The organism is Rhodoferax antarcticus ANT.BR (genome assembly GCF_001938565.1).
GTDB lineage: Bacteria > Pseudomonadota > Gammaproteobacteria > Burkholderiales > Burkholderiaceae_C > Rhodoferax > Rhodoferax antarcticus.
Map to the genome: position 1 here is coordinate 111,156 of NZ_MSYM01000013.1, position 112,467 is coordinate 223,622.

The window sequence follows — 112,467 nt, forward strand, 5'->3', positions numbered from 1 at the left end:
CGCACGCTGCCCGGGCTGGACCATGAGGTGGCCACCGTCTGGTCAGAAGCCGGTGTGGTGACGAATCGTGTGGCACATGCTGCCGAGCGCGCCGGTTTTGTGTTTGCGGTGGACCCGACATCGTCTGAAGCGTCTTGCATTGGCGGCAACATCGCCATGAACGCTGGCGGTAAAAAAGCCGTGCTGTGGGGCACCTCGCTGGACAACCTGGCCAGCTGGCGCATGGTGACACCGCAGGCCGAGTGGCTGGAGGTGACCCGCATCAACCACAACATGGGCAAGATCCATGATGTGGACGTGGCCAGTTTTGAGCTGCAGTATTTCAAGGCTGACGGCAAAACCAAGCTGCGTAGCGAACGCCTGGACATTCCTGGCAAAACCTTCCGCAAAGAGGGCCTGGGCAAGGACGTGACCGACAAGTTTTTGAGTGGCCTGCCTGGCATCCAGAAAGAAGGCTGCGACGGCCTGATCACCAGCGCGCGCTGGGTGGTGCACCGCATGCCTGCGCACACCCGCACGGTTTGCCTGGAATTTTTTGGCAATGCCAAAGACGCGGTGCCCAGCATCGTCGAGATCAAAGACTTCATGTTTGCCGAGCAAAAGCGCGGTGGCGTGCTGCTGGCCGGGCTGGAGCACCTGGATGACCGTTACCTGAAGGCTGTGGGCTACGCCACCAAGAGCAAGCGTGGCGCGCAAGGCGGCGGCTCCAGCAGCAAGGTGCCCAAAATGGTGCTGTTTGGCGACATTGCAGGGGACGATGCTGACGCCGTGGCGCGTGTCACCAGTGAAGTGGTGCGCATTGCCAACTCCCGCAGCGGTGAAGGCTTCATTGCTATCAGCCCTGAAGCACGCAAGAAATTCTGGCTGGACCGCAAACGCACCGCGGCGATCTCCAAACACACCAACGCCTTCAAGATCAACGAAGACGTGGTGATTCCGCTGCCGCGCATGGCCGAATACACCGACGGCATTGAGCGCATCAACATCGAGCTGAGCCTGCAGAACAAACTGGCGCTGTGCGACGCGCTGGAAGATTTCTTCAAACAGGGCCATCTGCCGCTGGGTCGCCAGGACGATGCAGGTGATATTTCTGCCGCCGAGATGTTGGAAGACCGCGTGGCCCAGGCGCTGGAACTGCTGGCTGAGGTGCGCACACGCTGGTCGGGTTGGCTGCGCGACGTGGAGCCCCTGTTTGACCAACTACAAGACCACACGCTGCGGGCCAGCTGGAAGACGCAGATTCGTTCACCGCTGCAGCAAATTTTCAGTGGCCAGGCGTTCGAGCCGATCCTGAAAGAATGCAACACGATTCACCAGCGTGTGCTCAAAAGCCGGGTTTGGGTGGCCCTGCACATGCACGCCGGAGACGGCAATGTGCACACGAACCTTCCGGTCAACAGCGATGATTACCCGATGCTGCAGGCGGCACACCGTGCCGTCAAACGCATCATGACGTTGGCGCGCAGCCTGGGTGGCGTTATTTCTGGCGAGCACGGCATCGGCATCACCAAGCTGGAGTTTTTGACCGATGCCGAGCTGCAGCCGTTCATCGACTACAAGGCCCAGGTGGACCCCGAGGGGCGCTTTAACAAAGGCAAATTGCTACGAAATACAGAGCTATCAGCGCATATAGATAAAGGGCTAGAGGCTGATTTCTTATATGCCGACCTGACCAACGCCTACACCCCCAGTTTTGGCCTGATGGGGCACGAATCGCTGATCATGAGTCAGTCAGACATTGGCGCCATTGCTGACAGCGTCAAAGACTGCCTGCGCTGTGGCAAGTGCAAACCGGTGTGTGCCACCCACGTGCCGCGCGCCAATTTGCTGTATTCGCCGCGCAACAAAATTCTGGCCACCTCTTTGCTGGTGGAGGCGTTTTTGTACGAAGAGCAAACCCGCCGTGGCGTGTCCATCAAGCACTGGCAGGAGTTTGAAGACGTGGCCGACCACTGCACCGTGTGCCACAAGTGCCTGTCGCCGTGCCCGGTGGACATCGACTTTGGCGACGTAACCATGGCTATGCGCAACCTGCTGCGCAAGATGGGCAAAAAGAGCTTCCGCCCTGCCGGGGCAGCCGCCATGTTTTTGCTTAATGCCACCAACCCCGAGACCATCAAATTGGCGCGCTCGGTGATGGTCAATGTGGCTATCAAGGGCCAGCGCCTCGCGGCGAATGTTCTGAAACTGCCGGGCCGCAAGCAAACCAAGGCGCCGCCTGCCACCCTGGGCCCAGCGCCGATCAAAGAGCAGATCATCCACTTCGTCAACAAAAAGCTGCCCGGTGGCCTGCCCAAAAAGACCGCGCGCGCCTTGCTGGACATTGAAGATAAAGACTACGTGCCGATCATTCGCAACCCGCAAACCACCACCTCGGAGACCGAAGCGGTGTTTTACTTCCCCGGTTGCGGCTCGGAGCGGCTGTTCAGCCAGGTGGGTCTGGCCACACAAGCCATGCTGTGGCACGCCGGGGTGCAAACCGTGCTGCCGCCAGGTTATTTGTGCTGCGGCTATCCGCAGCGCGGCGGCGGCGAGTTTGACAAGGCTGAGAAGATGATCACCGACAACCGGGTGCTGTTCCACCGGGTTGCCACCACGTTGAACTACCTCGACATCAAAACCGTGGTGGTGAGCTGTGGCACCTGTTACGACCAGTTGCAGGGGTATGAGTTTGACCAGATATTCCCCGGCAGCCGCATCATCGACATCCACGAGTACCTGCTGGAAAAAGGCATCACCCTGGCCAACGCCGGTGCCTTTTTATTCCACGACCCGTGCCACAGCCCGATGAAGCTGCAGGAGCCGCTGAAAACCGTCAAGGCCTTGTTGGGTGACCAGGTGCTGCTGTCAGACCGCTGCTGTGGTGAATCGGGCACGCTGGCGCTGAACCGGCCCGATATTTCCACCCAGGTGCGCTTCCGAAAAGAAGAAGAAATCCTCAAGGGCGAGGCGCAGTTGCGCCAGCAAGCCGGTGTGGGAGCCAAGGACAACCTCAAAATCCTGACCAGCTGCCCCGCCTGCCTGCAAGGCCTGAGCCGTTTTGGCGAAGATTTGCAAAACGGCCTGCTGGAGGCCGACTACATCGTCGTCGAGATGGCCAACCAGATTCTGGGCGACCAATGGATGCCTGACTACGTCAAGCTGGCCAACAGCGGCGGCATTGAGCGGGTGCTGGTGTAAGCCCTCGCTGCCAGACCCCAACACAAGGAGATTTTCCATGGCAGGTTTGAAAGCCGGTAGCCCGCACCCCGAAGACATCACGGTGCACAGCGCCTCCAAGGTGCTGGAGGTGAGCTTTTCAGACGGCGCGAGCTTTCGCATTCCATTCGAGCTGATGCGGGTGTGCTCCCCCTCAGCCGAGGTGCAGGGGCACGGACCGGGGCAGGAGACCCTGCAGACTGGCAAGCGTGAGGTGACCCTAACCGCGTTGGAACCGGTTGGCAATTACGCGGTGCAGCCGACGTTTTCTGATGGTCACACCACGGGTCTGTACACCTGGGAATACCTGTATTTTCTGGGTTCGCAGCAAGACAAGCTGTGGGCGGACTATCTTGCCCAGCTTCGGGCCGTCGGTATGGACCGCGATGCCCCGATGCCCGGAAAAGCCGCCAGCAGTTGCGCCACGCACTGAGGCGTTTACCTGCCGCGTTAATCGCCTAGGTTTGACTGGGCAGGCGGTCGGCATCTGTGTCTGGCAGTGAATGGGTTGGGGTGGCAGCCCCCGACTGTCAAAGGCGCAGAAATCGGCCGCTACCGCAAACCATCAGCCGCTCGAAATGACAGCCCGGGCCAATGCCGGCGAGTAGTTCGCTAGCGGCTCACAAAGCCTAACCCGGTTGCGTCCATCCTTTTTGGCCCGATACAGGGCGTCGTCAGCGTGCCTGTGTAGAGCCAGGCCGTCTTCGCCATGAACGGGGTACAGCGCAAGGCCAAGGCAGCACGATATGCGCACGGTGTGCCCCGCCGCAATAAACGGTTGCTCCAGAGTGGCGCGGATTTTTTCAGCCACGGCCAAGGCTTCTTTCTCCCCAGCGACGTTGCGCAGCAGCACAACAAACTCATCTCCGCCGATGCGCGCAACGGTGTCGGAATCCCTGACGCAACCCACCATGCGCTGCGCCACCTCTTTCAGCAGTGCATCGCCCACCAGATGGCCAAATTGGTCATTCACCGGCTTGAACAAGTCCAAGTCCAGGGCCATCAGTGCCGAGCTACACCCATCGCGTTCAGCGCTGGATAAGGCGTTTTGCAGCCGGTCAGAAAACAGCGCTCGGTTCGCCAGCCCGGTCAGGCTGTCATGGTGGGCCATGTGCCGTATTTTTTCCTCCGTCGCCTTGCGCTCGGTGATGTCGACAATAAAGCCGCTCCACGTTGCAGGCGTTTCTGGCGCCGTGGGGCTTGGCCTTGATTCAATATGCAGCCATTTCAGTTCCCCTTGCGGGGTGATGATCCGGTGTTCGAGAATCAGCCCGGTTCCAGCCTTGTTGCACCTATTGTCTTCATCGCGCACCAGGCACCGGTCATCGTCATGCACAAGGGTCCATAACTTACCTGAGTCAGCGATGATTTCTTCGGCGTCAACACCGTAGATTTCCTTGCACCTGCGGTTCATGTAGGTAAACCGATTGGTGCCATCGGGGTTCAGCACGTAGTCATACAACACAGCGGGAACTGTTTCGGCCATTCGTTCAAATCGCTGTCTGCTTTTCTTTAGTAAGTTCTCGTTCCGTTTGCGCTCAGTGATGTCCTGAACTGTTCCGACCATTGACGCAACTTTACCGTTGCGGCCATGCGTCAGTTCTCCAATGTGACGAACCCACCCGGTCTCGCCATTTGATTTGCGAACGATTCTGTATTCGTGGTTGAACGACGTCCGCTGACCAAGCAGTTTTTTCCTCAAGGATTGCCCGATCATCTCGGCATCCTGCGGGTGCACAAGGTCGATCCATCCTTGAAGGCTCCTGACATAGCCCTTGTCTATGCCAAAAATATTGTCGAGTTCCTCCGAAGATTTCCAAAGCAGCGACCGAACATCAAGTTTGTAGGAACCGATGCAGGCGATTCGCAAGGACTCCTTCAGAAGGAAGTTGCTTTTTTTGAACATTTCTTCAGCGTTCATTAGCCGATGATCGTAGTGAAACATGTGTCCTGCGCCATTCCTAAATGGAGGTAACGACGTTGAAGTACCCGTAACCAAGCACGAAGTTTTCCGACCTCTATGGGTCGTTTGCATCAAGTCGCCGATGTGAGTTGACTGTCTGTTTGCTGCCTGCGCTTGACCTGCCGCAACCCCAGAGAACCCAGTCACGCCGCCTGCCTCGTGCAACCACATTAAGCTTTTTTGGCTTCTTTCCCTTATTCAATAAAGGTTAGAAGCTATTGTTTTTAACGTGACCAGCTTGTAATACGACCAACTGGCCAGCCGTAAAAACTCAACCGGTATTGCGCAACCCCGCAGCAATGCCGTTGATCGACATGTGAATGCCGCGTTTGATGCGCTCGTCGCCCACGCCAGCGCGGTAGCGGCGCACCATTTCCACCTGCAGATGGTGCAGCGGGTCGATGTACGGGAAGCGGTGGCGAATGGAGCGTTGCAGTGCAGCGTTGTGCGCCAGGCGCTCTTTGTCGCCGGTGATCAGCGCCAGCGCCTGCGTGGTGCGCTGCCACTCCTGCTCGATGGCGGAAAAAATCGTCTTGCGCAATTTGCTATCAGTGACCAGTTCGGCGTAGCGCGTGGCCAGCGCCAGGTCACTTTTGGCCAGGACCATGTCCATGTTGGAGAGCAGGGTTTTGAAAAACGGCCATTGCTGCTCCATATGTTGCAGCAACTGAAGCCGTTGTTTATGGGTCTTGGCGGGTGTTTTATCACCCAGCGGCTGTAGAAACTGTTCCACCGCCGAGCCAAAGCCAAACCAGCCCGGCAGCGTCAGGCGGCACTGGCCCCAGCTAAAGCCCCAGGGAATGGCGCGCAGGTCTTCAATTTTCTGCGTGGCCTTGCGTGAGGCCGGGCGTGAGCCGATGTTGAGCTCGGCAATCTCACGGATCGGTGTGGCGGCAAAAAAGTAGTTGGTGAATCCAGGGGTCTCATAAACCAGCTTGCGGTAAGCGGCCATGCTCGCTATTGACAACTCGGCGGCGGCTTCCAGATAGTCGCTCGGGGCGGCCTGGGTGGGGTGCAGCAGCGTGGCCTCAAGCGTGGCGGCCACCAGGGTTTCCAGGTTGCGCCGCCCGATCTCAGGGTTGGCATATTTGGAGCCAATCACCTCGCCCTGTTCGGTCAGGCGGATCTGGCCGCGTACCGTGCCCGGAGGTTGCGCCAAGATGGCCTCAAAGCTCGGGCCACCGCCGCGTCCGACCGTGCCGCCGCGGCCGTGGAACAGGCGCAATTGGATGAATTGGTTGTTATCAGGCGTTGGATGGTTGCGGTTGATCTCGTCAAACACCTCCACCAGCGCGATTTCGCCGCGGTACAGCTCCCAGTTGCTGGTGAAGATGCCGCCGTCTTTGTTGCTGTCGGAATAGCCGAGCATGATGTCTTGCTCGCCATATTGTTCGGCGTTGCCGCGTTGCACCAGCGCCAGCACGCCGGGCAGGGCGTAAAAGGCTTGCATGATGCCGCCGGCGTTGCGCAGGTCGTCAATGGTTTCGAACAGGGGCACGACGATCAGGTCGCAGATGGCGTTGCCTTCGCTCAGGGCGCCACGCATCAGCCCGACTTCTTTTTGCAGCAACATCACTTCAAGCAAGTCGCTGACCGTTTCAGTATGGCTGATGATGTAGTGGCGAATGGCTTGGGCACCGAATTGTTCGCGCATGGCTTTGGCGGCTTCGAACACGCCAATTTCGCTGCGCGTGTGCGCACTGTATTGCGCGCCCATCACCCGCAGGGGGCGCGCTTCATTGAGCAGCGACAGCAGCAGCGTGCATTTGGCGGCTTCGTCCAGCGCGGCGTAGTCTGGGGTGACGCGGGCGGTGGCCAGCAACTCGGCCAGCACGGCTTCATGTTGGTCAGAGCTCTGGCGCAAGTCCACCGTGGCCAGATGAAAGCCAAACACCTCCACCGCGCGTATCAGCGGCTGAAGGCGCTGGGTGACGAGTGGCAGCGCGCGTTGGGTCAACAAGCACGCTTCTATGGTGCGCAAATTCGCCAGAAACTCTTGCGCACTTGGGTAGGGGTTTTGAGGTGCCACAGCGTGGCGTGCTGCCTCGTTGCCGGTGAGGTCCTTGAAGGTGGCTGCCAAGCGGGAATACATGCCAATCAGCGCGCGGCGGTAGGGCTCGTCTTTGCGGTGCTGGCTGGTGTCGGCAGAGCGTTCTGCCAGGGCCTGCATCTCGGGCGAGAATGCCAGCAGCAGGGCAGACTGCGACAAATCAGCGCCCAGCAAGTGAAGCTCGGTGAGGTAGTGGTGGATGGCTACGTCGGCCTGGCGGCGCAAGGCATGCTCCAGCGTCTGTGCGTTGACGTTGGGATTGCCGTCGCGGTCGCCGCCAATCCACTGGCCCATGCGCAGGAAGTTGGCGACGGGCTGCTTGCCCAAAGCTAGCTCCAGGTGGGCGTAAATGCGCGGAATTTCGCGCAGAAAGGTCGCGTGGTAGTAGCTCAGCGCGTTGTCCACCTCGTTGGCGACGGTGAGTTTGCTGTAGCGCAGCATGCGTGTTTGCCACAGTTGCAGCACGCGGGCGCGCAACTGGGCCTCGTTGTTGGCCAGCTCGCGCGGCGCCAGCGCATCGTTGGGAACCTTATAGGCCAAGGCCTGCGCCATGATGTCATCTCGCTGGGCCAGAAGTCGGGCGATGTCACGCTCGGCGTCCAAAATGCTTTTGCGCTGCACCTCGGTGGGGTGGGCGGTGAGCACTGGCGAGACAAAGCTGTGCGCCAGCATCTGGCTGATGGCTTCTGTGGTGATGCCACCGTCGGCCAGGCGCTGCAGCGTTCTGGCGATGCTGCCTTCGCGCACGTCGCCCATGCGCTGGTGCATCATGCGGCGTCGAATGTGGTGGCGGTCTTCGGCTAGGTTGGCCAAGTGGCTGAAATAGGTGAAGGCGCGCACCACGCTGACGGTTTTGTCGCCGCTCAGGGAGGTGAGCAGCTTGCTCAGCGTCTTGTCGGCCTCATGGTCGGCGTCGCGGCGAAAAGCCACGGATAGCTGGCGTATCTGCTCAATCAGCGCAAAAGTCGCCTCGCCCTCCTGCTCACGAATGACATCGCCCAGAATGCGCCCGAGTAGCCGGATGTCTTCAATCAGAGGTTGCTCGGTGTTTTTTGGGCTGGATTTGGCGCGGGGCGGGCTGATTTTGGTCATATTGGGTCCGGAAGTGGGTGCGCTCTGGGCAAGCAGGACTCATGCTAGCATTCCTGTTTCCATTGAAATTGCAAAGGTGATGGCCGCGCGCCGCAAGCTTATGAGTAAATTCACGATCGCTACCAGAGAGAGTCGCCTGGCCATGTGGCAGGCCGAGCATGTGCAGGCTATTTTGACCAACATGGGTCACTCGGTCAGTATTTTGGGCATGACCACCCTGGGTGATCAGATTCAAGACCGCGCTTTGAGCCAGGTGGGTGGCAAAGGCCTGTTCACCAAAGAACTGGAAGTGGCGCTGGAAGACGGTAGCGCCGATCTGGCGGTGCATTCCCTCAAAGACGTACCCATGGAGTTGCCTGAAGGCTTCAACCTGGCCTGCGTGATGGAGCGTGAAGACCCGCGCGATGCGTTTGTGTCACCGCATTACGCCAATCTGGTTGCGCTGCCACTGGGAGCGGTGCTGGGCACGTCGAGTCTGCGCCGCACGGTTCTGCTACGTGCGCTGCGCCCTGATTTGAAGATTATTCCCCTGCGTGGCAACCTCGACACCCGCCTGCGCAAGCTTGATGAAGGTCAGTACGACGCCATCGTGCTGGCGGCCGCTGGCCTCAAGCGCCTGAAGTTGGAGGCGCGCATTCGTGACATTTTTGAGCCCGAAGTGATGCTGCCCGCCGCGGGTCAAGGCGCCTTGGGCATCGAGGTGCGCAACGACGGCGCCGAGGTGACCGCTGCGGTGACACCGCTGATTCACGAGCCCACTTGGCTGGCGGTGGCTGCCGAGCGGGCGGTGAGCCGTGCCATGGGGGGCAGTTGCTCCATGCCGCTGGCCGCCTATGCCACGCTGCAGGGGGAAGTGCTGACCATCAACGCCGCCTGGGGTGACATCCACGCCAAATTGCCGCTGGTGCGCGCTTGTGAGACTGGGCCGGTCAGCGACCAGGCCAGTGCCGCTGCTCTGGGTCTACGCGTGGCTGAGGCGCTGATGGCGGGTGTGCTGGCGCAAGGTGGCAGCCTGGAACACCTGGACAAGGCCGACCTGCTCGGGTTATAGCCGTGCGCGTGATCGTGACCCGGGTGCAGCCGCAGGCGGCCCGCTGGGTGCAATCGCTCGCCACCCGGTTTGATGCCGTTGCGCTGCCGCTGCTTGAAATTGGACCTTTGGCGGATACCGCTGCACTGCAGGCGGCCCGTGATTCCTGGGCGAACTACACCGCAGTGAAGTTTGTCAGCATTCCAGCGGTTGAATTCTTTTTTGCATCAAATCAGGCTCTAGACGTTATAAAACAAGGGCCAGAAGCTATAAATACGAGAGCATGGGCACCCGGTTTGGGCACCCGTGAGGCGCTGTTGGCGCATGGGGTGCCGCCGCTGCTGGTGGATGCGCCCGCGCCAGATGGTGGGCAATTTGACTCCGAGGCGCTTTGGCTGCAAGTGCACCAGCAGATCACATCCGGGAGCCGGGTGCTGGTTGTCCGGGGTGACTCCCCGGGCGCCGACGACTCCAAAGCCGACCGGTCCGGTGCCGCTGCAAGCGGCGCTTCAGGCGTTCAAGGCGTGGGGCGTGAATGGATGGCACAGACTTTGCGCGAGGCCGGGGCCAGCGTGGACTTTGTAGCGGCCTACCAGCGCCGTGCGCCAGTTTGGGGCGAGGCGCAGCGTGCCTTGGCCACACAGGCCGCCACCGACGGGTCGGTGTGGTTGTTCAGCAGCGCTGAAGCGGCGGGGCACCTGCGCAGTTTGTTGCCAAACCAAAGCTGGGCGCAGGCCCGCGCGGTGGCCACCCATCCCCGCATTGCGCAGACCGCGCGAGACCTTGGATTTGCCGTGGTGTTGGACTCACTGCCAACGCTGGCCGACACCCTTGTCTCTATAGAATCGTTGGCATGACCAATGTCAATTCTCCAGAGGCTGCCCAGCCCGGCGGGTTGCCCGAACCACGCGCTGGCGTGGCCGCGCCGCAGGTAAAGGCTGGCAACTCATCCATACCGGTAGCCGCGCCTGGGCGCAGTGCCGCCCTGTGGCTGGGTGCTGTGGCGGTGCTGGCGCTGCTGGCGACGGTAATGCTGTGGCAAAAGGTCAACAACATGCAGCAGCAGCTGGCATTGCAAAGCGCCAACGCACAAGGCACATCGCAAGAAGCCCAGGCGCTGTCCAAGCAGGCCCTAGCGCTGGCGCAGGAAACCGTGGCACGTGTGGCGGTGCTCGACGTCCGCCTGAGCGAGGTTGCCCTGCAGCGTGGCCAGCTCGATGAACTGATGCAAAGCCTGTCACGCTCGCGCGACGAAAACCTGGTGGTCGATATTGAGGCCGCTTTGCGCCTTGCCCAGCAGCAGGCGGAGCTAACCGGCACCGTGGAACCACTGTTGGCCGCCCTGAAAAGTGCCGACAAGCGGGTGGCCCGTGCGGCGCAGCCGCGTCTTGCGCTGCTGCAGCGCGCGCTGGCGCGCGACATTGAGCGCGTTAAGTCGGCTGCGGTGAGCGATACACCCAGCATGCTGGCGAAGCTTGACGAACTGGTGCGCCTGGCCGACGACTTGGTGTTAGCCAACGCGGTGGGGCCAGCCGCCGAGGCCGCTGACAAGCCCCAGGCCGCGGCATCAAAACCGCTGGAGCAGTGGCAAAGAGTCTTGCAGCAAGCGCTGGGCGAGGCCAGTAACCTGGTTCGGGTGAGCCGTGTTGAGGCGCCTGACGCTGCCTTGTTATCACCCGAGCAGTCGTTTTTCGTGCGGGAAAATTTCAAGCTCAAGTTGCTCAATGCCCGCCTGGGACTGCTGTCGCGACAAACTGACTCAGCTCAGGGGGATCTGGTGGTTGCCCAAGATGCGTTGCGCAAGTACTTCAATGGCACAGCCCGCAGCACCCGCACCGCAGCGGGCTTGCTGCAGCAGTTGCAGTTGCAGATGCGGCAGTTGCAAATTCCCCGGGTTGACGACACGCTGGCGGTGTTGGCCACGGCCGCTGCAGCAGCAGGGCGCTGACGCATGCGACTCACCTTGTGGTTTCTCGGGCTGTTTGGGGTGGCGGTAGCGCTGGCGCTGTTTGCCAGCACCAATCCAGGTACCGTGACTGTGTTCTGGCCACCCTACCGGGTTGATTTCTCGCTCAATCTGGTGGTTTTGGTGCTGATCGTGGCGTTTGGCCTGGTATATGTGGCGCTGAAAGGTGTCTTGGCGCTGTTTGCCATGCCGGCGCAAGCGCGCTCGTGGCGCTTGCGCTACCAGGAGCGGCAGATGCATTCAGCGCTGCTGGACGCACTGTCGCATTTGGTGGCGGGGCGGTTTATTCGCGCTCGAAAGGCGGCAGAGCTGGTGTTGGCGCGTGAATCAGCCATGCAACGCAGCGGTGAAGTCTGGCCGGATGCGGCGCGCCTTCGGGTGCTGGCGCATTTGCTGGCGGCTGAAAGTGCACAGGCACTGCAAGACAAGGTGGCGCGCGAAGTCCATTTCCAGGAGGCCGTGGCGCAATCCGCCAGTGCCGACGCCAGCAGCACCCGCGAAGGCGTGCAACTGCGCGCGCTGCGCTGGTCGCTGGAAGACCGCGATGCAAGCGCTGCGCTGGGCTGGCTGGCGCAGTTGCCTTCAGGCGTGGCACGGCGCACGGTTGCGCTGCGCATGCGACTGAAGGTGGCGCGGCTGGCGGGCCAAAACGATCTGGCGCTGGAGACAGCGCGTCTGCTGGTTAAACACAAGGCGTTTTCAGAGTCGGCGGCGCGCAGCCTGGTGCGAGCCCTGGCGCTGGAATACCTGCAAAACGCCCGCGAGCCTGAGCAACTGACCGCTGCCTGGGCAAAGCTTGAGGCCAGCGAGAAAATTGTGCCCGAGGTGGCAACCGCTGCCGCCGGGCGCCTGCTGCGCCTAGGCGGTGATGTGCGGCTGGCGTTTGAGTGGCTGCTGCCCGTGTGGGAGCGCTTGCAAAATCCGGCGCAGGGTTTGACACAGGATCAGAAAATTGTCTTGATCCGGGTTATGGAAAACGGTTTTTCTGTGGCCGGTACCGGTTCGGACACGGCTTGGCTTTCGCGCATTGAAAAAGCCCAGGAGGCCACCCCAGGAGACGCGGCGCTGCAATACCTGGCCGGGGTGGCGTGTTTGCACCTGCAGCTTTGGGGCAAGGCGCAGCAGTTGATCCGCCAGGCGTTGCCGCGGCTGGAAGACAGCAGCCTGATCACCCGCGCTTGGCAGGTGCTGGCGGAGTTGGCTCAGCAACAAGGGGATGAGACACAGGCGATGGCCGCCTGGAAAAACGCTGCACAGGTGTCTTTGCGACGCCGCGTTTAGGTCTCGGGCCACGCTGCTGCATGGCGCGCGCCCGTTCGGGTGGGGTTGGCGTGACTTGGCAGCCTTTGGCGTCTATGATTTAGCGATGAACACATTCATCGAACACATTGTCAAACTGACCAATCACCGCGACCGTGACTTGCTAGAGCTAACGTTCTCTAAAGCGCTGATCGACCTGCTGCCTCTGGAGCGCCTCGTGATTGCGCGCGTCATGCGCGAAGAGGGTGTAAGCCGTTGGCTGGAAGTGGCTCGCCTCGATATCAAGGGCGGCGGGCGGGTGATTGACCCGCAGCGGGTGGAATTTCAATCGCTGGTCAAACTCGAAGACGCCTACGACCGCTTCAAGTGCCTGCAAAGCCGCAGTTTGGTCGAAGTTGCCTGGGCTGGGTCAGACGGGCCGCGAATCACGATGCTGCCGCTGTTTTCAGATTCCCGGTTAGAAGACTGCGGCGTGCTTGAGCTGCATTCGGAAGCCGCTCTGAGCCCCGGCAGCCTGGCCTTGGTGGATGCCCTGCGGCAGATTTACCGCAACATGTACGCGCTGCTGGAATACAGCGACCGCGACTCGCTGACTGGCCTGCTCAACCGCAAAGCACTGGACGATGCGTTTTACAGTGCCGTGCTTGAAGACCAGGAAGGAATTTGGCCCAACATGGGGGGCGCCGCCGAGCAGGAGCGCCGACACCGCGTGCCCGCCAATTATTGGCTGGGGTCATCATCTGTCGACAACTTTGACCTGATCGCTGCCAACCACGCTGCAGCCGCATCGCAGGAGGTCTTGCAGCGGGTCGCCCGCATCATGAGCAGCACCTTCAGAACCTATGACCGGCTGTACCACTTCGGAGCAGCAAAGTTTGGTGTGCTGATGCATTGCCCTGACGAGGCACTGGTCCTGGCGGCTTTTGAGCGTTTTCGCGCCAATGTAAAGGCGACCCAATTCCCGCAAGTGGGGCGGGTCACGGTCAGCTCGGGCTTCACTACGGTCAGGGCAGATGACTCCCCGGCCAGTGCGCTAGAAAACACTGAGCGCGCGGTCGACTTCGCCCGCCGGGGCGGCGGCAACAAGGCTTGCAGTCATCTCGGCTTGGTGCGCCGTGGTTTTTTTGGGCCAGTCGCCACTCCCAGCGATGAAGCCGTAGCGGGGTAACGTCTATTCAGATGAAAAAAAGGGCACTTAAAGTGCCCTTTTTTGATAGCTGCCAACCTTTACAGAATGAGGGCTTAGAGCGTTTCTGACTTCTCGAACGGCAAAGTCACGTTGCGCAGGTCGAGGCGCGTTTCAACCAGCACCAGAGGGCGATCATCGATCGTGACTGTCTCTGGGCGCTGGCGCAGTACACGCACCGGCTCAGGCTGGGCAGCAATGGCGGCTTGCACAGCCGCTACCTTGTCGGCGTCGGACAACACCCAAGTCAAACCGCTGCTTTGCGCAAGCTGGGCCAGGTCTTCCAAAGGCAAGTGGTAGGCCGCCACCTTTGGCATGCCGCCAGCCACGACAGCGGATGGCTGGGCTTTGGGCAGCGGGTCAGCTGCTGCTGTCAGAAGGACGGGTGCTGCAAAGGGCAGCGCTAACACCACTTCGGCCCCCACCGCTGGCGCCATTGCCGCTGCTGTTGGCATGGCAGTTGGCGCTTGGGCAGCGGGTTGCGCTGGCACCGTCTCGGGGGCTTGCGGCAGGGCAGCCGCCGCTGCGGGCAGGCTTGCTGCAGGGGTGCTGAAGTACGACTTGCGGGGCGCGGCATCTTCCACGGTGTCAGGCGCAGCACTCAGTGGCAGGGTTGCCTGAGCGTCATCAGTGGCCTCTGCTTCAGTGGCTGGCCTATCGGTACGCTCGCCGCGCGGTTTGCGATCGCGGGGATACCGGTCACGCGAACGCTTTTCACGTGGGGCCGATTCGTCACGCTCAGCATGCTCATCCGCTGGCACATTCGACGGAACGTCCAGCGGTGCGGGCTGGGTAATGGCAGTGCTGGGATCTAGCGCCGGTTCGAGCTTGTCTTGTGGGCGGCCTTGCGCGTCACTGCGCGGACCGCGAGGCGGGCGGCGCTCGCCGCGTGGGGCACGGCCGCCGCGATCCGGGCGTGGCTCGTTGCGATTGGCCTCAATCCCGTTGGTGTTGACCTGCAGGTCGCCCTCCGACCGCACTGCCTCGTGCGCGACAGCGTTGGCTTGGTTGTCGGCGCGCTCGCGTGGGCCGCGGTCAGTGCGTTCGCTCCGATCTGTGCGTTCACCACGCTCCGGGCGGGTGCCACGGTCACCGCGGTTTGTGCGGGAATCTTGTCGACCGTCAGCACGTCCTTCGGGGCGGCCATCCGTGCGGCCATTGCGAGCGTCAGTGCGTGGGGCTCGGCTGCCTTCGGGGCGGTCGCCGCGTGGCTCATTGCGGCGGCTGCCGTCGCGGCCTTGTGTAGAACGGCCACCCGGCTGGGCAGCGCGTGGCTCGGGGGGTGCTGTGACGGGCGGTGTCGGCGCTTTGGTCATCGGTGCAGCGACCGGCGCTGGGGCAAACAGGTTTTTTAGCCAGCCAAAAAAGCCTTGTTCAATCACCGCTGGCGCGGCGACTGGGGCCCTAGGCGGCTGCGGCACTGGGGCGGGCTGCGGCGCGTAGGCCACTGGAGCTGGCTTGGGAGGCGCGATCGGTGCCGGAGCGTCTGGGAGCACGCCTTTGAGCACGGGGGTCTGCCGGTTGGTGGGCTCCTGGGCACGGCGCGTGACGGCGGTGACGTCTTCCACCTCTTCAGCCATGGTGTAGCTGGCGGTGATGCCGTCCAAGCGCGGGTCGTCGTGTTTCAGGCGCTCCAACTTGTAATTGGGCGTTTCCATCGACTTGTTGGGCACCATCAGCACATTGATGCGCTGCTTGAGCTCGATCTTGGCGATTTCAGTGCGCTTCTCGTTGAGCAGGAACGACGCCACTTCGACTGGCACCTGACAAAACACCGAGGCGGTGTTGTCCTTCAAAGACTCTTCCTGGATTACGCGCAGAATTTGCAGCGCGCTGGATTCGGTGTCACGGATGTGGCCCGAACCACCGCAGCGCGGGCAGGGAATAGACGCGCCTTCGCTCAATGCCGGACGCAGGCGCTGACGACTCATCTCCATCAGGCCAAACTTGCTGATGGAGGCAAACTGCACGCGGGCGCGGTCTTGGCGCAGCGCGTCGCGCAGGCGGTTTTCCACCTCGCGGCGGTTCTTGCTTTCCTCCATGTCGATGAAGTCGATCACGATCAAGCCGCCCAAGTCGCGCAGTCGCGCCTGGCGTGCCACTTCGTCAGCGGCTTCCAGGTTGGTGCGGGTGGCGGTTTCTTCGATGTCGCCGCCCTTGATGGCGCGTGCTGAGTTCACGTCAACCGACACCAGCGCTTCAGTGTGGTCGATCACGATCGCGCCACCGGACGGCAGCGTCACGGTGCGGGCGTAAGCGGTTTCGATCTGGTGCTCGATCTGGAAGCGGCTGAACAGCGGCGCGTCGTCACGGTAGCGCTTGACGCGGGCAGCGTGCTCTGGCATCACATGCGCCATGAACTGCTGCGCCTGATCAAACACGTCGTCGGTGTCGATAAGGATGTCGCCAATGTCGTTGTTGAAGTAGTCGCGGATGGCGCGGATCACCAGGCTGGACTCCTGATAGATCAGGAAGGCTCCCTTGCCACCCTTGGCGGCGCCGTCAATGGCGGTCCAGAGTTTCAGCAGGTAGTTCAAGTCCCACTGCAACTCGGGCGCGCTGCGACCAATGCCCGCGGTGCGCGCAATGATGCTCATGCCGTTGGGGTATTCCAACTGGTCCATGTTCTCTTTGAGCTCGGCCCGGTCTTCACCCTCAATGCGACGACTAACGCCACCGCCGCGCGGGTTGTTGGGCATCAGCACCACATAGCGGCCAGCCAGTGACACAAAGGTGGTGAGCGCTGCACCCTTGTTGCCGCGCTCTTCTTTCTCAACCTGGATGACCAGTTCTTGGCCTTCACGAATCACGTCTTGGATGCGGGCCTGACTAACGGACACGCCTGCCTGAAAGTAGGTTTTGGAGATTTCCTTGAACGGTAAAAAACCGTGGCGCTCTTCGCCATAGTCAACGAAACAAGCTTCCAAAGAGGGCTCGACACGGGTCACGACGGCCTTGTAGATGTTGCCCTTGCGCTGTTCGCGCCCTTCGATTTCGATTTCGTAGTCGAGCAGTTTTTGCCCGTCCACCACCGCCAGGCGGCGTTCTTCGGCTTGGGTGGCGTTGATCAGCATCCGTTTCATGGGGAGCGTTCCTTCAATTCAAATATCACAAACAAGCTCATGACGAGCTACTGATACCTAAACTGACGCTTTGAAATACGCAGGAAACTGCCGTTTAACGCCAACTCACACAGTGAATTGGCACGGTGGCGCGTGGAGGGGAGTCACTGGGTCTGTGGTGGATACTGCTGCTACTGATCTAGTAGCTATTTGCGCCGGTTTGACGGGCACTAGTGCCTGACGCGCGCCAACAAACAGCACGCATACGCGCTGCAGGCAAAGACACATCAGGGACATCAACACAAACATATCACTTCATTCCGCTCACAGTCCAGGACTGCAAGTTTTGGTTATTCCGTATCTTGATTTCAAGGCGTCGTTCAAACCCTTCATCTGCGCCGCCACGGGTGACAAGAGGTCAACCGTTTGCAGATCAGGTGTCAGGCGGTACCGACTTTTCTGGCGTGGCAGCTGGTGCGTGAACTAAACTTCACCCAACCAACGAATTAACTTTCTGTAAAATCAACCACTTACAGCACATCGCCAGTGAAAGTCATTATAGGGGGCAAACCTGCTCCACCCGCCCCCAAGGTCGAAACCCTTTCTATTGACGAGGACAGTGCTGGCCAGCGTGTCGACAATTTTTTGATGCGGCACCTCAAGGGCGTGCCCAAGACCCATGTGTACCGGCTGATTCGCAGCGGTGAGGTGCGGGTCAACAAGGGTCGGGTGGGTGTTGATACCCGTTTGCAAACCGGCGATATGGTGCGCGTGCCGCCGGTGCGTATTTCTGAGCGGGTCGCGGAAAAAGAGCAGGCCATGGCCGAGCAGGTGGCGCGTGGCGCACCCGCCCGCGACTTTCCAGTGCTGCTGGAAGACGACTATTTCATCGCCATCAACAAGCCAGCCGGGGTGGCGGTGCATGGCGGCTCCGGAGTAAGTTTTGGCGTCATCGAGCAATTGCGCATGGCACGTCCCCAGGCCAAATTTTTGGAACTGGTGCACCGGCTGGACCGCGAAACCAGCGGTATTTTGCTGGTGGCCAAAAAACGCAGTGCGCTGAAAAATCTGCAAGACCAGTTTCGCGAGCGGCAAACCGGCAAGACCTATCTGGCGATGGTGCGCGGTCACTGGCCAGCCAAGCTCAAGGTGCTGGACAAGCCGTTGCACAAATATTTACTGGACGGCAACGGTGCCCAGGCGGGCGAACGCCGCGTCAAAGTGGTCGCGCGAGATGACCCGAACGGCATGCCCTCGGTCACCCTGGTCAAGGTACTGGCCGCATCCAAAGATTATTCGCTGCTGGAAGTCACCATCAAAACCGGGCGCACGCACCAAATCAGGGTGCATCTGGCCAGCGAGGGTTACCCGATTCTGGGGGATGACAAATATGGTGATTTTGAATTGAACAAGTCATTGGCCCATGCCAGCGCAGCGCCAGGCCTGAAGCGCATGTTTCTGCATGCTTGGCGGCTGCAACTCAATCACCCTGCCAGTGGCGAGCGCCTTGAATTGCTGGCAGACTTACCCCCCGAGTTGGCCCAGTTTGCCAGCACCGCTTTGCCCCCACCTCAACCCCCTGAGATGCCATGACCCCACGCCGTTTTGATTTGATCGCCTTTGACTGGGATGGCACCCTGTTTGATTCCACGGCCATCATCGCCCGCTGCATTCAGGCTGCGGTGCGCGACGTGGGCGGCAAGGAGCCGACCTTGGAAGCTGCCTCGTATGTGATTGGCATGGGCCTGATGCAGGCGCTGGCGCATGCCGCGCCTGATGTGCCGCAAGCCTTGTACCCGCGTCTGGGTGACCGCTACCGCCACCACTACTTTGCCATTCAGCACGAAATCAACCTGTTTGAAGGCGTGTTGCCGCTGCTGGCTGATTTAAAAGGGCGGGGGCATCTGCTGACCGTGGCCACCGGTAAAAGCCGCCGGGGGCTGGACGAGGCGCTGGCGACCTCAGCGCTGGCGGGGGTGTTTGACGCCTCGCGCACGGCCGACCAGACTGCTGGCAAGCCCGACCCGCTGATGCTGCGTGAGTTGATGGCCGAGTTTGATGTGCCGGCAGAGCGCAGCCTGATGGTCGGCGACACCACCCACGACCTGCAGATGGCTTTGAGCGCCGGTTGCGCCAGCGTGGCGGTGAGTTATGGCGCGCACGACCACCAGGCGTTTGAGGCGCTGTCGCCCCTGTACATTGCGCACAGCGTGCGCCAACTGCATGATTGGTTGCTGGAGCAGGGCTAGCTGCTCCTCACAAACGCCCGGTATTTTTGCCTGTTGCTCCTGATAAAGCCTGCCAATAACGCGTTGCCTCAAGCCCTGTTGTTGTGCGATGCCACCGTCTTGCAGAACGGTGGCGCTGCGCTGGCAAGGTTTACGCCTATCTGAACCGCTGCACGCACGTGGCGATGGAAATGGACTTCCAACCCAACTAATTTTTTGACCTCACCGGCCACTGGCTGATGTGCGCCACCCACGGCGCACATTACGCACCCGAGACTGGCCAGTGCCGCATGGGGCCATGTCAAGGTGGCTTGGTCAAGATTGAGGTCAGCGAGACCGATGGCCAAGTGCACTGGCATACTTCCGACAAACTTCAACCCGTCCAGACCGTATGACTGACCCAAAAGACGCGGCATCCCGCGACCCGACCATGCCACCAGAAAATATGCCAAATAAGCCTCAAACCCCCGTAAACCAAGCGCCAGCAGCTACTGAAAGCATATCAAACCAGACACCTGGTGGTGCGGGTTGGGAGCGCGCCACTCTGGAAAAGCTGGCCTTTGCAGCCCTGAATGAGCAACGCTCGGCGCGGCGCTGGCGCATCTTTGTGCGCCTGGCTTGGCTGGTGTTTCTGGCGGGGTTGGTCTGGATTGTTTTTCAGGAAAGCAACATCAACAAGAATGTCACCACACCGCACACCGCCGTGATTGAGATCAAGGGTGAAATTGGTTCGGGCGCCGAAGCCAGTGCCGAGCTGATTTTGTCGAGCGTACGCACGGCATTTGAAGATGCTGGTGCCCAGGCGGTGGTATTGCTGATCAATTCTCCCGGCGGCAGTCCGGTGCAGGCGGGCATCATTAATGACGAGATCCTTCGACTCAAAGCGCTGCACAACAAGCCGGTGTATGCGGTGGTGGAGGAGTCTTGTGCTTCAGCCGCTTATTACATTGCCGTCGCGGCGGACAAGATTTATGTCGACAAAGCCAGCATTGTGGGCAGCATCGGCGTGTTGATGGACGGATTTGGCTTTACCGGCCTGATGGAAAAGCTGGGCGTGGAGCGCAGGTTGATGACCGCTGGCGTTAACAAGGGTTTTCTGGACCCCTTCAGCCCGCAGACCGAGACCCAGCGCCAATACGCCCAGTCCTTGCTGGACCAGATCCACCAGCAATTCATCGATGTGGTGAAAGAGGGCCGTGGTAACCGCCTAAAAGAAACACCAGAAACCTTTAGCGGGCTGTTCTGGAGCGGCCAGCAAGCGGTTGAAATGGGGCTGGCAGACGAACTGGGCAGTGTTGACTATGTGGCGCGCGAGGTGGTGAAAGCCGAGGAAATCATCGACTACACCCGCCGCGACAACGTGGCTGAGCGCTTGGCCAAGCGTTTTGGTGCGGCTATGGGCGAGGCTGCGGTGCAAGGCGCGAAGTCGTCAGCAGCGTTGCGCTGATTCCAAAAAGCTTATCAGTGCCCCATGGCAAACACCGCGGGCGTGGCATTGTTTAGCGGGCAGGCTTTCTTCTTCCAGTTTTTCACGCTGTCACTCACCAGTTGAGCGCGATCCAAAGTGAGCCCCGACCCAATCGCCAGGCGGGTATTGTGCTGCAGGTGTTGTAGCAAAGCCTGCAGCATGGCGAGATTGCGGTAAGGGGTTTCAATGAACAACTGGGTCTGCCCAGTGCGCAACGCCAGAGTTTCCAATTCACGTATGCGCCCGCCACGCGCGATTGGGTCTTGCGGCAGGTAACCGACAAAAGCAAAGTTCTGACCATTGAGCCCGCTGGCCGCAAGGGTCAGCAGCAGCGATACCGGCCCGACCAGTGGCACCACCGTGATGCCCAGATCATGCGCCGCACGCACCACCGATGACCCCGGGTCAGCGATGGCAGGCATGCCGGCCTCGCTGATCAGGCCCAGATGGTGCCCGTTCAGTGCCGGTTGCAGCAGGTGACGGGCGTCAAAGTTGCCCGAGTGGTCGCCTTTTTTGTGCACTTCACGTGGCAGCTCCACCAGTTGCATCTCCTGAATGCTGCAGCACAGTGGCGTGACTTCATGAATACGTTTGAGGTAAGCGCGGGCGGATTTGGCGTTTTCACAAACCCAGTGGCAAAGCCCGGCGGCCGCTTGCAAGGTGCCCAGCGGCAGGGTGAGTTGCAGGTCTGGCGTCTCGTCGCAGCCAAAGTCCAGCGGGGCAGGCACCAGATACAAGCTGCCTTTTTGAGGTGTTGTCGGGTCGCTCATGTTGCCAGCACCCCGATGCCCGCTGCCTCGATCATCCGGCAGGTGCGAATCAGCGGCAGGCCGATCAGCGCGGTTGGGTCGTCGTTGTCGATGCGTTCCAAAAGGGCAATGCCCAGACCCTCGCTTTTGGCGCTACCAGCGCAGTCGTACGGCTGCTCGGCCAGCAAGTAGGCTTCAATTTGCGCGTCACTCAAGGCGCGAAAAGTCACTTTGACCTGCGCCAGATCGGTTTTCTCAAAACCGGTTTCCTGGCACACCACCGCCACGGCGGTCTGAAAAATGACAGTTTTGCCGCGCATGGCCTGCAACTGCTGCACTGCGCGCGCATGGTTGCCAGGCTTGCCCAGCGCCTGCCCATCCAAATCAGCCACTTGGTCGGAGCCGATCACCACAGCGCTCGGGTGCGCCTGAGCCACCGACTGTGCCTTGGCCAGCGCCAGGCGACGGGCCATGTTTTTTGGGGATTCCCCGGCGAGAGGGGTTTCATCGACCTGCGAGGCAATCACGCTAAAAGGCAGGCGCAAGCGCTCAAGCAGTTGGCAGCGATAGACCGATGTGGAGGCCAGGATCAAGGGACGTTGGGGTAAAGATGACATGCCGTGATTCTCTTACACTGCTGCCATGATGGAACACAAGCACCCCCCTCTCCTTGACGTCAAACACGCAGCGCAGGCCAGCCTACACCAGGAAGGTGTTGAGACGCTCTCAAATTACGAGCGATTGATGCAGGAAACTAAAGGGCTAGACGGTGAAAATGCATTTAGCTGGACGGCGTTGACAGAACTGCGGCCCGATCCTTCCGGGGAGCCAGCACCGTGGCTGCGGCTAACCGTGCTCACCACCGTGCCACAAATTTGCCAGCGTTGCCTGGAACCGGTGGAGGTGCCAGTGCAGGTCGCCCGCGAGTTCCGTTTTGTTGAGAGCGAAGCGCTGGCCGCGCAGCAAGACGACGAATGTGAAGAAGATTTGCTGGTGATCAGCCGCGACTTTGATCTGGCTGCACTGATTGAAGACGAGGTGCTGCTGGCCTTGCCGTTGGTGCCGCGCCATGAGGTTTGCCCGGTCAAAGTCAAGATGGCAGCGGCCGATAAAGACTTTGACGCGCCTGCCGAAAAACCCAACCCGTTTGCCGTGCTGGCGAATCTCAAAAAACCTGGCTGAACAGGGGCTGGACTGCCCGATTGGCAATCGGCTATACTTTAAGGCTTTCGCGCTTCAGACCCGTGCGTATCTCAATAACCCCAAGTCGCCTGATCGCAGGTGGCTTTACAGCCTCTAGGAGCGGAACATGGCCGTCCAACAAAACAAAAAGTCGCCTTCCAAGCGCGGTATGCACCGCTCACACAACGCCTTGGTGGTGCCCGGTATCGCCGTGGAATCCACCACCGGTGAAATACATTTGCGTCACCACATCAGCCCGACCGGTTTTTACCGTGGTCGCAAGGTTCTCAACACCAAGTCTGAAGCCTAATCCAGCTCAAACACCCAAGGCCCGGGGCTACCTTAGCGTGTAGCCTCGGGCCTTTGCCGTTGTGGCTTGAAGTTTTTGGCTTGAAGTGTGTCGTTTTGTCTTTTGTTGATTTGCCCTCGGGCTCGCTGGTTATAGCTATTCATGATCACTATCGCTGTTGACTGCATGGGGGGCGACCACGGCCCGCGTATCACCTTGCCGGCGTGTTGCCGTTTTCTGGAGCAGCATCCAGAGGCCCGACTGATCATGGTGGGCTTGCCGCAGAGCATGAAAAACTTTAACCATGCCCGTGCCGCTGTGGTGTCGGCCAGCGAAGTGGTGACTATGGATGATCCGCTGGAAGTGGCCTTGCGCCGCAAGAAAAACTCGTCCATGCGGGTGGCTATCAACCAGGTGAAGGAAGGTGCGGCGCAAGCGGTGGTGTCTGCCGGCAACACTGGTGCGCTGATGGCCATCTCGCGTTATGTTCTCAAAACCCTGGACGGCATTGACCGCCCGGCTATTGCGGGACAAATACCCAACGCCAAAGGTTTGGGAACCACCGTGCTTGACATGGGTGCCAATGTGGATTGCACTGCCGAGCACCTGGTGCAGTTTGCGGTGATGGGCTCGGCCTTAGTGTCGGTGTTGAGTGGCAACGAAAACCCTACGGTGGGTTTACTCAATATTGGCGAAGAAGCCATCAAAGGCAACGAAGTTATCAAAAAAACCGGTGAGCTGTTGCGCATTGCCTCCAAAACCGGTGATCTCAATTTTTACGGCAATGTCGAAGGAAATGACATTTTCAAGGGCACGACAGACATCGTGGTGTGTGACGGCTTTGTCGGCAATGTCGCACTGAAGGCTAGCGAGGGCCTTGCCGGCATGATCGTGGACTTCCTTAAAAGAGAATTTTCGCGCAATATATTCACCAAGATGTCGGCTTTCTTGGCCTACCCTGTCATATCAGCGCTTAAAAAGCGGATGGACCACCGGCGCTACAACGGTGGTGCCTTGCTGGGTTTGCGTGGACTGGTGTTCAAGAGCCACGGCTCGGCCGATGAGCTGGCGTTTGGCTTCGCTTTGGCTCGGGCGTATGATGCGGCCCGCAATGACCTGCTGGGACAGGTGCGCGTTCGCATCGCCCGTGCGGCACCCTTGCTGGTGTCGGCAGATCAAAAGCAATTGAGCCAAGCCGCTGTTTTAGCCTGATTTATGAACATTTACGCACGCATCACTGGAACTGGCAGCTATTTGCCGCCAAATCGATTGACCAATGCTGACCTGGTCAGCCAGCTGGCGGCGCAAGGCGTGCAAAGCAGCGACGAATGGATTGTGGAGCGAACTGGCATCCGGGCGCGACACTTTGCACCGGCTGGCATGGCTTGCAGTGATATGGCACTGCAGGCTTGCCAGAATGCCATGCAAGCCGCTGGCGTTACCGCGCAAGATATTGATTTGATCATCGTCGGCACCTCCACGCCAGACATGGTGTTTCCCTCGACCGCCAGCATTCTGCAAGGCAAGCTTGGCGCAGCCGGGGGCGCGGCTTTTGATGTGCAGGCGGTGTGTAGCGGTTTTATCTACGCGCTCACAGTGGCGGACGCGATGATCAAGTGCGGGTCCGCCCGGCGCGCTCTGGTGGTTGGCTCAGAGATTTTTTCGCGTCTTCTTGACTTTCAGGACCGCACCACCTGCGTGCTGTTTGGTGACGGCGCGGGCGCCGTGGTGCTGGAAGCCTCAGAGGAGCCAGGTATTTTGGCCACGGATCTCCACGCCGATGGCAAGTACACCAGCATCTTGTATGTGCCGGGTCATGTGGCCGGTGGAAAAGTTCAGGGTGAACCTTTGTTGCGCATGGACGGCCAGGCCGTGTTCAAACTGGCGGTGGGCTTGCTGGACGAAACCGCGCGTGCAGTCTTGGCCAAGGCCGGCAAGACTGCCGCGGATATTGACTGGCTGGTACCTCACCAGGCCAACATCCGTATCATGCAAAGCACTGCGCGCAAGCTGAAGCTGGCGATGGAGAATGTGGTGGTTACGGTCGACCAGCACGGCAACACCTCGGCAGCGTCGATTCCCCTGGCGCTGGACACGGCGGTGCGCTCCGGCCAGATCAAACCGGGCCAAACCCTGCTGCTGGAGGGCGTTGGCGGTGGTTTCACCTGGGGTTCGGTACTTCTGAAACTGTAGCTACTCGCGCTTATCCAATAAGGGCTAGAGGCTTATTTCTTATATATTTCTGGATCGCTTTCTGCAACGTTTATGAAACCATTCGCTTTTGTTTTTCCGGGTCAAGGTTCACAGTCGGTCGGCATGCTCGACGCCTGGGGTGATCACCCGCAGGTCGCGTCAGCCTTGGCCGAGGCCTCTGATGCGCTAAGTGAGGATCTGGGCGCGCTGATCAAAAACGGCCCGAAAGAGGCTTTGGCGCTGACAACCAACACCCAGCCGGTGATGTTGGTCGCTGGTGTGGCGGCGTACCGTGTCTGGATGGCTGAGGTGGGTGTGGCACCCGCTGCGGTGGCCGGGCATTCGCTGGGCGAGTATTCGGCGCTGGTGGCCTCAGGTGTGCTGACGCTGGCCCAGGCGGCGCCGCTGGTGCGTTTTCGAGCCCAAGCGATGCAGGAGGCAGTACCGGTCGGGGTTGGCGCGATGGCCGCTATTTTGGGCATGGAAGCTTCCAAAGTGATCGCTATCTGCGCAGAGGTGACGGCGTCGTTCGGAGGAAATGCTGCAGAAGTTGTGGAAGCGGTCAATTTCAATGACCCGGGTCAAACAGTGATCGCAGGCTCCAAAGCCGCGGTCGAGCAGGCTTGTGTGGCACTTAAGGTCAAAGGCGCCAAGCGTGCCCTGCTGCTGCCGGTGTCGGCGCCGTTTCACGCCAGCCTGATGAAGCCTGCCGCGCTCAAACTCAAGGACAAGCTCGACGCGACCGCGTTGGCCGCGCCGCAGATCCCGGTGATCAACAACATCGACGTGGCGGTGGAGCAAGATCCTGCGCGTATTCGTGATGCGCTGGTGCGCCAGGCGTTTGGCCCGGTGCGCTGGGTGGAATGTGTGCAAGCTCTGCAAGCGCGGGGCTTGTCGACGCTGGTGGAATGTGGCCCAGGCAAGGTGCTGGCAGGGATGACCAAGCGCATTGCCGCCGACATGCAAGGCCTGGCGCTGTTTGACGCCGCCAGTCTGGCAGACGTCAAAGCAACTCTTTCGCAAGCCTGATGGATAGGACTAAAGCTATGAGTGAACAGACTTTTGCGGGGCAAGTCGCCTTGGTTACTGGCGCCTCGCGCGGTATTGGCGCAGCGATTGCGCTGCAACTGGCGCATCTTGGCCTGAAGGTGATTGGCACCGCCACCACCGACGACGGCGCCGCCAAAATCAGCCAGGCGCTGGCCGCTTTTGAAGGCTGCAGCGGCAAAACGCTCAACGTCAACGATGCCGCTGGCGTCGATGCGCTGATTGACAGCATGGTGAAAGCGCATGGTGGCTTGCAGATTCTGGTCAACAACGCCGGCATCACCCGCGACAACCTGGCCATGCGCATGAAAGACGATGAGTGGGATGCGGTGCTCGACACCAATCTCAAGGCCGTTTTCAGGATGAGCCGCGCCGTGATGCGCACTATGACGCGCCAGCGTTATGGCCGCATCATCAGCATCACCTCGGTGGTGGGCGCGTCCGGCAACCCGGGCCAGGCAAATTACGCTGCAGCCAAGGCAGGCGTGGCGGGCATGACCCGTGCGCTGGCGCGGGAGCTGGGTTCACGCAACATTACCGTTAATTGCATTGCCCCGGGGTTCATCGAGACCGACATGACCGCTGGCTTGGCGCCAGAGCAGCACAAGGCCTTGTTGGGGCAGATTCCGCTGGGCCGCCTGGGTAAGCCATCAGATATCGCGCATGCGGTCGCGTATTTGGCCTCACCGCAAGCGTCTTACGTCACTGGCCAAGAATTGCATGTCAATGGTGGCATGTTCATGGTCTGATCAGTGTATAAATCGGAGTAATCCAGCCGCTATATCCGTCCGGTTAAAATGACGGATCTTTTTACAACCCTTTGAGGGAACTCATGAGCGATATTGAAGCACGCGTTAAAAAAATCATTGCCGAGCAACTCGGCGTCGAAGAGTCACAAGTCACCAACGAAAAAGCGTTTGTGGCTGACTTGGGTGCCGATTCACTCGACACCGTGGAGTTGGTGATGGCCCTCGAAGACGAGTTTGGCATTGAAATCCCTGACGAAGATGCTGAAAAGATCACCACAGTGCAAAACGCTGTGGACTATGCGATGACGCACAAAAAAGCGTAAGTATCCAACCCAGATTGGCACCGCCCGGTGCCGTCTTCGCTTTTAGGGGTCGACACACCCGCTGCTGTTGCCCCTAATGCAGCGAGTTTCATTGCTTGATGCCTGAAGCAGGCGTCAGGCCTTTCACAGACGAACCACTGACTGCAAAATTCATATGTCCCGTCGTCGCGTCGTTGTTACCGGTTTAGGTTGTATCAGTCCCGTTGGAAACACGGTTGACACGACCTGGGCCAACCTGCTGGCTGGCCAGTCGGGCATTGGCCTGATCACCAAATTCGATCCTTCCACCTTCAGTTCCAAGGTGGCGGGTGAAGTGAAGGGTTTTGACGTTGAAGCCTACATGAGCGCCAAAGAGGCGCGCACCATGGACAGTTTCATCCACTTTGGTATTGCGGCTGCGGCTCAGGCGGTTACCGACGCTGGTTTGCCAACCGGTGACGCCCTGGATGATGAGCTGGCCACCCGCATTGGCTGCGTGATCGGCTCCGGAATCGGCGGTTTGCCGATGATCGAGCACATGCACTCCGAGTACATGCAGCGTGGCGCGCGGCGTATTTCGCCATTTTTTGTGCCCTCGACCATTGTCAACATGATTGCCGGGCATGTGTCCATCCGCTTTGGCTTCAAGGGTCCAAACCTCGCCATCGTGACTGCCTGCACCACCGGCTTGCACAGCATTGGCCAGGCCGGGCGCATGATCGAATACGGTGACGCCGATGTGGTGGTGGCGGGTGGTGCCGAGGCTTCCATCTCGCCGCTGGGTGTGGGCGGCTTTGCCTCCATGCGCGCCTTGAGCACCCGCAACGACGATCCCGCCACCGCGTCGCGCCCCTGGGACCGTGATCGTGACGGTTTTGTGCTGGGCGAAGGCGCAGGCGTCATGGTGCTGGAAGAATACGAGCACGCCAAAGCGCGTGGCGCCAGAATTTACGCTGAGCTGGCTGGTTTTGGCATGAGTGCTGATGCCGGACACATGACCGCACCCAACATGGACGGTCCGCGCCGCGCCATACTTAACGCCATGAAGAACGCTGGCGTGAATGTTGATCAGATTGACTACGTCAACGCCCACGGCACCTCCACGCCCCTGGGTGATGCCAACGAGTCAAACGCCATCAAGGCGGCACTCGGTGACCACGCTTACAAAACCGTGGTGAGCTCCACCAAATCCATGACCGGACACCTGCTCGGTGGTGCTGGCGGGTTGGAATCTGTGGTGACTGTGCTGGCGCTCTACCACCAAAAGAGTCCGCCCACTATCAACCTCTTTAATGCCGATCCCGACTGCGACCTGGACTACTGCGCCAACACAGCCCGTGACATGAAGATTGATGTGGCGATCAAAAACAACTTTGGCTTTGGTGGTACCAACGGCTCGCTGGTTTTCAAGCGGGCGCCTTGATCGCCGCTGATCGCAGGATTCACGTTTCTCAGCGGCTCTTGCCACATGTACAACGCCCCAGCGGTCAGCTACCCGGTGGGGCGTTCGCGTTTTCACGCGGGGCTGTTGGCGGCAGTGCTGTTAGCCGGTGCCAGCAGCTTGGCGGTGTGGATCATGCAGTCTGATCAAGCCGGGGTGCGGCATCTGGCTGCGCTAGGGCTGTGGCTGGTGACCGCCAGCGTGGCCATCTGGGCTTGGTTGCGCTCGCCTGCTGGCCAGCTCACCTGGGACACGAAAACCTGGCTCTGGACCTCCGGCGAGCAAGCCCGGCAGGTGAATGTAAGTGCGGTGCTGGACAGTCAGAGTGTCTTGTTGTTGCATTTACGCACGCCAGAAAATTCCCTGCTCTGGATTTGGCCTGAGCGGCAAACGGCGCCTGTGCGCTGGCTTGCACTGCGGCGTGCAGTGTTTGCGCGTCTCCCGGCCTCAGCCACCGCGGATGCCGATAAGGTCGTGCCATGACGGACGATTTGCCGCCAACTGCTGCGTCACCTCGCGAGCCCGACAGCGACGCCATGCTGGTGGAGCGCACAGTCGCCGGTGATCAGCGCGCGTTCGAATTGTTGGTCATCAAATATCAGCGCAGGGTCGAGCGACTGATTGGCCGCATGGTGCGCGACGTTGATATCGTGGAAGACATTGCGCAGGAAACCTTCATCCGCGCCTACCGGGCCTTGCACCAGTTTCGCGGCGACGCGCAGTTCTACACCTGGCTGTACCGCATTGCGGTGAATACGGCGAAGAAGTTTCTGTTGGACATGAAGCGCGACCGCACGGTGTCGGACAGCGCTATGGGCCCAAAAGACGATGACGATGAAACTTTTCGCCCCAGAAACGAACCAAGCACAGACGAAACCCCTGAGTCGGTGCTGGCCGCCAAAGAGATTGGGCAGGCGGTCAGTGATGCTTTAGCAGCTTTGCCAGAAGATTTGCGGCAAGCGATCACCCTGCGTGAAATGGAGGGGATGAGTTATGAGGATATTGCGCAACTGATGGCCTGCCCGATTGGCACGGTGCGCTCGCGTATCTTCAGGGCGCGCGAAGCCATCTCGGCCAAGGTACGGCCCATGCTGGACAAACAGACAGGCAAGCGTTGGTAAGTTACGGACAGGTGCAACGGTGTGAATAGTTGGAACGTTACAAGAGTGAAGTGAGGCGAAAAAAGTCATGTCTGAACCATTGCGTGAAAGAAGCGAACAGGTGTCTGCCCTGGTGGATGGGCAGGTCCGGGGGGACGAGTTCGCCCGCACGGTGGCTTACCTGGCCAGCACGCCACAGGCGCAGGATACCTGGGATACATACCACCTGATAGGCGCCGCGATGCGCTCCTCGGGCGCTACCATGCGCGCGCATGACCCAGCCTTTGTTGCGCGACTGCGCTCTAAATTGGCAGAGGAAACTATTGAAACTATAGCTGCTAGCGCTTTGCTTATAAGGGCTGAAGGGAAAAAAGGCATAAAGGTTGTGGCTGCGAACGATCCGTGGTGGAAGCGTGTGGTGGGCTTGGCCTCGGTCGCTTTGGTGGCGGTGCTGGCCTGGCAGGGCGTGGCGCTGCTAGGTTCGGCTGGCCGCAGTGGTGACAGTGCAGCGCAATTGGCCAAAGCGCCAGCACCGACACCCCTGGCGGCGCCATCAACTCTGGTGGTCGCTGATGGCACCCCAGGGCTGATCATTCGCGATCCGCAGCTTGATGCCTTATTGGCGGCCCACCGACAGATGGGTGGCGCGACCGCTTTGCAGATGCCCTCCGGGTTTATGCGTAACGCCACCTTTAGCGAGGGCGAGCGTTGAACTTCGGCTGGGGTCTTTTGCTGTGTGTCTTCGGCTGGCTGGCCCAAGGCGGCGCTGCGGCGCAGCCCATACCGCCCCAGCTGGTCAATGCTCAGACGACGGCCACCGGCATTGAGCGCTGGCTGATGCGCCTGCACGATGCGCCCCGCGCATGCGCCTACATCGGCACCTTTGTGGTGACCACAGGCAGCGACATGTCCACCTCGCGCATCTGGCATGTGGGCAATGGCGAGCAGCAGATGGCGCGGGTGGAGTCGCTCACCGGCACGGCGCGCACCACCTTTCGGCGCAACGACCAGGTGGTTACCTTTTTGCCGGATAGCCGCACGGTCATTCATGAAACCCGTGAGGCACTCGGCCTGTTTCCCAATCTGCTGAACCGGGCCGATGCATCGGTGACCCGTTTTTACCGCCTGCACACAGTTGGGCAGGCGCGCGTGGCCGGGCTGGACGCCGACATCGTGCAACTGCTGCCGATCGACCCGCTGCGCTTTGGTTACCAAATCTGGACCGAACGAAAAACCGGGTTGATGGTCAAGTTGCAAACCCTTGATCCGGCGGGAAATGTAATAGAGCAGGCGGCTTTTTCGGAGCTTCAACTTGGTGCACCGGTGGTTATGGCCAAGCTCAAAGCCATGATGGACAACCCCCAGGGCTACCAGGTGGTCAGCCCCACGCTGGTCAAAACTACGCTCAACGACGAGGGCTGGGTGCTGGATACCGCTGTGCCGGGCTTCACGCCGGTGCGCTGCTACAAGCGCATCGTCGGCGGCGCCGGGGCGGCCAACGCACCTGTGCAATGTGTTTATTCAGACGGCCTAGCCTCAGTGTCTCTGTTTGTCGAGTCTTTTGATGTCCAACGCCATGGCCACCTGCTGGCGCACAACCTGGTGTCGATGGGGGCGACGAGTGTGCGCATGCGTCAGCTCGGTGCGTGGTGGTTGACAGCGGTGGGCGAGGTGCCAGCGCAAACCCTGGCGGTCTTCGTGCAGGCGCTTGAGAGAAAGCGCTAAGCGTTCATATGCCCTCTATTTTGTTCACTGGAAAGGTCACACATGATTCGGTTTAACTGGAAGCGCTTGTATGCGTGCGCCCTGAGCGGTGCTTTGATGGGTACCTCTTTCACCGCCTTGGTGCCTGTGTCCTGCGCCTGGGCGCAGGTCAGTACGTTGCCTGATTTTGCCGACTTGGTAGAGCAGGTCAGCCCGTCGGTGGTGAACATCCGCACCCTGGAAAAAGTCAACGCCCAACCGATGCAAGGTCCGCAAATGGACGAGGACATGCTGGAGTTTTTCCGCCGCTTTGGCATGCCGATGCCCAACACGCCGCGGCAGGCTCCGCCGCGCAACCACCCGCAAAAGCCGCGCAGTGAAGAGCAACCCAGGGGCGTCGGCTCCGGCTTCGTTTTGTCGGCAGACGGCTTCATCATGACCAACGCCCATGTGGTTGACGGTGCCGACGAGGTGCTGGTGACGCTGACCGACAACCGTGAGTTCAAGGCCAAAATCATTGGTGCCGACAAGCGCAGTGACGTGGCGGTGCTCAAGATCGACGCGACTGGCTTGCCCGCTGTCAAGGTGGGCGATGTGAGCCGCTTGCGGGTGGGTGAATGGGTGGTGGCGATTGGCTCACCCTTTGGCCTGGAAAACACGGTGACGGCCGGCATCGTCAGTGCCAAACAGCGCGATACCGGCGAGTACCTGCCGTTTATCCAGACCGACGTGGCCATCAACCCCGGCAATTCCGGCGGCCCGCTGATCAATATGCGCGGCGAGGTAGTGGGCATCAACAGCCAGATTTACTCACGCTCGGGCGGCTCCATGGGTATTTCTTTCTCAATCCCGATGGACGAGGCGCTGCGCGTCAGTGAGCAGCTGCGTGCCACCGGCAAGGTCACGCGCGGCCGCATTGGTGTGCAGATTGACCGGGTCACCAAGGAGGTGGCTGAATCCATTGGCTTGGGCAAGGCCCAAGGTGCGCTGGTGCGTGCTGTGGAAGAGGGGGCTCCCGCTGACAAGGCCGGTGTGGAGGCGGGTGACATCATCGTCAAGTTTGACGGGAAAGCTGTGGAAAAGTCATCCGACTTGCCGCGCATGGTGGGCGCAGTCAAGCCCGGCACCAAGAGCACACTCACTGTGTTTCGCCGGGGTGCGACCAAAGAACTGACGGTGGTGATTGTTGAAATACCTTCCGACAAACCGGTGGCCAAGGCACCTGACAAGCCGGTCAAACCCAAAGGCTCAGCTGCCGCGCAAGCGCTTGGGCTGGTGGTGGGTGAGCTGAGCGACGCCAAAAAGGCAGAGCTTCGCATCAAGGGGGGTGTGACCGTGGAGTCGGTCGCTGACGCAGCAGCCCGCGCCGGTCTGCGCGAAGGCGATGTCATCACCCAGGTGGGCAATACCGCAACGCCAGACCTGAAAACGTTTGAGTCTGCCCTCGTCAAGCTTGATAAGGCCAAGTCAGTCGCTTTGCTGGTTTACCGGGACGACATGGCTCAGTTTGTCTTTGTCAAGCCATCGCGCTAAGGCCTGGTTAGACAAGCCAATTACAATCGCTTGTTTTGGCTGGCAGCTGCCAACCGACTCTGAATTGGGCGCACACCTCAAACGTGCGCCCTTTTTATGCGGCAGATGCTGCACCTCCTGCGTTAGACCTACCCGATGAATCACATCAGAAACTTCTCCATCATTGCCCATATTGACCATGGCAAGTCAACGCTGGCCGATCGGCTGATCCAGCGCTGCGGCGGGTTGCAAGAGCGGGAGATGCAAGCTCAGGTGCTGGACTCAATGGACATCGAGAAAGAGCGTGGCATCACCATCAAGGCGCAAACTGCTGCGCTGCAGTACAAAGCCAAAGATGGTCAGATCTACAACCTGAACTTGATCGACACCCCCGGCCATGTGGACTTTTCTTATGAAGTGAGCCGCTCGCTCTCAGCCTGCGAAGGCGCGCTGCTGGTGGTGGACGCCAGTCAGGGTGTCGAAGCCCAAACCGTGGCCAATTGCTACACCGCACTGGATCTGGGTGTGGAAGTGGTGCCGGTGCTCAACAAAATGGACCTGCCCAACGCCGACCCGGAAAACGCCCGTTCGGAAGTGGAAGACGTTATCGGTATCGATGCGTCTGAGGCCATTGCCTGTTCGGCCAAAACTGGCATGGGTATCGATGAGATTCTGGAAGCCGTGGTGGCGCGCATTCCCGCGCCTAAAGGCAATCCCAACGCGGCTTTACGCGCCATGATTGTCGACAGCTGGTTTGACAGCTATGTTGGTGTGGTGATGCTGGTGCGCATTGTCGATGGCCGTCTCGCCAAAGGGGAGCGCATCAAAATGATGGCCACCGGCACCACTTACAACGCTGATAGCCTGGGCGTGTTCACCCCGGCCAACCAGCCACGTGAAGCGCTTGAGGCAGGCGAGGTGGGTTACATCATTGCCGGTATCCGTGAACTGCAGGCCGCCAAAGTGGGCGACACCATCACTCTGATTCGCCCCGGCACCGGTGGTGCGGCAGCCACGGCCACCGAGCCATTGCCCGGCTTCAAGGAAATCCAGCCGCAGGTGTTTGCCGGGCTGTACCCCACCGAAGCCAACCAGTACGAAGGTCTTCGTGACAGCCTGGAAAAGTTGAAGCTCAACGATGCGTCGCTGCATTACGAGCCGGAAGTGTCGCAGGCGCTGGGCTTTGGCTTTCGTTGCGGCTTTCTGGGCTTGCTGCACATGGAAATAGTGCAAGAGCGCCTAGAGCGCGAGTTTGACCAAGACCTTATCACCACCGCGCCCAGCGTGGTTTACCAGGTGGTACAGGCCGATGGCACAGTAAAGATGGTGGAAAACCCCTCCAAGATGCCCGATCAGGGCCGCCTGGAAGAAATCCGTGAACCCATCGTGACCTTGCATCTGTACATGCCGCAGGAATATGTGGGCCCGGTGATGACGCTGGCCAATCAGAAGCGCGGCGTGCAGATGAACATGGCCTACAAGGGCCGCCAGGTGGTGCTGACCTACGAGATTCCGCTGGGCGAGATCGTGATGGACTTCTTCGATAAGTTAAAAAGTGTCTCGCGCGGGTACGCTTCGATGGACTATGAGTTCAAGGAGTACCGCACCGCCGACGTGGTCAAGGTCGACATTTTGCTCAACGGTGAGAAGGTTGATGCCCTGTCGATCATCGTGCACCGCTCGCAGTCGGTGTACCGAGGCCGCGCGGTAGTGAGCAAGATGCGTGAAGTGATTTCACGCCAGATGTACGACGTGGCGATTCAGGCCGCCATCGGTGCCAACGTGATCGCTCGTGAAACCATCAAAGCATTGCGCAAAAACGTGATCGCCAAGTGTTACGGCGGCGACATTTCACGCAAACGCAAGCTGTTGGAAAAGCAAAAAGAAGGCAAGAAGCGCATGAAGCAGATTGGTTCTGTTGAGGTGCCGCAAGAGGCGTTCCTGGCAATTTTGAAGGTGGATGCGTGATGCAGGCCCTAACTTCTGCTGTTTTGGCTGCCTTTGTGGCCTATGTCGGGGCCTGGTACTTTGGCATGGTGGAAGGCAACTTCGCTCTGCTGCTCTTTCTGGCCAGCATCATCACCGGCGCCTATTGGCTGGCTGAACGCTTTGTTTTCCTGCCGCAACGCCAGAGAGCCGCTGCCGAGCTGGAAGTGCAAACCCTCAAACGCAACGAAGAACTGGGCAAGCTGGGCATCAGCAAGGTGGATGACAACCTGACTGAGGCCAAACACCGCCTGCTGGCGCAGCCCTGGTGGCTGGATTGGACGGCCGGGCTGTTCCCGGTGATCATTGGCGTCTTTATTCTGCGGTCGTTTCTGTTTGAGCCATTCAAGATTCCATCGGGCTCGATGATTCCGACCCTGCTGGTGGGTGACCTGATTTTGGTCAACAAGTTCGAATACGGCCTGCGCCTGCCGGTGCTCAACACCAAGGTCACTGCTGGCACACCGCCGCAGCGCGGTGACGTGATGGTGTTTCGCTACCCGCCCAAGCCCAGTCTGGACTACATCAAACGCGTGGTCGGGGTGCCCGGTGACGAGGTGGCCTACCTCAACAAACGGCTTAGCATCAACGGCAAAGCGGTGCCAACCGACACCTTGCCTGAATTTTTTGACGAAGACACCATGCGCTACTTCAAGCAGTTTGAAGAAGACATGGGCACCGCCAAACATCGCCTGCTCAATGACGACAGCCGCCCCGCCTTTGTGCCGGGTGCTGGTGAGTTTCAGTTCAAGCAAAACTGCCAGTACAGCGTCGAGGGGGTGATGTGCAAGGTGCCCGAGGGCCACTACTTCATGATGGGCGACAACCGCGACAACTCTCTTGATTCGCGCTATTGGGGTTTTGTGCCAGAGAAAAACATTGTCGGAAAAGCCTTTTTTGTCTGGATGAACTTTGGTAACCTCAAGCGTATTGGTCCTTTTAACTGAGCAGGAGTTTTCTATGGTTCGCGCCGTCAAATCAGGTCAACGTGGCCTCTCACTCATCGGCTTCATCTTTGTGGGTGCTGTGCTGGCGGTATCAGGCGTGATCGTGGCGCAGATCCTTCCTACTGCCATCGAGTACCAGGCCGTGCTCAAGGCGGTCCAGAAAGCCTCTGAAGGCAATACGGTGGTGGAGGTGCGCTCTATTTTTGATAAGGCATCGGCCATCGACAACATCAGCTCGATCACCGCCAAAGACATTGAAGTCACCAAGGAAAATGACAAGGTGGTGGTGAGTTTCGCCTACCAGCGCGAGATTCATCTGGCCGGCCCGGCCTACCTGACGATGAAGTATGCAGGCCGCTCAAACTAAGGTGACAACACAGGTGACGCCTTGAGCGCGGGGCTGGCAGCGCTGCAACAGCGCCTGCAGTACCAATTTTCTGATCTGAGCCTGCTTGCGCGGGCCACCACCCACCGAAGCTTTTCCGCTGACCACAACGAGCGGCTGGAGTTTCTGGGCGATTCGGTGCTGGGTGTCTGCGTGGCGGATCTGCTTTACCAGCGACTCAGTGCGCTGCCAGAAGGTGATTTGTCGCGGGTACGTGCGGGTCTGGTGCGCCAGGAGGCGTTGCATCCGCTGGCTATCAAGCTGGGTTTGGGCGAGGTGATCCGCCTGGGCGAGGGCGAAATGCGCTCCGGAGGGAAAAAACGCCCGTCTATCCTTGCAGATGCTTTGGAAGCTGTGATTGGTGCCACCTATCTGGATGGCGGCTTCTCTGCAGCGCAGGCGCTGGTGAACCGGCTGTATGCCTCGCTGGAAATCAACCCGGCCATGGCTGCCATGGGCAAAGATCCTAAAACCGAACTGCAGGAATGGTTGCAGGCGCGGCGCATGAAAGTGCCTGGTTACAAAGTCGTCGCCACGCTGGGCGCGGCCCACAAGCAAACCTTTGAGGTTGAATGCGAGATCACCGAACTCAATCTGACGGCGCGTGGCACGGGTGGCTCCCGCCGCGCTGGCGAACAAGCTGCCGCCACCACCATGCTGCAAACACTCAAGACCAAAGGGCCTCAATGACTACTATAAAAAACGAAGCTGCCGACGCAGATGGCACGGGGGCTACAGCCCTAAATGACGTTGAAGCGATGCTGGCAGGCCTGCACCGCAACATGCGCCCCGCCGGGCCGGTTGATGCGCCGGTCGCTGGCCAGCGCTGCGGCTTGATCGCCATTGTGGGCAAACCCAACGTGGGCAAATCGACCCTGCTGAACGCGCTGGTCGGGCAAAAGATCAGCATCACCTCACGCAAGGCGCAAACCACCCGCCACCGTATCACCGGCATGCACACGGTTGGCGCAACGCAGTTTGTGTTTGTCGATACCCCGGGTTTCCAAACCATCCACGGCAACGCCTTAAACAAGTCGTTGAACAAAACCGTGGTGGGCGCGGTGGCCGATGTGGATTTGATTTTGTTTGTGGTGGAGGCGGGCAGCTTTACCCCTGCCGATGCCCGCGTCTTGGCGCTGCTGGGCAAAAACATCCCGACGCTGCTGATTGCCAACAAGCTCGACAACGTGCACCGCCGTGGTGACATCGCGCCCTGGTTACAGGACATGCAGGCCAAACATACGTTCACTGAATTTGTGCCAATGTCGGCCAAAAACGCCAAAGATGTCGATCGCCTGCTCGACATCTGCGCCAAGTACTTGCCCGAGCAGAGCTGGTGGTATGCGGCGGATGAGTTGACCGACCGCAGCGAGCGCTTCATGGCCAGTGAAATGGTGCGTGAAAAGCTGTTTCGCCTGACCGGTGACGAGTTACCTTACACCTCGACTGTGATCATTGATAAGTTTGAAGAGGAACCTCCCGCGAAGAAGGGCCAGAAACGCCTGCTGCGGATTGCCGCCTCCATCGTCGTTGAGCGTGATGGCCATAAAGCCATGGTGATTGGTGACAAGGGGGAGCGCATCAAACGCATTGGCATGGAAACCCGTGTCGAGCTAGAAAAGCTGCTGGACTGCAAGGTTTTCATCGAAATGTGGGTCAAAGTGCGCTCAGGCTGGGCCGATGACGAAGCCCGGGTGCGCTCCTTTGGCTACGAGTAAAAGCCAAAGCGCCATGTTTGACAGCCCCAAAAGCAACAAGGCAGCTTAAGCGGCCTTGTTTGTTTGACCGCCAATGCATGCTATCAACCGAAAAGGGTATTCACCGCATAGGGGACAAGGGGTAACAGGCTAACTGCGACAACGGTCCACACGATAGCAAGGTCGAGATTTCTGAGCTTGGTTTCAGTCAGGGTGTTTTCTTCTGGTTAGAAATTGAACTGTTGAGTCACAAAGATACTTGATGTTCAAATTAATAATAAACAGGTTATATATTTACCCATGATTCTGTTGGGGATATTGGCCCTTGGCAACCAAACGTGTCCCAAGTGAACCCGTCTTCAAGCGGTATGGCTGCAAGGGGCCGAGTCTTAAGCTTTCCGGCTCATTCTTTTTGTTGGCGTAACGTTGTCTTACAACTTGGGTGTCGTTGAGCGACGTATGCGCCTTAAACTAGAAAAATCACCTCAATTTTCATTGGTGTAACTAGACGGACCGCTTAAAAACGAGCAAGCGCGTGATCATCCAAGACGTCGACTGCACAAATCACATGATTCACCAAAGCCTGACCGACCTTTTTCAGACCCATTTTGAGGTGATTCCTGCGGATGAAGAACACTTGCTAGAAAAGGTCTACCGCATCCGCCATCAGGTTTACTGTGAAGAGCTTGGCTTTGAACCGCACCAGGTCAACCAAATGGAGCAGGACGAGGCGGACAAGCATTCGATTCACTGCCTGTTGCTGCACAAACCTACCGGTGTCTATGTGGGTTGCGTCAGGTTGATTTTGTCGGACCAGCGTGCGCCTGATGCGGTGTTTCCGTTTGAAAAAACGTGCGCTCAGTCCTTGCGCTGGGTATTCGATAAATCAACGGGGACGTGCCGCAAGCGTTACGGTGAGATATCGCGCCTGGCCATCATCTCTGAATTTCGCCGACCCAGGCATGGCGTTCTGATGGCAAACGGCAGCATCGAAAAGCTCGATATGGGCGACGTCGATGCCAGGAAACTGTTTCCTTCGATGGCGCTCGGACTTTATCTGGCGATCACGGCGATGGGGTTGGACCAGGGTCTGGATGGTGTGTTTGCGATGATGGAGCCGCGACTGGCACGCCAGTTACACGGTTTTGGCATCCATTTCGAGCAGGTTGGCGATGTCGTCGAGCACCGCGGGGTGCGTGCGCCCTATTACATCAGCCGCCACTCGCTGCTCGACAATCTGAAGCTGGAATGCAGAAACCTGCTGACCAGAATCCAGGACTGTCTGACCGTGCCGCAAGCGCTGGTCTTGAAGTCGGGGCGCTAAGGATCCTGGCTGGGTTGCCTGTTCGGCAGGTGTTTATTTACCGGGCGGACGCGGTTTTGGCGTTGTTTGATGAACAATTCAGACCCTGAATGGCAACCAAACGTATCTCAGATGAACCCGCCTTTGTGCTGCACCGCTACGACTGGAGCGAGACCAGCCTGATCCTGGAGGTGTTCACCCGCCACCATGGGCGACTGGCGCTGGTGGCCAAGGGGGTCAAGCGGCCCAGTTCCAGCTTTCGGCCGATCCTGCTGCCACTGCAGCCACTGCATCTGGCATTTGGTGGCGACGCTGAAATCAAAACCCTGAAAGCCGCCGAATGGCAAGGCGGCCATGTCATGCCCACCGGCGACGCGCTGATGTCGGGCTACTACCTCAACGAGTTGCTGCTGAACCTGTTGGCGCGTGAAGACCCGCACCCGGCGCTGTTTGACAGCTATGCCAGCGTGGTGGCGGTGATTGCCAGCGAGCACGGCGAAGTGCTGGAGTCTGCCCTGCGCGCGTTTGAGCTGCTGCTGCTGCGTGAAATTGGCCTCTTGCCGCTGCTGGACGCGCAAACCATGACACTGCTGGCGCTGCACCCCGATACGCGCTACAGCCTGGTACCCGAAGGCGGCCTGCGCCAAGCCAGCGAGGCAGACCGTGCCAGCCTGAACGGCGCGCAGTGGACCACCCTGCAACACGTGCTGGGCGAGCGCGCGCCGTTTACCGCCGTGCTGCGCGCCTGCGCTGAGGTGGCATCCGAGCTCAAACCGCAGCTGCGCACCCTGCTCAATTACCATTGCGGGGTGAGCGCCCTGCGCACCCGGCAAGTGATGATCGACCTGCAAAACCTATGAATACCACCGTACTTTCTGTGAATCTCAACAAAGTCGCCACAGTGCGTAACACGCGCCACCTGGGCATTCCCAGCCTGACCCGCGCCGCCACCTTGTGCCTGCAAGCTGGGGCAAACGGCATCACCGTGCACCCGCGCCCAGATGAGCGCCACATCCGCGGCAGCGACGTGCCCGAGCTGGCGCGCCTGCTGCAGGCCTGGCCGGACCGCGAATACAACATTGAAGGCAATCCATTTCACAACCTGATGGACGTGGTCGGCAGCCTGGTGGCGCAAAAACTGCCGGTGCACCAGGTCACCTTTGTGCCCGACGGCCAGGGTCAGTTCACCAGCGACCACGGCTGGAGTTTTCCGCAGGATGCGCAGCGCCTGAAGCCGCTGATCGAGCAGGCGCATGCTTGGGGTGTGCGGGTGAGCCTGTTCATGGATGCTGAAACCGCTTCAATGGCTGCGGCCAAAGCCGTGGGCGCAAACCGTGTTGAGCTTTACACCGAACCCTATGCCGCCGCCTGGGGCACCCCGGAAGTTGCTGCGCAGCTGGCGCGTTTTGCCAGCGCCGCCCAAGCCGCGTTGGCGGCGGGCTTGGGTGTGAACGCCGGGCATGACCTGAACCGCGATAACCTCACCGTCTTTTTGAATCAAGTGCCCGGCGTGAGTGAGGTGTCGATCGGCCACGCGCTGATTGCGGATGCGCTGGAGCTGGGTTATGAGGCCACCATCAAAGACTATTTGCGCTGCATCGCTCAGGCTGAGCAGCTGCACATGGTGGGCTGAACAACGCGCTTCGCAAAGCCAAACCCACATCATGATTTACGGCATTGGCACCGACATCTGCGACGTGCGGCGCATCCAGGCCAGCCTGAACCGCCACGGTGAGCGTTTTGCCAAAAAAGTGCTCAGCGAGGGCGAATTCGCCACCTGGCAGATGCGCAGCCAGCGCTGGCCCGAACGCGGTGTGCGCTACTTGGCCACGCGTTTCAGCGCCAAAGAAGCTTTCAGCAAAGCCATTGGCCTTGGCATGACCCTACCGATGACCTGGCGCAGCTGCGAAATTGGCAAGCTGCCCAGCGGCAAGCCGGTGGTGCTGCTGCAGGGTGCGTTGAAAGACTGGTTTGACAGCCGACATTTGTCTGCGCACATCACGGTGACTGATGAGACCGATTACGCCGCCAGCTTCTGCGTGGTGGAAGTGACTGTTTAATTTAGCATAAAAAAGGCCTCTAGCCCTTACTGCATAAGCGTAAGCAGCTATCAATAATAAGGACAGTTCAATGAGCTTTCACGCCCCTTTGATCATCGACATTGCCGGCACAACCCTCAGCAAAGCCGACAAAAAGCGCCTGAAGCACCCGCTGGTGGGCGGCATGATTTTGTTTGCCCGCAACTGGGAAAGTCGCGCGCAGCTCACCGAGCTGTGCCGCAACATCAAAAAAATCCGCCCTGACCTACTGATCTGCGTCGACCATGAAGGTGGCCGGGTGCAGCGTTTTAAAACCGACGGCTTTACCCACCTGCCGCCGATGCGGGCTTTGGGTGAAATGTGGCGCCAGGAGAGCGTCGGGCTTGCCGGTGAAGGCGCCATGCATGCCACTGCGGCGGCCACCGCCTGCGGCTATGTGCTGGGTGCCGAGTTGCGTGCCTGCGGCATTGATTTGAGCTTCACCCCGGTGCTGGACCTTGATTACGGCCCCAGTGGCGTGATTGGTAACCGCGCTTTTGATGCGGATGCCCGCGTGGTCAGCCTGCTGGCCAAGAGCCTGATGCACGGCCTGCTGCAAAGCGGCATGGCAAACTGCGGCAAACACTTCCCCGGCCACGGCTTTGTGGCCGCTGACTCCCACACCGACCTGCCGGTGGACACGCGCAGCTTGAAAGCTATCTTGAAGGATGACGCCGCGCCTTACCGCTGGCTGGGCAACAGTCTGGCCGGCGTGATGCCCGCCCATGTGATCTACCCCAAAGTGGACAAACGCGCGGCGTGTTTTTCTAAAAAATGGCTGACCGACATCCTGCGCCACCAGCTCGGGTTTACCGGCGCCATCTTCAGCGACGATCTGTCCATGGCGGCTGCCCGTGTCATCGATGGCCAGCCGGTCAGTACTACGCAAGCGGCGCTGGCCGCTCTGAACGCAGGCTGCGACATGGTGCTGCTGTGCAACCAGTCGCTGGGTGACGGTGCCGAGGTGGATGCCTTGATTGACGGCCTGACCCGCGCCCATTACCACGGCCAATGGGAGCCGCTGGATATCAGCCAGGAGCGCCGTCTGGCGCTGCTACCCCGAAATTGCGTCATGCTGTGGGACGATTTGATGGTGCAGCCTGCCTACATGCAGGCGCTGGATCTGCTGCCTTGATACGTCAACCCAAATGGTTTGTTTGGGGAGTGCGTCAATGGCCATCAACGGCCGCACGGGGCCGCAGGGTGCGCCCAATGCAAAGGCTGGGTTTTCAGGGCGAACGGTGCAGCCGTGGTGACGATAGTGCGGCAATCATGTCGCTGGTGGCTGCATCCACATTCGGGTGCGCCTGCATTAACCGCGCGCCGGTCAGCAGCTTGCGCAGCTCCTGCAAGTCTTTCACGGTCGGTGCCACCTTGATCTGAGCGATGGCAGCGGTCGCATTACCGCCCTTGATGAGAGCCAGAACCTTCGGTGCCCAGAGGCTTGGACGTGACATGCAGTGTTTTCCTGATCGTTTGACAATTGTGAATTAAATTGGCCTCTAGCCCTTATTTTATAAGCGCCAGAAGCTATTGAATATATAGTAATCTGTCCAAAGATTCACGCCACTTGCGTGGCCAGTCAGCAGCCGTGCCGGACAATCGACGATCACATTTTCACTTACCTGCCCGATGAAACCCAAATCTTCCACCGGTGGTCTGGTTTACAGCACCGACCTGGGTCGCATCTGCCCGGCGTGCCGTCACCCAGTAGCTGCCTGCCAGTGTGCGTCTGCCAAGCCCAAGGCAGTCACCGACGGCATCGTGCGTGTCTCGCGTGAGACCAAGGGCCGCGCGGGCAAAGGCGTGACGCTGGTGAAAGGGTTGGCGCTGGACGAGCCTGCGCTGGTGACTTTGGCCAAGCAGCTTAAGACGGCCTGCGGGTCCGGCGGCACGGTGAAAGACGGCGTGATTGAGGTGCAGGGCGACCACTGCGAGCGGGTGATGGCGCTGCTGCAGGCGCAGGGCCACAAGGTCAAGCGCGCAGGCGGGTGAGCATGACAACGGCCACCCAATGAACCCTCAAGACCTGCAACTGCTGGTGACACGCACCATGCCCTTTGGCAAATACAAGGGCCGCTTGATCGTTGACCTGCCGGGCGATTACCTGCGCTGGTTTGTGCGTGAGAGCGTGCAAAACGGCAGACGACAAAGTGAAATTGGCCGCCTGCTGGCGCTGATGCACGAGATTGACCACAACGGCCTGTCAGACCTGCTCAAGCCGTTGCGCCCTAAGTAAGGGGCAGGACAACTCTGGCAATGGCAAGCGCGGGTACGCTGCTACACCCCGGCAATCACCGCTTCAATCTCGGCAAAGGTGCGGGCCATTTCATGCGTGTGGATCTGCACACCCAACTGGCGCGCGATTTGCGACGCGGAAAAGATGCCCATCAGCGCTTGTTTGCCATCGGCGTCTAGGCCCACCACGATGGCGTGGGCGCGGCCGTCGGCCTTGAGCGAGGCGACGATGTGGCCCACGCGCGCCTTTTTCACGTCCTCAATGTTCAAAGCATCCATCTTTTCCACCGACACCATCACATCGGCCACATGCAACTCATGGCGCTTGACCTGGTGGCGTTGGGCTGCCAGAACCGGCTTTTCGCCCAGAACATCCACAGAGGTCAACAGGCCGGCCACCTGCTGGCGGCTGTCATCTACCACCAGCAACAAGCGCACCCCGCGCGCAATCATCGAGCGGTTGGCGTCATCTAACGTGGCGCTGGCATTGATGCTGGCTACCGGCACTTGCGCCAAGTCGGTCATGACCTGGACGGCCGGTGAATCAATGTGTACCGGCGGCGGGTTGAAAGCGCCGGGCAGGTGACAGCCGGAGGTGGCGATCGATGTTTTTGGCAGGGGTTTGTGGCCGGTAGCGTCGTTCATGATATTGTCCTCGTTGGTTTCAGGGGGAGTATGCTCGGCACCGCAGAGCAGTCTGGCGCGCAGTCACACTTTATGGTTTTTCCCAGGACTTTGGCAAGGCTGGTTCAATACCCACTCTGGGGGAGCATTGGATGTCGCAGGTTCTGGGCCTTGTTACTTGCAACGCTTTCTCTGCGTGACATGCAGAGCCTGTTTTTTGCATGACCGCGTTGCGCTCTGATAACCTTCAGCGCTGGGGCGGGTGTAAATGCGATGCACCCTCGCCGTATGCGGGGAAAATATGACGATGACAACAGGCAATCCAATGGTTCTACTCGTCGACGACGACGAGTTCCACCTTGACATGATTTATGCGCAACTGCTGGCCATTGGCTATGAGCGGGTAGTTTGCGCTGCCAGCGGCGCCCAGGCATTGGCCGAGCTGGAGACCTGGGGGCCAGCCATTGGTACGGTCATCTGCGACCTGTCGATGCCCGACATGGATGGCTTGGTCTTGATCAGGCACCTGGCGCAGCGCCATTTGTCGGCGGGCATCATCCTGCTCTCAGGCGCGCAGGGCGAAATTTTGCACAGCGCCGCCCGGCTGGTGAGCGCGCACAAGATGAATCTGCTGGGTGTGTTGGCCAAACCCTGCTCCAACGCCCAACTGCAGCAGCTGCTGTCGCGCCTGCAGCCTACCAGCGCGCCCAGCCGGCCAGACCTCGCCCCCGAACTGACCGCGCAGCGCCTGAAGCTGGCGCTGGCCAGCGGCGAGTTCATTCCCTGGTACCAGCCCAAGCTGGACATCCGCAGCGGCCTGGTGGTGGGGGTGGAGGCGCTGGCGCGCTGGCCCTGTGCGGCGGGCGGCATGATCGGCCCGGCGCGGTTTGTGCCCGCCATGGAAGCGGCTGGCCTGGCCGATGCGTTGTTTTTTGCGATGGCCCGCCAAGTGGCACAAGACCTGTCTGACTGGCAGCGGCAGCATATTTTTGTCAAGGCGGCGTTGAATTTGTCAATGAGCACCGCGCTCAACCTGGCGGTGCCAGAGCAGCTGCAGTGCATCGTCCACAAGGCGGGTCTGCAGCCTTCAGACTTCATCATTGAAGTCACCGAGAGCCAGTTGATGGTGAACCGCGCGCTGATCATGGAGAGCCTTACCCGCCTGTCACTGATGGGTTTTGTGCTGTCGATTGACGACTTTGGCACCGGTTACTCCAGCCTGGTGCAATTGATTGACCTGCCGTTCAAAGAGCTGAAGATTGATGGCAGTTTTGTGCAGCGCGCCAGCACCGAGCAAAAAGCCCAGTCGGTGCTGCGCATGGCCATTTTGCTGGGCAACAACCTAGCCATGCAGGTGGTAGCCGAAGGGGTTGAGACGCAGGAGCAGCTTGAATTCGTGCGCCTTTGGGGTGGCCACATGGTGCAGGGTTACCACTTTGCCCGGCCTATGCCGCTGGCAGAATGCACCGCGTTTTTAGTGCAGCCCAGACAGCTTTAGTGTCAGCCCTGACGCGGCTTGGAGAAGATCGAATAATTTAAGTAAAAATGGCCTCTGGCCCTTATAAATAAAGCGCTAGTAGCTATGAAATATATAGTAATTAGGGAAGCAATGAACGCTCACGATTTGTGCCAATTCAATATTCTGTTGGTAGATGACGACGATCAACTGATTGAAACAGGGCTGACCAACGCCAGAGCGTGCACGTCGTCCGCCAGCCGCTGATTGGTTCACCCTTGGCTTCAGTGCGCAAAACCTCGACCCTGCTGTGGGCCAGCGGCGTGCTGGTGCTGGGGCTGGGGCTGACGGGCGTCTTCTGGCGCCAGGCCAGAACGGTAGCAGCAGAGCAAATCCAGGTTGAGTTGGCGCGCGAGGCCAGCGACATTACCGGCACCCTTGAGCGCAACCTGAAGGCCAACGCGTTGATGCTGATGGGTTTTGCGGGTTTGTTTGATGCCTCGGATGAGGTGACACGCCAAGACTTCAGAGGCTACTTTGAGGTGCTGAGCGCCGCCGCAAAAACCCAGGGGTTCGCCGGGGTGGCCTACGTGGAGCAGGTCAGCGCGCAAAACCTGCAGCAGCACCAGGCCCGGGTGCGCAGTGATGGCTTGCCGTACTACCGCGTCAGCCCGCATGGCAACCGGGCTGCCTATACGCCCATCGTTTACATCGAGCCGATTGACAGCGGCAACAACCGTCGTGCGGTGGGCTTTGACATCAGCACCGTGCCAGCGGAACGATCTGCCTTGGCACTGGCGCGTGACACCGGGCAGCTGGTGATCTCGGGCAAGCTTACCCTGAAGCAGGACGAAGGCCAGGGCCAGCCCGGCTTTGTCATGTATGCGCCTGTTTACCAGCGCGCCGCCCGCCCCAAGACGCTGGCCGAGCGTCAATCCAGCATCGTTGGCTGGGTGGACGTCCCCTTTCGCGTGGCAAGTCTGATCGCACAGTTGCTGCCACAGGGTCTGCGCGACATGGGCCTGTCGATCTACGACACCGGCGATGTGTCAGCCGCCAACCTGATGTTTGATGCCGAAGGCCCGCACACCAGCGCGCCAGCGGGTGCTGCGCGCTTTACCAGGCAGCTGAACTTTGGTGGGCGCCAGTGGACGCTGGCTTATCTGGCAAAGCCAGGGTTTGGCGCGCCGGCCATCAAGCAACGGCCTGCACTGGTCGGCGCTACCGGCATGCTGCTGAGTTTGTTGCTGAGCCTGTTGACAGCCTTGCTGCTACGCACGCAGCAGCGGCGCGAGCAGGCGGTGCTGCGTGATGCTGGCGAGGCAGAGCGCCAGGTTCGCGAGGCGTTGCGCGCTGACAATGAGCGCGCCCTGCAGGCCAGCGTGTGGGCCATGAGCGAAGCCCAGCGCATTGGGCGGGTGGGCACTTATATAGCCGACATTCAGAAAGCCACCTTTCAAGAGTCCGGCGTGCTGACCGATATTTTTGGCATTGATCACACCTATGACAGGAGCATCAGCAGCTGGTTGGCGATGATCGTGCCAGAGTATCGCCAGTCGGTGCAGGAGCACTACCAGCGCACGATTGAGGGGGATGGCCTATTTGACCAGGAATACCCCATCATCCGCCCAGTGGATGGCCAGACGCGCTGGGTACGGGCACTGGGCGAGTTGTCTGCGGCCGCGCAAGGGCAGCCCAGCGTGCTGTGCGGCACCATTCAGGACATTACCGCGCGCAAAACCGTCGAGCTGGAGCTGCAAACCTACCGCGACCACCTGGAAGAGTTGGTGCAGCAGAAGACGCAGCATCTGGAGCAGGCGCTGCTGGCACTGAAGCAGCAAAAATTCATCCTTGACGAGCATGCCATCGTGACCATGACCGATATGGATGGCCTCTACACCTATGGCAACGCCAAGTTCACAGCCATCAGTGGCTACAGCCCAGAAGAATTTTTAGGCTGCCACCATAGCCTGGTCAGCTCAGGGGTGCACCCACCGGCCTTTTTTCAGGCGATGTACGACGCAGTGAACCGTGGTGAAGCCTGGCATGTGCAAGAGTGCAACCGCGCCAAAGACGGGCACCTGTATTGGACCGACACCACCTTTTACGCTTTCCGTGACGCCAGTGGCCAGCCCGAGAGCTACCTCTCAGTGCGCACCGAGATCACCCAGCGCAAAGCCGCCGAGCAGGCGCAGCAGCTGGCCATGTCGTTACTGGCCGCCACCCTGGAGTCCACTGGCGACGGCATTCTGGTGATGGACCGAGCGCATCACATCACCCTGTGGAACCAGCGTTTTGTGGCGCTGTGGCGCGTCCCCCCAGAACTGCTGACTGGGCAGGCCAGCGACGCGGTGTTGGCCTGTGTGGCGGGCCAACTGGCGCAGCCCGTGCTGTTCACCGACAAGGTGCTGGCGCTCGAGCGCACGCCTGAGGCCTCGAGCAATGAGACCGTCGACCTGGCCGACGGGCGCGTGTTCAGGTGCATCTCGCACCCGCAGAAACTCGGCCAAGAGGTGGTGGGCCGCGTCTGGTCGTTTGCCGACATCACCGAGTTCAAACGCGCCGAGAGCGCTGCCAACGCTGCCAACCAGGCCAAGTCAGATTTTCTGGCCAACATGAGCCACGAGATCCGGACCCCCATGAACGGCGTCATTGGCATGGTCGACATCCTGCAGCAAACGCCGCTTCAGTCCGAGCAAAAGCGCATGCTCGACACCATTGCCAACTCGTCACAAACGCTGTTGCACATCCTCAATGACATTCTGGATTACTCAAAAATCGAGGCTGGCCACATGGCCGTGGAGCGCCTGGCCACACCGCTTGTGCCGCTGTGCCAGAGCGTGGTGCAGTTGCTGCAAAGCTCGGCCAGCGCGCAGGGTGTTGCGCTGTCTTTAGCGATTGACCCCGCGCTGCCCTGCGCGATCTACACCGACCCGACCCGGCTGCGTCAGGTGCTGCTCAATCTGCTGGGCAACGCCATCAAGTTCACCCTGGCGGCACCTGGGCGCGTGCCCAGTGTGGCGTTGCGTCTGGAAACCGGCACCCTTGACAGCGGCCAGCCTGGTCTGCTGCTCACGGTGCAAGACAACGGTATTGGCATCAGTGAAGCGGTGGTGGCCAAGCTGTTTACCCCGTTTACCCAGGCCGACGCCAGCACCGCGCGCCAGTTTGGTGGCACCGGTCTGGGCCTGTCGATCAGCCAGCGCCTGGTGGCGCTGATGGGCGGCCAGATCACGGTGCAAAGCACGCTGGGTGAGGGCTCTGCATTCACGGTGGCGCTGCCTTTGCATGAGGCGCCATTGGAGCCAGCGGCCCCCGATCTGGATGAGCGCCGCCTGCGCCCACGACCGCCTGCACCCAGCGTGGCGCAAGCGGCCGCCAGTGGGCAGCTGATCTTGCTAGCCGAAGACAACGAAACCAACCGCGACGTGTTGCGCGAGCAGTTGCGCCTTCTGGGTTATGCCGCCGAGGTGGCAGACGACGGTGTGGCTGCGCTGGCACAGTGGCGCAGTGGCCGCTACAGCCTGCTACTGACCGACTGCCACATGCCGCTGATGGACGGGTTCGCCCTGGCCGGCGCGATTCGCGCCGAGGAACTGCCGGGTCAGCGACGACCCATCATCGCGGTGACTGCCAACGCCATGCGTGGTGAGGCGCAAAACTGCCTGTCCAGCGGCATGGACGACTACCTGAGCAAGCCGCTGCGCTTGCAAGAGCTGGGGTCGATGCTGGCCAAGTGGCTGCCCTTGGCGGGTGATGCTACGCCACAAGATCCTGAGCAGGCTCTAGCTGAGCTCGCGCCAGCGCAAGCAGCTGCCGTCCCGCAGGCCAGCCATGAACTCCCCAGTGCGCCGTTGTCAGTGGGCCTGCCCATTTGGAACCCTGACACGCTGGCGCAACTGGTGGGCAACAACCCCGGTTTGCATCAGCGTCTGCTCACCAAGTTTCTGACCAATGCCACCAGGCAGTTGAAAGCGATCCAACTGGCTGCGCTGGCGGGTGAGGCCAACAAGGCGGCGCAAGTGGCGCACACGTTCAAGTCATCCGCCCGCGCGGTGGGTGCGCTTAGCCTGGGCCAGTTGTGTGAGCAGCTCGAAACCGCTGGTCTGGCGGGCGAGGCTACCACCTGCCTGGCGCTGGCGGCTTCCTTAGATGCTGCATTTATCCAGACCCGGGACGCGATTCTGGCTCGGGATACGGGCGCTGAGGCCTGACAGACTTTTTTCCGCTATCGCTATTGTTGCAGTCATCGCCTCAACCATTGCCCTCTTGAGGAAAGCGCAAAAGCGCATCGTGGTGCCCGTTCTGCCGGGATTTTCCGATATACTATGCAGCTTCGCGGCTGTAGCTCAGTTGGATAGAGTACTTGGCTACGAACCAAGGGGTCGTGGGTTCAATTCCTGCCAGCCGCACCATATAGAACAAGGACTTAGCGTCGAAAGACTCTAAGTCCTTTCTTCTTTGTGGCTTTGAACATCGCTCTGGTTGCCGTTCGGTTGCCTCCTTCGGCTTCAATTCCATCGGATCACGGATGTGCGACATGTTTGGTCCGTCTTTGACGGGCCTCGAACAAAAAACTCACATGTAAATGTATTTGGGCGAAAACCTTCCCCCCAACTTTCTTTGCAAATGCACCTGCATGTTGGCATAATTGCCAACATGCCAACCGAACTGATTACCCGTTTCAAGAACATCACGCCCGACGGGGCGATTCTGGAACTGGTGGTGTGGAAAGTGCCCGCGCCGGTGCCGCCCACGGAGCACGGCTACAAGTACCGCGCCGTGTATGCGGTGAATGGCGTGCGGGTGGTGGGCTTTGACAATGAGCGCGGTAAGGGCGATCACTGCCATTTGGATGGCACCGAGGTGCCCTACACCTTTGTCAGTGTGGAGCAGTTGGTGGAAGACTTTATTGCGGCAGTCGCCGCCAGGAGAGCACTATGACCGAACGATTTTTGACGATCACTTTGCAGCCCGACTGGAAAGGCGCGTTGCGTGCTGCAGGCAAAGCGGCTACAGCGGCCACCTACCAGGGCGAGGTGCTGAACTTTGAGAGCCCCGGCCACTTTTTTGGCCAACTGTCTGAGAAACGGTGGGAGATCGTGCGGGCAGCGCAGGGCAAGGGTGAACTATCGGTGCGCGAGCTGGCGCGGGTGGTGGGCCGCGATGTCAAGCGTGTGCACGAGGATGTGGGCATTCTGGCTGAGCTCGGCCTGCTGGAGCGCACCGAAGGCGGCGGGGTGCTGTGCCCCTATATGTCGATGCACATCGACATGTATTTGAAGGCGGCTTGAAGCGGGGGGGGCTGAGCCGTAGTTACTCAAGGCTTCATGCTCATGGGCCCAGTAAATTCTAAAACATGCACTTGACGGAATATTCCGCAAAGGTTATATTTGCGCATGACTTGGGATGTTGAATACACAGACGAATTTGGTGACTGGTGGGCCAGCCTGACGGAAGACGAGCAAGCGTCGTTGGCCGCCTCTGTGAAGTTGCTGGAAGCGCGGGGGCCGTCGCTGGGGCATCCACACAGCAGCGGCATCAATGGCTCCAAGCATGGCCATATGCGCGAGCTGCGCACCCAACACGGCGGGCGACCGTTTCGCACGCTGTACGCATTCGATCCGCGCCGCATGGCGATTCTTTTGATTGGTGGCGACAAGACGGGTGACAACCGTTGGTATGACGTGAATGTGCCGATTGCCGACCGGCTGTATGACCAGCACCTGGACCAACTTCGACGTGAAGGAGAGATTGATGGCTAAGAAATTTACAGAACTGCGCGCAGGCATGAGCCAGGCCGCACGCGAGAAGTCTGACGGCATGGCCAGGCAGATGTTGGCGGAAATGCCACTCAATGAGCTGCGCCAAGCCCGTGGCCTGTCTCAAAAGATGTTGGCCGAAGTGCTGCATGTGCAACAGCCGTCGATTGCAAAGATAGAGAAGCGGACCGATATGTACCTGTCCACCCTGCGCAGCCACATTGAGGCCATGGGCGGTGAGCTTGACGTGATTGCGCGGTTTCCAGACGGGTCGGTCAAGATCAATAACTTTACCGATTTGGGGGCTGTCGCTCCGCTCTGAATTCCGACGGCTAAACTGGTGGCTCTCAGGGCTTCATATATTTTCTGATGGTCTCGGCGTCCCGATTCTTTGCTATCGGCAACTTGGCGATTTGACGCGAGTACCAAACATCTGACATAGCCGGGCGTTCCTTTGCAACAGCGCGGTAGGCCTTCTGCCATTCCTTGTACATGGATTGTGTGGTGAGCTTTCTTGCATCACGGCGCACAGTGGAGCCCGTCGATTTTATGAGTTCGCTTGTAGGTAGAGGGGGCCGTACATGCACGTTGGCATCGAGCTCTTTCGCCGTTTGATTTTTAGCCATGGTGTCGATTGCTGAACTAAATTCCGAAAAGTCTTCGGTTTCAATTTGCTGCACATGTGACAAGGGAAACAACCCACTTTCCAGTGACGGCCAATCCGGATGTTCTGAAAAAGTGCCGCGTGTACCCCCATAGATAGGGTGAATATCCAAAAGGCGGGACTCCGGTATCTTGGCTTGGATGAAGGCCACCGCCTGCAAACCTGGTTGTTTGCTCCACCGCTCGATCAGTGCTGCGCCTGCGATGTAACGGTCGGCAGGATCAAACTGGTTGATGTCCTCTTCCCTAAACCAACAAGCCATCAAAGGGGCGATGTAGTCGTGGGTGTCACTACCCGTCGCATAGAAAAAACGGGGAGGTGGCACTAACTCGTTGGCATTCAAGTACGCGGCTAAACCCCCATCCTTTGGACCAAGCCATATCCATGCAGCCAGTTCCTCGGGTGTGGCACCCAGCCGCCGCGTCAATTGGTGCATGGCATTGGGGTACGCGATGTACCGGGCAGAAACTGTCGGCCCTGTTGAAGGCGCGCCATCCACGTTTTGACTTGGCGTTCTCTCGGGAAAGTAGTCACCCCGCGCCAGCCGCTGTTGCGCATCCATGCGGGCGAGCTCCTGCTTGAGTTCTGTCAGTCGGGTTTCCTTAAGCGCCAGCTCGGCGGCGGTTGGTGTTGCAACTGCTTCCTACTCGGCCACCTGCGTCTTCAGGCTGCTCATCCGCTCAAAGAAGTCCCACCAAAATTTTTGATCTTGCGCCGTGGCTGGGTCATGCTGGTAGTCCAACTGCAATGCCACACTGCGCCGCTGGTCAGGGGAAAGGTCGTCCCGCGGCATTGGGGAAAACTCTTGCTCAACCCGTTGGCGCAGTGGGTCGGGTAAGCCGCTAAGCGGCGTGTCGAACCAGTCTTCAAATGCAAGTGTGAGTGCGTCAAAGGTACTCATGCCGTGAATCGCTGCCCAGAAACTTGTGCACTGGGCATCTGCCTGAAGAAGTCTCTGGTCGAGTAGTGACGGGCCATTGTTTTTCTCCCTGAGATGGGGGCACTAACGTGGTGCCTACGCCATCGGATGCCCTGGGACTTTACTGCACAATGCAGCTTTAGCATTGATCCGGGCTTAGAGGCGACGGCAAGCGCGTTGAAGGGAGTCATTCACAAATATGAAAAATAAAACCGGCAACGACCTGTTCATCGTCGATAACAGCGACGAGGATTGGAAAGTTCTGAACTACCTGGCGGAATGGTCAGAAATTTCCCACAAGTTTGATATCGCGACCGGGTACTTTGAAATCGGCGCCTTGCTGGTACTACATGGCAAGTGGCAAAAGCTGGATCAGATCCGCATCCTGATGGGGGACGAGGTCACCAAGCGCACCCACCGCGCATTGGCGCAAGGGCTTGCGCGGGTCGGCCAACTGCTGGACGACAGCATTGAGCGCGAAAAGCAAAAGAATGATTTTCTGACCGGGGTTGATGAAATCGTTCAGGCCATTGCCAGCGGCAAGATCATGTGCCGGGTGTACACCAAAAAGAAGTTCCACGCCAAGGCGTACATCACTCACAGCAAGCTGGCTGTGGTGGGTTCGTCCGCTCTGGTGGGTTCCAGCAATTTCACGTATCCCGGCCTCACCGGGAATGTCGAACTCAACGTGCAGCTTCGCCGCGAAGTGGAAGAGCTCCAACAATGGTTTGACGCGCATTGGGATGAGGCCGAAGACGCCTCTGCGGAAGTGCTCAAGGTCATGGAGCGCCAAACCCGCAACTACCTGCCTTTTGAGGTTTACGCCAAGTCCCTTCAAGCCTATTTCAATAACTACGAAGAAACGGCGGGTGACTGGGAGCGGCACCAGTCGCGCATGTACCCCATCCTTGACCAGTACCAGCGCGATGGCTACGGCGCACTGCTCAAAATCGGTGGCAAGTACGGCGGTGCTTTTTTGTGCGATGGCGTGGGTTTGGGTAAGACATTTGTTGGGCTCATGCTGATTGAGCGGCTGGTGAAGTTCGAGCGCAAAAAGGTGCTCTTGGTCGTACCAAAGTCCGGGCGTGAGCCAGTTTGGGAATCCAGTTTGCGGCGTTACCTGCCTGAGTTGTTCGGGGACTTTTCCAACCTGGTGTTGATCAACCACACTGACTTGCAGCGCGGTGGCGACTGGGTGGAGAAAATCCAACGCCTCAAAGAGCAGGCGGATGTGATCGTCGTTGACGAGGCCCACCACTTTCGAAATCCCAGCACCAAAAAAGACACATCGCGTTATTGGCAAATGCAAGCGCTGGCCAAAGACAAGCAAGTGTTCATGCTCACGGCCACGCCCATCAACAACCGTTTGATCGACCTGCAGCACTTGATAGAGCACTTCACCCAGCGCGAGGCAGGGCACTTCAAAGACACCCTGGGCATTCACTCACTGCCGGGGCACTTTCGCAAGCTTGAAAAAGAGTTAGCCAAGCGCATGGGCAGTGAACTGCTTCAGGGCGAACTTGCGGGCTTTGAAACTGGCGACATCCTCTCGCAGGACAGTTTGTTCCGCGAATTGGTGGTGCAGCGCAGCCGCGCCTATGTGCGGCAAAGCCAGATCACTGCCGGTGCCAAGGCGGCGCTGTTCCCCAAGCGTGAAGCGCCCAAGGTAGCGGACTACTCGGTCAAAAAGACCTACGGCAAGCTGCTGACCATGGTGGAAAAGGCCTTCAACAAAAAGCAGCCGCTGTTCACCTTGCCCATGTATTACCCACTGGCTTACCCCAACCCGGATGCTACGTTTCCTATAGACGGTTTTGAAGACAACCGCCAAAAGCAGGTGGTAGGCCTGATCCGTATTTTGTTTCTGAAGCGGTTCGAGAGCTCAGCCAGCGCGTTTGAGGCCTCATGCCAGCAACTGCTGCGCAAAGTGATGGCGTTTGTGCAGGTCAACAGCACCACCAAACATGAACAAGCAGCGTTTGAACGCTGGCGCATCCACCAGGAAGAGCTGCTTGGCGACGTGCAAAAGCGCCAACACCAACTGTTTGACAGCGGCACCGAGGATGAAGCAGAGCAGGACGAGGACGTTATTCCCGAAGAAATGTTGGCGGCGGTGGATTTGCTTGACCGCGACCAGTTTGACGTGCCGCAAATGCTGTCCGAGTCATTGCAAGACCTGAACCAGTTGGCCGAATTTTTGAACGAGCTGCGCCAGTTCAAACCCAGCCACGACGACAAGCTGCGCGCACTCATTCAACTGCTCAAGACAGACCCGGTGCTGAAAAAGCACAAGGTCATGATCTTCAGCGAGTTCTCCGCCACCGCCCGCTACCTGGCCAAGGAGTTGGCGGCGGCTGGCATCAAAGGCATTGACCAAATCGACTCTGCCACCAAGCGCAGCCGTGGTGACGTGATTCGCCAATTTGCCCCGTACTACAACAACATGACCAGCCAGGCATTGGCAGACAAGGGCCACACCGAAACCCGCGTGCTGATCGCCACCGATGTACTCAGTGAAGGCCTGAACCTGCAAGACGCCACGCGCCTGATCAATTACGACCTGCACTGGAACCCGGTGCGCCTCATGCAGCGCATTGGCCGGGTAGACCGGCGCATGAACCCCGACATTGAAAAAATGCTGGTCAAAGACCACCCCGAGGTCAAATCCATCCGTGGCACGGTGGAGTACTGGAATTTTCTACCCCCCGGCGAGCTCGATGAGTTGCTCAACCTGTTCAAAAAGGTTTCCAACAAAACCCTGCTCATCTCTAAAACCCTGGGCATCGAGGGCAAAAAGCTCCTGCGCCCAGAAGACGACTTTGCCGCCCTGCGTGACTTTGACCACCAGTTTGAGGGCGAGCCCACCGCACTGGAAACCATGCACCTGGAATACCAGCGCCTACTGGCGGCTCACCCCGACTTGCCGGAGCGCCTGCAAGCACTGCCGGGCCGTGTGTTCAGCGGAAAAGTGCATGTGCAACCTGGCACGCAGGCCGTATTCTTTTGCTTTGCATTGCCCGGCAAAGACAACAGCGTTACGGCTCCGGTGATCGAATCCGATGCGTGGACCTTGAACGCGGGCCGCACGGAGTGGCTGTTGCTGGACCTGCAGAGCGGCAAAGTGCTAGACGATGCGGCGGCTATTGATGCCGTGATTCACTGTGAGCCCGAAACGCCAAGGCATTGCCACATCGCGCAACCCACCTTGTCTGAGGCCCGGGCCAAAGTGGAAAAGCACCTGAAGAACGGCTATCTGCGGCAGGTGCAGGCACCCCTGGGCGTGGTGCCTCAGCTCATCGCGTGGATGGAGCTGAACTAAAAATCAGCTACAAAACGTCCGTTTCTATTGAATTTATACCAAGTTATCCTTGTTATTTATAAAATTACTAAACCGCAGTAACTTCAATTGATATGAACCCCCTTACCAACCCTTTTTCCCCCGGTGCTGGCAACCAGCCGCCAGAGCTGGCTGGGCGCGATGAACTTTTGCGTAAAGTTGAAGTGCTTCTGGCCCGCGTCAAGGCCGGGCGTAGTGAGCAGAGCATGTTCATGGTCGGCCTGCGCGGCGTAGGCAAGACGGTGCTACTCAACCGGGTGCGCGAAATGGCTGAATCGCAAGGCTATCAGGCCCTGCTGATTGAGGCGCATGAGAGCAAGCCCTTGCCTTTGTTGTTGCTGCCGCCGTTACGCCAGACATTGTTTGCACTCGATCGCATGCAAAACGTCAGCCAAAAAGTCAAACGCGGGCTGCGGGTGTTGCGTAGTTTCATTGGTGCGGTCAAGGTCAAGGTGGGCGAGGCAGAGTTTGGTTTGGACATAGACCCCGAAACCGGCTCCGCCGACAGCGGCGATCTGGAGGCCGACTTGGCCGAATTGTTTGTCGCCGTGGGCGAGGCCGCTGCTGACCGAGGCACTGCGGTGGCCATCATCGTTGACGAACTGCAATACATGACCGAAGTCGAGATGAGCGCGCTCATCATGGCCATTCACAAGGTGTCACAACGCAGCTTACCTTTGGTGTTGATTGGCGCGGGTTTGCCACAGCTGGTGGGCCTGGCAGGCAAATCCAAGTCATACGCCGAGCGCTTGTTTACCTACCCGGAAGTGGGGGCACTGACTCTGCAAGACAGCTCTTCAGCCTTGCAAGGACCTGTTGTAAGCCAAGGCGTCACATACACGCCCGAAGCGCTGGCCGAGGTCTTCCGCGTCACCCAGGGCTACCCGTACTTTTTGCAGGAATGGGGCTACCAATCTTGGAACCTGGCACGGCAGTCACCCATTGACCTGGCGCTGATCCAGCAAACCACCGTCGCGTCAACCGCCCGCTTGGACCAGAGCTTTTTTCGAGTGCGATTTGACCGGCTCACACCCAGAGAAAAAGACTACCTCAGTGCATTGGCGGAGCTTGGCACCGGCAACCAGCGCTCTGGTGGCGTGGCAGAACGACTCGGCGTCAAAGTGCAGACTATCGCGCCACTTCGGTCCAGTCTGATCAAAAAGGGAATGATCTACAGCCCGGCCCATGGCGACACCGCATTTACCGTGCCCTTGTTTGATCAGTTCATGCTGCGCACCATGCCCGACGGCCCACGCAAAGCCGGTTCCTGAGCCAGGGCGAAATCAAAGAGGGAGAAAAAAAGATGGCAACCCAACCCACCACAGCGCTTGACCCCTTAGCCGACAAACTGCGCCAGGTTCATACCATTCCAGCCTTGGTGCACTACCTGCACGACGAGCTGGGCTGGCCCGTCAATGTGGAGGACTGGGAAGACAACCTCTTTGACTGGCAGCCCGACGAGCTCAACCTCAAGGCCGAGCACGAAGTCAAGGTCAAATCCATCAAACAGTTGCGCCCCTTGGTCAGCGGCCAGCCCTGGGGTATTTTCTTTGTAGAGTTCAACAAAGGCCGCCTGCCCATTACCGCGCTGCGCCGCGTGCTCAACGGTCTGGTGCCAAAAGGCCGTGCGACCGGTGGCGGCCACCAAACCTGGGCAGCGCACGACCTGTTGTTTGTTTCGAGCTTTGGCGAGAGCAACGCCCGTGAAATTGCGCTGGCCCATTTCACCGACGAGTCCGCCAAAGGCGACCTGCCCACCCTGCGCGTGCTCGGGTGGGACGATGACGACACCCCCATGCAATTGGGCTATGTGGCCCAAACCCTGCGCGAGAAATTGCGCTGGCCCGCCAACACGCGCACCGCTACCGAGCTGCAAGCCTGGCGTGCGCAATGGTCGAGCGCCTTTACGCTGGGTTACGGCCAAGTCATCAACGACAGCAAAACGCTTGCGCTTGCCATGGCCGAGTTGGCCAAACGCATCCGCAGGCGCGTCAACACCGTGCTGGCGCTGGAGAGCGACACCGGCCATTTGCGCCAAATGCACAAGGCCTTCAAAGACAATTTGATTGCCGACTTGTCTGAAGACGCCTTTGCCGACATGTTTGCGCAGACCATCACCTACGGACTGTTCACCGCCCGCGCCAGCCGCAGCAGCGGCGCACTGGTGGCCGATAACCTGGCCGATATGGTGCCCAGCACCAACCCGTTCTTAAAAGAATTGCTGAGCAGCTTCTTAAACGCCGCTGGCCGCGCCCGCAACCGGCAAAAACGGGTGGATTTTGACGAACTGGGCATCAACGAAGTAGTAACCGTGCTGCGCGAAGTGCCCATGGATGCCGTACTGCGCAGCTTTAACGCCAGCAAGCCGGGCGACGACCCAGTCATTCACTTTTACGAGGACTTCCTCAAAGCCTACGACAAAGCCCTGCGCACCAGGCGCGGCGTGTTCTACACCCCCAGCCCCGTGGTGCAGTTCATTGTGCGCAGTGTGGACGAGATTTTGAAGACCGAGTTTGGTATTGAAGACGGTCTGGCCAGCACCATCACCTGGGGTGAAATGCTGGTGCGTAAGCCAGAGCTCAAGCTGCCCAAGTTCTGCACGGCAGACACGCCTTTTGTGCAGGTGCTGGATCCTGCCACTGGCACCGGCACCTTCATTGTGGAAGTCATCACCCAGGTGCACGCGCACATGGTCAAGAAGTGGCAAAAGCTGGGCCACACTACCAAAACCCAGTGGCAGCCGCTGTGGGTGGAGTACGTCAAGCAGCACCTGCTGCCGCGCCTGTATGCCTTCGAGCTGATGATGGCCCCGTATGCCATCGCGCACATGAAGATCGGCCTGAAGCTGGCGGAAACGGGCTACACCTTTCCCGAAGACGGGCCGCGTGTGAATGTGTTTTTGACCAATGCGCTGGAGCCTGCGCACCCGGTGCAGGCGCAACTTGAATCCATGGCGCCTATGTTGGCGCACGAGGCTAAGGCAGCCAATCGAGTGAAAGAACAGTTGGCGGCTACCGTGGTGGTTGGAAATCCACCTTACTCTGTGTCCTCCTGGAACAAAAACCCTTGGTCGGATTCACTAATCAAGGTTTTTAAAACAGGATTGACTGACTCAGAAAGCCAAATACAAGCACTATCTAATGACTATATAAAGTTCATTGGTCTAGCGAAGTTAAGCCTTCAAAAATCTGGAGCTGGGGTGCTGGGATTCATCACTGGGCACGGGTTTCTGCATGGTACGCAGCCGCGCGTGCTTCGCAAGACACTATCTGAAGCCTTCCCGCGAATTTCATTAGTTGATCTTAATGGTAGTCAAAAAAGGGACAACGCAGGGGCAATAGCAGACGAGTCAGTTTTCGAGATATTAACGGGTGTGGCAATTACTTTGGGGAGAATGTCTGCCGGATCTCGTAATTTGGGTTCCTTGCAGATTGATGTATTCGGCACCTTCGACATGAAAGCTGCGTGGCTCACAGAACACTCGCTCGCTTCTTTACCAACTAGTCAATACGCACCTACATCACCCAACTTCTTCTTCAGACCAATGATGGAAGGTTTGATACTGGAAGCTGAATACAACGTCCTGCCGTCAGTAGCAAACTTTTTCGGCTGTGGTCACCCAGAAGTGGACAAAGAAGTTGCATGGGCTACAGGATTCGCAACACAGCAAGACGATATTGCAATATCGTTTTCGCTGTCAGATGTTCGAATAAAAATGAGTGCTTTGCGTAAGGCAACCAGCATCCAGGAACTGTCTGACAAGTATCGGGTTTGTTCCACTAACCAGTGGAATTTTACCCAAGCAAACGAATGGGCTATGACAGACTCTTGGAAGAGTGATGTCTGTAAAGTCGACTATCGACCATTTGATCAGCGTTGGTCAGTCTTCAACAAACATGTAATGACAATACGACGCCGTGAAGTCATGCAGCACTTAGGCCATGCTGATAGTTTGGCCTTAGTGTGTTCTCGTGCTGTCAATGATTTCGAATTTAGACACGCTTTCGTTTGCCGTGAAAAAGTAGACAAGATATTTCTGTCAGGAAAGAGTTCGACCAACGCTTACGTGTTCCCACTCTGGAACTTTACAGAAGGGGGAAACCAAAAACCAAATATCAGCAAATTCATTGTTGGACGGCTATACGAGGCAATGGAAATTGATGATGTCACCGCAGCTTCATCTTTGACAGCGGAAAACGTATTTTTTTACCTCTATGGGCTTTTGTATAGCCCCGCATATCGTCAACGCTACGCGAGCTTCTTGCGAATTGACTTTCCCCGTATGCCCATCCCCGGCTCGCTGGCGGTGTTCAACGCACTGGCCGGGCTGGGTTCCCAATTGGTTGCGTGGCATTTGCTGGAGCATCCAGATGCTATAAAAATAGAAGCTACTTACGCAAGTAAGTCGGGGGCTACAGCCTGGTTTGGCAAAGATTTAGCTCTGACCAAGGTGGCAGAGAAGGGCAAAGCGCTGGCAGAGCTAACTGGCATCACCGGCAAGGTGTTCATCAACAGCACCAGCGGCTTTGTCAATGTGCGCCAGCCCATCTGGCAGCACACTATTGGCGGCTACCAAGTGCTGCACAAGTGGCTGGACGACCGGCGCAAGGCCGGCCGCAGCCTCAGCCAGGACGACATTACCCATTGGCTGCGCATCTACGCTTCCTTGCAGGCAACGCAGGCGCTGATGCTCCAAGTGGACGCGGCCATTGAAGCCAACGGCGGCTGGCCTGGCGCGTTCAGCCAAAACCATCCGCCACCCGATGCCGTTACTTTGGCGGCAGAGCAGATGGTGCAAAAAGACCAAATCAAGGCGCAGAAGAAGGCTGCAACTGCTACTAAAAAGAGAGCTGCTTACGCAAGTCCTACGGGGGCTAGAAGCCTTTTTGATGACTTAGAAGATATGGCAAGCGCCGCAGGAGGGCCAGACCGCCCAAAATCTAGGGCCACCCCTGCCAAGGCAGCGGGTGGCAAATCTTCTGGCAACGCTGTCAGTACGGACGGGTTGAACGACGGCCAAGTGATGTGCGCCATTCGCCGCGCGTTGACCAGCGCTGGTAGTGCAGGGCTCGGTCGGGATGACTTGATTCGATCCACGGCGCGGGAGTTGGGCCATGCCCGCACCAGCCCGGCGTTAAAGGTGGCGCTGGACGTGGCGATTCGTCGTGCCGTGCGCCGAGGCATTGCCGCAAACGCCAGCTGTGTGCTGACCTTGTTGGTCAAGGACATTGATGGTTACGACCGCGATCACCTGAAAGCCCAGCTCTTAGCCGCAATACGTGCGATGGGTGGTACTTGCCTTAAAGAGGATGCCCCCTTGTTGCTGGCCCGCTTTATGGGGTTTGCGCGCACAGGCACCAGCATCAACAACACGGTGGAAGCTCTTGTACGCAGCTTGGTAAGGGCAGGTCGGCTGGAGTCGAAGGCGGGTCAATTGACTGTGACGCGGAAAAAAGCATGATATGAACACCAGAAAGAAGACCGTACTTACCCCGCCGACCAACGCCAAGAACAGCGAGCTGAGCATGGACTTTGACGCCCTGGTGGCGGCCATCGGGCAGGTGCATGCACAAAGCGCCGCCGCCGCTAGCCGCGCCATCAACACCACGCTGACGCTTCGCAATTGGGTCATCGGCTGGTACATCCGTGAATACGAGCAGCAAGGGGCTGACCGGGCCACTTATGGCGAAGGCATCATCAACCGGCTGGCCGAGGCCTTGGCGGCGCGCGGTATGCGCGACCTGGCCCCGCGCACCCTGCGCCAGTGCCGCCAGTTCTACACCGTGTACCCGTTGATTTGGCAGACAGCGTCTGCCAAATCCCTAGCCACCCAGCTTGCGCCCCCAATGTGGCAGGCACTGTCTGCCATATCACCCGTTGCGCCCGCCGCGCCCGATAGGGCGACGGGCGGGGCAATGGCACATGCTCTGGCGGCGCCCATCGAGAAGCTGTTCACCACGCTCTCGTTCAGCCACCTGGCCGAGCTCATCAGCATTGAAGACCCGCTGAAACGTGCCTTCTACGAGATCGAATGCATCCGGGGCAACTGGGCGGTGCGCGCCCTCAAACGCCAGATCGACACGCTGTATTTCGAGCGTTCTGCCCTGTCCAAAGACAAAGAGAAACTGGCCGCCATGGTGCGTCAGGGCATCGAGGTGGCAGAGCCGCGGTTGGCGATTCGGGACCCCTATATCTTCGAGTTTTTGGGCCTGCGCGCGCAAGATGCGGTGGCCGAGTCGGACCTGGAGGCTGCTCTGGTGGCCAATCTGCGGGAGTTTCTGCTGGAGCTGGGTCACGGCTTTTGCCTGGAGGCCCAACAAAAAAGTATCCTCATCGGCAAGACGCGCGGCTTTGTCGATCTGGTGTTCTACCACCGTATTCTCAAATGCCATGTGCTGGTGGAGCTGAAGGTGGACAAGTTCACGCATGAGCACATCGGCCAGCTCAACACCTATGTCACTTGGTATCGCCAGCACATGATGATGGAGGGCGACAACCCGCCCGTGGGCCTGCTGCTGTGCATCGACCAGGACCACACGCTGGTCGAGTACGCCACTGCCAGCATGGACAACCAGTTGTTCGTCTCCAAATACCAGCTTGAGCTGCCCAGCAAGGAGTCGCTGCACAAGTTTTTGGAAACCACGCGCAAAGAGGTCATCGGCCCGCCATGACGCCAGACGGAACTCGCCACCCCTGGAACCGCATAGACAAGTTGGCGCAATGTGCGCGCTCTGCGTTACAGAATGTTTGAAAGGTATCCATGAATTTCAATTTTTTAACGTCACCGAAAACCCTGACGGGTTGGGGCATTGACCTTGGCACCACCAATGCAACACTGTGCCGCGCCTCGCTCGCCGACGGCAGTACGGTGCCAGACGAACCGGAGGTGGTGGAGCTGCGGCAACCAACGCAGGCAGGTACGTTCATCGGCACGCTCGTACCTTCAATGGTGGCGCTACATCAGGGCCAGGAATATGTCGGTGAAGGGGCAAAGAACCTGCGCGCGCTGACTGCCACGGCCGCAGGCGGCATGACCCGCAATGTCAATCTGTTTCACGATTGCAAGAATGAGATTGGCACCTCGCGCACCTACCCGAATGCGCCCGAGGGCTACCGCAGCCCAACGGATATTGCAGCCAAGATTCTGGGCTTTATTCAGCGGGAGGGCATGGCCGAAGCAGGCGGGGATGTGGTGGTGACGGTGCCTGCATCTTTTCAGACCGCGCAGCGTGCCGAGACGGCGCGCGCCTGTGCCATGGCCGGGCTGTACGTGGGCGGTGGTCGCTTATTGGATGAGCCAGTGGCAGCGTTTATTGACTACGCCTATCGCTACGATCCGGCACTGCTCAACGATGTCACTGCGAAGAAGAACCTGATGGTGTTCGATTTTGGTGGGGGCACTTGCGACATTGCGCTCATCGAGCTTTCGCGTTCGGAGAAGGGCGGGCCGGTAAAAGTGGCCAGCCGATCGGTCTCGCGCTTTCACCGCCTGGGCGGCGGTGATGTTGACCTGGCTGTCCTGCACCAAGTGCTGGTGCCGCAGCTCCTCAAGGAAAACGCTTTGGACGACTTCGCACTGTCGTTTCAGGAAAAGACGAAGGTGGTCACCCCGGCGTTGATTGCGGTGGCAGAGGCCCTGAAAATCCAAATGTGCAACGAGCTTTGGCGGCTGGCGCAGTTCGGCCGCATCACCGGCACACCGCGCGAGCAGATCGTGGCGCGTTACCCGGCGCAGGTGATTGTGCGGCTGGGCAATCGCGAGCTGAAGCTTGCATCCGCCACCCTAAATGCCGCGCAGTTCGACCTAGCCTTGGCACCGTTTCTGGACCGTGAACATCTGTTTGTGCGCAGCACCGAGTACCGGTTGGAGAACTCAGTGTTCGCGCCGATCACCGATGCCTTGGAGCGTGCGGACGTGGTGCCTAGGGATATTGATTACGTGCTGGCGGTGGGCGGTAGTGCCCTGATCCCGCCGGTGATCGACGCGCTGGCCGCCTACTTTCCCGCCGCGAGAATGCTGACTTATGAAGACCGAAAAGACGCACAGTTGGCTGTTGCGCGTGGTGCCAGCCTGCAAGCTTTGGCGCTGGCGGCCAACGGGCGCGGAATTATTGAGCATGCGGCGCAGGACGACATTTATCTGCGCACCAGCGGCGAAGACATTAAGCTGGTGCCGCGCGGCGCCGCCCTGCCGTATCCAGCAGAGGGCCCAGCAAGCTATACCGGTCTGACAGTGCCAGCCAACGCTTTCGATGCGCCATTGCACCTGGCAGTAGAGCTGGTGGCGGGGCCGGAGCGGCGGCCTTTATTTCGCGGCACTTGGCCGCTCACCATGGTGAGCAAGGGCACGCCCCTGATACTGCACTACAGCTACGACGCGAACCAGGTGTTTGCGCTTGAACTGAAGCTCGCGGACATGCCGGAGTCGCTACCGTTCCGTGCCACCATGGAGAACCCGCTCTCGCATGTAGTCAACCCCAACAAGACGCAGGAAGAGATTGATCGACTGGAGGAGCAATACCGTAACGACACGCGCAAGTCTGAAGAGCTGATGCCGAAAATTGCCGAACTCTGCGCCGAGCTGGGGCAGCACGAAAAGGCGGTGGGCCTGATACGCACCTTGTTGCGCCAGCTCAACCGGCCGGTGCCTTGGCTGCTCAACCGCCAGGCGATCTATGAGGACGCGCGGGGCAACCGGACTACGGCCATCGCCACGTACGAGCAGGCCGCGCAAGCTGCCGGTGCAAGTTGGAGCGGCCCCCTGTTCAACCTCGCGTTGCTGCATTTCCGTCAGCGCGAATACGAACGCGCTCTTGCCGCCGCTAATCGCGCGATTGCGGTTGACGATGACGCGCCATCTCAAACCTTGAAGCTGTGCATCCTTAAAGCCATGCGACCGGCCGACGATGTAGGCCCCGTCGCGCGCAAAACGTTGCGGCGCTTCGCTATACCCAAAGAATTGAAAGACTATGAGCTTCATTGGCTGTTGCGTGCAGCCGAACTGGTGGACGACGATGCTGTACAAAAGGCTGTAGCGGACGAACGTCGTGCACGGCGCAAAAGCGGCACACACCCTACTGCTGGTGCGGGCGATCCAGGTGTGTTGCCCGACCGGCGTGACGAAGGGGTTTGACCATGGCCTGGCTGATTCCTTTTTCAAACCTCACCCCTGCGCAGCAAGACGCGGTGCAAATGGACACGCGCAACCACAAAGCGATCATTGGCGGTCCCGGTGCCGGCAAGACCTTGGTGCTGCTGCATCGGCTCAATCTTCTGTACCACCGCGCAGGTGACAAAGCGGATGCGGTGCATTTGTTTGTCTATACCAATACCCTCAAGGAATTCATTCGCGCGGGTAACGACATGCTGGATGTGCCGGATGAGTGCATCGGCACTTTTGATAAATGGTGTGCTGACGTGTACCGCGCGCATATTGCAGAGACTCTGCCACGCATAGAAAAACCACACGATTTCGAGCGCACTGCCAGGCGCGGTAAGAAATCGTCTAGGACTCTGCCACGCACAGGAGGAACCCTGGATTTCGAGGCTATTCGCGCTGGCGCGTACCAGGCGATTGCGGATAACTTACTGAAGACGCCCGTCTTCGAGTATGTCCTGGTGGATGAGGCGCAGGACCTTGATGTCAAGGCAATTGACGCGCTCAAGCGGATCGCGCGTCATGTCACCGTCTGCATGGACGGCAACCAGCAACTTTACGAAAGTGGCGTGTCGGAGATTGACGCGCTGGCAGGGCTGGGACTTGCACGGCACAACGCGGCGTTGCTGTCTGCATTTCGCTGCAATCCGATGGTGACGCAGTTGGCGGCCCAGTTCGTCACCGATGCCCGACGGCGTGAAGAATTTCTGCGGCAGGCGACGAATGCAAATATGGACCGTGCCACGCCACTGCTCTACCTTTCAAGCGGCTTTGAAGACGAGAAAGCGCGATTGACAGAAATGGTGCGGCTTCGTTTGTCCTACGGTGACACCATCGCAGTGCTTTTCCCGACGCAACGGCAGGTACATGGTTTTGCAAACGGTTTTGCCGATGCTGGTATCGAAGTGAGTGTGCAAAAGCGTGACGAGCCCATCGATTTTGCAAGCCCTGTACCAAAGCTGATGACCTATCACCAAGGCAAAGGGTTGACCTTTGATAGTGTGTTTCTGCCACGTCTAGACCAAGGTTCTTTTCAGGGTGCCATGCAGACACGCATCAACAACATGCTGTTTGTCGGCATCAGCCGGGCGATCAAGTGGATTTTCATGAGCGGCACCAATGGCCGTCTCATCGGTCCTTTGACTGAGCTGGCGCAGCGTGACAATCACGCGTTTCTGGAAACGCAGCTTGCCGACGGCGCGGAGGGCATGTTTGGCGGGGGCGCTATCGATGCAGCAGTACCGGCGACGCCCGATGACTTTGGATTGGATTGAGGGTTTTATGGTGCAGAACGATTCGATGGAAAGCCTCCTTGCCTATTGCCGCGTGAGCTCCCGCATTTGCCCGAAGGATCATCGACGCGCCCACTACGCAGCGGAGCGTGACAAGATTGCGATCCAATTGACAGAAGTCGTTGACTCAAATTGCGCCGCTTTGGCCCATTAAAGTTATGCCATTAAGTTCAAAAACCATTCGTGTACCGGTGACCCGTGTGGAAGGGCGATGGGAGTTTCTCTATGGCGGTGATGTGAAGGTGAAAGATGGCACAAGTGGGGAGCTCCATCTTGATCAGATTCATTTCTCTGACAAAAAGTTTTTGAAAGCACTGACTGCCAAGCGCAGTGTGGCCATCCTGCAACCCGGTACGGAGTTAAGAGTAGCGCTCACGATAAAGCCGGGGCTGGGTTCCAAGCTTTATTCGCTGTTGCTGCCGCGAGATGCAACACGCCACACGCATTCGTCTAAATTGAGTGTCGATACGCGGTTTGTACCCATTCATTTGGGTGGCCCGACCGATGCCCAGCGAAAGAAAAAAGTGGAGGAGGGTGGCTTGTTTTTGTTGCTGGAGGGTATGGAGCCACGAGCCATTGAATCGGGCATGGTCACATTGCCCGCAGCGCCAGATTTAGAGCCTGTTGACAGTTTGAACTACGCATTTACCCGACTATCTGAAGTCTTCGAGCCCTGGCGCAAGGCGCACACGGGCAGTATTTACGAACGCGTGTTTTACCTAGAACCCGATGGTTTCTGGTACCCCTTGAAGGATTTGCGTGACCGAGCGCTTGTAAGTGCGGAGCGCAAGTTGATTTCAGAACTATGGGCGAACGTCGCTGAGCTATTGGGGACGGCACTATTTTGACTTCAATCATTGCAACCCTGGAAATGGCAACCTATGAGCGTCAATTCTGAGCCAGAGGATTCGACCCCTGTAACCTGGTTTGTGGATGAGGCCGGGGACCCTACGCTTTTCGGCAAAGGCGGCAAGGTTGTTGCGGCAACCGAGGGTTGTTCGCGGTTCTTTATTGCCGGAAAGCTAGAGTGCCGCGACGTGGACGCGCTGACTGCCGACCTGGAGCGCTTGCGCAAAGACGTGGTGGCTGACCCTTTCTTCAAGGATGTGCCCTCGCTGGACCCGGCTCGCAAGCGCACGGCTGTGCACTTTCACGCCAAAGATGATCCGCCCGAGGTGCGGTTCATGGTCTATAAGTTGTTGGCGCTGCACGATCTTCGCTTTGTGGCGGTGGTGCGCGACAAGTTGCGACTGGTGGACTATGCCCTGCAGCGGCGCGGGATAGACCCCCTCAAGTTCGACACTGTTTTTCCGAATTCCTGGTTTTCCCGCCCTGGCTTACCAATGAATTCAACCACTTACGTTGATTTTCTGGTTGAAAGCAAAAAGTGCATGTAGTGGCACGTTTCATTTGGTGGGTAGTTTTCGTTTTTTCTGACTTGCGCTACACTCAGCGCCATGTTCATCAAAGTCACCCAGTCTGGCGGTCGCCGCTACGCCCAGTTGGTGGAGTCCTTTCGCAATGATGAAGGCAAACCCCGCCAGCGCACCGTCTGCACCCTGGGTCGTCTGGAGTCCGGCGGCGACGTTGACACCCTGATTGCCTCCTTGCAACGCGCCCGAGGTATTGCCCCTGCTGCGTCTGCACTTGATGACCTGCGCTTTACTGACAGTCGCCATGCTGGTGACATCTGGGCCTTGTCTGAACTCTGGCGAACCTTGGGCTTTGATGATTTGGCGACTTCTTGGCGGCGCTCCAAAACAGAGATTGATGTTCTGACCTGTTTGCGCCTGATGGTCTTCAACCGCCTGTGTGACCCTGGCAGCAAACTCGGTGTGCTGCGCTGGCTGCAAACCGTGGCTTTGCCCGCAGGCTCTGGCATCGTCACTGAGCATCAGCACCTGCTGCGCGCCATGGACGTGCTCGATGAGCACAGCGACAAACTCAAGCTCCGACTGGCCACGCTCATGCGTCCGCTGATTGACCAAGACCTCTCGGTGGTGTTTTATGACCTCACCACGGTTGCGGTCACCGGACAGACGGATTTGCAAGACGATGTGCGCGCTTACGGCTTGGCCAAGTCGGGCCTGATTGAGCGCCAGTTCATGTTGTCCTTGGTGCAAACCTGCGAGGGCCTGCCCATCGCGCATGAAGTACATCCCGGTAACACGGCAGAGGCCAAAACCCTGCTGCCCATGATTCGGGGGTTGTTGGTGCGTTACCCGCTCAAGCGTGTGGTGCTGATTGCCGATCGGGGGCTGCTCAGCACGGCCAACATTGAAGAGTTGGACAAGTTGCAGGCCCAGTTGAAAAAGGATGGCCGTGATGTCGCCGTTGAGTACATCCTGGCGGTGCCGGCGGCGCGTTATGGTGACTTTGCAGATGATCTGCAAAAACTGCATAAGGGCCAGGATGCCACCCAAGAATGGTGCGTTGAAACAAAATGGAGCGATAGCCGTCTGGTGGTCGCACACGACCCGGTGGCTGCCAACCGGCGCACCACGGCGCGTGACAACACGATGGCAGAGTTGCTCAAATTGGGCCAGCAGTGCAGTGTCAAACTCGATGCGCAAGACGAGAGTCAACGCGCGGGTCAAAAGAACAAAAGCAAAGGCCGCCCGATGTCGGATTCGGGGACCAAAGCACGCTTCTACCATGCAGTCAAAGACGCGCATATGGCGCATTTGATCAAGGTGGATTTGAAGGCCGACCTGTTCAGCTATTCAATTGATGAGGATAAGAAGCGCTACCTGGAACTACTCGATGGCAAGTTGCTGCTGGTGACCAACACCAATGCACCAGCGGCTGAGGTGGTGCAGCGTTACAAGAGTCTGGCCGATATTGAACGGGGATTTCGGGTGCTCAAATCTGACATCGAGATTGGCCCGGTGTACCACCGGCTGCCTCAGCGCATTCGCGCGCATGCACTGATTTGCTTCATGGCGCTAGTGCTGTACCGGGTGATGCGCATGCGCCTGAAAGCTGCGAAGCGATCCGAGTCGCCCAGCACGCTGCTGGAGAGCCTCAAGCGCATTCATCAGCAGACCGTGCAGAGCGGCGATGGCAAAACGCTGGCGGGTTTAACTGAGATCACACCGGCTCAGAAGTCGCTGTTTACCGCACTGGATTTGACACCGCCAACCCCGTCTGACTTGGCTAAGCCTGTTTTGTAGTCTACGCTTTGAAGTCCGTTTCTAATGAAATCAATCACTTGCGTGCAGGAAGTGTCGAACTTGGGGACCCCACGTATCGGTACGACCCTACCGGCCACGAGCTGTATGACGAACTGACCCGGCACCTGTTTTCTCGCCTGCACGGTTGGAGTGACCACAAAATCGTGTTCGCGCAGCGCGGTCACAAACCCCGCACCAAGGCATTTGTGGACGCCATTGCCCAAGAGGGCGACGGGTTTACGCGGGACTTTGGCTTGTCAAAGCCCAAGCCAACGGAGGTGTTGTGCTCGGTGCCCAAGGACCATGCGGGCTTGCAGGCGGTCGATTACTACCTGTGGGCATTGCAGCGCTTTTATGAGCGCGGCGAGGCCAGATACCTGAATTTTGTATGGCCGCAGACGCTGGAGGTCTTGGACTTGGATGTGGAGCCGACCCGTAAGGGCAAGAAATCCGCGCGGCAAACTGGAATCTTCAATAAAGAACACCCGCTGACTTTGGAAAGTAGAGCGGGTGTCGGGAGGATGGATCGAGAGATATAGGATGAACCAAATCACCTCACGGCGTGAAGCCGATTTTTGTCTCTCGAAGGGCATATTATAGCCAGGCCACGGCTGACGGGGTAGGGGTCAACGACTCCGTTGCATAGCTACGACATTGGTAACGCTGCCATCGGCCATGCCCTGAAGTAGAGCAAGCCGTTGCCCCAAGGCATCGAACGCCTTGACCTGTTCAGACTCACGCCGATCCTGAATGTAAACACCACTCATGCCCTGCTTGATGTGGTTCTCGCATTCGTTGATCACGTCGTTCGAGATGCCCAATTGACTCATCAGAGTGGACGCAGTGCGGCGCAGGTCGTGCGCGGTCCAGCGGCCGCCTTCCAGCACCAGCGCATCAACAGACTTGGTTCTGTTTTGCAGGCGCGCGCTTTCGCTGCTTTGGCGGTCCGCCAGTTGCTTGCCAAAAGACTTGATACCCACAGGCCCGGTGCCACGGCTGTCGGGAAAGACCCAGGCCAGGGGCTCGACCGTGACGCGATCCGCTTCGCGCAGGGTGGCCAACTCGGTGAACTGCTTTACGGCGAAGTCGCTCAGGTGGATCAAGTGATCGCGTTGGTTCTTGGTGGTGGGCAAGTACCAGGTGCGGGCGTGCAGATCAACGAAGCCGAGTTGCACTGCGCCAGACTTTTGCGCCACGTTGTGTGCGTCCACGGTGGCCTGCAATGCTGGCTGCTGGGGTTTGCCATCGGCCCACACCGCACCCATGAGCTCGCCGATACGGCAGCCGGTTGCCAGAATCAACCAAAGTCCGAGGACAGTGCGCTTGCTGAGATTGGCGTTTGGCAGTTGCTTGACCAGTGCGGCCAATTCGTCGTTTGACAGCACCCGGTCGCGCTTGATGTCTTTGCCGCCGACCTTGCGTTTGCTGATCAGCTCAATGGGGTTGTGTTCGATGATTTCACGCTCGGCGGCGAAGCGAAACATCTGTTTGAGGTCGGCCAACAGCATATTGGCGGTGCGCAGCTTGCCCTCGGCCTTGACGGCGTCCAGGATGGCGGGAATGTCGGCCTTGCGCACGTCCATCACGGCGATCTCGCCCAAGGTGCCAAACACCCGCCGGTCAAACTGCTCACGTACATACTGTCCGCCATCTTTGCGCCCGATGCGCTTGCCGTCGCCGCCGACGTGTGGGGCCAACTCGGTGGCAGCCCAGCGCTCGAACACTTGTTTGACGGTCAGCCGACGCTGCCGGTCCAGTTCGGCTTGTTGCTCTGCCGTGGCCGCAGCGCGTTTGTCTTTGTCGGCCTGCTGATGCGCATCTTCGCTTGCTTGCAAGCGGTCTGCCTCGACTTTCGCAAAGTGCTGGCGCAGATCGCGCGCACCGTCTTGGTATTGCTTCGACCAGCTCGCAGCCTTTTCGCGGGCTGCGGCCAAGGTCAGATAACCGTCCCGGCCTTTGGGATCGTATGCGCCCACCGCAAGGGTGTCGCGCTGGCCGGTGCTGGCGGTGTAGCGAAAATAGAATGACCGTTCACCGCCCGGTGTGATCCTGCCCGAGACTTACTTTCCAGTTGCCGTTCGGTTGCCGTTTCTCGCTGGCAGTCATGGTACATCTTGGGATGACATTGGATGCTGAACTGTTGCAAGTCATTGATTTGTAATGATTTTGTTAAATAGTATGAGCGCGGTTGAATCTAATAAAGCTATGTTTTTATTGACTACGAACCAAGGGGTAGTGGGCTCAATTCCTGCTAGCCGCACCATATGCAAGGCCTGCAACTTGTCATGAGTTGCAGGCTTTTTACTAGGGGCACCCGTTTCGCTCACATGCCTCGTGTTGCTCTGGCAGCTTTAATCGGCAATGGGTGAGGTGTTTTTGGATCGCTGCACTTTGAGTACAGCGGTGGTGCGTCGCAGGTGCTTGAAGATGGCTTCGAGCTGGTTCAAGTCGCGCACGGCGATGATGAAACGCAAGTCCAGCACGCCGTGGGTGGCGTCGTTGGCCATGTCAACCTGGATGATGTCTGCCCCACCAGAGGCAAGCGCACTCGCCACGCTGGCCAGCACGCCTTTGCCGTTGGTGACGGTGACCACAATACCGGTCTCGAAAGCCCGCACCGGCTCCTCGGCCCATTCCACGGTGATGAATCGCTCACTGTCTTTGTGATGCAGCTTTTTGGCTACTAGGCAATCGCTAGAGTGAATGGTGAGGCCTTCGCCGCGCCCCAGGTAGCCTAAGATGCTGTCGCCCGGAATGGGTCTGCAGCAGTGCGCAAAGCGAACCGATGTGCTTTCGCTGCCGTCGATCGACACGCTGCCTTGGGAGATGCTCTCGCCTGTGACGAAGCGCTCGCGGGTGAGCAGCAGCGCATCGGGTTTTTCACCGATGTCCGACAGCAGTTTGGCCAGTCGCTTGGCGACGATGCTGGCGATGCGCTTGCCCAAACCAATATCGGTCATCAGTTCAGACTGGGTTCTGTTGCCACTAAAGCGCAGCAATTTGTCCCAAACAGCAGCATTTTGGTCTGAGCCGTCGGGAAGGTGCTCGATGCCCTCTGCACGCAGTGCTTGCGTCAGCATCTTCTCGCCGAGGTTCTCAGAAGCGGTTTGGTTCAGCGTTTTGAGGTGCTGGCGTATTTTGGAGCGCGCGCGGGCGGTTCTGACAAAACCCAGCCAAGCCGGGTTAGGACTGGCCTGCGGGGCGGTGATGACTTCGATTACGTCGCCGTTCTTGATTTCAGTGCGCAAGGCAACCGGGTCGCCATTGACTTTTGCTGACAAGGTATGGTCGCCCACGTTGCTGTGAATGGCGTAGGCAAAGTCAATGACGGTAGCCCCTCTTGGCATGGCCATGATCTGGCTCTTGGGGGTAAACACGTAGACTGCGTCCGGAAACAGATCCACCTTGACGTGTTCCCAAAACTCAGTAGCGTCGCGGTTCTCGTCCTGAATATCCAGCAGTGACTGCAGCCATTGCGTGCCCATACGGTCGTTTTGGCGGCCGTCACCGCGCGCGACTTCCTTGTACAGCCAATGCGCTGTCACCCCGGTTTCAGCGACCAAATGCATGACTTCGGTGCGCAATTGAAACTCCACATGGATTCCGGACGGCCCGACCAGCGTGGTGTGCAGCGACTGGTAACCATTGATTTTGCTGATCGCGATATGGTCCTTGAATTTGCCGGGCACCGGTTTGTAAAGCTGGTGCAGCAGGCCTAAGGCGGTGTAGCAGTCGATCAGGTTGGGGACAATGATGCGAAAACCGTAAATGTCGGTTACTTGCGCGAAACTCAGATTTTTTTCGTCCATCGTCTTGTAGATGGAGTAGGTGGTTTTCTCGCGGCCAGCGATCCAGACAGCCATCTGATGCTGTTTGAAGGTGGCATCCAGATCGGCCTGCACCTTCTGAATGAGATCACGGCGACGCCCACGGGCTTTCGCCACTGCCTTGGACATCACCGTGTGTCGCCAAGGATTGAGGTATTTGAAAGACAGGTCTTGCAGTTCGCGGTAGGTCTGGTTCAAGCCCAGCCGGTAGGCAATGGGTGCGTAGATGTCCAGAGTTTCTGAGGCAATGCGTGCCCATTTGTCGCGCGGTGCGTCTGACAGCGTGCGCATGTTGTGGGTGCGGTCTGCCAGCTTGATGAGGATGACGCGAACATCACGCGCCATGGCCAGCAACATTTTGCGAAACGACTCGGCCTGATTCTCTTCACGGGTGTTGAAGTGCAGTTTCTCCAGCTTGGTCAGCCCATCCACCAGTTCCGCTACGGACGGCCCAAACTGTTCGACGAGTTGCTCTTTTGTGACACCGCAGTCTTCCAAGGCGTCATGCAGCAGGGCAGCCATCAGCGCCTGGGCATCCAGCTTCCACTCGGCGCACTGAGCGGCTACCGCAATCGGGTGGGTGATGTAAGGCTCGCCGCTGTTTCTAAGTTGGCCCAGATGCGCCGCATTGGCAAACCGATAAGCGATTTGAACGCTGGCCAGATCTGCCGGGCTCAGGTAATCCAGCTTGTTGGTCAAGCTCGCCAAGCTGGCTGCAGTGGCGTCTACGCCTGCCAAGCTGACCGCTGTAGCAGCTGCCTTGGGCGCGCCCGTGCTGGCTGCTGGTTCTGGCTTGACGGGGTTACTCATCCCTTTAATATAGCTTGCGCTCAGGGTTTTCCAACAACAGTAACAAAAAAGCACCGCAAAGCGGTGCTTGATTTGATGCCGGAAGAGCGCAGATCAGAGAGGCACTTTTTTCAGCATCTCAATACCGATCTTGCCCGCAGCAATTTCGCGCAAGGCCGTCACGCCGGGTTTGTTTTTGCTCTCAACTTTGGGGGCGTGGCCTTGGCTGAGCATGCGCGCACGGTACGACGCAGCCAATACCAGCTGAAAGCGATTGGGAATCTGCAACAGGCAGTCTTCAACGGTGATACGGGCCATGACTTCTCCAAAAACCGGGTGGGTGCACTAGGAAATATGCAGTGCTTTAAATGTTTCAGCTCTAGCGCGTCGCTGCGCTAGATACTTGAGCCGCTGAGCGTGGACGATGGATTTAAGATCAAACACGGCCCGGTCAAACGACTCGTTGATTATAACGAAGTCAAACTGTTGCACCTGCGCCATCTCTAGGGCAGCGTTCTGCAGCCGCACTTCTATCACCTCGGACGAGTCTTCACCGCGTCGCTCCAGCCGGGAGCGCAGTTCTTCCCAGCTCGGAGGCAGGATAAAGATCGTGGCCGCGTTGGCGAAGATTTGTTTGATCTGCAGGGCACCCTGAAAATCAATCTCCAAAATCACATCGGCACCCTGGCTCATGCGCTCTTCAATGGCTTTTTTGGAAGTGCCGTAGCGATGGTTGTGAACGTGCGCCCACTCAACAAACGCATTGGCCTGCACCATCGCGTCGAATTCTGTCTCGGAGACGAAAAAATACTCACGCCCGTGTTTTTCCTGGCCGCGCGGCGCCCGGGTGGTGTGGGACACCGAGGGCTGCACATGCGAGTCAAGCTCCATCAAGGTTTTGACCAGACTGGATTTGCCCGCTCCGCTGGGCGCGGCGACAACGAAGAGATTGCCCGGGTAGTCCATAGAGTTACTCGATGTTTTGTACCTGTTCGCGCATTTGCTCGATCAGCACTTTCATGTCGACGGAAATATGGGTGAGTTCCAGTGCGGCGGATTTGGATCCCAGCGTGTTGGCTTCGCGGTGCAATTCCTGAATCAAAAAGTCGAGCCGCTTGCCGATTTCGCCGCCTTTTTTCACCAGCCGCTCAAGCTCGTCCAGATGTGACGCCAGCCGGGTGAGCTCTTCAGCCACGTCAATGCGGATGGCGAATGCGGTGGCTTCGGTCAAAGCCCGGTCTTGCGCCATGTCAGACGTGGCCTGGCCCTCGGTCAACGCCATGGCCTGGGACCAGCGGTCAAGAAAGCGCTGACGTTGCTGTGCGACCAACTGCGGGATGAGTGGCTCGGCTTTGGCAGCCAGGGTACGCAGTAGCGCGATGCGGTCAAACAGCATGGCGGCTAGGCGCGCGCCTTCGCGTTCGCGGGCCGACAGCAGGGCATCAAGTACCGTGTCGGCCAGCGCCAGTGCTGGTGCTTGCCAATCTTTGCTGGGTGCGGATTCGTCCACCGCCAGACGGATCACTTCGGCCACGCTGAGCGGCTGCGCTGCGGGCAGCCAGGCTTTGACGTTGTCCTGGATGGCGTTCAGGCGTTGCAGCAGCCGGGTGGAAGGCTCGCAGACGACGCTGGCGCCAGCGCTGTCGATGGCAGCGCGTAGCTCCACCTTGCCGCGTTTGAGCCGGGCGTTGAGCTTGTCTCGCAAGGCAGGCTCGCAACCGCGCAATTCTTCAGGCAAGCGAAAAGATAAGTCCAAAAAGCGGCTGTTGACTGCCCTGATTTCGATGCCCAACCGGCTGCTGGCGGTGTTCCTGGCGTCGCCTTCAGCGCACTCTCTGGCAGGGGTGTGTTGGGCGCTGGCATAACCAGTCATGCTGTAAACTGACATTGCGGTGTTCTTCTGATAAGGTGCTTTTGAGAATAACCCGGTTCTTACCCGACAAGCCGCTCCCCAACTTAAAAATATGTCCAAGGTCAAGCCATCGCCATTGCCCCCCGGAACCCTGATTGGCGGCTACCAGGTTGTTCGCAAGGTGGCTGCCGGTGGTTTTGGTGTGGTCTATCTGGCCACCGACGCCGAAGGCCAGCAAGTTGCGATCAAGGAGTATTTGCCAGCCTCACTCACCACCCGCGAAGCCGGTGAGCTGGTGCCGCAGGTGGCCCCGGAAAAGCTGTCGCTTTACCGACTCGGGTTGAAAAGTTTTTTTGAAGAAGGCCGCTCGCTGGCGCAGATCTCCCACCCATCGGTGGTGAGCGTGATGAATTTCTTTCGGGAAAACGACACCGTCTATATGGTGATGAACTACCTGGAGGGTGCCAGCCTGCAGGACTTCATCATCATCGCGCGCGACCTGAAGCAACCCAAGGTTTTTCGCGAGTCGACCATCCGCTCGCTGTTTGAAGAAATTTTGCGCGGCTTGCGCATCGTGCATCAGCACAAGATGCTGCACCTGGACATTAAACCGGCGAATATTTTCATCACCGATGACAACAAGGCGGTGCTGATTGACTTTGGCGCTGCCCGTGAGGTGCTCAGCAAAGAAGGCAACTTCATCCGCCCGATGTACACCCCCGGTTTTGCTGCGCCCGAAATGTACCGGCGCGACAGCACCATGGGTCCGTGGACCGATATTTACGCGATTGGCGCTTGCATCTTTGCCTGTATGCAGGGTTTTCCGCCCAACGAGGCACCGCAGCGGGTCAGCGCCGACCCCTTGGTGCAGGCCTTCAAGCGGCTGCAAGGCGTGTATTCCGACAACCTGATTGAAGTGGTGCAGTGGTGCATGATGCTTGACCCCTTGTCTCGGCCACAGTCGGTATTTGCGCTGCAAAAAGAGCTCAACAGCCCTGGTGAGCGCCGCTACACCCGCCTGAGTGTGAGCGAAAAAGTGCGTCTGCAGTTTGACAACATGGTCTCTGGTACCAAAAAGACCGTGCTCAAGGCCACCGTGCCGAGCAACAAGGTGAAATGAAGTTCTCCGTTTTTCAGGTGAGTCGCAAAGGCGCACGGGACAAAAACGAAGACCGCATGGGCTACTGCTACACCAGCGGCTCGGCGATGTTCATGCTGGCTGACGGCATGGGCGGCCACCCGGAGGGCGAAGTGGCCGCGCAACTGGCCATTCAGACCATGGCTGCCCTGTTTCAGAAAGAAGCCAAGCCTGAGCTGGCCAATGTGGCTGGTTTTTTGAACAACGCGGTGCGATCGGCGCATCGGCAAATCTTGCGCTACGCCAACGACCGGGGCATGCTGGACGCGCCTCGCACTACGGTGGTGCTGGCTGTCATCCAAAACGGCGCCATGTCCTGGACGCACTGCGGCGACTCGCGGCTGTACCTGATCCGCCAGGCTGAGCTACTGATGCGATCGCGTGACCACTCGCTGCTGGAGCAGGACTTGCTCAAACCCTCAGCGCTGCGGTCTGACAACGTCAGAAACCGCAACGTGCTGTTCACCTGCCTGGGCTCGCCGACCCGACCGGTCTATGACCTGGTGGGGCCGGTCAACTTGCAACAGGGCGACCGCGTCATGCTCTGCTCCGACGGCCTGTGGTCGGCATTGAGCGAACAAGACATCGTGGCTGACCTGATGCAAAAGCCGGTGGATTTGGCGGTGCCGGATCTGGTAGAAAAAGCCCTGCGCCTGGCTGGCAGCCACTCAGACAATGTCACATGCCTGGCGCTGGAGTGGGAAACGCCGGACACCTTTGAGACCACCCGCGCCGCCATCACCACTGACTCGATTCTGGACGGCGTGTTTGCCTCCACCGTGCAGGCGGGATGGCTGGATTCGGAGGCAGACGATCTGGACGATCAAGCCATTGAGCGAAGCATTGCCGAGATTAACGCAGCTATTCGCCGCTCGGCGCAGAAAAAAGCCTGATGACAGACTTACGCAAAGCCGCCCCAGCGTCGTTGCGTCCACTTGCCGTACCAGGTGTACTGCCTGCGTGGGCGAGCATGGCAGCCTGTCGGACTTGCGCAAGCATCGGCTGCAATTCGACCGCAGCGGTCCATTTTTTACCGTCTTTTCGCCCCTTAGCCAGGCTATGGGGCTGCAAATCCGGCAAAAACTGTCCTCGCTGGGGCCGAATTTCGCTTCGATGCCGAAAGTCAGACAGGCTGCTAGCTGGGACAATTTTGCGTAAGGCTTTGATTTACATTTGAAAAGGTGTCTTGATCGAGATGCGCGGCAAACTTCGTCCTTCAGGGCGCAGAGGATAGCGCGGACACCATAGGTGTGCTGGGTTCTGTTTTGGCGCGGCCAATGCTGCGCTTTCAGTGTGGTGTTTGCTGCTGCTCGATGTACTGTCGAATCACTGCAATCGGTGCCCCACCACAACTGCCCGCGAAGTAGCTGGGGGACCAAAGCGCATTGCCCCAGAGCTTCTTTCGAATACTGGGAAAGTTCTTTTGCCGCACCATGCGACTCGATACTCCCTTGAGACTGTTCACCAGCGATGACACGGACACTTTGGGCGGGTAGTTCACCAACAGGTGAACGTGGTCATCTTCCCCGTCAAACTCAACGAGTTCAGCCTCAAAGTCAAGACAAGTTTGCGCGAAGATGACGTGCAAGGCATCTAGGATTTCTTTGGTGAACACCTCGCGCCGGTATTTTGTAACGAAGACCAAATGAACGTGCATCAAAAATACACAGTGTCTACCGTGGCGAATATCTGGATTATTTCTCATAGGCCAAGTATAATTTATGCATGCAGCGCCTTCAAGCCTACAGATTCGAACTCATTCCCAATGGGGAGCAGCAGCGCGACATGCGCCGGTTTTCTGGTGCGTGCCGATTCGTATTTAACAAGGCACTGGCGCTGCAAAAAGCCAACACGCAAGCGGGCGAGAAGTTCATCGGCTATGTGGCCATGGCCAAGCGTCTGACCGATTGGCGTAATGGAGCCGAGACGCCGTGGCTCAAAGATGCCCCTTGTCACCCGTTGCAGCACGCCCTTAAAGACCTGGAGCGTGCATACAAGAACTTCTTCGCCAAACGCGCAGACTTCCCGCGTTTCAAACGCAAAGGCAGTGGCGAGAGCTTTCGCTACCCCGATGCCAAGCAGTTCAAACTCGACGCTGGCAATGGCCGCATCTTCCTGCCTAAGCTGGGTTGGATGCGTTTGCGCCTAAGCCGTGAGGTGCTTGGCACGCTCAAGAACGCCACCATCAGCCTGAATGCTGGCAGGTGGTACGTGAGTATTCAAACTGAGCGTGAAGTCGAGCAGCCGGTGCCAACGGCGACCACAGCCATTGGTATCGACATGGGCATCACGCGCTTTGCCACGCTGTCGGACGGCACGTTCGTTGCCCCGCTTAACAGCTTCAAAAAGCACGAACAACGCTTGGCCCGTTACCAGCGGCGCATGAGCCGCAAAGTCAAGTTCAGCAAAAATTGGCTCAAAGCCAAAAGGAGAGTGCAAAACACGCACACCCGTATCAGTAACGCCCGGCGCGACTATCTGCACAAGACCTCAACAACGATCAGCCAAAACCACGCTTTTGTGTGTATCGAGGATTTGCGGGTACGGAACATGTCCAAGTCAGCGGCAGGCGATACTGAAAAACCGGGTAAAAACGTTCGGGCCAAGTCTGGCCTGAACAAAGCCATCCTCGACCAAGGCTGGTTCGAGTTTCGCCGCCAACTGGAGTACAAACTCGGCTGGAATGGCGGGACGCTGGTGGCCGTGCCTGCGCACAACACGAGCAGAACGTGCCCGTGCTGCGGGCATAACGCCAAAGAGAATCGGCTCACGCAATCGAAGTTCTTTTGTGTCGATTGTGGCTATGAGGAAAACGCCGATGTCGTCGGCGCAATGAATGTATTGGCGCGGGGACACCGCGTTGCAGCCTGTGCAGAGGACGGCTCTGGCCTGGGGCGCAAGCCCAAGGCGAAACCAGCCTCAGTGAAGCAGGAGCCCACCGAAGCGACTATGCACGAGGTTTCTCATGCGTAGCACCGTAGGAATCCCCGTCGCGCGCGGCGGGGAGGATGTCAAGACTGATTTTTCACGCGTGGACGCGCGCGCTGTGGATGCCATGCGCCCGGTGTCCATCATTCGCAACTACACCATGCATGCCGAGGGCTCGGTGCTGATTGCGTTTGGCAACACCAAAGTGCTTTGCACTGCCTCGGTCGAAGAGAAGGTGCCCGGCCACAAAAAAGGCAGCGCCCAGGGCTGGGTCACCGCCGAATACGGCATGCTGCCGCGCGCCACCCACACCCGCAGCGACCGCGAGGCCGCGCGTGGCAAGCAGTCGGGCCGCACGCAGGAGATCCAGCGCCTGATTGGCCGCGCGCTGCGCAGCGTTTTTGACTTGAAACTGCTGGGCGAGCGCACCATCCAACTGGACTGCGATGTGCTGCAAGCAGACGGCGGCACCCGTACCGCAGCCATTACCGGCGCGTTTGTGGCAGCGCAGGATGCGGTCAACTGGCTGCTGGCGCAGGGCAAGATCGCCCAGTCGCCGATCCTGAACCACGTGGCCGCCATCTCGGTGGGCATCGTCCAAGGCACGCCGCTGCTGGATCTGGAGTATGTGGAAGACGCCGCCTGTGACACCGACATGAACGTGGTCATGACCGGCGCCGGCCACTATGTGGAAGTGCAGGGCACGGCCGAGGGTGCGGCGTTTACCCGCGCCGAGATGGACGCGCTGCTGGCGCTGGCCGACAAGGGCATCCGTGAGCTCATCGTCTTGCAAAAGAGTGCTTGAAAATTGATAGCTACTAGCGCTTTGTTCATAAGGGCTAGAGCCTTATTTCTTATATGAAAATTGTTTTGGCATCGAATAACTCCGGCAAGCTGGCCGAGCTGCAAGCCATGTTTGCGCCGCTGGGTTTTGAGCTCATCACCCAGGGCAGCCTGGGCATTCCCGAGGCGGCTGAGCCGTATCACACCTTCATTGAAAACGCCCTGGCCAAAGCCCGCCACGCGGCCCAGCACAGCGGTCTGCCAGCGGTGGCCGACGATGCGGGTTTGTGTGTGGATGCCTTTGGTGGCCTGCCAGGCGTGCAAACTGCGTATTACGCGACCCAGTTTGGCTACCCCAAAAGTGACGACAACAATGTGCAAGCATTGCTGGAGCAAATGGCGGGTCTGGACAACCGCCGCGCCGCCATGGTCAGCACGCTGGTGGCAGTGCGCCGCCCGCAAGACCCCGAGCCACTGGTGGCGGTGGGCCGGGTGGTGGGGGAGATTGCGCGCGAGCGGCTGGGTTCTAATGGTTTTGGGTTCGATCCGGTGATGTTCATCCCTGAGTTTGGCAAGACGTTTGCGCAGTTGCCGACCGAGGTAAAGAACGCCCACAGTCATCGGGGCAGGGCGGTAGCGGCCATGGTGGCGCTGATGCGTGAGCGGTGGCTGTGACGGCGGCCGGCCCTGCGGTCAACGCTTTTCCGTTGCGACATATGGCTCAACCCGCGAGGCGGGACCTTTGGGCGGCTTCCTCATACTGGGGTACCAGAAATCGTCAGCCGCCCAAAGTCCCCACCTCGCTGGACGCTCACGCAAGTCCAGCCAGTCCAACAGGTCAGACAGGTCAGACAGGTCAGACAGGTCAGACAGGGCAAACCGTCGATAGGCTAGCAAACGGGCTTTCGGTATCGGGCCAACAAGCGACGGCGATCCACCACATCGGCGTGGAAGTCGGTAGGGGTGACCGCCGATTTCTGGTACCCCAGTATGAGGCGGGCGCCCCTACCGGCTACCGCGCAGCGCTTGCCAATAGCACCTCGAAAAACGCCTCGAATAACGCATCCCGACAGTGCTCCTGAAACACATCAACCGAACAAATGATCCCCATTCTCCCAGAGCCCAGCACCCCCGATGAGCCGGTGCAGCCGCGCGACATTCAACACTACTTGCGCCCCGGCACCCTGCAACTGGCCAGCCTGCCGCCGTTGTCGCTGTATGTGCACCTGCCGTGGTGTCTAAAAAAGTGCCCCTACTGCGACTTCAACTCGCATGAACTGCGTGCCACAGACCTGCCCGAGCAAACCTACATCAACGCACTGATCGCCGACCTGGAAGCGGCGCTGCCGCTGATCTGGGGCCGCAGTGTGAAAAGCATTTTTATCGGCGGGGGCACGCCCAGCCTGTTTTCACCGCAGGCGATTGATCAGCTGCTCGCCGCGTTGCGTGCCCGCTTGCGGTTGGCGCCGGATTGCGAGATCACGCTGGAAGCCAACCCCGGCACCTTCGAGACAAACCGTTTCAAAGCCTTTCGTGCAGCCGGGGTGACGCGCCTGTCAGTGGGCGTCCAGAGCTTCAATGACGACCATCTTCAGACTCTTGGTCGTGTGCATAATCGTGCGCAAGCCCTTGCAGCGCTTGCGGAAGCTGCTCTCTATTTCGATACCTTCAACCTCGACCTGATGTACGCCCTGCCGGGCCAGTCGCTTGACGATTTGCGCGCTGATGTGGCCACCGCCTTGTCGTTCCAGCCACCGCACCTGTCGATCTACCAGCTGACCATCGAGCCCAACACCGCTTTTGCCAAGTTCCCACCAGCCGCCGTAGACGACGACATGGTGGCCGAGATGCTCGACCTGATCACCGACCTGTCTGCGCAGCACGGTCTGCAACGCTACGAGGTATCCGCCTACGCCAGACCAGGTCACGTCTGCGCACACAACCTGAACTACTGGCAGTTTGGCGACTATCTGGGCATTGGCGCGGGCGCGCACAGCAAGCTCAGTTTTGCGCATCGGGTGCTGCGCCAGGTGCGCCTGCGCGACCCCACTCGCTACATGGCGCAGGCCGCAGTGGGCAGCGCCATCGCCCAGGAGCACGAGGTGAGCCGAATCGACTTGCCGTTTGAGTTCATGCTCAATGCCTTGCGACTGGCCGACGGGTTTGAGCTGCAACGCTTTACCGAGCGCACCGGGCTGCCCATTAGCGCCATTGCCCGCACGCTACAGCAGGCGCAGCAGCGCGGCTTGGTGCTCTGCGACCTGACCCATGCCAGGCCCACCGCACGCGGCTTTGACTTTTTGAACGATTTGCAGGCCATGTTTCTGCCTGGCGCCTAAGAAGACGACGCTGCGCATCAAGTCGCAGCTGACTTGGGTCGATATAGCAGTTAACGAACCAGATTGACGCTGGCGATGGCAGGCGCTATCGTTTGACAGCCGGATCGCCCGCAAAAGCGGCAGTCCGGCATATTGACGCAGGAGGCAAATCACCATGTTTTCGGTTTATGGCATGCAAGGGCGACTGTTTCGCGGCAGCCTGGAGCAACTGCGCCAGGTGGGCGGTGTCAGCGCGCTCCCCCGCACCCGCAACCTGTTGCCGGTTGCCAAAGAGGGGCGCGATCGGCTGGCCGAGTCGTTTGGCGCCTTTGTCGAGTCTGAGGCCAACTCGGGCAGCAGCAGCAGCAGCAGCCGCGGCGGCGCCGCAGACGAGGCCCGCAAATCCCCGTTGTCTGCCTATACCGACACGCAACTGGGAAGCCTTGACCGCCGACCGCTAACACAGGTCCAGGATCTGATGAGTAAGCAGATCATCAGCCTCAAGGACACCGCCACGGTGCTCCAAGCGTGGCAGATTTTGAGCGAAAAGGCGGTGGGTCAGGCACCTGTGGTGGACGAACAGGGGCATTTGGTAGGCCTGCTCACGCGTGCAGACCTGCTCAAACCCGAGCGGCTGCCCTCACCAGACAGCCATGCGCTGGCGTGGCGCGCGTTCACGCTGCAAAACGTCACCGAGATCATGGTCACCCCGGTGCCCAGTGTGGCGCCAGAGACGGACATCCGCCGCGTGGCCCGGGTGCTGCTGGACAGCGGCCTGCCCGGCTTGCCAGTGGTGGACGATCAGGGCATGTTGGCCGGGTTTATTGCCCGCTCGGACATTCTGCGCGCGGTGGTGACCGAGCCACCGCTGGATTTGTGGGGGTGAACCGACCCCGGTGCGTATCTGGTAGTCCGTTCGTGAAATTACTTGCCAAAACACGCTCTAGCCCTTGTCGTGTCTGCGCTGGCAGCTATGAAGTTCGACATTGGCTGATAGCCGCCAGCGTTGCACCAGTCGTAATCTGCGGTGAACTCTGAGCGGGTCAGGCGCAGTTCGGAAACCAGGCTGGGCGTTGGGGTGTATTCGAACCAACCGTTGCGCAGCACCGCGTCAGCAGGGGGCTTCATGCCCGCAGCGGAGCCCCGAATGCGCGCACGCACGATGTGCAGGGTGGGTGTCTGGCCGACCTGGGTGGGTGCGTGGACTTCATCAGCAGATGCCGATTGCCCAGGTGGTATGCGGCGCGAATGAAATCAAGTGGTGTGCCGTAATCAAGGCAGGGCGTGATCTTTAGCACAGCTTGCGCGGCTTATGCATTCTGGTCAACAGTAACAATTGTTATAACTTACCGGGGACCAAAATGACCGCACTCAAACTCACCCAAATTGGCAACTCAGTGGGCGTGATTTTGCCCAAAGAGGGGTTGTCAAAACTCAAGTTAGTCAAGGGGGACACAGTTTTTCTGTCCGAGGCCGTTTATGGCGTGAATTTAAGTCCCTATGCGCCCGACATGGAGGAGCAACTCAAGCTCGGTCGTGAGTTCATGCATGATTTTCGTGACACCTTTCATCAATTGGCCAATTGAGCGCCTTGAAGTGGATTGATCGGCGAGTGCTCCTGCTGCTGCAAGAAGAAAGTCTGGCAGAACAAGGGGGTGCCAGCGGTCTGCGTGACGAGGGTTTGCTTGATTCGGCGTTGGCCAGGCCGCTGAATGTGTCACTTTATGAACAGCCCGACGCCGCGCGGCTGGCGCCGGCCTATGGTCTGGGGCTGGCCAAGAACCATGCGTTTGTGGACGCAAACAAGCGAGTAGCTTTTCTGGCGGTAGGCTTTTTTCTGGCGATCATCGGCTACCGATTGCGCGCTAAACAGTCAGATGCAACGCTGGTCATGCTCTAGGTCGCCTCGGGTGACATTGATGCAGCCGCTTTCGCCGCCTGGATTCGCGCTCACATTCAAGCGCGCTGAAGCCGAACTTGAGGTGCAAACCCGCACCGCCGCTGCCGCTATGGCCTTTGAGTGTCTAAACAGCAGCTTGATCGACCCGCTGGCACCAGATACGCCCAAGCCGCCGGGCAGCGCATCAGTTGCACGCGACGGCCACTTGTTTCAGGCTAACGGGTGTTGATGCCTCGCTGTGCCCAGCGGCGCCGATGTAACTGCCCGCGGACAGTCAGCAGCATCAGAGCCAGCGCCACCAGCCACAGGCTGTCGGGCTCAGGAATAGCTGCGGCGAACTGAGCGCCCAGAATGGTATGCCCGGCGGTCGTTGGGTGCACGCCGTCCCAGAACAGCCAGGTGTTGGGGTCGTTGCAGCGGCCATTTTGGAGGTTGGCCACACACTGTTGCGTCACGTTGGTGAAACCAAAGAGTTCCTTATCGGCAATGATTGCGTTGAGCGCGCCAAAGGTGTCGAACTGCGTGATGCTCACTTCGTTCATGCCCTGGTCCAGAGCAGTCAAGGCGCCAGCCAGAGCGGTGTTAAACGCCACCGTCAGGCCCGACACATTGGCGCTAAGGCTAGGGTCCCCAGAAAAAGCAGGGGTTTTGCCGAGGTCAGGCATGTTGGGGATCAGGAAGTTGGTTGCGCCTTTACCCGATAGCTGTTGAACAGCGCCTACGATGTTGGTGACGCCGGTGGTGATCAACTCTTTGGGTGAAAGGCCAGCGGCGCCAAGCAACGCGTTTGAAAACACGTCATTGGGAAAGGCCCAGATCACGAAGAGCGACTCGTCCGGCACGATGCTTCCTCTGAAATCAGTCGTGAATTTGCTCACCTGGCTGGCCACGCCCCCTTGGTCAGCAAAAAAGGTTTTCAGAGCGTCTGGCACGCTTGGATTGAGAGCGTTCGCGTTGTAATTCAAGCTGCCGCTGGTAGCGCCACCCAGCGCATAGTTGGTGCCGCCAAAGTTGGACGGTTTGAAGGTGGTGTCACCCGAGTGATAGGCCTGCCAGAGGTACTCCACCGCGGTTGGACCGTTGGAATAGCGGGTGTCGGCGAAGGGGTAGGGCGGAAAAGCGCCTGGCCCGCTGTAGTTCCCCCCATCCGAGAGTGAATCGCCAAAGACAAAGAGCTGATTAAGCGTCGTTAGGCTGGCATGCGCGTCGAGCGCCAGCATCAGCGCCACGGACAGGGCAAGCAGTAGTTTTTGGAAGAATCGTGTCATGTTGTCTCCTGTTTTTTATCGGGAAAGCACGTGAAAAATACTCTACGGCACTGGTCGCCCCAGCCCCTGCTGGTCCTGTGAGCGCGCTGACAGGTAGGCAAACAGATCGGTGATGCGCGCGGTCACACGCGGTTCGCCTTGCCAGGCGGGCATGATTACCACCGGGCCTTGGCGTTGCATGATCTGGCCCACCAGTTGATCCAGTGCGGCACCGTCCGGGCGCGGTTGGTGGGGGGCTAAATTCCAGTCATAGCGTTTGAGCACCAGGCCGACAAAACGGCGCTCACTCATCTCGCGCACTTTGGGCAGCAAGTCAGGCGCTTTGGCGGTGCCCAGCGCATTCGGGCCGTGGCAGGCGGCGCAACGGTCTTGAAACACACGCCAGCCGGTGTACACAGAGCCGGCCGGCTGGACCTCCTGCGCCAGTTCTTGCGCGGGTTGTTTGTTTTTCAGTTCTACCGCGCAACCCGCCAAGATCAGGGCTGCGCTCAGGGCCGCGATCCCGGCGCTTACCGGCCAGAAGCGTTTGCCAGATAAGGGTTTGATTTGGGTGATGATGATCTCCTGGTAGTGGAATCTGCTGCGCGGCTACTGACTGGCTTTCAATGCTGGGTCAGTCAAGTGAGCCTTGCAAGGTGGTGGGTGGTGCTTCATCTGCGGTACATACGCGGTTGCGCCCGGTCTGTTTGGCGCGGTACATGGCTTTGTCGGCCAAATGCAGCGCCGTCTTCACGTCGGTCACATCAGCGGTGATAGACGCTACGCCCAAACTGATGGTGAAAGGCACCGTTTGTCCCGCTTGAAGGGCCGGGCTGGCCTGCACCGCCAGGCGCAGGCGCTCAGCCAGTTGCACGGCGGCCTCATGGCTGGTGCCCGGCAGCAGCACGGCAAATTCTTCGCCGCCGAGTCGCCCCAGAGAGTCCACGCCGCGCAAACCTTCGTACAGCACCGCCACCAGATGTTTGAGCACTGTATCGCCCACCACGTGTCCGTAGGTGTCGTTGACGCGTTTGAAAAAGTCAATGTCCAGCATCAGCAGTGCTGCTTCCTCACCATAACGCTCCACGCGCGCCAGTTCGTTCTTAAGCTTTTCCATGAAGATGCGCCGGTTGTCCGCCTGCGTTAGCGGGTCTTGGTAAGCCATTTGCTTCAACTGCAGTTGCCGGGTTTTGTTCTCGGTGATGTCAAACAAAAAACCACTCAAATGGGTGACGTCGGGGTTGTTTTGCAATGCTACCGACGTGGCGGTGGTCTTGAGCCATCGCTGCTCGCCCGTGTCTGTAGTTAGCCGGAACTCATGGTCGTAGTCTTGGCGTTTAGAGATGGCATCCTGAAAAACGGTGATTAATCCGGCGCGATCCTCAGGATGCACCATCCGGAACAACAAGGTGTAGTCTGCCATCAGCACTTCGGGCGCCACGCCGAGCAGTGTCTGGCTATAGGGGCCGACTTAGGTCAACCCAGGGTGGTTCTGGTCAGTCACGTCAAAGTGAAACAACATGCAGGGAATAGTTTGCGCCAGTTGTTCAAACCGCTGATGGCTCAACCGCAGGGCCTGTCGTGCTGCTGCCACCTTGGCGGCCAAGCGCGTCCCGCTGCGCTGGTGGCGCAGCAGCCCCCAACTCGACAGCGCCGCCATGGCCAGCCAGATCGACACAAGGGCGATGCACATGGCGCGCCAGGATGCGTAAATCGCGCTGGTCTCCCGCGAGGCCACGGCCACAAAGCTATGGGTGGCGTGCAGGCCTTGCAAATTTACGGTGCGCGTCACGGCCATCGTGGGCTTGCCGCTGACTCCTGGGCCGACAACGTCACTCTCTGGCAGGTTACTGGCCAGATGGTCATTTAAAAAAGAACGTGTCGTGAGCCGGTTTCCCTGTTGAAAAGGCAGATTGGGTAGGGAGGTGACATAGACCTGCCCCTGGTCGTGCACCAGTGTGGTTCGCAAGTCCGGCGCATATTGCAGATTTTTCATCAGCGCCTCAAAGTAGACCGGCGACAGCGTGGCCGTCACCACACCACCGAATTCACCGTTAGGTCGCACGATGGTGCGTGACAGGGTGACCGACCAGACGTTCAAAACGCTTTGAAACGGCGGTGCAATGTGCAGCAGGGCGCCTGTCTTGTCAGCAGCAGCCTGCTTGAAGTAGTCGCGGCTGGAAAAATCCTGTCCCAGCAACTCGGTGCGGTTCGAGAGCTGGCAGATGCCATTGGAGTCGGTGACCGCAAAAGTGCGCGTGCCCGGCATCATGTGGGCCACGCGTTGCAGGTGCTCGTGGGCGAACGGCAAATAGCCGTTGGGCCCGCGCCAGCGCACCATGCTTTGCAGCATGGTGCGCAGGGCAGCGTCTGCGGACTGAATTTGGGCGGTCAGCGACTCATCAAGCACCCTGACTTGGGTCCGCAACCGTGCGCGTTCGGCATCGCTCGCGGCGACGTAATCGCGCCACTGACCTCCCGCCATAACGACCCCGAGGGTGAGCAACACCACGCCAAGCAAAAGCCACTGGCCCAAGTTCTTGCTCTTGTGCAACGCAGGGGGGTGAAAGTCAGAGGCCATCAGTCTCCATCGGGGCGCTGAGCAAAGCATAGTCTTTACAGAACGGCATAGCAAGAGACAGGGTCGACTGGCGTGCGGCTCGGGCGCAGCGTTAGGGGCTGGTGCCTAATGCGCCGCTTTTAGCGTTCGATCTGAGCCAATGGCAGCACGGTGCTGCTTTTGATGCTCTGCAACACGATGTTGGAGCGAACGCTGTGGACCACTTTGATGCGTGCCAGACGGCGCAGCACTGACTCCGACAGGTCCTGCAGGCTGGCCGCCACGATTTGCAGGATGTAGTCCGACTCGCCGGTGACCGCAAAGCATTCCAGCACCTCGGCAAAGCCAGCAATCTCACGTTCGAAGGCAATGCCCTCGACATCACCGTGGCGTGCCAACGTCACATAGCAGATGGCGCGCACACCCAGTCCGATGCGCGCCGGGTCCAGCAGCGCCACGGTGCGTCGAATGATGCCGCTGGCCTGCAGACGCGCCACGCGACGGCTCACTTGCGAGGGCGACAGATGCACCGCCTCGCCGAGCTGCTGGTGGGTGGCACTGGCGTCTTGCTGCAGTGCGGCCAAAAGCGCTATGTCGAATTTATCAAGCAATGAATCATCGATAACTGTTTTATTCATGCATGAATTATGCAGGTTGGAACCCAAATGCCCAACAAATTGCAAACCTGTTGCAGGTGCTTCTGGCTACCATTCATATCAGCTATTTTTTACCTGATGCCATTACCAACGCATCCTTGTCGTTGATGCTTCGCCTTGTCGTGTGACAGCACTGCCTGCGGCTTTGCGCCTGGATGCGACGGATCTGGAAACGCATTGACACCTTGAAACCCCTATGAACACCATGCCGATCAACACCTCTTGTCTGGCCACCGCGCCCGCTGCTATTGGCGCAGCCGAGGCTACCCAGCCACTGCCAGCCGCCAGCCGTTTGGAAAGTGGCAGTAGCCTGGTTGCGCCACGTCACCAGCCTTTTGAAGACGTGCAGGCGCTGTTCACCGGCACCTTGTTTGTGGCGTTTGGTGTGTTGATGTTTGGCAACACCGGCTTGCTGACCGGCGGCACCACCGGGCTGGCCTTTTTGATTCACTACACGCTGGGCTGGAACTTTGGCGCGGCGCTGTTTCTGGTGAATGTGCCGTTTTACGTGCTGGCTTGGCGGCGCATGGGGCGTGTCTTCACGCTCAAGACGGTGTTGGCCGTGGGGCTGCTGTCGGGTTTGGTCACGCTGCTGCCCAAGTGGGTCAGCTTTGGCGTGCTGTCGCCGCTGTTCACTGCGGTGATGGGCGGGCTGCTGATGGGGGTGGGCATTTTGATGCTGTTTCGCCACCGGGCCAGCCTGGGTGGCTTCAATGTGCTGGCGCTGTTTCTGCACGATCGATATGGCTGGCCCGCCGGGCGGGTGCAGATGGCGATGGACGCCGTCGTGCTGCTCGGCTCCTTTGCCGTGCTGGACTGGCAGCATGTGGCGCTGTCGGTGCTGGGCGCGGTGATGCTGAACCAGACGCTGGCCACCAACCACCGCAAAGAGCGTTACGTGGCGCTGTGACGTTTATATGTAAAAAGTGCCTCTAACCCAATCATTACAAGCGCCAATAGCTATTATTTATAGAGCGTTGATGGTGGCTTGGTAGCGGGATCCCTGCCAAGTGCCACGGCGTTCTAGTTCGGCCGTGATGCGTGGCGCCAACTCAAACAGACGCAGGTTCCACGCGGGCGCCAGCTTTTGCGAGGGTGGCACCTCGCTGCCCACGCGCTGCAGCCAGATGCGCGGTGACAGGCGCTCAATGAAGTCCGCCAGCAGGCTGATGCAGTCTTCCTCACCCAGCAGCGGCACCGAGTCCGGGTTGCGCTGCCAGTCGCGCGCCAGCAGCGTGCCGCGCACCACCTGCAGTTGATGGAGTTTGAGTGCGTGGATCGGCAGGGCAGACAACAGTCGTGCGCCGTCAAGCATGCTCTGAACCGATTCGCCCGGAAGCCCCAGCAATAGATGCGCAGTGACTTCCAGACCACGCGCCGCCGCCCGCTCAATCGCATCGACGCTGGTGGCAAAAGTGTGGCCGCGGTTCACCCGCGCCAGTGCCGTGTCGTTGCAAGACTCCACGCCAATTTCCAACTCGATGATGTGGCTGTGTGAGAGATCTACCAAGTAGTCCAGCACCTGGTCTGGCAGGCAGTCGGGCCGGGTGCCGATGGCCAGGCCGTTGATGGCTGGGTGCGCCAGCGCTTCGTCATAGCAGGCGCGCAGTCGCTCGATGTCGCCATAGGTGTTGCTGTAGCTTTGAAAGTAAGCCAGGTAGTGCGGTGTGCCGGGGTAGCGCCGACGCAAAAATTCCAGCCCCTCATCAAGCTGCGCGGTGATGGTCTGGTTTGCCTCAAGATAGCTCGGCGTGAAACTGTCGTTGTTGCAAAACGTGCAGCCACCCTTACTCAGCAGCCCGTCGCGGTTGGGGCAGGTGAAGCCGCCCAACACCGACACCTTTTGCACCCGACCTCCGTAGCGGGCTTTAATATGTTCATTCCACGCGCGGTAGCGGCGTTCGCCCAATGGGGATGGCACAGATAAAGTCATGCTGCCGATTGTCGATGACGCGTTTCCGAGGATTTGCCGACAATGCTAGGCATGCTTGTCTGTCTACCCCCAAAAAAAACCATCACCTTCTTGCTGACTGTGCTTCTGCTCACGCCCCTGGCGCAAGCCAACTTGCTATTGCACTGCGAGGTGACCTACGCTGGCAGCACGCAGGTCATTGAGACGGGTCCGGTGGCTGACCCGTACCCGGTGCAGTCCATTGATATTGGCGGGCGTTTCTGGTTCAAGCCGGTGATGGTGGGTGAGGGCAACAGGGTGGACTACGTCAAGCTCTACGCCTATCTGGATGCCCAAAAGCAGCCGCTGCTGCTGCAAGAGGCGATTTATCGGCCCCCGTTTCCAGCCGCTACGACGCCGCATCCGCTGACCGGCGAGCAGCATCTTTACGGCGGTGCGCTGGAGCGTGAACTGATCTACAGCTGCACGCTGCAAGGGGTGCAACCATGAGCCGCACCCGGTTGTCACTGCGCCACTGCATTCTGGCGGGTGTCTTGCTGGCGGGCTGCGCCGCTGGTTTTGCGGCAGACAACACCGCGCCAGTGAGCCTGGTGTTTGCCGGCGACATTGTGCTGGACGACGCCGCGGGCGAGATGATCCGTGCGGGTGACGACCCGTTCGCCGACTTTGCCGGGACATTTGGCAATGCCGACATTCGCCTGGCCAACCTGGAATGTGTGGTGGCCACCACCGGCACGGCGGGTGACAAGATCTACACCTTTCGGGCGCACCCGCGCACGCTGGCGGTGCTCAAGCGCCACTTTGACGCGCTGGCGCTGGCCAACAACCACTCAGGCGACTTTGGCCGTGAGGCCTTTGCCGAGATGCTGGGTTTGTTGAAGCAGTCACAGCTGGGCCAGTTTGGCGCTGGCCACAACTTGTCTGAGGCGCATACCCCGTTGATCATCGAGCGCAAGGGGCTGCGCATCGCCTTGCTGGGCTACAGCGAGTTCATGCCCCGCAGTTTTGAGGCCGATTACAACGCGCCCGGCGTGGCCTGGAGTGAAGACGAGCAAGTGGTCGCCGACATCAAAAAAGCGCGCAGCTTTTACAAGGCTGATGTGGTCATTCCAGTGATGCACTGGGGTTGGGAAAACGAGCTCACTTCCACCCCACGCCAGCGCCAACTGGCGCACCTGATGATCGACGCGGGTGCCGATGCGGTGATTGGCGGACACCCGCATGTGACGCAGGAGATTGAGCCTTACCATGGCAAACCGATCATCTACAGCGTGGGCAACTTCGTCATGAAAGAAACCGACAACGCCCGCCAACGCCAGGGCTGGCTGCTGCGCCTGCAGCTTGACAAAGACGGCGTGCGCGCTTTCGATACCCGCGTGGCCGCGATCAATATGGAAGGCATTCCCAGCCTGGACCGCACCGCGACCAGCGCATGTTGGCAGCGGGGGCAGGGTGCGCTCCAGCTGTGTGCCACAACGGAATAAGACCGGTTATTTCAGTGATTCCGTATAAAGCGATGGTTTTCACCGCTGGTGGGCGTTTTAGCCTGGAGGCACACTACCCCACTTCGCTTAACGGGAGTTCTCATGCTGCAACTGATTCGACAAAGCCTGCGTGCTGGTGTTGTGGTTCTGGGGTTGGGACTGTGCGCTTGGGCCAGCGCAGCCGCGCTTGATGGCTTGGCGCCGATGGAGCTGCAAAAAGTCGGCAAAGACATTTACTTTGTTCAGGGCCAGTCGGGTGCAGCCAGCTCAGCCAACGCCGAATTCATTTCCAACGCCGGGGCAGTGGCCACGGGTGAGGGGTTAGTGGTGTTTGACACGCTAGGCACACCTGCGCTGGCGGCGAAAATGCGTCAGCTCATCTAAGCGGCCAGTGGTGAAAAGGTCAAAATCGTGGTGGTATCGCACGACCACCCTGAGCATTTTTATGGCGTGCAGTCGTTTGCCGGGCCGGGTGTAGAGATCATTGCGCACCCCAACTCGGTGGCGGTGTACAACGGTGAAAACACCACCCGCCGCCTGGAGCAGCGCCGCCAAGACTTGTTTCCTTGGGTCAGCGAATACACCCACCTGATGCTGGCAACGCGACCAGCCAAGATCAGCCCCACGCAAAACGAGACCTTCATGCCCGGGCGCTACAGCTTCACGCTGATTGATGGCTTGGGCGCACACGCGCCAGACGACATGATGATGCGTGTGCAGGAGCTTGGCTTGCTGCTTGCCGGTGACCTGTTCTTCACTGGCCGGGTGCCGTTTGTCGGTGAGGCTGGCCCCAATCTCTGGCTCAAGGCGCTGGACCGCAGGTCCGAGACCCCACCCAAAGTGGCGATTCCGGGCCACGGCGCCGTGTCTTATGCGCCTGACAAAGACCTCACCCTGACGCGCCGCTACCTCACTTACCTGTCCGAAAAGATGGCCACGGCCGAGGCCAACGTGCAAAGACCTGAACGCAGAGAAAGACAGCCTGCAGCAAAAATAGCGCCAACTGCCAGAGGGCTCAACCCCGTTTGGCGCTTTGAACGCTGCTGACACAGTTGCGCCCCCGGCCCTTGGCGACATAAACACCTTCGTCGGCCGCTTTAAGCAGGGCCTCGAAGTTGGTCATGTCGCTCTGGCGGGCCGCCACGCCAATGCTGACGCTACCAGTCCAGGTGCCGCTGCCCGCAGGCACGCGCAAGTCATCCACCTCATGGCGCACCTTCTCGGCTAGCCGCAGGGCGCCCTCCAGTGGCGTGTGGGCGCAGATGATCAAAAACTCGTCGCCGCCCAGGCGGCAAACCAGATCGTCGTTGCGCACCGCCTCTTGCAGGCTGTGCGCCAGTTGGCGCAGCACCGCATCACCCGCATCGTGACCGCAGGTGTCGTTGATCTTTTTGAAGCCGTCAGCGTCAATCATCATGCAGGCCAGAGGCGCGCCACTTTGGGTAGCCGCCTGCCATTCGCGCTCCAGCACCAGCATGGCCTGGCGGCGGTTGGGCAGGCCGGTCAGCACGTCGGTCATGGCGATCGTTTCCAGGCGCTGATTCAGGTCAGACAGCGCTTGCGTGCGCTCGGCCACACGGGCCTCCAGGGTCTGATTCAAATTAAACAGGGCGCGGCTGCGCTCGGACACCTGGATCACCAGCTGGCTCATGGCTTGCAGCAAGGTGGCGGTGGCGGGGTCGCGGGTTTTTTTGAAGGCTTCCAGCGCTTCTTCGGCCGACTTGCCGTCTTGTGCGGCTTGCATCAGCCAGGTCATGAGCCGGTCGGTACCCAGAATGTGGTAGGCCAGCCAGTTGCTCAGAAAGCTCAGCAGCGCGTGGCCGCCATCTCGGTCGTCGCCCATCATGCGGGTGTGCATGTCGACGATGTCCTGCAAAAACTGGGCGTGTTCTTTGCGGTGGCGTGCGATATGGCTGGGGTACACGCCGCGCTGCACCATCAGCGCTTCTTCTTCCTGGAAGTGATACAGCGTATAGCGCTTAAGCTCTTGAAAAAGTGACTCGACCTCGGCCCTGCTGGCACCAGTTGGGCGCATCAGTGCATCGCCGAACTGGTTAATGCAGTCCACCAGGTAATGGTGTTGCTCATCAACGGTCGGCAGGCCGGTCAAAAAAACGGTATCCCAACGAAATGCTTGCATCGCATCCACCTTCTCTTATGTGTTTTCTTGCACCTTAAGGCAGTCATTGTTGCACCAAGTCAGGTCAAAATGTTGCTATGACTGAACCATCTTCCCCGCCACCTGACGCACCCGCCCCGCCTCAACCAAGCCCTGCGGCGCAGCCCCGCAACCCGCTGCATGGTGTGACGCTGCAAGCCATGGTCACCGCACTGTCCGACTTTTATGGGTGGGACGGGCTCAGCGCACGCATTCCGGTGCGCTGTTTTGCCCTGGACCCCAGCGTGCCGTCGAGCCTGAAGTTCTTGCGCAAAACGCCCTGGGCGCGTGAGAAGGTCGAAGGGCTTTACCTGTTTATGCTGCGCGAGCAACGCCGGGGTCGCTGATTTTCTGCATTTAAGTTGCTGCGCTAAACATAGCTACAGGCGCTTTATGGATAAGGGCTAGAGGCCTATTTGATAGTCAAAGCGTGTCAAGCTGCCCACGGATCTGGTTGGCGCGCAGCCGCAATGCCGCCAGCGCTGAATCATCCATGCGGGCGAGTTGCTGGTAGGCCATGCCAATGCGCGGGTTGTTTTTGAGTTTGTCTGCGTTGCGCAGGTAAAAGTCCCAGTACAGCGCATTGAACGGGCAGGCAACGTCCCCCAGGCGCTGTTTTTTGTCATAGGCGCAGCCTTTGCAGTAGTCGCTCATGCGGTCAATGTAGGCGGCGCTGCTCACATAGGGTTTGGTGGCCAGCAGGCCGCCGTCGGCAAACTGGCTCATGCCCAGGGTGTTGGGCAGTTCCACCCACTCAAACGCATCGATGTAGACGCCCAGATACCAGCGGTGCAAGGCTGGCACATCCAGCCCCGCCAGCAGGGCAAAGTTGCCAATCACCATGAGGCGCTGAATGTGATGCGCGTGGGCGTTGTGTAGCGAGGTGGTGATGCTGGCGGCCAGGCAGTTCATGCGCGTGTCGCCGCTCCAAAACCACTTGGGTAGCGGCGTGGTGTGGTCAAAGTAGTTGTGTTCGTCGTAGCCCGGCATCTGCGCCCAGTAAATGCCCCGCACATACTCGCGCCAGCCAATGATCTGGCGGATAAAGCCCTCGGCAGCGGCCAGCGCTACCCGGCCTGCGCGCCACTCGGCTTCGACCCGCTGCACCACTTCTTGGGATTTAAGCATCTTCACATTGAGAGAAAAAGAGAGCAGCGAGTGGAACAGCCGCCAGGCTTTGCGGCTCATCGCGTCCTGAAAGTCGCCAAAGTGCGGCAGCGCGTGGGTGATGAAGTGCTCCAGCTGTTGCAGGGCTTCAGCGCGGTTGATCGGCCAGCGTGATTGCGTTGCTCTGGGCTCGCCAAAGCTGTTGACGCCAGCCGCCTGAATGCTGGCCCACAGCGCGCTGTGGTCATGCTCTGGACGCAAGTCGGGCGGCTCGGGTGGCGTGCCTTTCCAGGGCTTGCGGTTGTCTGCATCAAAGTTCCACTGGCCGCCAGCGGGTTTGCCCGCCGCGTCCATCAGCACATGGTGGCGTTTGCGCAGGTGGCGGTAGAAGGTTTCCATCAGCCACTGCTTGCGGTTGGCAAACAGCTCGGCGGCTTCGTGGCGCTGGGTGTAGAAATGCTCACTATCAACTTGAGAGCTACCTGCGCTTATTCCACAGGGGCTAGAGGTTTGTACTTGGGGTTTTGCCTGGACTTGGGGTTTTGCCTGGACTTGGGGTTTTGCCTGGACTTGGGGTTTTGCCAAAAAGGCTTGTAACTGCTGATCCAGCCTGAATTCATCGGGGTCCTGGTACTCGAACACTTGTACTTGGAAATGGGCGATCAGCACGCTCAGGTTGTCAGTCAGGCTTTGTGTGTTGGCCGGGTCGTTGATGCTCAGATAGTGCACCCGATGGCCAGCCTCGGCGAGCTGGCGCGCCAGTTCGCGCATGCCGGCAAAGATGGCGATGATTTTTTGCGCGTGGTGCAGCACGTAGTCGGTTTCCTGACGGATTTCCATCAGCACATACACCACCTCGGAGCGCACTGTGGCAAACCAGCTGTGCTGCGGATTGAGCTGGTCGCCCAGGATCAGGCGCAGGGTGTGCGCAGTCAGGTGGGTTGGGGTGGCGTTCATGCGCTTATACGTTCAGCCGAAGCTGCCGGGAATGGCAGTCGCGGGTCGTTGCGGAACCAGTCATTGAGCGTGCTCATGGCACGGGTTTGGCAGCACGACGGCAGCGCTCCGAGCAGTATTTGACGTTGTCCCAGTCGCGCGCCCACTTTTTTCGCCAGGCAAAAGGCTTGCCGCAGGTGAGGCAGATTTTGCTCGGCAACTCGGATTTTTTGCGCATTTTCATGGGACCGTGATCTCACTCAAAGCCGAAACTGAGTTGCGCGCTGGCGGCAGCAGAGGCGGGTGCTAGCCGACGCGTGCTCGCCGGTTGGCCGTCACGCCCCTTGCGCGAGCCATGTTTTTCTACGATGGCCGCCTTGGCGGCGCGCACTTCGGGGCGGCGGCGCAGGCTGTGCAGGCGGTCTTTGGCTACGCGGGTTGCTCTCTCTAGGTCGACGGGCGGCAGCGGCCACGCATCAGGCGCACCCGCTGGTGCGTCGGCGCTCACACGCACACCGCAGGCGGCCTGCACGCTCTCGGGCATGCGCCAGGGCTCCAGCAGCCAGCTGTCAGGCACGCGGCGCAGGGCCGGGCACCAGCGGCGCACAAAAAAACCTTGTGGGTCATGGTCTTGCGCTTGCTTGACGGGGTTGTAGACACGCGTGGTGTTGATGCCGGTGGTGCCGCTTTGCATTTGCATCTGGCTCCAGTGGATGCCGGGCTCATAGTCCAGAAACTGGCGCGCCAGCCATTGCCCCACCAGCTGCCAGTGCAGCCACAGCGGGTAAGCCGCCACCGAGACCAGCATGGCGCGCATGCGAAAGTTCAGCCAGCCGGTCTCGCGCAGCATGGCGACGCAGGCATCCACCATCGGCCAGCCGGTGCGCCCTTGGGTGAGTGCTTCAAAATGCGCCGGGTTCCAGTCGGGCTCGCGCAGGCCGTCGTAACCCCGGTGCAGGTTGCGCCACGCCAGCTCGGGTTCACTTTCCAGCTTCTGGATAAAGTGGCAATGCCAGTGCAATCGGCTCAAAAATGCCTCTAGCCCTTTTGCAGCATAGGCAGAGCGCTCTTTAAGTTGTAGTAATTTGGCATCCGTGGCTTGCACCACTTCGCGCAGGCTTAACGCGCCAAAGCTCAGGTAGGGCGACAGGCGTGAGCAGGCGCTGGGGGCCGACAGCGGTGACGAGATGCCGCCCCGGTAGTGGCGGCAACGGTCGTTAAGAAAACTCTCCAGCACCGCAAGCCCGGCGCTGCGCCCACCGCGCTGGCGATCCGGCGGCTCAAACGCAGCCAGCCCCAGCTCTTGCGCGCTGGGCACTGCTTGCGCGGGCCACGGGCTGGGTTGAAACTGCAGCTTATTGCGCTCCCAAATCATCGTTGTTGCTTCGCCTTGTCGTGCGACAGCACTGCCTGCGGCGTCTGTCCTAGAAACGAATGATTTGAAAGCGGAATTTTCGGGCTGGGGACAGGGGAGTTGCGGCGCTTGCGTGTGAGACGCCCAATGGCTTTGCCAGTGGTTGCGGCTGGTCAACCGGCGCACCACGCCAAACTGCGGGAACTCCTGCCAGCTCACACTTTGTGCGCGGCACCAGCGGGCTACCGCCTTGTCGCGCTCAAAGGTGACCGCGTTGCCGGTTTCTTCGTGTGAAAACAGCCGCTCAAAATTTGCCAGCGTGTGTAACTGCGCCAAAACGTCGGTCACCTCGCCGGTGCGCACTTGCAGGCGGCCGCCCAGGGTTATCAGCGCGTGTGCCAGTTCGCGCAGGCTCTCCAGAATAAATTCGTAGTGCTGGCGTGCTGCATCAGGCTGTGTCCACAGGCTGGGCTCGATCACATACAGACACAGCACCGGCCCCTGCGCGGCAGCGGCTTGCAAGGCGGCATGGTCGTGCAGGCGCAAATCGCGTTTGAACCAGACCAGGCTGTAACCCATGCCTTGAATTAGCTCAACGGCGAGCCGTGTCAGATGGCGCGTCAGGGGACGGGTTTGCTGCTATTTCTGCAGCTTCCAGCCCTTTCTCTACAAGGGCTGGAAGCCGATTTGACTCGGAATCCGGCGGCAGCATATTGTTGCCGTTCCAGCGCTGGCCGCACCAGCAAAGGCCTTCGGCATTGATCAGGCAGGTGCCCGTGCCGCAGCAGCGTGTGTCAGTGGTCATGGTGTGCTCCTTGGGGTCTACGCGGGTTTTAACCAGCAGTGAAAAAAACCACCGCCAGGCATAAGCAGGCCACCACGCTCAAACGCAGGCGTAGCGGCAAGTACCAGACGGGCAACTCAATCATCCGCGCCAGGCGCAGGTCTTGTCGGTAGTGCGCCAGCAGCCCGGCAATCAACAGGATGGCACCGGCTTTAGGCACCAGCATCAGCGCCGCCCAACCCAGCAGTGAGGGCACGACGCTCCAAAGATACAGCGGGTGGCTCGGCACGCCCTGCAGCTGCGGGTGCGTCATGGCAAAGGCCCAATGCAGTGCGCCGACAAAGCTCAGTATCACTGCGCCATAAGCGAGCAGGCCTGGCACCCAGGTGGCACTGTGCGCAGGGTCCAACCAACTGGCGCCGGCCAGCGCGAGGAACGGAATCAGCCCGCCGTAGCCTAGCCAGGCAACGACGGTGGGGCTGGTGGGTGAGGAAGTCATTCGCGTCAAAAGTAAGGTGGGCTGGGTGAAATAAGCGGGGTGAAAAAGTGCGGTTGATCGGCCGAATTGTGTCTGAAAGCCGTTGCCCCGGTGAATACTTGGCGAGCAAAGCCAGCGCATGCCCGCGGTTTTTTCATGGCTTTTTTGGCAGCGCAAACCGCTGCGCAGGCGCAAACAGGTATCTTCTGAAACCAAGATGTCGTCTGCACCGTGACGGCCAGCCCCATGGACATGCTATGAAACCCACTTCAGCCGCCGTTCTGCGCTCCCATTCATCCGACTATTTACACGCTCATTCATCCGCCCTGCGCGACCTGCGCCGAACCACCTTGCGGGCGCTTGGCGCCTTGCTGATATTTGGCGCTGCGGTGCTGGCGGGGGGGCGGGCCAACGCCCAGGCACCGCTGCCCAGCGGTGTGGCCGCACCAGTCGGCCAGGCGGTGGCGATCTTTGCCGGGGGGTGCTTCTGGTGTGTGGAGTCTGACTTTGACCCGGTGCCGGGGGTGATTTCCACCACCTCAGGCTACACCGGCGGTAAAACCGCCAACCCCACTTATGAAACCGTGTCAAGCGACACCACTGGTCATGCCGAAGCGGTGAAAATTGTGTTTGACCCGGCCAAGGTGAGCTATCGCCAACTGGTTGACCGTTTTTGGCACACCATTGACCCCACCACTGAAGACCGCCAGTTTTGCGACCGTGGCACGTCTTACCGCAGCGCCATCTTTGCGGTGAATACCGAGCAACTCGCCCAGGCCCAGGCCTCCAAAGCGGCGCTGGACAAGACCAAGCCGTTCAAAGAGCCGGTGGTCACGCAGATCCTGCCTGCCAGCGCCTTTTATCCCGCTGAAGACTACCACCAGGACTATTACAAAAAGAACGCTCTGCGCTACAAGTTTTACCGCACCAGCTGCGGGCGTGATGCGCGCCTGAGCAGCCTGTGGGGCGACTTGGCGGGCAAGTAGCGGGAAAAACAGCGGTTAGAGGGTCGCGTTCAAACCAGGCAAGCGGCGCTCCCTTGGCGGGCTGTGCGGCCTAAACTGCAAGGCAACATGATGCACACCGAACTCCCACCCACCAGCCAACTCGAAGATGCGCTGGCCCTGCAGCGCCAGGCTTACCTGGCGCACCCGGTGCCCAGCCTGGACGAGCGCAAAAAAGACCTGCGCACGCTGCAGCGTTTTATCCGCGAGCACCAAGATGCTCTGGTGGCCGCCATCAGTGCCGACTACGGCCACCGCTCCCGCCACGAGACCTTGCTGGCTGAAGTGTTTCCGGCGGTGGACGGCATTGACCACATCATCAGTCACCTGCGTGGCTGGATGCGTGTGCAACGCCGGGGCCTGGACTGGCGCAGCTTTCTGGGTGCCAGCAACCGGGTCATTCCGCAGCCGCTGGGCGTGGTGGGGGTGATCGTGCCGTGGAACTTTCCGCTGAACCTGAGCATGGTGCCGCTGAGCTATATCTTTGCCGCTGGCAACCGCGCCATGGTGAAGATGAGCGAGAACTCGCGCCATCTGGCGGCCTACCTCATTGAGCACATGCCCGCCTACCTCCCCCCGGAAAAGCTGCAGTTTTTCGATGAAACTGGCGGCGTGGGCGTGGCATTTTCCAAACTCAAGTTTGACCATCTGCTGTTCACCGGCAGCGGCCAGACCGGCAAAGCAGTGATGGTCGCCGCCGCGCAGAACCTGTGCCCGGTCACCCTGGAGTTAGGCGGCAAGGCACCCGCCATCGTCTGTGACGACTTCCCGCTGCCACTGGCCGCCGAGCGCATCATGTTTGTGAAACTGCTCAACGCCGGGCAGATCTGCACCACGGTGGACCATGCCTGGCTGCCCGCCGCGAAGGTGGACGCGTTCGTTACCCTGGCGCGCGCGTTGGTGGCCAAGCGCTACCCAAGTTTGAGCTCGCCCGACTACACCGCCATCATTGACCAGCGCGCCTTTGAGCGCCTGCTGGTGGCCCTGGACGATGCGCGCAGCCGTGGCGCACAGGTGATCAGCCTGATGGACGGCCTGGCGTTTGACCGCGCCAGCCGCAAAATCGCGCCGCACATGGTGCTGAACGCGCCGCCACAGAGCCTGCTGCTACAGCGCGAGATTTTTGGCCCGATCCTGCCGCTGCGCACCTATGACCAGCTCGACGACGTCGTCACCAGCATCAACGCCGGGCCGCGCCCGCTGGCCATTTACCCGTTCAGCTATGACGCGACCAAGGTGCAGCACTTGATTGACCATGTGATGAGCGGCGGTGTGTCGGTGAACGACGCGCTGTTTCATGTGGGCCAGCACGATCTGCCGTTTGGTGGCGTGGGCGACTCCGGCATGGGCCACTACCACGCGCGCGAGGGTTTTGAGACCTTTTCCAAGCTGCGCCCGGTGTTTTATCAGACCCGTTTTTCCAGCCTCAAATTCCTCTTTCCGCCGTATGGCAAATTGGCCGATTGGGTACTGCGCTTTTTGATCCGTTAGCATCAAAGCATGTCCGATTTGGATTTATAGAAGAAAATGGCCTCTAGCCCTTATATTCAAAGCGCTAATAGCTATAAAAATAAGAGTAAATATGCCAACCATGATGTCGCCAAGTTCACCTGCCTGCGCGCCCGCTGATGCGGTTTTAAGGGTGGCTGGGCTGGGTTTTGCTTATCCGCAGCAGGTTTTGTTTGAAGCTTTTGGGGCGCAGATTCCGGGCGGCGTGACGCTGCTGCTGGGGTCTGACGGCAGTGGCAAAACCACCCTGCTGCGCCTGCTGGCAGGCGACCTGTCGGCCAGCACCGGCAGCCTGCAACTGCAGGGCACCAGCGCACAAGACCAGCCGCTGGCCTACCGCTCCCAGGTGTACTGGCAAGAAAGCGCGTCCCAGGCTTTTGATGCGCTCACTGCGCTGGCGTATTTTGAGCAGCAGCGCAAACGCTACCCGGCTTTTTTGCCAGCCAACGCGCCAGAGCTCCAGGCCTTGCTGGATGGCCTGTCACTGACCGAGCACCTGACCAAGCCGCTGTACATGCTGTCTACCGGCGGCAAACGCAAGGTCTGGCTGGCGGGTGCTTTTGCCGCTGGAGCCAAGCTGACATTGCTCGACGAGCCTTTTGCCGCGCTCGACAAGCCCTCTATCCGCTTCGTCCAGCAGCAGTTGGCCCAAGCCGCGCAGCAGCGCGAGCGCGCCTGGGTAGTAGCGCATTACGAGTCGCTGGACGACGTGCCGCTGGCGCTGGTGATTGATTTGGATGCCTAACGCGTTTTGCCCGCCGTGATTGAGGCCTTTATATGCCTCTAGCCCTTGTAGTTAAAGCGCCGATAGCTATCAATAAAATTCCATCAAGGCGCCAGGGCAGGGTCGGCTCGCCGCCTGCGCATCAGCAGCACAAACACCATCGCCCCGCCGTTCATCAGCAGTGCGTACACAACGCTGGGCGCACTCATGGCGGGTGAGGCCAGCAACTGCAGGCAAACAAAAATGCCCAGCGCCGAATTCTGCAAACCACATTCGGTGACGATGGCGATGCGGTCTGTGTGGTGCAGGCGCACCTGCGTGGCCAGCAGATAGACGCTGCTTAAAACCATCGCGTTCAGCAGCAGCGTGGCCGGGCCCAAAGTGGGCAGATGCACCCACAGCACCTCACGCTGGTCCCAGAAGGTGGCCAGCACAATCATGACAAACAGGCTGGTGGCCACTTTGGATGCATTGGGCAGCCCGCGTGTCACCATTCTGGGGAATTTCCAGCGCAGCGCCATGCCCAGCAGCACCGGTAACGTGGTCAGCAGAAAGATGCTCTGCACCATCGGTGCCAGCGGCAGCTGTGCGGTGAGGCTGCTGCCCATGAAATGCTGCAAAGACGCGTTGACGATCAAAGGCAGTGTCAGCATGGAGGCCAGGCTAGTGACTGCGGTCAGCGAGATTGACAGTGCCGTATCCCCGCGCGCCAGATGGGTGAGCAGCCCTGCACTGACGCCGCCCGGGCAGGCGGCCAACACCATCAGGCCGACTGCCATCACCGGGTCTAGCCCGGTTAGCGTGGCGACTGCAAAACCCGCCAGCGGCACCACCAGCATTTGCCCTGTCAAACCGGCCAGCAAGGCTTTGGGGCGTTGGGCCACGCGCCGGAAATCGGCCAGCACCAGCGTCATCCCGAGGTAAAACATGATGAAGGCCAGCGCCAGCGGCAGCAGCTTTTGAACAATCGCCGGGTTCACAAAAATACCCCGATAGACAGCAGTAGCCCCAGAAACAAGCCCAGTTTGGCGGTGGCCCCGAGCAGCAAATTAAGCTGCGCGCCAGAGGCTTCCCGGCGCAGCCGCGGGATCAATTTCAGCGCATAGGGCAGGGCCAGCAGGGTTAGCAAAGCGCCGGTGTGGGCCGACCACGCTACGCCAGCTGCCAAGACAAACGGCAGCAGAACCATAACGGCAAAGGCGCTGCGGGCGCCGGCATCGCCCAGGCGCGCGGCCAGGGTCTGACGGCCGTTGCGCAGGTCCGCATCGCGGTCGCGGTAATTGTTGACCAGCAGCACCGCGGCTGCGGGCAGGCCTACCACCGCACCGCCCAGCCAGGCGGACAGCGAGGCGCTGCCGCTTTGCAGCCAGTGGCTACCCGCCACCGCCAGCAAGCCAAAAAACACCAGCACAAACAACTCACCTAAAGCGGAGTGCGAGATCGGGTGTTTGCCACCCGAATAGGCCCAGCCCGCCAGCAGCGAGGGAACGCCAATCGCCAGAATCGGCCAGCCCCCTTGCCACGCCAAATAAAGCCCGAGCACCAAGGCCACGCCAAAACACCCAGCGGCAGCGCGCTTCACGCTGCCTGGGGTGGCCCAGCCGGCAGCGGTGACGCGCAGCGGGCCGATGCGGTCCGGGCGGTCAGCACCGCGCTCAAAATCAGCCACGTCGTTGTGCAGATTGGTGCCGATCTGGATCAGCAGGGCACAGGCCAGAGTGGCCAGAAATACCACCCACAGCGGTGCTGCGCCTTCGGCCCAGGCCAAGGCAGAGCCCAGCACCACTGGCACCGCGCCCATGCTCAGCGTGCGCGGGCGAATCGCCGTCCACCATACCAGCAGCCTGGACGTGCTTGTGCCCAGCGCGCGTTCAGTTTTCATGTGCACGCGACCCAAAATGCAGGGCAGCAATACCAAAAGAAAGGTTTTCCCAGCGAACGTCTTTAAAACCCGCCTGTAGCATCAGCGCGGCAAAGCCTTTTTGGTTCGGAAAGCGCCGAATCGACTCCACCAAGTATTGGTAGGCGATGGGCTCGCGTGCGACCAGCGCGCCTAGGCGCGGGATCACCAGAAACGAGTACAGGTTGTAAAACGGTGCCAGCCAAAAAGCCGGTTGCGAGAATTCCAGGCAGACAAAACGCCCGCCGGGCTTGAGCACGCGGTGAATTTCTGTCAGCGCCTGCTCCACATGCGTGGCGTTGCGCAGGCCAAACGACACGGTGAGCAGGTCCACACTGGCGTCTGGCAGCGGCAGCTGTTCAGCCTCACCTACCAGCCATTCGATGCCTTGCATGCCTGGGCGCTGTTGGCCCACCTGCATCATGGCCTGGCTCGGGTCGCAAACGATTACCTGGCGTTGCGGGCTGCGCAGCAGGCGTGCCACGTCGCCGGTGCCGCCCGCCAGATCAACCGTTTTGCCATGAACACCCGCCACACGGCGCGCCAGCTTGCGCTTCCAGAGCCGGTGAATGCCCATGCTCATCAGGTCATTCATCAGGTCGTAGCGCGGCGCCACCGCCGTGAACACCGTGCGAATGCGCTCGCGGCGCTGTTCTTGGTTCACCGCTTCGCGGCCAAAGCTGTGGTTGATGTCGTGTTCTTGGGTCATGGGGCTAAATGTCAGCGGTCAGTGCACAAAAGGAGCCCGGGCATCCGGGTGAGTGTGAGGCGCCAGGGCGCACGCTTTAGCTCACGCGAGTCAAAAGGTGTCAAGTTTAATTGACGATAGCGCGGCCCATCACCTCTTAAGGCATACCGATGGCCTGCAAGGAGGCTCGCCAGTTTCCCCAAGACGGCTGGCGGCACCGAGCGTCTTGCGCAATGGCATGCGGCGCAGACCCAAGCAGGCTAACGCCAGCGTATTCAACGCGACTTCAGGTGTTTACGAAGATCGCTGCATTCGGCAATGTGAAATACAAGGTGGCGCTTTTCTGGATCAGTGTGGACACGCATTGGCCGGGGAAGGGTGAGGCGGCTGAGCCAGATTGGACTGTGGCAAACCCATCACCGCCTGACTAATCCGACTGTGGGTGCACCACCTAGCCTCATTCGATAGAACTTCCTATCATTGACATCGATACGAACACAAGTATTGATTTTTAGGAGTGAAACCATGGACAAATTGACGACCAGCGAGCACGACGATCTCGCCAAGATGTTGGGTGCGCGCAAGCAAGTGATGCATGACGAAATCCGCACGGGGCTTTCCGGCCTGCGCGGGGAAACGATCGAGGACATCCTGGCTAACACCACGGATGCGGGGGATATCGCCTCGGCCAACCAGATGACCGAAGTCAGCAATGCGGAAGTGGCGCGCGACACCGCAGAGCTGCGCGACATCGTCGCGGCCGAAGCACGTCTCACCGATGGGACCTACGGCGTCTGTGTCGACTGTGATGAACCGATCCCCTATGCGCGTCTTGCGGCTTATCCGACTGCAAAGCGTTGTATTCGCTGCCAGGAAATCCGCGAGGAGAAAGGCTAGGCGGCATCGCACCGGTCACCGACGCTGCTGCGTATGCCTGTCGGTGCCCTAAGTGCCCAGAGCGATGATGCCCGTGTGGGCGACGTGTTGGGCTGCTCGTCAGCCAGTGGTGTTATTTGACCTTCCGGCGGTCCTGGCCTGCAGGTACGACTGCAAAGTCGACGGTCAAACGTCCGTAAAAAATCAGTACTGCCCTTCGGTCAGCGTATCCAACTGGAAGGTGCCGCTTCGGTGCCACAGCCAAGTGTCGGTGTAGGTGACGCGACCCATGCGCACCGGGGCGGGGTAGGGGGCGGCGGCGCGCACGGTGCGTTCGATTTCGGCGATCACCTCGGGGGCGTGGGTCGGGGCGCGCATCCAACTGGTGCTGGTGACGCGGCCACGGCCGTCCACCTCCACCTGCAGCACACCAATCGCGTACAGCAGTGGCGGCATTTTGCCGAGGTAAATGCGGTCGGTGTTTTTGCTGTACAGGTGGCTGGCAGCATCACGCCGGTAGGCGTACGGGGTAACCGCTTGCGACATCTTGTCTAACCCAGTAGGCGGCGCTATCACTACCGGAGCAGTTACGGGCTTTGCAGGGGGTGGCAGCGGTGTGGAGGTGCAGCCCCCCAGCAAAGCAGCAAAAGCTGAGGCCAGCGCCAGGCCCAATGTGGCCAGACGCGCGCGAGATTGTTGCAGCAAATTCATGGTGTGTTTTTTGTCTCTGGGTGTTAGGCCATGCGCGCATGATGCACGGCACGCAAAGCAACTCGTAATATGCCGCAAAAACGAGGTTTTAGGGAGCTGGTTGCCACGCCAACCAAGTAAGGATTTGTGACTTTGTTGGCGCTTAGTCAACGCGGGCGCCAGTGTCTTTCACCACCACCTGATACTTGGCGCGTTCACTGGCCATCAGGGCACCAAAGGCCTCGGGCGTGCTGGCTACCGGCTCGGCCATCAGGGTGGCAAACCGGGCTTTGGTTTCAGGGGCATTCAGCGCAGCGACAAAGGCGCTGTTGAGTTTGGTAATTACCTCTTTTGGGGTGCCCGCCGGTGCCACCAGGCCCCACCAGGTGTCTATGGAAAAGCCCTTCAGGGTGTCGGCTAGCGGCGGCACGCCAGGCAGCGCGGGCGATGCGGTCAGGGTGGTCACCGCCAGGGCCTTGAGCTTGCCGGCCTTGATGTTGGGGGCCGCGGTGGACAGGTTGTCAAAGTTGAAATCTACCTGGCCGCTGAGCAGCGCCAGCTGTGCCGGGTTACCACCGTTGTAAGGGATGTGCACGGCAAAAATCCCCGCGTCTTTTTTGAACATTTCACCGGCCAGATGCCCGGCACTGCCGTTGCCACCGCTGCCATAGTTGAGCTTGGCCGGGTTGTCACGGGCGTAGGCAATCAGGTCTTTGACACTGTTGATCTTCAGACGTGCGGCGGTGTCGGCATTCATCACCAGCACGTTGGGCACGCGCACCATTTGGGTGATGGGCGTAAAGTCAGTGGCGGCGTTGAAAGGCATCTTGGCGTACAGCCAGGGGTTGACCGCGTGGGTGGCGGTGGCGGCGATGCCAATGGTCAGACCGTCCGGTGCCGCTTTGGCCACCGCGCCAACACCAATGTTGCCACCGGCGCCGGGCTTGTTGTCGACGATGACGGTGCCCAGGCTGTCCTTGACGCGCTCAGCCAGCACGCGAGCGGTGATGTCCAGTGGGCCGCCCGGCGCATAAGGCACGATCAAGCGGATGGGTTTGTCCTGTGCCTGCGCTAGCGGCAAAACGGTGGCGGCAGCGAGGGTCAAGGCGCCAAGAAGGAAAGTGCGGGTGTGCATAAGTCGTCCTTTAAATTGCGTCAAAGGGTGTTGGCGGCCTTGTCAGCCTCGGAGGTAAACGCGTCGGCATAAAACTCGTCAACCGGCAAACCCGCCAGCAGGTAGTCGCGCTGTGCTGACGCCACCACGATCGGCGCGCCGCAGGCATACACCTGGCAGCCAGAGAGGTCAGGCACATCCTGCAGCACCGCCAAGTGCACAAAACCAGTGCGCCCGCGCCAGCCGTCCTCTGGCAAGCCGTCTGACACCACCGGTACAAAACGCAGGTTGGGCATCTTCGCCAACTGGGCGCTGACCCAATCGGTCATGTACAGATCAGCGGGCCTGCGCCCACCCCAATACAGCGTCACAGGGCGGGTGATGCCCTTGAATTGCATGTGCTCCAGCAGCGCCTTGAGCGGGGCAAAGCCGGTGCCTGAGGCCAGCAAGATGATCGGCTTGTTGCTGTCTTCGCGCAAGTAGAAGCTGCCATAAGGCCCTTCAATGCGCAAAATGTCGCGCTCTTTCATGCTGCCAAAGACCTGATCGGTGAAGAGGCCGCCCGGCATGTGGCGAATGTGCAGTTCCATGCCTTCACCCGCGGCCAGTAGGTGTGGCGCGTTGGCTATCGAATAACTGCGTCGAACGCCGTCTTTCAGCAAAAACTCGACGTATTGCCCGGCGTGAAAAGGAAACGGCTCGTTGGCGGGCAGTTGCAGCAGCAGGCGCATGACATCGTCAGATTTTTTCTCCATCAGCTTGAGGCGCGTTGGCAGTTTCTTGATGGAATAGGCGCCCTGGGCGGTGACTTGGCGCGATTCCAGCACCACATCGCTAGTGGCTGTGGCGCAGCAGGTCAGCACCATGCCCTGGGCTTCGTCGTCGTCGCTCAGGGCCTTGGCCTGATGGGGGCCGTGGGTGACGGTGCCACTGACTTTCTGGCATTTGCAAGAGCCACAGGCGCCGTCCTTGCAGCCGTAAGGCAGGTTAATACCCTGGCGAATCGCGCCAGCCAGCAGGGTTTCATCCTTTGAAGCGGTGTAGCTGCGCTGACTGGGTTCGATGGTGACGTGAAAACTGGAAGCGTCGGTAGCGGTGAGCGGCATGTTGTCGTTATCCTTGACACTGAGAACAAAACTGGAAGGACCGAATTTTGCCTGCATTGAAAAGCCCCCATTCCCTTTTATATGCCACCCGACCGGGTGCATTGCCCGCGCGCTTTCGCCGCGAGCGGTTGCTGCTGGTGGGCTGTGGCGACATCGGTCTGCGCGTGGCGGCACTGCTGCGCCCCCGGGCGCGGTTGCTGGCGCTGACCTCCAGCCCGGCACGTGTGCCAGAGTTGCGTGCGTGTGGCATCACCGCGCTACACGGCAATCTGGACGAACCCGCCAGCCTGCGACGCCTGAGTGGCCTGGCCAACCGTGTGGTGCATCTGGCGCCACCGCCAGAGGGCAACGACGGCGACCCGCGCACCAAGGCGTTGACACGGGCCTTGCGCCTGCGCAGTCCACCGCAGTCATTCGTCTACGGCTCCACCAGCGGCGTGTATGGCGACCTGCAAGGTGGGGTGGCTACTGAGACAAGAGCTGCTAACCCTTACACATCAAGGGCTAGAAGGCGAATTGACGCAGAAAACAGGGTGCGCCACTTTGGCCGCGCCACGGGCGTGCGCAGCGCCATTTTGCGCATCCCCGGCATTTACGCCCCGAACCGCGTGGGCGGCACACCGCGCGAACGCCTGCTGCGCGGCACGCCGATGCTGTGTGCCGCAGATGATGTGTACACCAACCATATCCACGCCGATGACCTGGCCCGCACCTGTGTCGCGGCACTTTGGCGCGGTGCGCCGCAGCGCATCTACAACACCAATGATGACAGCTGCCAAAAGATGGGCGAGTATTTTGAGATGGCCGCTGACCTGTATGGCTTGGCGCGCCCACAGCGGCTGACACGCGCTGAAGCCCAGCAACGCTTGCCGCTGGCACTGCTGAGTTTCATGAGCGAGTCCCGCCGCATGGACAACGCGCGTCTGAAAAAAGAGCTGCGCCTGAAGCTGCGCTACCCCACGGTGGCGCAGGGACTCGTTAGTTGACAAAAATGGCAAGTATAAAAGGGCTCCTATTCACATGCCCCATTCGAGATAGGCCACTCTCATCGACGCTTTAGAAGATGGGCTCCCGGGTTCGACAGCTATTTGCCCCCCGTCACCTCAATCCCCAGTGAAATCAACAGTTTTCTTCTCTAAAAATTCATTTGTGTAATGGCGCGATTAACGATTTATTTGTAAATTTGCTAGCCATGTCCTGTGATAGAGTAGTGGCGTGTTTATCAAAGTCACCCGCCGCGGTCCTAATCGCTACGTCCAACTCGTCGAGGCGTACCGTGATGCATCCACCGGTAGACCCAAACAACGCACTATTGCATCGCTGGGTCGCATCGACCAGTTAAACACCGAGCTCAATTCCGTCATTGCCGGCTTGCAGCGTGTCACGGGGCAAACCCCTGCAGCGCTTGCACCGGCAACACCACCCGTTCTCAGCTTTGAGGCCGCCCGTGATTTTGGTGATGTCTACACACTCACCGAATTGTGGAACGCTTTGGGTTTTGATGGCCTGCGCGGTGTTTTTCGCCACACCCGCCACAGCATTGACGTTGAAGCCCTGATCCGGGTCATGGTGTTCAACCGCCTGTGTGATCCTGACTCCAAGCTGGGCGTGCTGCGCTGGTTGGAAACGGTGGCTTTGCCGGGAACGTCACTGGAATCGATTGACCATCAGCACCTGCTGCGCGCCATGGATGCACTGGTCGATCACAAGGCAGAGGTTGATAACGTGATGGCCAGCTTGCTGCGCCCTCTGGTTGATCAAGACCTGGCCATGGTGTTTTATGACATGACGACCATTCGGGCTGCCGGTCTGTCTGAGCAGGAAGGGGACTTGCGCCACTATGGCATGGCCAAAGTAGGCGTGGTTGAGCGCCAGGTCATGCTCGGAGTCGTACAGACCTCAGAGGGTTTGCCTCTGTACCACGAGGTGTTTGACGGCAACACGGCGGAGGTGACCACGATCAAGGGTGTGATCGAGAAGATCGTGGCGCGCTTTCCCATCAAACGCGTCATTGCGGTGGCCGACCGGGGCTTGCTATCCACAGAGAACTTGGCTGATTTGCAGGAAATTGTTTTGCCTGGGGGCAACAAGCTCGAATTCATTCTGGCCGTACCGGGCAGGCGTTATGGGGACTTCGTTGAGCTGCTGGAGCCGTTTCATACAAAGCAGTGTTTACCCGCCAAAGAAGAAATTCTGGGTGAGGCCGCTTGGAACAAGCTGCGCTTGATCATTGCCCATGATCCACAGGTGTCGTTGGATGCGGGTGCCAAGCGTGACAAACGCATTAACGAGTTGAAAGCGCAAGCCGATCTGTGGGTGGGCAAGCTCAATGATCAGGATGCGGGTAAGAAAAAACCTGGTCGCAAGCTCTCTGATGGCGGGGCACGAGCCAAGTTTTACCGCGAGGTGTGCGAGGCCCATTTGGCGCGGATTGTGAAGGTGAACCTCAAGAGTGAGCTCTTCACCTACGACATTGATGAACGGGCTTTGAAGCACGCCAAGATGATGGACGGCAAGCTGCTGTTGGTGACCAATGCGCCAGACTTCACGCCCGAGGAGGTGATCAAGCGCTATAGGTCATTGGCTGACATTGAGCGCGGGTTTCGGGTGATGAAGTCTGAGATCGAGATTGGGCCGATTTACCACCGCCTGCCCGATCGGATTCACGCCCATGCGACCATTAGCTTTATGGCGCTGATTCTGTACCGGGTCATGCGCAGCCGTCTCAGAGACAGCAACACCAAGATATCACCAGAGCGCGCACTCGACAAGTTGCGCCGCATTCAGCATCAGGTGGTGAAGGTCAATGATTTGGAGCCCATTGCCGCGCTCTCAAGCATCAACCACGAACACGCG

Annotated in this window: 107 protein-coding genes, 1 tRNA gene and 3 pseudogenes (2 of these 111 running past the window's edge); 75 read left to right on the forward strand and 36 right to left on the reverse strand. The window is 59.3% G+C overall.

Features of this window, described 5'->3' with window-relative positions:
- Window positions 1–3,180, forward strand: partial view of a DUF3683 domain-containing protein gene (locus BLL52_RS09220; RefSeq protein ID WP_075586395.1) — the 3' portion only. Its footprint begins 750 nt before the window's first position; 3,180 of the gene's 3,930 nt are visible here — the last part of the coding sequence; its start codon lies beyond the left edge, outside the window; the stop codon is at window positions 3,178–3,180.
- Between the two features lie 37 nt (window positions 3,181–3,217).
- The gene (locus tag BLL52_RS09225) at window positions 3,218–3,631 is read left to right on the forward strand and encodes a gamma-butyrobetaine hydroxylase family protein (RefSeq protein WP_075586396.1); all 414 of its coding nucleotides are present in this window, start codon (window positions 3,218–3,220) and stop codon (window positions 3,629–3,631) included.
- Window positions 3,632–3,763: 132 nt separating this feature from the next.
- On the opposite strand, the gene BLL52_RS09230 is transcribed toward BLL52_RS09225, so the two are convergent.
- Complete coding sequence (locus BLL52_RS09230; protein WP_158025685.1) at window positions 3,764–5,119, reverse strand: sensor domain-containing diguanylate cyclase; 1,356 nt, start codon at window positions 5,117–5,119, stop codon at window positions 3,764–3,766.
- 313 nt (window positions 5,120–5,432) lie between these two features.
- Window positions 5,433–8,303: a phosphoenolpyruvate carboxylase gene (gene ppc / locus BLL52_RS09235; RefSeq protein ID WP_075586398.1), complete on the reverse strand. Its 2,871-nt coding sequence runs from the start codon at window positions 8,301–8,303 to the stop codon at window positions 5,433–5,435.
- A 100-nt stretch (window positions 8,304–8,403) separates the two neighbouring features.
- Between ppc and hemC the strand changes: the two genes are divergently transcribed.
- The 5 genes from hemC to BLL52_RS09260 all read left to right on the forward strand — a co-directional run bounded on the left by hemC (window position 8,404) and on the right by BLL52_RS09260 (window position 13,727).
- A complete protein-coding gene (gene hemC / locus BLL52_RS09240; protein ID WP_075587163.1) occupies window positions 8,404–9,354 on the forward strand; it encodes a hydroxymethylbilane synthase in 951 nt (316 codons plus the stop codon).
- A 2-nt stretch (window positions 9,355–9,356) separates the two neighbouring features.
- On the forward strand, window positions 9,357–10,190 hold the full coding sequence (locus tag BLL52_RS09245) for a uroporphyrinogen-III synthase (protein WP_083633878.1): 834 nt from the start codon (window positions 9,357–9,359) through the stop codon (window positions 10,188–10,190).
- The gene (locus tag BLL52_RS09250; protein ID WP_075586400.1) at window positions 10,187–11,281 is read left to right on the forward strand and encodes a uroporphyrinogen-III C-methyltransferase; all 1,095 of its coding nucleotides are present in this window, start codon (window positions 10,187–10,189) and stop codon (window positions 11,279–11,281) included. The genes BLL52_RS09245 and BLL52_RS09250 overlap by 4 nt, the downstream gene beginning before the upstream one ends.
- A gap of 3 nt (window positions 11,282–11,284) precedes the next feature.
- Window positions 11,285–12,580 carry a heme biosynthesis protein HemY gene (locus BLL52_RS09255; RefSeq protein WP_075586401.1) on the forward strand — a complete coding sequence of 432 codons (1,296 nt, stop codon included), beginning with the start codon at window positions 11,285–11,287 and terminating at the stop codon, window positions 12,578–12,580.
- Window positions 12,581–12,665: 85 nt separating this feature from the next.
- Window positions 12,666–13,727 (forward strand): GGDEF domain-containing protein, encoded by a 1,062-nt coding sequence (locus BLL52_RS09260; protein ID WP_075586402.1) that lies wholly within the window; start codon window positions 12,666–12,668, stop codon window positions 13,725–13,727.
- A gap of 74 nt (window positions 13,728–13,801) precedes the next feature.
- On the opposite strand, the gene BLL52_RS09265 is transcribed toward BLL52_RS09260, so the two are convergent.
- Window positions 13,802–16,828 carry an Rne/Rng family ribonuclease gene (locus tag BLL52_RS09265; protein ID WP_075586403.1) on the reverse strand — a complete coding sequence of 1,009 codons (3,027 nt, stop codon included), beginning with the start codon at window positions 16,826–16,828 and terminating at the stop codon, window positions 13,802–13,804.
- 525 nt (window positions 16,829–17,353) lie between these two features.
- Between BLL52_RS09265 and BLL52_RS09270 the strand changes: the two genes are divergently transcribed.
- The 4 genes and pseudogenes from BLL52_RS09270 (at window position 17,354) to BLL52_RS09285 (ending at window position 20,482) form a co-directional block, all read left to right on the forward strand.
- Complete coding sequence (locus BLL52_RS09270; RefSeq protein WP_075586404.1) at window positions 17,354–18,400, forward strand: RluA family pseudouridine synthase; 1,047 nt, start codon at window positions 17,354–17,356, stop codon at window positions 18,398–18,400.
- Entirely contained in the window at window positions 18,397–19,056 is a 660-nt protein-coding gene (locus tag BLL52_RS09275; RefSeq protein WP_075586405.1) for an HAD family hydrolase, read from the forward strand. Before BLL52_RS09270 ends, BLL52_RS09275 begins: the two co-directional genes overlap by 4 nt.
- 83 nt (window positions 19,057–19,139) lie before the next feature.
- Window positions 19,140–19,430 (forward strand): annotated as a pseudogene (locus tag BLL52_RS09280) (Rieske (2Fe-2S) protein).
- Window positions 19,427–20,482, forward strand: coding sequence for a S49 family peptidase (locus BLL52_RS09285; protein ID WP_083633879.1), 1,056 nt, complete (start codon window positions 19,427–19,429; stop codon window positions 20,480–20,482). The pseudogene BLL52_RS09280 and the gene BLL52_RS09285 overlap by 4 nt, the downstream one beginning before the upstream one ends.
- Before the next feature lie 14 nt (window positions 20,483–20,496).
- On the opposite strand, the gene BLL52_RS09290 is transcribed toward BLL52_RS09285, so the two are convergent.
- Together BLL52_RS09290 and BLL52_RS09295 are read right to left on the reverse strand one after the other, a co-directional pair.
- Entirely contained in the window at window positions 20,497–21,273 is a 777-nt protein-coding gene (locus BLL52_RS09290; RefSeq protein ID WP_075586406.1) for an SAM-dependent methyltransferase, read from the reverse strand.
- Window positions 21,270–21,869 (reverse strand): Maf family protein, encoded by a 600-nt coding sequence (locus tag BLL52_RS09295; protein WP_075586407.1) that lies wholly within the window; start codon window positions 21,867–21,869, stop codon window positions 21,270–21,272. The genes BLL52_RS09290 and BLL52_RS09295 overlap by 4 nt, the downstream gene beginning before the upstream one ends.
- Window positions 21,870–21,894: 25 nt before the next feature.
- Between BLL52_RS09295 and BLL52_RS09300 the strand changes: the two genes are divergently transcribed.
- From BLL52_RS09300 to nagZ, 23 genes are all read left to right on the forward strand, one after another.
- Window positions 21,895–22,434, forward strand: coding sequence for a YceD family protein (locus tag BLL52_RS09300; RefSeq protein WP_075586408.1), 540 nt, complete (start codon window positions 21,895–21,897; stop codon window positions 22,432–22,434).
- Window positions 22,435–22,561: 127 nt separating this feature from the next.
- Window positions 22,562–22,744: a 50S ribosomal protein L32 gene (gene rpmF / locus BLL52_RS09305; RefSeq protein ID WP_075586409.1), complete on the forward strand. Its 183-nt coding sequence runs from the start codon at window positions 22,562–22,564 to the stop codon at window positions 22,742–22,744.
- A 141-nt stretch (window positions 22,745–22,885) separates the two neighbouring features.
- Window positions 22,886–23,935 (forward strand): phosphate acyltransferase PlsX, encoded by a 1,050-nt coding sequence (gene plsX, locus BLL52_RS09310; protein ID WP_075586410.1) that lies wholly within the window; start codon window positions 22,886–22,888, stop codon window positions 23,933–23,935.
- A 3-nt stretch (window positions 23,936–23,938) separates the two neighbouring features.
- On the forward strand, window positions 23,939–24,916 hold the full coding sequence (locus tag BLL52_RS09315) for a beta-ketoacyl-ACP synthase III (RefSeq protein WP_075586411.1): 978 nt from the start codon (window positions 23,939–23,941) through the stop codon (window positions 24,914–24,916).
- Window positions 24,917–24,988: 72 nt separating this feature from the next.
- Window positions 24,989–25,945, forward strand: coding sequence for an ACP S-malonyltransferase (gene fabD, locus BLL52_RS09320; RefSeq protein ID WP_075586412.1), 957 nt, complete (start codon window positions 24,989–24,991; stop codon window positions 25,943–25,945).
- 17 nt (window positions 25,946–25,962) lie between these two features.
- The gene (gene fabG / locus BLL52_RS09325) at window positions 25,963–26,712 is read left to right on the forward strand and encodes a 3-oxoacyl-ACP reductase FabG (protein ID WP_075586413.1); all 750 of its coding nucleotides are present in this window, start codon (window positions 25,963–25,965) and stop codon (window positions 26,710–26,712) included.
- Window positions 26,713–26,795: 83 nt separating this feature from the next.
- Window positions 26,796–27,035, forward strand: coding sequence for an acyl carrier protein (gene acpP / locus BLL52_RS09330; RefSeq protein WP_075586414.1), 240 nt, complete (start codon window positions 26,796–26,798; stop codon window positions 27,033–27,035).
- 154 nt (window positions 27,036–27,189) lie between these two features.
- Window positions 27,190–28,437 (forward strand): beta-ketoacyl-ACP synthase II, encoded by a 1,248-nt coding sequence (fabF, locus tag BLL52_RS09335; RefSeq protein ID WP_075586415.1) that lies wholly within the window; start codon window positions 27,190–27,192, stop codon window positions 28,435–28,437.
- Between the two features lie 45 nt (window positions 28,438–28,482).
- Window positions 28,483–28,938 carry a hypothetical protein gene (locus tag BLL52_RS09340; protein ID WP_075586416.1) on the forward strand — a complete coding sequence of 152 codons (456 nt, stop codon included), beginning with the start codon at window positions 28,483–28,485 and terminating at the stop codon, window positions 28,936–28,938.
- The gene (gene rpoE / locus BLL52_RS09345) at window positions 28,935–29,576 is read left to right on the forward strand and encodes an RNA polymerase sigma factor RpoE (protein WP_075586417.1); all 642 of its coding nucleotides are present in this window, start codon (window positions 28,935–28,937) and stop codon (window positions 29,574–29,576) included. Before BLL52_RS09340 ends, rpoE begins: the two co-directional genes overlap by 4 nt.
- A 67-nt stretch (window positions 29,577–29,643) precedes the next feature.
- Window positions 29,644–30,267: a sigma-E factor negative regulatory protein gene (locus BLL52_RS09350; RefSeq protein ID WP_075586418.1), complete on the forward strand. Its 624-nt coding sequence runs from the start codon at window positions 29,644–29,646 to the stop codon at window positions 30,265–30,267.
- On the forward strand, window positions 30,264–31,280 hold the full coding sequence (locus BLL52_RS09355; RefSeq protein ID WP_241839100.1) for a MucB/RseB C-terminal domain-containing protein: 1,017 nt from the start codon (window positions 30,264–30,266) through the stop codon (window positions 31,278–31,280). The genes BLL52_RS09350 and BLL52_RS09355 overlap by 4 nt, the downstream gene beginning before the upstream one ends.
- Before the next feature lie 42 nt (window positions 31,281–31,322).
- Window positions 31,323–32,792 (forward strand): DegQ family serine endoprotease, encoded by a 1,470-nt coding sequence (locus BLL52_RS09360; protein ID WP_075586419.1) that lies wholly within the window; start codon window positions 31,323–31,325, stop codon window positions 32,790–32,792.
- Window positions 32,793–32,927: 135 nt separating this feature from the next.
- Window positions 32,928–34,739, forward strand: coding sequence for a translation elongation factor 4 (gene lepA / locus BLL52_RS09365; protein WP_075586420.1), 1,812 nt, complete (start codon window positions 32,928–32,930; stop codon window positions 34,737–34,739).
- A complete protein-coding gene (lepB, locus tag BLL52_RS09370; protein ID WP_075586421.1) occupies window positions 34,739–35,704 on the forward strand; it encodes a signal peptidase I in 966 nt (321 codons plus the stop codon). Before lepA ends, lepB begins: the two co-directional genes overlap by 1 nt.
- Window positions 35,705–35,717: 13 nt before the next feature.
- Window positions 35,718–36,071 (forward strand): DUF4845 domain-containing protein, encoded by a 354-nt coding sequence (locus BLL52_RS09375; protein ID WP_075586422.1) that lies wholly within the window; start codon window positions 35,718–35,720, stop codon window positions 36,069–36,071.
- Between the two features lie 21 nt (window positions 36,072–36,092).
- Window positions 36,093–36,779 carry a ribonuclease III gene (rnc, locus tag BLL52_RS09380; RefSeq protein ID WP_075586423.1) on the forward strand — a complete coding sequence of 229 codons (687 nt, stop codon included), beginning with the start codon at window positions 36,093–36,095 and terminating at the stop codon, window positions 36,777–36,779.
- Window positions 36,780–36,847: 68 nt separating this feature from the next.
- On the forward strand, window positions 36,848–37,807 hold the full coding sequence (gene era, locus BLL52_RS09385) for a GTPase Era (protein WP_139313392.1): 960 nt from the start codon (window positions 36,848–36,850) through the stop codon (window positions 37,805–37,807).
- 547 nt (window positions 37,808–38,354) lie between these two features.
- Window positions 38,355–39,110 (forward strand): PEP-CTERM/exosortase system-associated acyltransferase, encoded by a 756-nt coding sequence (locus BLL52_RS09390; protein ID WP_139313352.1) that lies wholly within the window; start codon window positions 38,355–38,357, stop codon window positions 39,108–39,110.
- An 89-nt stretch (window positions 39,111–39,199) separates the two neighbouring features.
- The gene (gene recO, locus BLL52_RS09395) at window positions 39,200–39,949 is read left to right on the forward strand and encodes a DNA repair protein RecO (protein ID WP_075586426.1); all 750 of its coding nucleotides are present in this window, start codon (window positions 39,200–39,202) and stop codon (window positions 39,947–39,949) included.
- Window positions 39,946–40,722, forward strand: a complete 777-nt coding sequence (locus BLL52_RS09400) for a pyridoxine 5'-phosphate synthase (protein WP_075586427.1) — start codon at window positions 39,946–39,948, stop codon at window positions 40,720–40,722. Before recO ends, BLL52_RS09400 begins: the two co-directional genes overlap by 4 nt.
- Before the next feature lie 31 nt (window positions 40,723–40,753).
- The gene (acpS, locus tag BLL52_RS09405) at window positions 40,754–41,149 is read left to right on the forward strand and encodes a holo-ACP synthase (RefSeq protein ID WP_075586428.1); all 396 of its coding nucleotides are present in this window, start codon (window positions 40,754–40,756) and stop codon (window positions 41,147–41,149) included.
- A 70-nt stretch (window positions 41,150–41,219) separates the two neighbouring features.
- On the forward strand, window positions 41,220–42,302 hold the full coding sequence (nagZ, locus tag BLL52_RS09410) for a beta-N-acetylhexosaminidase (RefSeq protein WP_075586429.1): 1,083 nt from the start codon (window positions 41,220–41,222) through the stop codon (window positions 42,300–42,302).
- Between the two features lie 94 nt (window positions 42,303–42,396).
- Here nagZ and BLL52_RS09415 read toward each other — a convergent pair whose 3' ends face one another.
- Complete coding sequence (locus BLL52_RS09415) at window positions 42,397–42,624, reverse strand: hypothetical protein (protein ID WP_075586430.1); 228 nt, start codon at window positions 42,622–42,624, stop codon at window positions 42,397–42,399.
- Window positions 42,625–42,799: 175 nt separating this feature from the next.
- Between BLL52_RS09415 and BLL52_RS09420 the strand changes: the two genes are divergently transcribed.
- Complete coding sequence (locus tag BLL52_RS09420; RefSeq protein ID WP_075586431.1) at window positions 42,800–43,162, forward strand: translation initiation factor Sui1; 363 nt, start codon at window positions 42,800–42,802, stop codon at window positions 43,160–43,162.
- 19 nt (window positions 43,163–43,181) lie between these two features.
- A complete protein-coding gene (locus BLL52_RS09425) occupies window positions 43,182–43,406 on the forward strand; it encodes a DUF3820 family protein (protein ID WP_075586432.1) in 225 nt (74 codons plus the stop codon).
- Window positions 43,407–43,447: 41 nt separating this feature from the next.
- On the opposite strand, the gene BLL52_RS09430 is transcribed toward BLL52_RS09425, so the two are convergent.
- Window positions 43,448–44,050: a CBS domain-containing protein gene (locus tag BLL52_RS09430; RefSeq protein WP_075586433.1), complete on the reverse strand. Its 603-nt coding sequence runs from the start codon at window positions 44,048–44,050 to the stop codon at window positions 43,448–43,450.
- 304 nt (window positions 44,051–44,354) lie between these two features.
- On the opposite strand from BLL52_RS09430, the gene BLL52_RS09435 reads away from it, so the two are divergent.
- From BLL52_RS09435 to BLL52_RS09465, 7 genes are all read left to right on the forward strand, one after another.
- Window positions 44,355–45,527, forward strand: a complete 1,173-nt coding sequence (locus BLL52_RS09435) for an EAL domain-containing response regulator (protein WP_075586434.1) — start codon at window positions 44,355–44,357, stop codon at window positions 45,525–45,527.
- A gap of 200 nt (window positions 45,528–45,727) precedes the next feature.
- Window positions 45,728–49,699 (forward strand): CHASE domain-containing protein, encoded by a 3,972-nt coding sequence (locus tag BLL52_RS09440; RefSeq protein WP_075586435.1) that lies wholly within the window; start codon window positions 45,728–45,730, stop codon window positions 49,697–49,699.
- A gap of 124 nt (window positions 49,700–49,823) precedes the next feature.
- Window positions 49,824–49,900 (forward strand) — tRNA-Arg (locus tag BLL52_RS09445).
- A 244-nt stretch (window positions 49,901–50,144) separates the two neighbouring features.
- Entirely contained in the window at window positions 50,145–50,429 is a 285-nt protein-coding gene (locus BLL52_RS09450; protein ID WP_075587166.1) for a toxin-antitoxin system TumE family protein, read from the forward strand.
- Window positions 50,426–50,779, forward strand: a complete 354-nt coding sequence (locus BLL52_RS09455; protein WP_075586436.1) for an HVO_A0114 family putative DNA-binding protein — start codon at window positions 50,426–50,428, stop codon at window positions 50,777–50,779. Before BLL52_RS09450 ends, BLL52_RS09455 begins: the two co-directional genes overlap by 4 nt.
- Before the next feature lie 105 nt (window positions 50,780–50,884).
- A complete protein-coding gene (locus BLL52_RS09460; protein ID WP_075586437.1) occupies window positions 50,885–51,250 on the forward strand; it encodes a type II toxin-antitoxin system RelE/ParE family toxin in 366 nt (121 codons plus the stop codon).
- Window positions 51,243–51,569, forward strand: a complete 327-nt coding sequence (locus BLL52_RS09465) for an XRE family transcriptional regulator (RefSeq protein WP_075586438.1) — start codon at window positions 51,243–51,245, stop codon at window positions 51,567–51,569. The genes BLL52_RS09460 and BLL52_RS09465 overlap by 8 nt, the downstream gene beginning before the upstream one ends.
- Window positions 51,570–51,594: 25 nt before the next feature.
- On the opposite strand, the gene BLL52_RS09470 is transcribed toward BLL52_RS09465, so the two are convergent.
- Together BLL52_RS09470 and BLL52_RS09475 are read right to left on the reverse strand one after the other, a co-directional pair.
- On the reverse strand, window positions 51,595–52,473 hold the full coding sequence (locus BLL52_RS09470; RefSeq protein WP_139313353.1) for a hypothetical protein: 879 nt from the start codon (window positions 52,471–52,473) through the stop codon (window positions 51,595–51,597).
- 81 nt (window positions 52,474–52,554) lie between these two features.
- A complete protein-coding gene (locus BLL52_RS09475; RefSeq protein WP_075586440.1) occupies window positions 52,555–52,812 on the reverse strand; it encodes a hypothetical protein in 258 nt (85 codons plus the stop codon).
- Window positions 52,813–53,029: 217 nt separating this feature from the next.
- On the opposite strand from BLL52_RS09475, the gene BLL52_RS09480 reads away from it, so the two are divergent.
- A complete protein-coding gene (locus BLL52_RS09480) occupies window positions 53,030–56,149 on the forward strand; it encodes a helicase-related protein (protein ID WP_075586441.1) in 3,120 nt (1,039 codons plus the stop codon).
- 92 nt (window positions 56,150–56,241) lie between these two features.
- Window positions 56,242–57,438: an AAA family ATPase gene (locus BLL52_RS09485; protein WP_075586442.1), complete on the forward strand. Its 1,197-nt coding sequence runs from the start codon at window positions 56,242–56,244 to the stop codon at window positions 57,436–57,438.
- Window positions 57,439–57,503: 65 nt separating this feature from the next.
- Here BLL52_RS09485 and BLL52_RS20350 read toward each other — a convergent pair whose 3' ends face one another.
- Window positions 57,504–58,196, reverse strand: coding sequence for a hypothetical protein (locus tag BLL52_RS20350; RefSeq protein WP_139313354.1), 693 nt, complete (start codon window positions 58,194–58,196; stop codon window positions 57,504–57,506).
- On the opposite strand from BLL52_RS20350, the gene BLL52_RS09490 reads away from it, so the two are divergent.
- The 8 genes from BLL52_RS09490 to BLL52_RS09525 all read left to right on the forward strand — a co-directional run bounded on the left by BLL52_RS09490 (window position 58,167) and on the right by BLL52_RS09525 (window position 70,328).
- On the forward strand, window positions 58,167–61,628 hold the full coding sequence (locus BLL52_RS09490; protein WP_139313355.1) for a type ISP restriction/modification enzyme: 3,462 nt from the start codon (window positions 58,167–58,169) through the stop codon (window positions 61,626–61,628). The two genes, BLL52_RS20350 and BLL52_RS09490, sit on opposite strands and share 30 nt — an antisense overlap.
- 1 nt (window position 61,629) lies before the next feature.
- A complete protein-coding gene (locus BLL52_RS09495) occupies window positions 61,630–62,838 on the forward strand; it encodes a PDDEXK nuclease domain-containing protein (RefSeq protein ID WP_198930621.1) in 1,209 nt (402 codons plus the stop codon).
- 89 nt (window positions 62,839–62,927) lie between these two features.
- Entirely contained in the window at window positions 62,928–65,300 is a 2,373-nt protein-coding gene (locus tag BLL52_RS09500) for an Hsp70 family protein (RefSeq protein WP_075586444.1), read from the forward strand.
- A 2-nt stretch (window positions 65,301–65,302) separates the two neighbouring features.
- Entirely contained in the window at window positions 65,303–66,598 is a 1,296-nt protein-coding gene (locus BLL52_RS09505) for a UvrD-helicase domain-containing protein (protein WP_075586445.1), read from the forward strand.
- Window positions 66,599–66,738: 140 nt separating this feature from the next.
- Window positions 66,739–67,464, forward strand: a complete 726-nt coding sequence (locus tag BLL52_RS09510) for a hypothetical protein (protein WP_139313356.1) — start codon at window positions 66,739–66,741, stop codon at window positions 67,462–67,464.
- Between the two features lie 33 nt (window positions 67,465–67,497).
- Window positions 67,498–68,013 (forward strand): hypothetical protein, encoded by a 516-nt coding sequence (locus BLL52_RS09515; protein WP_075586447.1) that lies wholly within the window; start codon window positions 67,498–67,500, stop codon window positions 68,011–68,013.
- A gap of 60 nt (window positions 68,014–68,073) precedes the next feature.
- Window positions 68,074–69,789, forward strand: coding sequence for an IS1634 family transposase (locus tag BLL52_RS09520; protein ID WP_075586448.1), 1,716 nt, complete (start codon window positions 68,074–68,076; stop codon window positions 69,787–69,789).
- 38 nt (window positions 69,790–69,827) lie between these two features.
- On the forward strand, window positions 69,828–70,328 hold the full coding sequence (locus tag BLL52_RS09525) for a hypothetical protein (protein WP_139313357.1): 501 nt from the start codon (window positions 69,828–69,830) through the stop codon (window positions 70,326–70,328).
- An 87-nt stretch (window positions 70,329–70,415) separates the two neighbouring features.
- On the opposite strand, the gene BLL52_RS09530 is transcribed toward BLL52_RS09525, so the two are convergent.
- The 5 genes from BLL52_RS09530 to BLL52_RS09550 form a co-directional block, all read right to left on the reverse strand.
- Window positions 70,416–71,837, reverse strand: coding sequence for a tyrosine-type recombinase/integrase (locus BLL52_RS09530; RefSeq protein WP_338065743.1), 1,422 nt, complete (start codon window positions 71,835–71,837; stop codon window positions 70,416–70,418).
- 303 nt (window positions 71,838–72,140) lie between these two features.
- Window positions 72,141–74,426, reverse strand: a complete 2,286-nt coding sequence (locus tag BLL52_RS09535; RefSeq protein WP_075586451.1) for a RelA/SpoT family protein — start codon at window positions 74,424–74,426, stop codon at window positions 72,141–72,143.
- Window positions 74,427–74,519: 93 nt separating this feature from the next.
- Window positions 74,520–74,723, reverse strand: coding sequence for a DNA-directed RNA polymerase subunit omega (gene rpoZ / locus BLL52_RS09540; protein ID WP_075586452.1), 204 nt, complete (start codon window positions 74,721–74,723; stop codon window positions 74,520–74,522).
- A 27-nt stretch (window positions 74,724–74,750) separates the two neighbouring features.
- Window positions 74,751–75,371 (reverse strand): guanylate kinase, encoded by a 621-nt coding sequence (gene gmk / locus BLL52_RS09545; RefSeq protein WP_075586453.1) that lies wholly within the window; start codon window positions 75,369–75,371, stop codon window positions 74,751–74,753.
- Between the two features lie 4 nt (window positions 75,372–75,375).
- Complete coding sequence (locus BLL52_RS09550; protein ID WP_075586454.1) at window positions 75,376–76,293, reverse strand: YicC/YloC family endoribonuclease; 918 nt, start codon at window positions 76,291–76,293, stop codon at window positions 75,376–75,378.
- A gap of 76 nt (window positions 76,294–76,369) precedes the next feature.
- On the opposite strand from BLL52_RS09550, the gene BLL52_RS09555 reads away from it, so the two are divergent.
- Window positions 76,370–77,377: a serine/threonine protein kinase gene (locus BLL52_RS09555; protein ID WP_075586455.1), complete on the forward strand. Its 1,008-nt coding sequence runs from the start codon at window positions 76,370–76,372 to the stop codon at window positions 77,375–77,377.
- A complete protein-coding gene (locus tag BLL52_RS09560) occupies window positions 77,374–78,288 on the forward strand; it encodes a PP2C family protein-serine/threonine phosphatase (protein WP_075586456.1) in 915 nt (304 codons plus the stop codon). Before BLL52_RS09555 ends, BLL52_RS09560 begins: the two co-directional genes overlap by 4 nt.
- A 395-nt stretch (window positions 78,289–78,683) precedes the next feature.
- Here the strand turns inward: BLL52_RS09560 and tnpA are convergent, their stop codons facing one another.
- A complete protein-coding gene (gene tnpA / locus BLL52_RS09570; RefSeq protein ID WP_075586458.1) occupies window positions 78,684–79,100 on the reverse strand; it encodes an IS200/IS605 family transposase in 417 nt (138 codons plus the stop codon).
- A 20-nt stretch (window positions 79,101–79,120) separates the two neighbouring features.
- On the opposite strand from tnpA, the gene BLL52_RS09575 reads away from it, so the two are divergent.
- From BLL52_RS09575 to BLL52_RS09595, 5 genes are all read left to right on the forward strand, one after another.
- Entirely contained in the window at window positions 79,121–80,368 is a 1,248-nt protein-coding gene (locus tag BLL52_RS09575) for an RNA-guided endonuclease InsQ/TnpB family protein (protein ID WP_075586459.1), read from the forward strand.
- Window positions 80,361–81,128: a ribonuclease PH gene (gene rph / locus BLL52_RS09580; RefSeq protein ID WP_075586460.1), complete on the forward strand. Its 768-nt coding sequence runs from the start codon at window positions 80,361–80,363 to the stop codon at window positions 81,126–81,128. The genes BLL52_RS09575 and rph overlap by 8 nt, the downstream gene beginning before the upstream one ends.
- 53 nt (window positions 81,129–81,181) lie before the next feature.
- The gene (gene rdgB / locus BLL52_RS09585) at window positions 81,182–81,781 is read left to right on the forward strand and encodes an RdgB/HAM1 family non-canonical purine NTP pyrophosphatase (RefSeq protein ID WP_075586461.1); all 600 of its coding nucleotides are present in this window, start codon (window positions 81,182–81,184) and stop codon (window positions 81,779–81,781) included.
- 425 nt (window positions 81,782–82,206) lie between these two features.
- Window positions 82,207–83,445, forward strand: a complete 1,239-nt coding sequence (gene hemW, locus BLL52_RS09590; protein WP_075586462.1) for a radical SAM family heme chaperone HemW — start codon at window positions 82,207–82,209, stop codon at window positions 83,443–83,445.
- Between the two features lie 154 nt (window positions 83,446–83,599).
- Complete coding sequence (locus BLL52_RS09595) at window positions 83,600–84,310, forward strand: CBS domain-containing protein (protein WP_075586463.1); 711 nt, start codon at window positions 83,600–83,602, stop codon at window positions 84,308–84,310.
- A 38-nt stretch (window positions 84,311–84,348) separates the two neighbouring features.
- Here the strand turns inward: BLL52_RS09595 and BLL52_RS09600 are convergent, their stop codons facing one another.
- A complete protein-coding gene (locus BLL52_RS09600) occupies window positions 84,349–84,663 on the reverse strand; it encodes a DUF1850 domain-containing protein (protein ID WP_083633881.1) in 315 nt (104 codons plus the stop codon).
- A pseudogene (locus BLL52_RS21385) lies at window positions 84,639–84,734 on the reverse strand (urease accessory protein UreE); the annotation flags it as partial. The gene BLL52_RS09600 and the pseudogene BLL52_RS21385, both read right to left, overlap by 25 nt.
- A gap of 51 nt (window positions 84,735–84,785) precedes the next feature.
- Here BLL52_RS21385 and BLL52_RS09610 point away from each other — a divergent pair.
- From BLL52_RS09610 to BLL52_RS19965, 3 genes are read left to right on the forward strand one after another with little or no spacing between them, the layout of a single operon-like run.
- Window positions 84,786–85,010 carry an AbrB/MazE/SpoVT family DNA-binding domain-containing protein gene (locus BLL52_RS09610; RefSeq protein WP_075586465.1) on the forward strand — a complete coding sequence of 75 codons (225 nt, stop codon included), beginning with the start codon at window positions 84,786–84,788 and terminating at the stop codon, window positions 85,008–85,010.
- On the forward strand, window positions 85,007–85,324 hold the full coding sequence (locus BLL52_RS09615) for a type II toxin-antitoxin system death-on-curing family toxin (protein WP_083633883.1): 318 nt from the start codon (window positions 85,007–85,009) through the stop codon (window positions 85,322–85,324). The genes BLL52_RS09610 and BLL52_RS09615 overlap by 4 nt, the downstream gene beginning before the upstream one ends.
- A 19-nt stretch (window positions 85,325–85,343) precedes the next feature.
- Window positions 85,344–85,553 carry a hypothetical protein gene (locus BLL52_RS19965; protein ID WP_083633884.1) on the forward strand — a complete coding sequence of 70 codons (210 nt, stop codon included), beginning with the start codon at window positions 85,344–85,346 and terminating at the stop codon, window positions 85,551–85,553.
- On the opposite strand, the gene BLL52_RS09620 is transcribed toward BLL52_RS19965, so the two are convergent.
- The 5 genes from BLL52_RS09620 to BLL52_RS09640 all read right to left on the reverse strand — a co-directional run bounded on the left by BLL52_RS09620 (window position 85,540) and on the right by BLL52_RS09640 (window position 89,769).
- A complete protein-coding gene (locus tag BLL52_RS09620; RefSeq protein WP_075586466.1) occupies window positions 85,540–86,592 on the reverse strand; it encodes an SGNH/GDSL hydrolase family protein in 1,053 nt (350 codons plus the stop codon). The two genes, BLL52_RS19965 and BLL52_RS09620, sit on opposite strands and share 14 nt — an antisense overlap.
- Window positions 86,593–86,634: 42 nt before the next feature.
- On the reverse strand, window positions 86,635–87,066 hold the full coding sequence (locus tag BLL52_RS09625; RefSeq protein ID WP_075586467.1) for a c-type cytochrome: 432 nt from the start codon (window positions 87,064–87,066) through the stop codon (window positions 86,635–86,637).
- Window positions 87,067–87,205: 139 nt separating this feature from the next.
- A complete protein-coding gene (locus tag BLL52_RS09630) occupies window positions 87,206–88,012 on the reverse strand; it encodes a sensor domain-containing diguanylate cyclase (protein WP_075586468.1) in 807 nt (268 codons plus the stop codon).
- A gap of 30 nt (window positions 88,013–88,042) precedes the next feature.
- A complete protein-coding gene (locus tag BLL52_RS09635) occupies window positions 88,043–89,152 on the reverse strand; it encodes a PDC sensor domain-containing protein (RefSeq protein ID WP_075586469.1) in 1,110 nt (369 codons plus the stop codon).
- Window positions 89,153–89,271: 119 nt separating this feature from the next.
- Entirely contained in the window at window positions 89,272–89,769 is a 498-nt protein-coding gene (locus BLL52_RS09640) for an Lrp/AsnC family transcriptional regulator (RefSeq protein ID WP_075586470.1), read from the reverse strand.
- Window positions 89,770–89,983: 214 nt separating this feature from the next.
- Here BLL52_RS09640 and BLL52_RS09645 point away from each other — a divergent pair, with 214 nt between their 5' ends.
- Window positions 89,984–90,697 carry a YitT family protein gene (locus BLL52_RS09645; RefSeq protein ID WP_338065731.1) on the forward strand — a complete coding sequence of 238 codons (714 nt, stop codon included), beginning with the start codon at window positions 89,984–89,986 and terminating at the stop codon, window positions 90,695–90,697.
- 57 nt (window positions 90,698–90,754) lie between these two features.
- Here the strand turns inward: BLL52_RS09645 and mnmL are convergent, their stop codons facing one another.
- Window positions 90,755–91,720, reverse strand: coding sequence for a tRNA modification radical SAM protein MnmL/YtqA (mnmL, locus tag BLL52_RS09650; protein ID WP_075586471.1), 966 nt, complete (start codon window positions 91,718–91,720; stop codon window positions 90,755–90,757).
- A 99-nt stretch (window positions 91,721–91,819) separates the two neighbouring features.
- On the opposite strand from mnmL, the gene BLL52_RS09655 reads away from it, so the two are divergent.
- The 4 genes and pseudogenes from BLL52_RS09655 to BLL52_RS09670 all read left to right on the forward strand — a co-directional run.
- Window positions 91,820–92,188, forward strand: coding sequence for a hypothetical protein (locus BLL52_RS09655; protein ID WP_241839166.1), 369 nt, complete (start codon window positions 91,820–91,822; stop codon window positions 92,186–92,188).
- Window positions 92,185–93,183, forward strand: coding sequence for a CapA family protein (locus tag BLL52_RS09660; protein ID WP_075586472.1), 999 nt, complete (start codon window positions 92,185–92,187; stop codon window positions 93,181–93,183). Before BLL52_RS09655 ends, BLL52_RS09660 begins: the two co-directional genes overlap by 4 nt.
- A gap of 102 nt (window positions 93,184–93,285) precedes the next feature.
- Window positions 93,286–93,567, forward strand: coding sequence for an MBL fold metallo-hydrolase (locus BLL52_RS09665; RefSeq protein WP_075586473.1), 282 nt, complete (start codon window positions 93,286–93,288; stop codon window positions 93,565–93,567).
- Window positions 93,568–93,585: 18 nt separating this feature from the next.
- Window positions 93,586–94,230 (forward strand): annotated as a pseudogene (locus BLL52_RS09670) (MBL fold metallo-hydrolase); the annotation flags it as partial.
- Here BLL52_RS09670 and BLL52_RS09675 read toward each other — a convergent pair.
- A complete protein-coding gene (locus BLL52_RS09675) occupies window positions 94,199–95,323 on the reverse strand; it encodes a GGDEF domain-containing protein (protein ID WP_075587170.1) in 1,125 nt (374 codons plus the stop codon). The pseudogene BLL52_RS09670 and the gene BLL52_RS09675 overlap by 32 nt on opposite strands.
- A 77-nt stretch (window positions 95,324–95,400) precedes the next feature.
- Between BLL52_RS09675 and BLL52_RS09680 the strand changes: the two genes are divergently transcribed.
- A complete protein-coding gene (locus BLL52_RS09680; RefSeq protein WP_075586475.1) occupies window positions 95,401–95,688 on the forward strand; it encodes a VF530 family protein in 288 nt (95 codons plus the stop codon).
- Window positions 95,689–95,764: 76 nt separating this feature from the next.
- Here BLL52_RS09680 and BLL52_RS09685 read toward each other — a convergent pair whose 3' ends face one another.
- From BLL52_RS09685 to BLL52_RS09705, 5 genes are all read right to left on the reverse strand, one after another.
- Window positions 95,765–97,405: a cryptochrome/photolyase family protein gene (locus tag BLL52_RS09685; RefSeq protein WP_075586476.1), complete on the reverse strand. Its 1,641-nt coding sequence runs from the start codon at window positions 97,403–97,405 to the stop codon at window positions 95,765–95,767.
- Between the two features lie 73 nt (window positions 97,406–97,478).
- Window positions 97,479–97,628 (reverse strand): DUF2256 domain-containing protein, encoded by a 150-nt coding sequence (locus BLL52_RS09690; protein WP_075586477.1) that lies wholly within the window; start codon window positions 97,626–97,628, stop codon window positions 97,479–97,481.
- Window positions 97,629–97,640: 12 nt separating this feature from the next.
- Window positions 97,641–99,317 (reverse strand): cryptochrome/deoxyribodipyrimidine photo-lyase family protein, encoded by a 1,677-nt coding sequence (locus BLL52_RS09695; RefSeq protein ID WP_075586478.1) that lies wholly within the window; start codon window positions 99,315–99,317, stop codon window positions 97,641–97,643.
- A 13-nt stretch (window positions 99,318–99,330) separates the two neighbouring features.
- The gene (locus tag BLL52_RS09700) at window positions 99,331–99,543 is read right to left on the reverse strand and encodes a hypothetical protein (protein ID WP_075586479.1); all 213 of its coding nucleotides are present in this window, start codon (window positions 99,541–99,543) and stop codon (window positions 99,331–99,333) included.
- 28 nt (window positions 99,544–99,571) lie between these two features.
- On the reverse strand, window positions 99,572–100,021 hold the full coding sequence (locus tag BLL52_RS09705; RefSeq protein ID WP_075587171.1) for a DUF3429 domain-containing protein: 450 nt from the start codon (window positions 100,019–100,021) through the stop codon (window positions 99,572–99,574).
- A 236-nt stretch (window positions 100,022–100,257) separates the two neighbouring features.
- On the opposite strand from BLL52_RS09705, the gene msrA reads away from it, so the two are divergent.
- The 3 genes from msrA to BLL52_RS09720 all read left to right on the forward strand — a co-directional run bounded on the left by msrA (window position 100,258) and on the right by BLL52_RS09720 (window position 103,258).
- A complete protein-coding gene (gene msrA, locus BLL52_RS09710) occupies window positions 100,258–100,986 on the forward strand; it encodes a peptide-methionine (S)-S-oxide reductase MsrA (RefSeq protein ID WP_139313360.1) in 729 nt (242 codons plus the stop codon).
- Between the two features lie 63 nt (window positions 100,987–101,049).
- The gene (locus BLL52_RS09715; protein WP_075586480.1) at window positions 101,050–102,495 is read left to right on the forward strand and encodes a coniferyl aldehyde dehydrogenase; all 1,446 of its coding nucleotides are present in this window, start codon (window positions 101,050–101,052) and stop codon (window positions 102,493–102,495) included.
- 91 nt (window positions 102,496–102,586) lie between these two features.
- Window positions 102,587–103,258, forward strand: a complete 672-nt coding sequence (locus tag BLL52_RS09720; RefSeq protein ID WP_241839104.1) for an ABC transporter ATP-binding protein — start codon at window positions 102,587–102,589, stop codon at window positions 103,256–103,258.
- Window positions 103,259–103,341: 83 nt separating this feature from the next.
- Here the strand turns inward: BLL52_RS09720 and BLL52_RS09725 are convergent, their stop codons facing one another.
- The 3 genes from BLL52_RS09725 to BLL52_RS09735 are packed head-to-tail and all read right to left on the reverse strand — an operon-like array spanning window position 103,342 to window position 105,846.
- Window positions 103,342–104,217, reverse strand: a complete 876-nt coding sequence (locus tag BLL52_RS09725; RefSeq protein WP_083633886.1) for a bile acid:sodium symporter family protein — start codon at window positions 104,215–104,217, stop codon at window positions 103,342–103,344.
- On the reverse strand, window positions 104,214–105,119 hold the full coding sequence (locus BLL52_RS09730; protein WP_075586481.1) for a 1,4-dihydroxy-2-naphthoate polyprenyltransferase: 906 nt from the start codon (window positions 105,117–105,119) through the stop codon (window positions 104,214–104,216). The genes BLL52_RS09725 and BLL52_RS09730 overlap by 4 nt, the downstream gene beginning before the upstream one ends.
- The gene (locus BLL52_RS09735) at window positions 105,109–105,846 is read right to left on the reverse strand and encodes a class I SAM-dependent methyltransferase (RefSeq protein WP_075586482.1); all 738 of its coding nucleotides are present in this window, start codon (window positions 105,844–105,846) and stop codon (window positions 105,109–105,111) included. Before BLL52_RS09735 ends, BLL52_RS09730 begins: the two co-directional genes overlap by 11 nt.
- A 504-nt stretch (window positions 105,847–106,350) precedes the next feature.
- Between BLL52_RS09735 and BLL52_RS09740 the strand changes: the two genes are divergently transcribed.
- Complete coding sequence (locus tag BLL52_RS09740) at window positions 106,351–106,722, forward strand: TraR/DksA family transcriptional regulator (protein WP_075586483.1); 372 nt, start codon at window positions 106,351–106,353, stop codon at window positions 106,720–106,722.
- A 183-nt stretch (window positions 106,723–106,905) separates the two neighbouring features.
- On the opposite strand, the gene BLL52_RS09745 is transcribed toward BLL52_RS09740, so the two are convergent.
- The 3 genes from BLL52_RS09745 to BLL52_RS09755 form a co-directional block, all read right to left on the reverse strand.
- On the reverse strand, window positions 106,906–107,412 hold the full coding sequence (locus tag BLL52_RS09745) for a hypothetical protein (RefSeq protein WP_075586484.1): 507 nt from the start codon (window positions 107,410–107,412) through the stop codon (window positions 106,906–106,908).
- Between the two features lie 142 nt (window positions 107,413–107,554).
- Window positions 107,555–108,526, reverse strand: coding sequence for a Bug family tripartite tricarboxylate transporter substrate binding protein (locus tag BLL52_RS09750; protein WP_075586485.1), 972 nt, complete (start codon window positions 108,524–108,526; stop codon window positions 107,555–107,557).
- 20 nt (window positions 108,527–108,546) lie between these two features.
- Window positions 108,547–109,611, reverse strand: coding sequence for a CDP-6-deoxy-delta-3,4-glucoseen reductase (locus BLL52_RS09755; RefSeq protein ID WP_075587175.1), 1,065 nt, complete (start codon window positions 109,609–109,611; stop codon window positions 108,547–108,549).
- Window positions 109,612–109,658: 47 nt separating this feature from the next.
- Between BLL52_RS09755 and BLL52_RS09760 the strand changes: the two genes are divergently transcribed.
- Both BLL52_RS09760 and BLL52_RS09765 read left to right on the forward strand, forming a co-directional pair.
- Window positions 109,659–110,597, forward strand: coding sequence for an NAD-dependent epimerase/dehydratase family protein (locus tag BLL52_RS09760; RefSeq protein WP_083633887.1), 939 nt, complete (start codon window positions 109,659–109,661; stop codon window positions 110,595–110,597).
- Window positions 110,598–110,826: 229 nt separating this feature from the next.
- Window positions 110,827–112,467, forward strand: the 5' portion of a protein-coding gene (locus BLL52_RS09765) for an IS1634 family transposase (protein ID WP_075586487.1). 63 nt of this gene lie beyond the right edge of the window; 1,641 of the gene's 1,704 nt are visible here — the first part of the coding sequence; its start codon is at window positions 110,827–110,829; its stop codon lies beyond the right edge, outside the window.

What these genes read in the sequence shown, in the direction of transcription:
- BLL52_RS09225 (WP_075586396.1), top strand. Translation starts at nt 3,218, where the DNA reads ATGGCAGGTTTGAAAGCCGGTAGCCCGCACCCCGAAGACATCACGGTG.
- BLL52_RS09230 (WP_158025685.1), bottom strand. Translation starts at nt 5,119, where the DNA reads ATGAACGCTGAAGAAATGTTCAAAAAAAGCAACTTCCTTCTGAAGGAG.
- ppc (WP_075586398.1), bottom strand. Translation starts at nt 8,303, where the DNA reads ATGACCAAAATCAGCCCGCCCCGCGCCAAATCCAGCCCAAAAAACACC.
- hemC (WP_075587163.1), top strand. Translation starts at nt 8,404, where the DNA reads ATGAGTAAATTCACGATCGCTACCAGAGAGAGTCGCCTGGCCATGTGG.
- BLL52_RS09250 (WP_075586400.1), top strand. Translation starts at nt 10,187, where the DNA reads ATGACCAATGTCAATTCTCCAGAGGCTGCCCAGCCCGGCGGGTTGCCC.
- BLL52_RS09255 (WP_075586401.1), top strand. Translation starts at nt 11,285, where the DNA reads ATGCGACTCACCTTGTGGTTTCTCGGGCTGTTTGGGGTGGCGGTAGCG.
- BLL52_RS09260 (WP_075586402.1), top strand. Translation starts at nt 12,666, where the DNA reads ATGAACACATTCATCGAACACATTGTCAAACTGACCAATCACCGCGAC.
- BLL52_RS09265 (WP_075586403.1), bottom strand. Translation starts at nt 16,828, where the DNA reads ATGAAACGGATGCTGATCAACGCCACCCAAGCCGAAGAACGCCGCCTG.
- BLL52_RS09275 (WP_075586405.1), top strand. Translation starts at nt 18,397, where the DNA reads ATGACCCCACGCCGTTTTGATTTGATCGCCTTTGACTGGGATGGCACC.
- BLL52_RS09285 (WP_083633879.1), top strand. Translation starts at nt 19,427, where the DNA reads ATGACTGACCCAAAAGACGCGGCATCCCGCGACCCGACCATGCCACCA.
- BLL52_RS09290 (WP_075586406.1), bottom strand. Translation starts at nt 21,273, where the DNA reads ATGAGCGACCCGACAACACCTCAAAAAGGCAGCTTGTATCTGGTGCCT.
- BLL52_RS09295 (WP_075586407.1), bottom strand. Translation starts at nt 21,869, where the DNA reads ATGTCATCTTTACCCCAACGTCCCTTGATCCTGGCCTCCACATCGGTC.
- BLL52_RS09300 (WP_075586408.1), top strand. Translation starts at nt 21,895, where the DNA reads ATGATGGAACACAAGCACCCCCCTCTCCTTGACGTCAAACACGCAGCG.
- rpmF (WP_075586409.1), top strand. Translation starts at nt 22,562, where the DNA reads ATGGCCGTCCAACAAAACAAAAAGTCGCCTTCCAAGCGCGGTATGCAC.
- plsX (WP_075586410.1), top strand. Translation starts at nt 22,886, where the DNA reads ATGATCACTATCGCTGTTGACTGCATGGGGGGCGACCACGGCCCGCGT.
- BLL52_RS09315 (WP_075586411.1), top strand. Translation starts at nt 23,939, where the DNA reads ATGAACATTTACGCACGCATCACTGGAACTGGCAGCTATTTGCCGCCA.
- fabD (WP_075586412.1), top strand. Translation starts at nt 24,989, where the DNA reads ATGAAACCATTCGCTTTTGTTTTTCCGGGTCAAGGTTCACAGTCGGTC.
- fabG (WP_075586413.1), top strand. Translation starts at nt 25,963, where the DNA reads ATGAGTGAACAGACTTTTGCGGGGCAAGTCGCCTTGGTTACTGGCGCC.
- acpP (WP_075586414.1), top strand. Translation starts at nt 26,796, where the DNA reads ATGAGCGATATTGAAGCACGCGTTAAAAAAATCATTGCCGAGCAACTC.
- fabF (WP_075586415.1), top strand. Translation starts at nt 27,190, where the DNA reads ATGTCCCGTCGTCGCGTCGTTGTTACCGGTTTAGGTTGTATCAGTCCC.
- BLL52_RS09340 (WP_075586416.1), top strand. Translation starts at nt 28,483, where the DNA reads ATGTACAACGCCCCAGCGGTCAGCTACCCGGTGGGGCGTTCGCGTTTT.
- rpoE (WP_075586417.1), top strand. Translation starts at nt 28,935, where the DNA reads ATGACGGACGATTTGCCGCCAACTGCTGCGTCACCTCGCGAGCCCGAC.
- BLL52_RS09350 (WP_075586418.1), top strand. Translation starts at nt 29,644, where the DNA reads ATGTCTGAACCATTGCGTGAAAGAAGCGAACAGGTGTCTGCCCTGGTG.
- BLL52_RS09360 (WP_075586419.1), top strand. Translation starts at nt 31,323, where the DNA reads ATGATTCGGTTTAACTGGAAGCGCTTGTATGCGTGCGCCCTGAGCGGT.
- lepA (WP_075586420.1), top strand. Translation starts at nt 32,928, where the DNA reads ATGAATCACATCAGAAACTTCTCCATCATTGCCCATATTGACCATGGC.
- lepB (WP_075586421.1), top strand. Translation starts at nt 34,739, where the DNA reads ATGCAGGCCCTAACTTCTGCTGTTTTGGCTGCCTTTGTGGCCTATGTC.
- BLL52_RS09375 (WP_075586422.1), top strand. Translation starts at nt 35,718, where the DNA reads ATGGTTCGCGCCGTCAAATCAGGTCAACGTGGCCTCTCACTCATCGGC.
- era (WP_139313392.1), top strand. Translation starts at nt 36,848, where the DNA reads ATGCTGGCAGGCCTGCACCGCAACATGCGCCCCGCCGGGCCGGTTGAT.
- BLL52_RS09390 (WP_139313352.1), top strand. Translation starts at nt 38,355, where the DNA reads ATGATTCACCAAAGCCTGACCGACCTTTTTCAGACCCATTTTGAGGTG.
- recO (WP_075586426.1), top strand. Translation starts at nt 39,200, where the DNA reads ATGGCAACCAAACGTATCTCAGATGAACCCGCCTTTGTGCTGCACCGC.
- BLL52_RS09400 (WP_075586427.1), top strand. Translation starts at nt 39,946, where the DNA reads ATGAATACCACCGTACTTTCTGTGAATCTCAACAAAGTCGCCACAGTG.
- acpS (WP_075586428.1), top strand. Translation starts at nt 40,754, where the DNA reads ATGATTTACGGCATTGGCACCGACATCTGCGACGTGCGGCGCATCCAG.
- nagZ (WP_075586429.1), top strand. Translation starts at nt 41,220, where the DNA reads ATGAGCTTTCACGCCCCTTTGATCATCGACATTGCCGGCACAACCCTC.
- BLL52_RS09415 (WP_075586430.1), bottom strand. Translation starts at nt 42,624, where the DNA reads ATGTCACGTCCAAGCCTCTGGGCACCGAAGGTTCTGGCTCTCATCAAG.
- BLL52_RS09420 (WP_075586431.1), top strand. Translation starts at nt 42,800, where the DNA reads ATGAAACCCAAATCTTCCACCGGTGGTCTGGTTTACAGCACCGACCTG.
- BLL52_RS09425 (WP_075586432.1), top strand. Translation starts at nt 43,182, where the DNA reads ATGAACCCTCAAGACCTGCAACTGCTGGTGACACGCACCATGCCCTTT.
- BLL52_RS09430 (WP_075586433.1), bottom strand. Translation starts at nt 44,050, where the DNA reads ATGAACGACGCTACCGGCCACAAACCCCTGCCAAAAACATCGATCGCC.
- BLL52_RS09435 (WP_075586434.1), top strand. Translation starts at nt 44,355, where the DNA reads ATGGTTCTACTCGTCGACGACGACGAGTTCCACCTTGACATGATTTAT.
- BLL52_RS09450 (WP_075587166.1), top strand. Translation starts at nt 50,145, where the DNA reads ATGCCAACCGAACTGATTACCCGTTTCAAGAACATCACGCCCGACGGG.
- BLL52_RS09455 (WP_075586436.1), top strand. Translation starts at nt 50,426, where the DNA reads ATGACCGAACGATTTTTGACGATCACTTTGCAGCCCGACTGGAAAGGC.
- BLL52_RS09460 (WP_075586437.1), top strand. Translation starts at nt 50,885, where the DNA reads ATGACTTGGGATGTTGAATACACAGACGAATTTGGTGACTGGTGGGCC.
- BLL52_RS09465 (WP_075586438.1), top strand. Translation starts at nt 51,243, where the DNA reads ATGGCTAAGAAATTTACAGAACTGCGCGCAGGCATGAGCCAGGCCGCA.
- BLL52_RS09470 (WP_139313353.1), bottom strand. Translation starts at nt 52,473, where the DNA reads ATGGATGCGCAACAGCGGCTGGCGCGGGGTGACTACTTTCCCGAGAGA.
- BLL52_RS09475 (WP_075586440.1), bottom strand. Translation starts at nt 52,812, where the DNA reads ATGAGTACCTTTGACGCACTCACACTTGCATTTGAAGACTGGTTCGAC.
- BLL52_RS09480 (WP_075586441.1), top strand. Translation starts at nt 53,030, where the DNA reads ATGAAAAATAAAACCGGCAACGACCTGTTCATCGTCGATAACAGCGAC.
- BLL52_RS09485 (WP_075586442.1), top strand. Translation starts at nt 56,242, where the DNA reads ATGAACCCCCTTACCAACCCTTTTTCCCCCGGTGCTGGCAACCAGCCG.
- BLL52_RS20350 (WP_139313354.1), bottom strand. Translation starts at nt 58,196, where the DNA reads ATGGCCGGTGTCGCTCTCCAGCGCCAGCACGGTGTTGACGCGCCTGCG.
- BLL52_RS09495 (WP_198930621.1), top strand. Translation starts at nt 61,630, where the DNA reads ATGAACACCAGAAAGAAGACCGTACTTACCCCGCCGACCAACGCCAAG.
- BLL52_RS09500 (WP_075586444.1), top strand. Translation starts at nt 62,928, where the DNA reads ATGAATTTCAATTTTTTAACGTCACCGAAAACCCTGACGGGTTGGGGC.
- BLL52_RS09505 (WP_075586445.1), top strand. Translation starts at nt 65,303, where the DNA reads ATGGCCTGGCTGATTCCTTTTTCAAACCTCACCCCTGCGCAGCAAGAC.
- BLL52_RS09515 (WP_075586447.1), top strand. Translation starts at nt 67,498, where the DNA reads ATGAGCGTCAATTCTGAGCCAGAGGATTCGACCCCTGTAACCTGGTTT.
- BLL52_RS09520 (WP_075586448.1), top strand. Translation starts at nt 68,074, where the DNA reads ATGTTCATCAAAGTCACCCAGTCTGGCGGTCGCCGCTACGCCCAGTTG.
- BLL52_RS09535 (WP_075586451.1), bottom strand. Translation starts at nt 74,426, where the DNA reads ATGAGTAACCCCGTCAAGCCAGAACCAGCAGCCAGCACGGGCGCGCCC.
- rpoZ (WP_075586452.1), bottom strand. Translation starts at nt 74,723, where the DNA reads ATGGCCCGTATCACCGTTGAAGACTGCCTGTTGCAGATTCCCAATCGC.
- gmk (WP_075586453.1), bottom strand. Translation starts at nt 75,371, where the DNA reads ATGGACTACCCGGGCAATCTCTTCGTTGTCGCCGCGCCCAGCGGAGCG.
- BLL52_RS09550 (WP_075586454.1), bottom strand. Translation starts at nt 76,293, where the DNA reads ATGTCAGTTTACAGCATGACTGGTTATGCCAGCGCCCAACACACCCCT.
- BLL52_RS09555 (WP_075586455.1), top strand. Translation starts at nt 76,370, where the DNA reads ATGTCCAAGGTCAAGCCATCGCCATTGCCCCCCGGAACCCTGATTGGC.
- BLL52_RS09560 (WP_075586456.1), top strand. Translation starts at nt 77,374, where the DNA reads ATGAAGTTCTCCGTTTTTCAGGTGAGTCGCAAAGGCGCACGGGACAAA.
- tnpA (WP_075586458.1), bottom strand. Translation starts at nt 79,100, where the DNA reads ATGAGAAATAATCCAGATATTCGCCACGGTAGACACTGTGTATTTTTG.
- BLL52_RS09575 (WP_075586459.1), top strand. Translation starts at nt 79,121, where the DNA reads ATGCAGCGCCTTCAAGCCTACAGATTCGAACTCATTCCCAATGGGGAG.
- rph (WP_075586460.1), top strand. Translation starts at nt 80,361, where the DNA reads ATGCGTAGCACCGTAGGAATCCCCGTCGCGCGCGGCGGGGAGGATGTC.
- rdgB (WP_075586461.1), top strand. Translation starts at nt 81,182, where the DNA reads ATGAAAATTGTTTTGGCATCGAATAACTCCGGCAAGCTGGCCGAGCTG.
- hemW (WP_075586462.1), top strand. Translation starts at nt 82,207, where the DNA reads ATGATCCCCATTCTCCCAGAGCCCAGCACCCCCGATGAGCCGGTGCAG.
- BLL52_RS09595 (WP_075586463.1), top strand. Translation starts at nt 83,600, where the DNA reads ATGTTTTCGGTTTATGGCATGCAAGGGCGACTGTTTCGCGGCAGCCTG.
- BLL52_RS09610 (WP_075586465.1), top strand. Translation starts at nt 84,786, where the DNA reads ATGACCGCACTCAAACTCACCCAAATTGGCAACTCAGTGGGCGTGATT.
- BLL52_RS19965 (WP_083633884.1), top strand. Translation starts at nt 85,344, where the DNA reads ATGCAGCCGCTTTCGCCGCCTGGATTCGCGCTCACATTCAAGCGCGCT.
- BLL52_RS09620 (WP_075586466.1), bottom strand. Translation starts at nt 86,592, where the DNA reads ATGACACGATTCTTCCAAAAACTACTGCTTGCCCTGTCCGTGGCGCTG.
- BLL52_RS09635 (WP_075586469.1), bottom strand. Translation starts at nt 89,152, where the DNA reads ATGGCCTCTGACTTTCACCCCCCTGCGTTGCACAAGAGCAAGAACTTG.
- BLL52_RS09640 (WP_075586470.1), bottom strand. Translation starts at nt 89,769, where the DNA reads ATGAATAAAACAGTTATCGATGATTCATTGCTTGATAAATTCGACATA.
- BLL52_RS09645 (WP_338065731.1), top strand. Translation starts at nt 89,984, where the DNA reads ATGAACACCATGCCGATCAACACCTCTTGTCTGGCCACCGCGCCCGCT.
- mnmL (WP_075586471.1), bottom strand. Translation starts at nt 91,720, where the DNA reads ATGACTTTATCTGTGCCATCCCCATTGGGCGAACGCCGCTACCGCGCG.
- BLL52_RS09660 (WP_075586472.1), top strand. Translation starts at nt 92,185, where the DNA reads ATGAGCCGCACCCGGTTGTCACTGCGCCACTGCATTCTGGCGGGTGTC.
- BLL52_RS09665 (WP_075586473.1), top strand. Translation starts at nt 93,286, where the DNA reads ATGCTGCAACTGATTCGACAAAGCCTGCGTGCTGGTGTTGTGGTTCTG.
- BLL52_RS09675 (WP_075587170.1), bottom strand. Translation starts at nt 95,323, where the DNA reads ATGCAAGCATTTCGTTGGGATACCGTTTTTTTGACCGGCCTGCCGACC.
- BLL52_RS09680 (WP_075586475.1), top strand. Translation starts at nt 95,401, where the DNA reads ATGACTGAACCATCTTCCCCGCCACCTGACGCACCCGCCCCGCCTCAA.
- BLL52_RS09685 (WP_075586476.1), bottom strand. Translation starts at nt 97,405, where the DNA reads ATGAACGCCACCCCAACCCACCTGACTGCGCACACCCTGCGCCTGATC.
- BLL52_RS09690 (WP_075586477.1), bottom strand. Translation starts at nt 97,628, where the DNA reads ATGAAAATGCGCAAAAAATCCGAGTTGCCGAGCAAAATCTGCCTCACC.
- BLL52_RS09695 (WP_075586478.1), bottom strand. Translation starts at nt 99,317, where the DNA reads ATGGGTTACAGCCTGGTCTGGTTCAAACGCGATTTGCGCCTGCACGAC.
- BLL52_RS09700 (WP_075586479.1), bottom strand. Translation starts at nt 99,543, where the DNA reads ATGACCACTGACACACGCTGCTGCGGCACGGGCACCTGCCTGATCAAT.
- BLL52_RS09705 (WP_075587171.1), bottom strand. Translation starts at nt 100,021, where the DNA reads ATGACTTCCTCACCCACCAGCCCCACCGTCGTTGCCTGGCTAGGCTAC.
- msrA (WP_139313360.1), top strand. Translation starts at nt 100,258, where the DNA reads ATGAAACCCACTTCAGCCGCCGTTCTGCGCTCCCATTCATCCGACTAT.
- BLL52_RS09720 (WP_241839104.1), top strand. Translation starts at nt 102,587, where the DNA reads ATGCCAACCATGATGTCGCCAAGTTCACCTGCCTGCGCGCCCGCTGAT.
- BLL52_RS09730 (WP_075586481.1), bottom strand. Translation starts at nt 105,119, where the DNA reads ATGAAAACTGAACGCGCGCTGGGCACAAGCACGTCCAGGCTGCTGGTA.
- BLL52_RS09735 (WP_075586482.1), bottom strand. Translation starts at nt 105,846, where the DNA reads ATGACCCAAGAACACGACATCAACCACAGCTTTGGCCGCGAAGCGGTG.
- BLL52_RS09740 (WP_075586483.1), top strand. Translation starts at nt 106,351, where the DNA reads ATGGACAAATTGACGACCAGCGAGCACGACGATCTCGCCAAGATGTTG.
- BLL52_RS09745 (WP_075586484.1), bottom strand. Translation starts at nt 107,412, where the DNA reads ATGAATTTGCTGCAACAATCTCGCGCGCGTCTGGCCACATTGGGCCTG.
- BLL52_RS09750 (WP_075586485.1), bottom strand. Translation starts at nt 108,526, where the DNA reads ATGCACACCCGCACTTTCCTTCTTGGCGCCTTGACCCTCGCTGCCGCC.
- BLL52_RS09755 (WP_075587175.1), bottom strand. Translation starts at nt 109,611, where the DNA reads ATGCCGCTCACCGCTACCGACGCTTCCAGTTTTCACGTCACCATCGAA.